This window comes from Pseudomonas rhizoryzae (genome assembly GCF_005250615.1).
In the GTDB taxonomy this organism is placed as follows: Bacteria; Pseudomonadota; Gammaproteobacteria; order Pseudomonadales; family Pseudomonadaceae; genus Chryseomonas; species Chryseomonas rhizoryzae.
Genome location: NZ_SULM01000012.1, coordinates 56,364 through 169,546, shown reverse-complemented (window position 1 = coordinate 169,546; position 113,183 = coordinate 56,364). Strand labels below are relative to the sequence as shown.

The following is a 113,183-nucleotide window of genomic DNA, read 5'->3' as shown; positions in this document are numbered from 1 at the left end:
GCATCACCTGCTTGCCGCCGATCTCCAGTTCCAGGGTCACGAACTGCCCCGGCTTGAAGAAGTACATCAACGGGATTTCCGCGGTGAAGCAGAAGGTGCGCACATCCCAGGTTTCCTGGATCACCTTGACGCAGCGCACGGGGTGCCGGCCATTGGTCCAGGTCTGGGTGGTGACGGGGTTGAGGAAGGTATTCATGGCGCACCTCGATTGCCGCTCGGGCCTAATGGCGGCGATTCTGGAAGCGACATCCGACCGTCACTTTCCCAATCGCGACATCCACATGCCGATGGCGACCGGCCCAGCAATGACAAGGGCTGGGGCGTCGTGAACAGCGTTGGCCATGTCGCCCATGAGCAAGGCACCCTCCTGGCTCCGGCCCCACACTCCGCCCCAAGCCGAACCCGAAACAGCGCACGATGGGCAACTCTCAGGGTCATTCGGCGGCCCCGCCCCGTCGGCCAACAAGCCTTGCAATACCGTGACCAACCACTTTCGCCACCCGCCGGGTGGCTACGAGGATGTACGATGGACGTCAGCACCCTGAGTTTGGGCGACCCTCTCGAGCCGGCCCGCAAGGCCACGGCCGAAATGCTGCGCACCCGCGAGCGCACCCATTCCCTGCCCCAGCCGTTCTACAACGACGAGCGCCTGTTCCAGATCGACATGCAGGAGATCTTCGGCAAGGAATGGCTGATCGCCGGCATGACCTGCGAGATCCCGGCCAAGGGCAACTTCATCACCCTGCAACTCGGTGACAACCCCATCCTGGTGGTTCGCGGTGCCGAGGGCAAGGTCCACGCCTTCCACAACGTCTGCCGTCACCGCGGTTCGCGCCTGTGCGTAAGCGACAAGGGCAAGGTCGCCAAGCTGGTCTGCCCCTACCACCAGTGGACCTACGAGCTGGACGGTCGCCTGCTGTTCGCCGGCAGCGAAATGGGCGCCGACTTCAACATGGCCGACTACAGCCTCAAGCCGATCCACGTGAAGACGGCGGGTGGCTACATCTTCATTTCCCTCGCCGATGAGCCGCCCGCCATCGACGACTTCCTGCGTACGCTCGAGCACTACATGGAGCCGTACGACATGGAGAACACCAAAGTCGCGGTGCGCACCGACCTGGTCGAGCAGGCCAACTGGAAGCTGGTGCTGGAGAACAACCGCGAGTGCTATCACTGCAGCGGCTCCCACCCCGAATTGCTGAACACCCTGCTGGAGTGGGACGACGTCACCGATCCGCGCGCTTCCCAGGCGTTCAAGGATCAGGTCGCCGCCTGTACCACCCGCTGGGACGCCGACAAGATCCCCTACGCCCATGCCAGCTTCGGCCTGCGCAACCGCATCGTGCGCATGCCGCTGCTCGCCGGCACCGTGTCCATGACCATGGACGGCAAGCAGGGCTGTCAGAAGCTCATGGGCCGCATCACCGACCCGGACCTCGGCTCCATGCGCATCCTGCACCTGCCGCACTCCTGGAACCACTGCATGGGCGATCACATGATCGTCTTCACCGTCTGGCCGCTGGGCCCGACCGAAACGGTGGTGACCACCAAGTGGCTGGTGCACAAGGATGCCGTGGAAGGCGTCGACTACGATCCGGTCAACCTGCGCAAGGTCTGGGACGCTACCAACGACCAGGACCGTCGCCTGGCCGAAGAAAACCAGCGTGGCATCAACTCCAAGGCCTACCAGCCGGGTCCGTATTCCAAGACCTACGAGTTCGGCGTCATCAACTTCATCGACTGGTACAGCGAGCGCCTGCTCAACAACCTCGGTGAAGAGGCCCCGGCGGCGCACCTGCGCCAGGTCAGCGGCGACTGACGACCGCGGTTCTCCCCTGCCCATGGAGCTAAAAAGCTCCATGGGCATGTCAGAAAACCGTCTTTTTAGGCGGTGCGATTTTTTGACGCACCCTATTCCAGAGCCTTTTATTCAAAACATCACATAAAGTTGTGAGCCTGTTCACGTTTCGGCTTTTCATTCACAGGCTCATCATGACCCTCCGCTCTTTATCCATCGCTACCCGCAATCTGCTGTGTTTTGGCATCCTCGCGGCGCTCGTCGCTGCCCTCGGCTTGTTCGGCTGGTTCCAGCTGTCGCAGATCCGCCAGTTGGGACACCAGGTGGAGCAACGCCATATCCCCACCCTTATCGCCGCCAATGATTTGGGCATGTTGCTGGCACGCACTCGCATCGAGACCCTGCGGCTGCTGGCCATGCCCGATGCCGAAAGCCTGGCCAACACCCGCAAGAAACTGGACGGCCTGAGCACCGAGGTCCAGGCCGCCTTCGCCCGCTATCAGCAAGGGGTGCTGTCAGCGCAGAGCCGACAGGCGCTGGACGATTTGCGCCAGGTGCATCGGGAATACCTGCAGGGCGTGCAGCAACTGGCTGACCTGGCCAGCGCCGGTCAGTTGACCGAGGCGCGCCAGCTGGTCCAGCAGAGCATGGCGCAACTGGGTATCCGCATGAATGCCTGCATCGAGACGCTGCGCGACGCGGTCCAGCAGGATATCCAGACCGCCAGTACCGAGGCCGATACCACCTATGGGCGCTCCACCACCGTAACCTGGCTGGCGATCCTGCTGGCGCTGGCCCTCACCGCCCTGCTCGCCTGGCGGCTGACCCGTAGCCTCGCCGGTCCCATCGCCGAGGCCGTGGCGGCGGCGCGTACCATTGCCACCGGTGATCTGACCCAGCCGCTGGACAGTCGCGGTAAAGACGAAGCGGCTCAGTTGCTGCAGGCCATGCAGCAGATGCAGGGCCAGTTGCGTGAGACCCTCGCGCACATCGGCGATTCGGCCAGCCAATTGGCATCGGCCGCCGAAGAGATGACCGCGGTCATGCAGGAAAGCGCCCAGGGCCTGCAGCAGCAGAACAACGAGATCGAGCTGGCGGCCACCGCCGTGACCGAGATGAGCCAGGCGGTCGAGGAAGTCGCCGGCAATGCCGGTTCCACCTCCACCGACTCGCGCCAGGCCGCGCAGACTGCGGCCCAGGGACAGCGCCAGCTGGGCGAAACCCTGGGCGCCATCGAGGCGCTCACCGAGCAGGTTCTCGGCGCCAGCAGCCAGGCCCGTGAGCTGGAAACCCAGACCCGCGACATCAGCCAGGTGCTGGACGTGATTCGTGCGGTGGCCGAACAGACCAACCTGCTGGCGCTCAACGCCGCCATCGAGGCGGCCCGTGCCGGCGAGGCAGGTCGTGGTTTCGCCGTGGTGGCCGACGAGGTCCGCGCCCTGGCCAAGCGCACCGGGGATTCGACCAGCGAGATCGAGAAGATGATTGGCAGTATTCAGCAGGGTACCGGCCAGACCGTCGACGCCTTGCTGAGCAGCGCCGACCAGGCGCGCCAAACCCGCGAACAGGCCCAGGCGGCCAATGCCGGCCTCGCCGCCATCGCCGGGGCGGTATCCGGCATCGACGAGCGCAACCTGTTGATCGCCAGCGCCGCCGAACAGCAGGCCCAGGTGGCTCGCGAAGTGGATCGTAACCTGGTGCGCATCCGCGACCTGTCGGTCCAGACCGCTGCCGGTGCCGAGCAGACCAGGGGCGCCAGCCAGCAACTGGCGGATCTGGCGACGACCTTGAGCGGTCAGGTACGACGCTTCCAATTCTGAGCGCCTGTCGAAGACCTTCGCCCAGGCGTTGCGGCTCTGCACCACAAATAGTCAGATTTAAGACGAATAGCCATCAAGTCACGGCGAGTCTAGCCGTTACAGGAGGCCTCCATTTCCATCGGGGCTGCCGCCGTGACTTTTCGTTCCTTCTCCATCGCCATCCGCAGTTTGCTGTGTTTCGGTCTGCTGGCCATTCTCGTGGCCAGCCTGGGCCTGTTTGGACTGCTACAGATGTCGCAGATCCGCACCCAGGGCCAGGTGATCGAAACCAATAACGTGCCCAGCATCGTCGAAGCCGACAACCTCGCCCTGCAACTGGCCCGTACTCGGGTCGAGGTGTTGCGGCTGCTGGCGATCCCGGACGCCGCGACCGTCGCCGCCACGCGCAAGAAGATCGACGGCATCAGCGCCGACGTCGAGGCCGGCTTCGCCCGTTACCAGCGCCTGCTCACCACCGATCAGGAGCGACAGGCCTTCGCGGCGCTGCAGCAGATCCATCGCGACTATGGACGCTATATCGACCAGCTCGCCGAACTTATCGGTGCTGGCCGCCTCGACGACGCCCGCAGCCTGATCCAGACCAACATGGCCAAGCTCGGTGTGCAGATGAACGAGCGCACCGAAGCCCTGCGCAAGATCAACCAGGAAGACATCAAGGCGGCCTCCCAGCGCTCCGGTGACACCTATGCCGAAGCCACCTCCATCACCTGGATCGTCATTGCCCTGGCCCTGGGCCTGACCCTGCTGCTGGCCTGGCGCCTGACCCTGAGCATGACCCGCCCCATCGCCGAGGCCGTCACCGCCGCCAAGACCATCGCCAGTGGCGACCTGACCCAGGCGTTGGATACCCGTGGCCACGACGAAGCCGCCCAACTGCTGCAGGCCATGCAGCAGATGCAGACCAACCTGCGCGATACCCTGGGCCACCTGGGGCATTCCGCCACCCAACTGGCATCGGCCGCCGAGGAAATGACCGCGGTCATGCAAGAAAGCGCTACCGGCCTGCAGCAGCAGAACAGTGAGATCGAGATGGCGGCCACCGCCGTCACCGAGATGAGCCAGGCAGTGGACGAGGTGGCCGGCAATGCCACCGCCACCTCCTCCGAATCGCGCCGAGCCGCCGATACCGCGCGCCAGGGGCAGCGCCAGCTGGGCGATACCCTGGGCGCCATCGAGGTGCTGACCGAAAACGTCCTGGGCGCCAGCGAACAGGCCCGCCAGCTGGCCGAGCAGACCCGCAACATCAGCCAGGTGCTGGACGTGATCCGCGCGGTGGCCGAGCAGACCAACCTGCTGGCGCTGAACGCCGCCATCGAAGCCGCCCGGGCGGGCGATGCCGGGCGTGGCTTCGCCGTGGTCGCCGACGAGGTGCGCGCCCTGGCCCATCGCACCGGCGAGTCCACCCGCGAGATCGAGGGCATGATCGGCAGCATCCAGCAGGGCACCGGCCAGACCGTCGATGCGCTGCTGACCAGCGCCGACCAGGCGCGCCAGACCCGCGAGCAGGCGCAATCGGCCAATGCCGCCCTGGCTGCCATCGCCCAGTCGGTATCGGGGATCGACGAGCGCAACCTGGTGATCGCCAGCGCCGCCGAAGAGCAGGCCCAGGTGGCCCGCGAAGTCGACCGCAACCTGGTGCGCATCCGTGACCTCTCGGTCCAGACCGCCGCGGGCGCCGAGCAGACTCGCGCCGCCAGCCAGCAGCTTTCCGAGTTGGCGGTGGAGCTCAACGGTCAGATTCGCCGCTTCCGCGTGTGATCTGTCCGGCAGGGACGCGGTGGCAAAACCCGGAGGCGCCCGCTACGCTGGCGCCTTCGCTGGCCGCGTCTCTCTCGCATGAGCTACCGCTACGTCATCTTCGATTTCGACGGCACCCTGGCGGACAGCCTGCCCTTCTTGCTGAGCTGTCTCGGTGAGCTGGCGCGGACCCATGGCTTTCGCGAGCCGAGCCCCGACGAGTGGCCGCAGCTACGCGCCGCCTCCCTGGCCGGACTGCTGGAGAGCCTGCGCATTCCGCTGTGGCGGGTGCCCCGGATCGCCCGTCACTATCGGCGGCTGATGGCGCAACGCGGTGAGGCGGTCACCCCCTTCGCCGGGATACCCAGCGCGCTCGCACGGCTAAGGGCCGCGGGACTGCAACTGGGCCTGGCGACCTCCAACTCCGCCGCCAGCGTGCGCCAGGTGCTGCCGGACGCCTGGCACCTGTTCAGCGATGGCGAATTCGACATCCCCCTGCTCGGCAAGGCACGACGCCTGTCGCGCTTGCTGAGACGCCAGGGTATCCCGGCCGCCGAGTCGCTCTACATCGGTGACGAGTTGCGCGACCTACAGGCGGCCCGGCGTGCCGGCCTGGACTGCGCGGCGGTGGCCTGGGGCTATGGCTGTGCCGCCACGCTCCGCGAGCAGCGCCCCGATTTCTTTTTCGAACGACCGGCCGATCTGCTGCGGCTGGCGTCTTCCCCCTCCTGAAGGAATGCCTATGAAGCCTCTGTTGCTGGTGTGCGGTCTCTGTTTGAGCGGTCTGGTACAGGCGGCCGAGTTGCAGGTGCGGGTGGAGACGGTCGATGGCACCGGCGGCCAGCTACTGCTGGCGGTGTTCGCCAGTGAAGAGGCCTGGAAAGCGCACAAGACGCCGCTGGCCCAGGCCCATATCGCCGCACAACCTGGTGCCCAGGAATACCGCTTCGAACTGCCGCCCGGGCGCTATGCCGTGTCGGTGATCCATGACAGCAACGACAACCAGAAGCTGGATACCAACTTCATTGGCATGCCGACCGAGCAATACGGCTACAGCAACAATCCGCCGCTGCGCATGCGCATGGCGACCTTCGAGGAATGCGCTTTCGTACTCCCCGCGGAAGGATCGCGGCAAAAGGTGACGTTGCGCTAGCACAGAGCCCGTGCACAGCCTTCCGAACAGAAAATCAACAGAGTTATCCACAGCCGCTTTAGCGCTCGAACATCGACAAGATTCTGAATTGGCGTGGATAACTCTCTGGGCGGAGAGGAAAAAACGCTTGACTCGGAAAACCCGGCAAATATCGATCAAAATTTGATCAATTCTCTGCAGGCCGCGCCCTATCTGAGTTTCAGCACTGAGCGAACAAGCTATCCACAGCCCTATGCAGCTGGATTGTGAGTTGTGGAAAACCTAGTCATGGCAACTGATCATTTTTTATACGATCCTCTGCAAGCCTTGGTAGCTCTGGCTATGCGGTCGAGTCCCACATCTTTTCCACAAGCACGCACACAGTAGATGTGGGAAAACCCAGCGAACTCCTGGCGTTTTATCCCCGAGCAGACCTCCAGTGAAATTGTTCATTTTTTATACAATCAGGCCTGGTCGTGGGTCTTTCCCGTTGCTGACAACTTGCCCAAGGCTTATCCACAGCCTTTACCTGGGGAGCAATAGCGATCAGGTGAATTTTTCTCGGTCTTGAACGTCCGTCGGCAATCGATCAACAAGCCCTATGACGTTAAAATCCTTCTGGCACGCAGCTTTGCAGCAGCGACGAACAGACTGCCCACAGGGTTATGCACAGGCTGGAAAAACGCCAGGCACAAAAAAGACCGCCGAAGCGGTCCTTTTCGTAACGATTGGGGATCAACGCGCGGTACGCACGCTCTCCGACAGTTGCCGGCAAAGGCCCAGGACGCCATCGATGGCGGCGCCGCTGGATTCAGCCTTGGCGATCTGGTCGACGAAGGCCGAGCCCACTACCACGCCGTCGGCCAGCCGGGCGATGACGCGCGCCTGCTCCGGGGTGCGGATGCCGAAGCCTACCGCCAGCGGCAGATCGGTGAAGCGGCGCAGGCGGGCCACGGCGGCTTCGACGTGCTCGGTGGTGGCCGAGCCGGCACCGGTCACCCCGGCAACGGACACGTAGTAGACGAAGCCGGAGCTGGTGTTGAGTACCCGCGGCAGGCGGGCATCATCGGTGGTCGGGGTGGTCAGGCGGATGAAGTCGATACCGGCGGCCTGGGCCGGCAGCGCCAGCTCGGCGTCGTGCTCCGGCGGCAGGTCGACCACGATCAGGCCATCCACGCCCGCTTCGGCGGCTTCGGCCAGGAAGCGCTCCACGCCATAGCGGTGGATGGGATTGTAGTAACCCATCAGCACCAGCGGCGTTTCCCGTTCTTCGCGGCGGAAGTCGCGCACCATCTCCAGGGTCTTGGCCAGGTTCTGACCACCCTGCAGGGCCCGCAGGGCAGCGGCCTGGATGGCCGGGCCGTCGGCCATGGGATCGGTGAAGGGCATGCCCAGCTCGATGACGTCGGCACCGGCGGCCGGCAGGCCCTTGAGGATGGCCAGGGCGGTGGCGTAGTCCGGGTCGCCTGCGGTGGTGTAGGTGACCAGGGCCGCACGGCCCTCGGCCTTCAGCGCGGCGAAGCGGGTTTCCAGGCGGCTCATAGGGCGTCTCCCAGGTGGCTCATCACGGTCTGCATGTCCTTGTCGCCGCGGCCCGAGAGGCAGATCACCATCAGGTGGTCCTTGGGCAGGTGCGGAGCGCGCTTGTAGGCTTCGGCCAGGGCGTGGGCGGACTCCAGCGCCGGGATGATGCCTTCCAGGCGGCAGGTCTGGTGGAAGGCCTTGAGCGCTTCGTCGTCATTGATGGGCACGTACTCCACGCGCTTCACGTCGTGCAGGTGGGCGTGCTCCGGGCCGATACCGGGATAGTCCAGGCCGGCGGAAATCGAGTGGGCGTCGATGATCTGGCCGTCGTCGTCCTGCAGCAGGAAGGTGCGGTTGCCGTGCAATACGCCGGGTACCCCGCCGTTGAGGCTGGAAGCATGCTTGTCGGTGTCCACCCCGTGGCCGCCGGCTTCGACACCGACGATGGCCACCTCGGGGTCATCGAGGAATTCGTGGAACAGGCCCATGGCGTTGGAGCCGCCGCCGACGCAGGCGATCAGGCTGTCGGGCAGACGGCCTTCCTTTTCCAGGATCTGGGCGCGGGTCTCGCGACCGATCACCGCCTGGAAATCGCGGACCATGGCTGGATAGGGGTGCGGACCAGCCACGGTGCCGATCAAGTAGAAGGTGTCGGCGACGTTGGTCACCCAGTCGCGCAGAGCCTCGTTCATGGCGTCCTTGAGGGTACCGGTACCGGCGGTGACCGGGATCACCTCGGCGCCCAGCAGCTTCATGCGGAAGACGTTGGCCTGCTGGCGGTCGATGTCGGTGCTGCCCATGTAGATGACGCAGGGCAGGCCGAAGCGCGCGGCGACGGTGGCGGTGGCCACACCGTGCATGCCAGCGCCGGTCTCGGCGATGATGCGGGTCTTGCCCATGCGCTTGGCCAGCAAGATCTGGCCGATGCAGTTGTTGATCTTGTGCGCGCCGGTGTGGTTCAGCTCTTCGCGCTTCAGATAGATCTTGGCGCCGCCGAAGTGCTCGGTCAGACGCTCGGCGAAGTACAGCGGATTGGGCCGGCCGACGTAGTCGCGCTGGAAATAGGCCAGCTGCTCGAGAAACGCCGGGTCGTGCATGGCGGTTTCGTATTCGCGCTGCAGATCGAGGATCAGCGGCATCAGGGTCTCGGCGACATAGCGGCCACCGAACTGGCCGAACATGCCTTGGGCGTCGGGGCCCTGGCGGTAAGCGGTCTGGGTCATGGGGTTCTCCTGCGAAGATGGAGCTACCTTACCTGCTTGAGTGCCGGTGATAAATCGATAAGATCGCACTAACCCGTCAGGAAAACTCACAGATGAGCGATCCCCACGATCTACCGCCGCTGAATGCCCTGCGTGCCTTCGAAGCCACTGCACGACTGGGCGGCATGAGCCGTGCAGGCGACGAGCTGCATGTCACCCATGGTGCGGTGAGCCGGCAGATACGTGCGCTGGAGGAACAACTTGGCGTGGCCCTGTTTCGCCGCGAAGGCCGTGGTCTGGCGTTGACCGAGGCGGGTTTGAAACTGCGCGAGGTGAGCGCCGACACCTTCGGCCGGCTGCGCGAAGTGTGCGCCGAACTCCGCGCCGGCAATCGCCAGGGGCCCTTCGTACTGGGTTGCCCGGGTAGTCTCGTCGCCCGTTGGTTCATCCCACGGCTGGATCGCCTCAATCGCGATCTGCCCGAGTTGCGCCTGCACCTGTCGACCCGTACCGACGATACCCCGATGGCCGCCGCCGGCCTGGATGCCAGCCTATTGTTCACCGAGACCGCGCCGCCGCTGGACGTCACTCCCTACCACCTGGCGTCCGAGCGCATCGGCCCGGTGCTGAGCCCCTATTGCCCGGCCTATCTGCGCCTCAAGGACGGCGATCTGTCGGCGCTGCTGGCGGAGCCGCTGCTACATACCCTATCGCGCCCCCAGGCCTGGCCGCAGTGGTTCGCCACCCAGGAGCTGGACGAGCCGGCGTTGGTGTACGGGCAGGGCTTCGAGCACCTCTACTATCTACTAGAGGCGGCGTTATCGGGGCTGGGCGTGGCGATCGCCCCAGAGCCACTGGTGGCGGCGGATCTCAAGGCGGGGCGGTTGGTGGCGCCCTGGGGCTTCGCGGCGACCGGGGCGGAGCTGGCGCTGTGGGCGCCGGGAAGGCTGGCGGATGAACGAGTGGAACGCTTGGCGGCTTGGCTCAGGCGAGAACTGGCCGGGTCCTGAATGCAAAAGGCATCCCGCAGGATGCCTTCGCTTATCTCATCAGTGGTCGCCGCGCAGCAGCGCCCAGCCGACCAGGATGGTCACGCCAGCGGCGATGCCGACGGTGGCCCAGGGATGCTCGCGGGCCACACCGGTGGCGGCACGACCGTACTGACGGGTCAGTCGACGCACATCGTCATAGACCTCTTCCAGCGAATCACCCGAATGGTGCAGGGCTTCGCGAGCGGTGCTCTTGAGGGAATTCAGACCGCTGCGGGATTCGCGGGCAGCGCTTTTCTTCAGGGATGCCAACGAGTCGAGCAGGCTGTTGATTTCATTCTCGATGCTGGCGATGGACGCCTGGTAATCGGTATTACGGGCCATGACAACCTCCTGGGTGGACGGATTCAGGAAATGTGACTGCCGAGGCCGTGGAAAGTGCAGCAAAGCCTCGCGCGAGAGCCTGGGCAGTGAACTTATCGGGGCTTTCTGCGGCCTGAAAAGACAGCGACACCTTTCCCGGCGAGTCGACCGCGACACCGGTCAATGCGTTGTTGGCCTAAGGCCACAACGCCCGTCATTGCTGACTCAGGAGATTGTTCATGTCCGATCACCACACCTACAAGAAGCTGGAAATCGTTGGCTCCTCCACCACCAGTATCGAGGATGCCATCAACAATGCGCTCGCCGAGACGGCCAAGTCGGTGAAGAACCTCGAGTGGTTCGAGGTGGGCGAGATCCGCGGTCACATCCAGGACGCCAAGGTGGCGCACTACCAGGTCACGCTGAAAATCGGCTTCCGTATCGAAGCCAGCTGAGTAGATACTCGAGACTTCACTCCCCTCGCAATAAGGACAGGCAAGATGCGTAGAGTCGTGATCACCCTCGGTTTGTTGGCCCTGAGCAGCGGTGCCTTCGCTGCTGGTGCTTCGTGCGATACGGTCAAGGCGGATATCGATGCCAAGCTGCAGGCCAAGCACGTCGCGAACTACAGCCTGGAAGTGGTGGACAAGGGCAGTGCCTCGTCCTCCGCCAAGGTGGTAGGCAGTTGCCAGAGCGGTAGCAAAGAGATCGTCTACCAGCGTCGCTAGCGCCTTACCCGCTATCCCGCGATAGCGGGCTCTCTACGACAAATCCGCTGCGGGTCCGAAGAACTCGTGGCGGATTTGTTTTTCCGGTACGCCCAATTCCAGCAGATCGCGGCGAACCTGGGCCATGAAGGGCTGCGGCCCCAAGACATAGGCGTCCAGGTCGCGGTCCTTGGGCAGCCAGCGTTTCAAGCGCAGCAGGTCGAGTCGCGTCGCCAGGGCTTCGCCGCCCACCGGTTTGCTGTAACAGAAATACAGCTGCAGCTGGGGATGGTGCGCGGCCATCTCTTCGAGCCATTGACCGAAGGCCTGCACGCCCACGTGACGGGTGCAGTGGATGAGCTGGATCGGCCGCCCGCTGGGAATGGCAGCCGAGATCATGGGTAGCAACGGCGTGATGCCGACGCCGCCGGCGATCAGTAGCAGCGGTTTGGCCGAGGGCTGCAGGACGAACTCACCGGCCGGGGCGAAGACCTGCAAGACGACCCCCTCATGGGCCTCGGTGTGCAGGAAGCGCGATACCACGCCATCCGGCTGCTGTTTGACGCTGATTCTGTAGCCCTGGCCGGTGGTGGCGGCCGAGATCGAATAATTGCGCCGGTACTCGACACCCTCCAGGATCACGCTCAAGCCCAGATACTGCCCGGGCTGGGCGATGCTGGTCGGCAGGCCATCCACCGGCTCCAGGTAAAAGGAGCTGATCTCCTCGCTTTCCGGTTCGATCCGCGCGATACGGAATGGCCGCCCGCCGCGCCAACCACCGGACAGGCTGGCCTGGTCACTGTACTTGCGCTGCTCGGCGTCGATCAGCAGGTTGGCCAGTTGCCCGTAAGCCGCGGCCCAGGCATCGATCACCGCGTCGCTGGCGACGTCGGCGCCCAGCACCTCGCGGATGCTCTGCAGCAAGGCGATGCCCACCAGCGGATAGTGGTCCGCCTGGACCTGCAGCGACACATGCTTGTTGACGATCTGCTCGACCAAGGCCCCCAGGGTATCCAACCGGTCGATGTGCCGGGCATACAGCAGGACCGCCCGCGCCAGGGCCTGGGCCTGGGCACCGCTGGCCTGATGGGCAGCGTTGAACAGGGGACGGATCTGCGGATTGTTGCCGAGCAGCTTGTCATAGAAATGGCGAGTCAGGTCTTCGCCACCCGTTTCCAGCAAGGGTATGGTGGCCTTGATGATGGCGCGTTGGTCATGTGACAGCATGGCTGGGATCTCCAAACAGGACTGCCTTGCCTGTTTCACGAGTCATGCCAGGCGGAAAATCGCGCCAATACAGGCTTTTATCCCGGCGACAGGTCATAATGACCGAGTCCTTATGACTCCCCGAGGTCAAATTGACCATCCCGCCCCTGCTCGAAGTGATGATCCCGCTGGTTGCCGATCTGGCTCGTGACCTGCCGGACAAGCAGCGCTATGCCACCCTACTCGATGCCCTGCGCAAGCTGCTGCCCTTCGATGCCGTGGCCCTGCTACGCCTGGAAGGCGAGGTACTGGTGCCGCTGGCGGTGCGCGGCCTCAATGCCGATACGCTAGGCCGGCGCTTCAAGGTCGGCGAGCATCCGCGCCTGGCGCGCTTGCTGGCGAGCCGCCACCCTACCCGCTTCGCCGCCGATTGCGACCTGCCCGACCCCTATGACGGCCTGGTGGAAGGCGTACAGGGGCATCTGGAGGTCCACGACTGCCTGGGCTGTCCGCTCTATGTACAGGACCAGCTCTGGGGCCTGCTGACCCTGGACTCGCTGCACGCACAAAACGCCCAGCCCAACGACCTCACCACCCTCGCCGCCTTTGCCAGTCTGGCCGCGGCCACCGTGGCGGCTGCCGAACGCATCCGCCAACTTTCCGCCCGCATCGTCAGCGAGCATGAGCTCACCGTCGCCTACCAGCAGTCCGTGGGTCACCAGCGGCCCCGCGAACTCATCGGCCAGAGCCCGGCCAGCCTGCGCTTGCGGCAGGAAATCGAGACCGTGGCGGCCAGTGACCTGACGGTGCTCATCACCGGTGAGACCGGGGTCGGCAAGGAACTGGTGGCCGAGGCGGTGCATGCCCGTTCGTTGCGCCAGCAGCGACCGCTGATCAGCCTCAATTGCGCGGCCCTACCGGAAGCCTTGGTGGAGAGCGAACTCTTCGGCCATGTGCGCGGCGCCTTTTCCGGTGCGGTCAGCGAGCGCCGTGGACGCTTCGAGTTGGCCGACGGCGGCACCCTGTTTCTCGACGAGGTCGGCGAGTTGCCGTTGACCGTGCAGGCCAAGCTGTTGCGCGTGCTGCAGAGCGGTCAGTTGCAGCGCCTGGGCACGGATCGCGATCTCACCGTCGACGTGCGTATCATCGCCGCGACCAACCGCGACCTGGCCGAAGCGGTCCGTGCCGGGCGCTTTCGCGCCGATCTCTATCACCGCCTGAGCGTCTATCCCCTGGCCGTGCCAGCGCTGCGCGAGCGTGGGCGCGATGTGCTGCTGCTGGCCGGCTTCTACCTGGAGCAGAATCGGGCGCGACTGGGCTTGCGTGGCTTGCGGCTGACGCCCACGGCGCAACGGACCCTGCTGGCCTACGACTGGCCGGGCAACGTGCGCGAACTCTCGCATCTCATCAGCCGAGCGGCGCTCAAGGCCCATGCCAACAGTGGGGAGCGCGGCGGCATTCTCACCCTGGACGTCGACCAGCTCGGCCTGCCACTCGCCAGCGAGCTCCTGCCCAGCCTCGAAGAGCCGGTTACCGCCCCTAGCCTGAGGGAGGCGACCGACGCCTTCCAGCGGCAGGCCATCACCCTCGCCCTGGAGCAGCATGGCCAGAGCTGGACCCTGGCCGCCGCCAGCCTGGGCCTGGATCGCGCCAATCTCGCGCGCCTGGCCAAGCGGCTCGGGCTCAGGTAGGACTCAGAGCGCCTTCTGTACAGCCGGCAGGCCGGGCTGGCCGTCACGGGTGGTCACCCCCTGCAGCCAGGGCGCCACTGTCTGCGGATGGGCCTTGAGCCAAGCCTTGGCCGCGGCATCGTAGCTGCCGCCCTGATCGCGCGCGGCGCTCATGATGGCGTTCTCCATGTCCAGGGTGAACTTCAGATTCGCCAGCAGCCGGGCCGGATTGGGACACTGCTCGGCGTAGCCCTTGCGCGTCAGGGTGTTCACCGTGCCGGCGGTGCCGAAGTACTGCTCGCCACCGGTCAGGTACTTGATCGGATAGTCGACGTTCATGGGATGCGGCGTCCAGCCGAGGAAGACCACCCACTTGTCGCGCTTCACCGCGCGGCCCACCTGGGACAGCATGGCCTGTTCACTGGACTCCACCAGTTGCCAGCCGCCGAGGCCGAATTCGTTGTCGGCGATGATCTTTTGCAGCGACTGGTTGGCCGGGGCACCGGCGCCGATGCCGTAGATCTTCTTGCCGAACTGATCGCCATGCTTGGCCAAGTCGGCGAAGGTCTTCACCCCGCTGTCCCAAACATAGGTGGGCACCGCCAGGGTGAATTCGGTGCCGGATAGATTCTGCGCCAGCTCGGTCACCTGGCCGGTCTTCACGAATTGGTCGTAATACCCCTGCTGGGCCGGCATCCAGTTGCCGAGAAAGGCATCCACCTGTCCATTGCGCATGCCGCCGTAGATGATGGGCACGGCCAGGGTATCGACCTTGCTGGTGTAGCCGAGCGCCTGCAGCAGCACCCCGGTGATGGCGTTGGTGGCGGCGATGTCGCTCCAGCCCGGATCGGCCAGGCGAACGGTAGCGCAAGCCTGGTCCTCGGCGCGGGCCGACAGGCTACCCAGGGCGAGGCCCAGCGTGAGCGTAGCGATGATTCCGTGTTTCATGGCCGTATTCCTTTGAGCTTCAGGGTTGGGGGAAGCGGGCGCGACGCTCCAGGTCGTCGAGATCGATGTGGTTGCGCATGTACTGCTGGCTGGCATCGACGAAGGGTTGGTGGTCCCAACTGGTCCGCTCGCCCTGCTCCAGGGCCGTGGCGACGAAGCGCCGCCGCCGCTGGCTGGCCAGCACCTCGCCGTGCAGGCGCAGCAGATCCCAGCGCTGGCGCACCTCCGCCTGGAAGGCGGCGAGCAATTCGGCGTAGTCGGGGCTGGTGGCCAGGTTCTCGCGCTCCAGCGGATCGTTGTCCAGGTCGAACAGCAGTGGCGGATCCAGTTCGCAATGGATGTACTTGTAGGCACCGCGGCGGATCATCAGCAGCGGACTGACGGTGCCCTCGGCCAGGTATTCGCCGATGACCTCGTCGTGCCCGCCGCGTCCTTCCAGGTGCGGCAGCAGCGAGCGCCCGTCCAGTGGCAGATCCTCGGGCAGGCTGCCGCCGGCCAGCTCGACGAAGGTCGGCAGCAGATCCAGGGTCGACACCGAAGCCGGTACCCGCGCCGGGGCGAAACGCTGGGGTGCATGGATCAACAGCGGCACCCGGGCGGCCATCTCGAACCAATGCATCTTGTACCAGAGGCCCCGCTCGCCGAGCATGTCACCGTGGTCACCGGAAAAGACGATCACGGTATCCTCGGCGAGACCGCACTCCTCCAGGGTCTTGAGCAACAGACCGATCTGGGCGTCGACGTAGCTGCAGGCGCCATAGTAGGCCTGGCGGGCGTCACGAATCTTGGCCGCGGGCAGCGGCTTGTCCCAGAGATCGATGACCTTGAGCAGGCGCTGGCTGTGGGGGTCCTGCTCGGCCTGTGGAATGGCAGCGTCCGGCAGGGGGATGTCGACCTCGTTGTAGAGATCCCAGTATTCCCGGGGGATGGTGTAGGGATCGTGGGGATGGGTCAGGGAGACGGTCAGGCAGAAGGGCTTGGCATCCCCACGGCGTACGTGATCGTAGAGGTACTGGCGCGCCTTGAAGACCACCTCTTCGTCGAAGTCCAGCTGGTTGGTGCGCACGCAGGGCCCGGCCTGCAGCACCGAGGACATGTTGTGGTACCAGCTCGGCCGCACGTCCGGTTCGTCCCAGTTCACCGCCCAGCCGTAGTCGGCCGGATAGATGTCGCTGGTCAGGCGTTCCTCGTAGCCGTGCAGTTGATCCGGGCCGCAGAAGTGCATCTTGCCCGACAGCGCCGTGCGATAGCCGAGCCGGCGCAGATGGTGGGCATAGGTGGGGATGTCGGCGGCGAAATCGGCGGCGTTGTCATAGGCGCCGATCTTCGACGGCAGCTGGCCGCTCACCAGGGTAAAGCGCGAGGGGGCGCACAGCGGGCTGTTGCAATAGGCCGAATCGAAGACCACGGCGCGTTCGGCCAGGCGCTGCAGATGCGGCAGCTTGATCGGCGAGTCGGCGTCGTAGAGCGGCAGGATGGGCGCCGCCATCTGGTCGGCCATGAGGAAGAGGATATTGGGCTGCTGCACGAGATACTCCTGCCGGATCAAGGTGACTTATGAGTCCCATGATCGGCAGGAGATATAACGCGGTAAAGGTCAGCCAGACTGATGCTTCGGATAAGCCTGGCTTATCCGAAGCCAAGATTCATAGCTGGAAACGCGCGACCAACTGGTTGAAGGACATGGCCAGGTTCGACAGATCCTGGCTGGAGGCGCTGGTCTGGTTGGCACCGGCGGCGGTCTGGGTCGAGAGGTCCTGGATATTGCTCAGGTTACGATCCACTTCGCGAGCCACCTGGGCCTGCTCTTCCGCCGCGCTGGCGATCACCAGGTTGCGTTCGTTGATACTGGCCACCGCCTCGGTGATACGCGCCAGGGCCTGACCGGCGGCCTGGGCCAGTTGCTGGGTGTTCTGGGCGCGCGCCTGGCTACTGTCCATGGCCTGCACCGCCTGATTGGCAGTCTGTTGCACGGTGCCGATGATGCCTTCGATTTCGCCGGTGGACGTCTGGGTACGCGCGGCGAGCGCCCGGACCTCGTCGGCCACCACGGCGAAGCCACGCCCCTGCTCACCAGCACGGGCCGCCTCGATGGCGGCATTGAGCGCCAACAAGTTGGTCTGCTCGGCGATACCGCGAATCACATCGACCACCTTGCCGATGTCCCGTACCTGATCGGCCAACTGCCGCACGGTCTGGCTGGAGGTGCCCAGCTCCGCGGTCATCGTATCGATGGCCCCTACCGCCTGTTGTACCTGACCACGGCCCGCTTCGGCTGCTTCGCTGGTGGCGCAGGACGCGGCGGAGGTCGAGGACGCATTGCGCGCCACCTCCTCAACGGCGCTGGTCATCTGGTTCACCGCGGTAGCGGCCTGCTGGATCTCATCGTTCTGCCGTACCAGGCCGCGCGAACTCTCATCGGTCACGGCCGTGAGTTCCTCGGCCGCCGAGGCGAGTTGATCGGAGGCGCTGGTGATCTCCTGCAGGGTGCTCTTGAGATTGGCCTGCATGCCGGCCAGGGCATCGAGCAACTGCCCTAGTTCATCCCGCCGCTGGTTGACGATGAGCTGGGTGAGATCCCCAGCCGCTACCCGCCGCGCAGTGGCCACGGCTTCGACGAGGGGACGGCTGATGGAACGGGTGACCAGCACTCCCAGGACGATGGCTACCGCGAAGGCCAGCAGGATGCCGGCGTACAGCCACAGATTGGCCTGATAGACGCTCGCGTCGGCTGCCTGGGCGCCTTCCTTTATCTGGCGATTATTGGAATTCACCATGATCTTCAGTTCGTCCAATAGCCGCTGGTATTGGCTCTGGACATCGCCCTTGAGCAGATCGCGGGTTTGTTTGAGGTCGCCCTGATCCAGAACGGCAAGGGCACGCTGGATGCTGGCCTGATAGAGCGGCCAGTCCTTTTCCATCTGCTCGCTGGCCAGGCGTTCGTCTTCTTGCGCCGGGGTGGCGCGATAGAGGGCGAAGCTCTTCTCGCTGGCCAGCTGATTGGCCTTCATGCTCTCGCGGACCTGAGCCAATTCCGCCGCGTCGGCCCCCATGGTGGTCAAGGAGACCAGCCGATAGAGGTTGCGGTTCTGCTGAACGGTAGCGGTGATGGTCGCATTGATATTGCTGACGGAAACCAGATTGTCGGAAAAGACCCGCTTCAGGGCGGCGGCCAAGTCGGCGACCCCCCGACTACCGACAAAACCCATGGCGAGCGTAATGCAGGCACAGGCACTGAAAGCGCTCAGCAGTTTGACTGCCAGCCTGGCATTGACGAACCAATTCATAAAGAGCTCCCGAGACAAAGACAGAGGGTTGAAGACTTCAAAGAGAGGACCTGATGGGCAAATATGCGAAACAGATCACAATTATCGACAAAGACTTCTAACGTCTCGATAACTAATTGTTATAGGAGAATAGTTCCTTAAAATTTGCGAATTATTCGCGAATCGGCCGTGCTAGAGCGCTGCGCACGTTTTAACCGCAGGGCGCCTCATCTCGTTACAGTGAAACGCAATGCCATTCATTAGCGGTGAGCAGTAAAGTTTCGGCCGGACTCACTTTGAACTTTGAGTGCTATGACCGGCAGGTACTTCATTATTTAAGAATCAATTAGCTTCAGACTTCGGATACTTCGGAGTCACCCTCGATCACAGCTTTTGCCTGCCGGCCAGGGCATCGAGCAACTGACCGGGCTCGTCGCGGCGTCGATTGACGGGTACCGACAGTGGTCAGGAAGACCAGGCGATAAAGCTCACGAGTCTGAGCTACCGCTTGGGTTTTCGCGGTGTTGCCCTGGCTGACCGAGACCAGGCTGGTGGAAAGCACCCGTTTCGGCTGATGGCCAGGGTGACACTGGAGGAGGCAATCCACAAAAAACGCCCAACAGGCGTTTCAAATTCAACAAATGGCTTCGAGAATGCCTTTCAGAGCCGTTTTTTGCGAAATAGCTCACAAAACATAGGCTGAGCGACAGCACTGCCCCAATGACCTGTCGGTTTTGGATGTCGGTCGCTCGACCGCTCGTCTTATAGTTTCGCGATGACTACCCCGCCCCCTTCCCTGGACAGCTTGCGCATCTTCGCCACCGTCGCCCGGTGCCTGAGCTTCACCCTGGCCGCTGCGGAACTGGGCACCACGCAGCCAGCGGTGAGCCAGCAGATCAAACGGCTGGAAGCCCAACTGGATACGCGATTGTTCGATCGTATCCATCGCGGCATCGTCCTGACCGCCGCTGGCCAACTGCTCCAGCAGCATGTGGAAGCCGGGCTCGCCAGCATCGACGAGGGCTTGCGCGCCATCACCACCCAGCCGGCCCACGAGGTGCTGCAGGTGGCCACCGATTTCGCCTTCGCCGCCTACTGGCTGTTGCCGCGTCTCCCCCGCTTCCATGCGCGGCATCCCCAGCTGGACGTCAGCCTGATCACCAGTGACCGACTGCCAGCGCTGGGGGCCGAGGTGGATGTAGCCCTGACCTTCGGCGATGGTCGCTTCAAGCACGGCACCGCCTGGCCCCTGTTTCGCGAAGAGGTCTTTCCGGTGTGCAGCCCGCGCCTGCTGGCTGATCGCTCGGTACCCGTGACCTGCGACCAACTCTCGCGTTGGCCGCTGCTGCACCTGAAGGCGGCGCCCAACAGCCGTTGGTACGACTGGCCGGCCCTGCTGGCGGCGCTCGACTGCTCGCCGCCGGCCAGTAACCCCAGTGGCGCCGTACTCAGTTTCGACAACTACACCCTGGTGATCCAGGCCGCCATCGCCGGGCAGGGCGTGGCCATCGGTTGGCGTCACCTGGTGGACGATCTGCTCGCACAGGACCTGTTATGCCGACCCTGCCCGGGCGCGGCGACCTCGGACTACGGCTATTACGCGGTCCTGCCGGAACGCAAGCGGCGCCAGCGATTGCTGCAGCCCTTTCTCGACTGGCTACTGGAAGAGCTGGCAACGCCGCGTATCGCCCTGGCCGGGGCACGGCTGGCGACCTGAACGACAGCCGGCCTCATCCTGGCCGTATCGACGGCGGCTCTTCGATATGGCCAGGTAAAGCGACGGTCGTCAGAGGCGAAAACGACCCACCATCTGGGTCAGGCTGGCGGCCAGATCGGCGAGTTCGTGGCTGGCCCGACTGGTTCGTTCGGCGCCTTCGGCGGTGTTCAAGGCGGCATCCTGGATATTCACCAGGTTACGATCCACCTCGCGGGCGACCTGCGCCTGCTGCTCGGCCGCGCTGGCGATCACCAGATTGCGGTCGTTGATCCCAGCGACGCTCTCGGCGATCTGCTCCAGCGCCTGACCCGCGGCGGCGGTCGAACGTTGCGAGTCCTCGGCCAGGGTTCGGCTCTGGCTCATGGCCGCCACCGCTTCGTCGGCGCTGTTGCGGATGGCGACGATCATGCCCTCGATTTCGCCAGTGGAATTCTGGCTACGCTGCGCCAGGGCCCTGACCTCGTCGGCCACCACGGCGAAACCGCGACCCTGATCGCCAGCGCGGGCCGCCTCGATGGCTGCGTTGAGTGCCAGCAGGTTGGTCTGTTCGGCAATGCCACGAATCACCTCGAGCACCTTGCCGATCTCGCGGGCCTGATTAGCCAGACCATCGACCTTTTGCGTGGAGACCTGGATGACGCTGGCCATGGAATTGATGGTGGCGATCGACTCCTGTGCCTGGCGCCGGCCGAGGTCGGCCTGCTCTCGGGCGCTGCATGACGCCTCCGAGGTGGATACCGCGTTCTGGGCCACTTCTTCCACCGCAGTGGTCATCTCGGTCACGGCCGTGGCCGCCTGCTGAATTTCCGCGCCCTGCCGGGACAGGCTCTGGGTGCTGTCCTCGGTCGCCGAACTCAGTCCCTTCGCGGCCTGAGCCAGCTGGTTGGAAGCACTGTTGATCTGCTGCAGGGTGTCGCGCAGGCTACCCTGCATGCCCTCCAGGGCGGTCAGCAACTGACCGGTCTCATCGCGGGCGTCGCTCTGCAGCGACTGACTCAGATCGCCCGCGGCGATCTGTTGCGCGTTACGCACCGCCCGGCGCAGCGGCGCGGCGATCAGCCGGGCAATCCAGGCGCCCAGCCCCAGTGCCAGGCCAAAGGCCAGCAGCACCGCACCGCCCAATTGCCATTTCAGCTGCGCCAGACCTCTGCTGGCCGCCTCCTTACTCACCGCGGACGCCTGGGCATTACCTTCGATAAGAACGTCCAGACCCGCCATCATCTGCCGGTATTTGGGAAAGGTCTCCTTGACCATCAGGTTACGCGCGGAGAACAAATCGCCACGGCCGAGCTGTTCGACCAACTGATCGGCACTGCTCAGATAGGCCGGCAAGGCGGTGGCCAACAGTTGCAGACCCTCCCGATCTCGGTCGCCAAGGCCGGGCCGCTGCTGATAGGCGGCGAGAATCCGTTCCATGCTGGCGCGGTTGGCCGCCAGTTGCTTGACCAGGGCATCGCGGGCATTGGGATCGGTACCGAACCCCGAGATCGACAGCAGTTGGTACAGATCGCGGTTGTGCTCGATGGCACTGCTCTTGAGCGAACTGACCTCGTTGATCCCATGCAGGTTAGTGAATACCGAATCGAGCTGTTGCCCCAGGCGCTGGGCACCCACCAGCCCCAAGCCACCGACCAGCAGGGTGATGAACGCGCAACAGGAAAAAGCCAATAGCAGCTTGTTGGCCAACTTCAGGTTGGAGAAGACCTTCATGTGACTTTCCTTAGAGTCCGAAGAAGCAGTGGTTCGCCTGGCTGACGAATGCAAGTTCACTGTTCCTATCGACCGGACTCAAGCAACTGAAGACCAATCCGCGCAGCGGCTAAAAAAAGTGACCAACCGGTCTAGAACGGAGCTTTCGGCCTACTCGCTTTCGTAAATTTCCAACGGCAGATCATCAGGATCGGCAAAGAAGGTGAACCTCCTGCCGGTCAGTTCGTCGGTGCGGATCGGCTCGGTGACCACCCCGTGCCCCTGCAAGTGCGCGACGGCGGCGTCCAGGTCGGCCACGGCGAAAGCCAGATGACGCAGGCCCTGGGCCTCCGGGCGCGAAGGCCGCGGCGGGGCGCCGGGAAAGGAAAACAACTCCAACTGGGCGTGCTCGCCCACCGCCAGGTCCAGCTTCCAGGAGCGCCGGGCTTCGCGGTAGGTCTCGGCGATCACCGGCAGGCCGAGGATCTCGGTGTAGAAATGCCGGGAGCGTTCATAGTCGGCGCAGATCAGCGCCACGTGGTGCAGACGGTCGAAGAGGGTCATCAAGGTACCGCGACGAATTTGAGGTCGGCCGGCGCCCCCACATCCAGGCTCTGCAATTCCTCGCCGAGCTTGCCGCTGTCGGGATCACGAGCGAAGACCTTGAGTTGATTGGACTTCTGGTTGGCCACCAACAGGAAGCGGCCGGAAGGATCGATGGCGAACTCCCGCGGCACCAGGCCGTTGACCGGGTGTCGCTCGACGAAGGTGAGGGTGCCATCGGGATTCACGGCGAACACCGCCAGTTGGTTGTCGGTGCCGCGACTGGCGACGTAGAGGAAGCGGCCATCGCCGGACAGGTGCAGGGCGCCGGCATCACGCTCGCCGGTGAATTCCTGGGGCGTCAGGCTATAGGTCTGCAGTTGGCGCAGCATGCCGTCCTGGTGGGCGAAGGCCATCACCTGGCCGGACAGCTCCAGGGTCAGGTAGGCGTAGCGGCCATCGGCGCTGAACACCAGGTGGCGCGGGCCGCTACCTTCCGGCACCGGTACGAAGGGCGTCTCGGCGGCCACCAGGGGCCGCTCGGGCTGTTGCGGTACATAGCGGTAGACGAACACCTTGTCCGCGCCCAGGTCTGGCGCGAAGACGAAGCGGCCATCCGGAGTGGTCACCGCGGCGTGCACATGGCTGGACTGCTGCCGCGCATGCTGCTCGCTGGGCTGGTGGAATTCGATCTGCGCCACCGGACTGAGTACCCCGCCGTCCTGAATCGGCAGCACTGCCAAAGAGCCTTCCGGCAGACTGGAATAGTTGGCCACGAACAGGTACTTGCCGTCGTGGCTCAGGCTGGAATGGGTCGGTTCGTCGCCCAGGCTCTTGACCTGGCTGATCTGCTGCAGACGGCCGTTGCCCGGCTCGAAGCGATAGGAGGTGACCCGACCTAGGGTGTCGCCGGCCGAACCACGACCGTTCTCGTTGACCGCGAACAGGGTACGGCCATCTCGCGACAAGGTGATGAAGGAGGGATTCGAGGCCTTGACGATCCGCAGCGGACCGTCGATATGGCCATCGCGGCTGTTGAAGCGGTAGACGTACAACCCCTGGCTGCTACCCGAGGTATAGGTGCCAACCAGCAAATTGAACAGACCCGGTTCGGCCCGGACGAAGGCTGCCTGCCCCAGGAGCAGGGCGAACAGGGTCAGCGGCAGCAGACGGGGCAGAGCTCTCATGGGGAATCCTTGGCGAGCGGATGGCGTTGAGACCGACGCAAGGCGGTCCGGTTTCGTGTTCGCGGGTAGGCACGACGGGACGCGCGCGGCCGTCATTCTACTGAAAACCACGCTGGCACTGTGCCAGGGAGGTTTCCATCAATGTCCGCGGCGGGCCTTGGCAGACGCCCGAATCGGTCGGGCGCAGGCGCGGGTGCCCACGCCAGAGCGGCCCACTGCCTGCCGCACCGCTCGTCATCGGCGGCGCTGAAAGATCGCTGGGACTCGGTTCTGTACGAAAAATTGTCGAGCGAAGGTCAGGCGAGGCCTAGGCGGGGCTGGCCATCCAGGCCTTTTTCAACGAGGCATCACCGAGCGCAGGCATTTTTCGTACCCTAGTCCAACACGCCCTGCAGGATGGCGTAGACCAGTCCGGTACCGACGGCGATCAACACCACATCCGTGCCCAGCTGTCGCCATGCGTAGCCGGGATAGTCCGGCAGCTGCTTCACGATGCCAGGCGGCAGTGGCCGACCATAGCCGGGCGGCAACGGTCTACCGCGCTCCAGACGCAGCCCCGGTGGCAGGTCGCCGCCACGCCCGATCTGCCCACGCAACGCCTCAAGGCGCGCCCGCGCCGGCCCCAGGTCGCCTGGCCCCCTGGCCGCCGGCCCGCCATCAGCACGGCCCGGTGGCCCCTGATCGGGAACGTGCCCCTTGCCGTGTCCCTTACCCGGCTCCTGCCAGGCTGGACCTCGCGGCCCATGATCGTCGGGGCCACCGGGCCCACCCCCAGGCGGTGCGGCCAGCGCCAGGTTGCTGAACAGACAGAGCGTCGCGATGGACAGGGCAGTACGCATGGAGCCTCCTCGACTGGCGACAGAGCGTATTCAGGACTTGGATCGCGCTGCAGCGGCAAAGACTCCCCAGTCACGTCCAGACTTCGCCTGTGGATAAATCCGGGATAAAAGCGGTATAAAATGCAGGAACCAGTCCCATGCCTGCTGATAAGTCCTTAAAAGTCCTTATATATCAATAGTTTAAAAAGATGATCGGCTGGCTAACGAATCCCATTTTTGTGGATAACGTTTTGAACCCCCCGCTTTTCCGAGCGATTCCGCGGCTAGTCTGTTAAGCCCGACCCGTGTTTGCCTTCGCCTGGCAGAAAAAACCGCGCCAGGCGAGGTGCCAAGCGCGGTCTTCTACAGCCGGGGTCCGGACTAGTCCGGCTTCTTCAACTTGGGATTGGGAAAGAACTGCACCGCCTGGACCTTGGGATCGGGCTTCTTGGGCTTGAGCGCACTGATGTTGACCCGCGTCGGCAATTCCTTGGGGACCGAATTGCCGCGCTCATCCAGGGTGTCGCTGTAGCCGCAGGAGACACACTCACGGTGGGGCGTGCCGTCCTGGGTCCACATCTTCAGGGTGTCCTGCGCCTGGCACGCCGGGCAGACCGCCCCGGCGATGAACCTCTTGCGGATCGGCTCGCTCACGCCGCCTCCTCGCTCATCCCGGAATGGCGGAGCAGGGCGTCGATGCTGGGCTCGCGACCGCGGAAGTCGACGAACAGCACCATGGGGGCCTGGGAGCCGCCGCGGGCCAGGATGGCTTCACGGAAGGCGCGCCCGGTTTCGGGGTTGAACACACCTTCTTCCTCGAACTTGGCGAAGGCATCGGCGGAGAGCACCTCGGCCCACTTGTAGCTGTAGTAACCGGCCGCATAACCGCCGGCGAAGATGTGCGCGAAACTGTTGGGGAAACGGTTGTAGGCCGGCGGACGCACCACCGAGATCTCGTCGCGAATGCCCTCCAGCACCTCGCGTACGCTGCGACCGTCGCCATGGGTGGCGTGCAGTTCGAAGTCGAACAGCGAGAATTCCAGCTGGCGCAGCATCATCAGGCCCGACTGGAAGTTCTTCGCCGCCAGCATCTTGTCCAGCAATTCCTGGGGCAGCGGCTCACCGGTCTCGTAATGGCCGGAGATCAGCGCCAGACCCTCGGGCTCCCAGCACCAGTTCTCCATGAACTGGCTGGGCAGCTCCACGGCATCCCAGGCCACGCCGTTGATGCCGGAGACGCTGGCATGCTCGACGCGGGTCAGCAGGTGATGCAGGCCATGGCCGAATTCGTGGAAGAGGGTGGTCACCTCGTCGTGGGTGAGCAGCGCCGGCTTGCCGGGGCTGGCGGGGGTGAAGTTGCACACCAGGTAGGCCACCGGATCGATCAGCCGGCCCTGGGCATCGCGACGCTTGTCGCGGGCGCCATCCATCCAGGCGCCCCCGCGCTTGTTGGCGCGGGCATAGAGATCGAAGTAGAAGCGACCGATGGAAGTGCCGTTTTCCTTGATCTCGAACAGCCGCACGTCCGGGTGCCACTTCTCGAAGTCGCGCAACTCGGCGATCTCGATGCCATAGAGCTTCTGCACCGTGGCGAACAGGCCGGACAGCACCTTGTCCACCGGGAACCAGGCGCGCACCTCTTCCTGGGACAAGGCATAGCGCTGCTGGCGCAGCTTCTCGGCGAAGTAGCCGGTGTCCCAGCTCTGCAGATCCTGCACACCCTGTTCGGCGGCGAAGGCGCGCAGCTCGTCCAGGTCGCGCTGGGCGAAGGGCTTGGAGCGCACGGCGAGGTCGCGCAGGAAGCCCAGCACCTGGTCGCTGCTCTCGGCCATCTTGGTGGCCAGCGACAGCTCGGCGTAGTTGGCGTAGCCCAGCAGGCGGGCCAGCTCCTGACGCAGGTCGAGCAGTTCCTCCATCACCGGGCCGTTGTCGAACTGGCCGGCATTGGGGCCCTGCTCGGAAGCGCGGGTGGCGTAGGCGGCATAGACCTCTTCGCGCAGGGCGCGGTCATCGGCGTAGGTCATCACCGCGTAGTAGCTGGGGAATTCCAGGGTCACCAGCCAGCCGTCCAGCTCCTTGGCCTGGGCAGCGGCGGCCAGCTGCGCCTTGGCCGACTCGGGCAGGCCGGCGAGGGCCGCTTCGTCGGTGAGGTGCTTGGTCCAGGCTTGCGTCGCGTCGAGCAGCTGGTTGGAGAACTTGCTGCCCAGCTCGGATTTGCGCGCCTGGATGGCGGCATAGCGCTGCTGTTCGGCCGGCGGCAGGTCGATTCCGGACAGGCGGAAGTCGCGCAGGGCGTGTTCCAGGGTGGTCTGCTGGCCGACGTCGAAGCCCTTGGCTTCCTCGCTTTCGGCCAGGCGGCTATAGGCCTGGAAGAGGTCCTTGTTCTGGCCGATCTCGGTGGAGTAGGCCGACAGCTTGGGCAGGCAGGCCTCGTAGGCGGCACGCAGCTCGGCGCTGTTGCACACGGCATTGAGGTGGCCAATGGGGCTCCAGGCCTGGCCCAGGCGATCGTTCAGCTCGTCCATCGCCAGCACCAGGCCGGCCCAGGTGGGCTGTTCCTTCTGGGTCTCCAGCAGCTTGGCCAGGGCCGCGCGGTTCTCGGCGAGGATGGTGTCGATGGCCGGCTCGACGTGCTCGGGCTTGATGGCGGAAAAGGGCGGCAGGTCGTAGGACTGAAGCAGCGGATTGCTGGCGCTCACGGCGTTCCCCTCGGGGCGATGGCTTTGACAGTTATATATGGAGCCCATCCTAATAGGTCTCAAGACCCTTCCGACGAGAAAAGGTATCTATCGTGACCATAAGGACCTTCCAGGGTAAGACCCCACAACTGGGCGAACGCGCCTTCGTCGATGCCACCGCCGTGGTGATCGGCGACGTGACCCTCGGTGCAGACAGCTCGATCTGGCCGCTGACGGTGATCCGCGGCGACATGCATCTCATCCAGATCGGTGCTCGCACCAGCATCCAGGATGGCAGCGTGCTGCACATCACCCACGCCAGCGCCTTCAATCCGGACGGCTATCCCTTGCTGATCGGCAACGACGTCACCGTCGGCCACCAGGTGACCCTGCACGGCTGCACGATTGGCGACCGGGTACTGGTGGGCATGGGCAGCATCGTCATGGACGGCGCCGTGGTGGAGGATGACGTGGTGATCGGCGCCGGCAGCCTGGTGCCGCCGGGCAAACGGCTGGAAGGGGGGCATCTCTACGTCGGCCGCCCGGTCAAGCAGATCCGCCCGCTGGAAGAGAAGGAGCGGGCCTTCTTCACCTACAGCGCCGGCAACTACGTGAAGCTCAAGGACCAGCACCTGGCCGAGGGGTATGGGGAGGAGGGGGCTTAGCGTCGAATCGCGACCATGGTGGTCCGCCGATGTGGCCGCTCCTAACGGCGCATCGGACACCCGTGAGAGCAACGGTTTCATCGCCGCAGCGATACCATGAGTAGTGTGGAAAACGGCACGGCCTTTTCCACTGGGGCTGCGTGGCGAGGGGGGCCCTCACCCCAACCCTCTCCCGAAGGGAGAGGGGGCTATCAGAGCAGGCCTTCAGCTTCATTGGGCCTTGCCTGATCGCGACAAATCGTCAGGCCTACCCTCGCAGGAGCGGCCCATGGCCGCGATGGCCGTAGGTTGGGTTGAGCGCAGCGAAGCCCAACACCGTCAGGCACCAACCTCACCCCAACTGCCGCCGCAACTCCGCCAGCACCGGGGCGCTGTCCGGGCGCACGCCGCGCCAGAGTTCGAAGGCCTCGGCGGCCTGTTCCACCAGCATGCCGAGGCCATCCAGGGTGTGGAAGGCGCCTTCGTCCAGGGCCCAGCGATTGAAGGGGGTGAGGTCCTTGCCGTACATCATGTCGTAGGTCACCGTCTGGGGACCGATCACCGCCTCCGACAGCGGCGGGCGACCGCCGCCCAGGCTGGCGGAGGTGCCGTTGATGATGACATCGAAGGGTTCACGCAGGGTGGAGAAGGCTGCCACCTCGATGACGCCCAGCTCGGCGAATTCCCGCGCCAGCTGCACGGCCTTGAGCTCGGTGCGATTGGCCAGCACCAGGTGCCCGGGATTACAGGCCAGCAGCGGCTCCAGCACGCCGCGTACGGCCCCGCCGGCGCCCAGCACCAGGACGCGACGGCCCTCCAGCTGCAGGCCGGCGTTGACGGTGAGATCCCGCACCAACCCGGCACCATCAGTATTGTCGCCGAGCAGGCGGCCATTGGCCTGGCGCTTCAAGGTGTTGACCGCCCCGGCGCGGCGCGCGCGCGGGGTGAGTTCGTCGCACAGCCGGTAGGCCTCTTCCTTGAAGGGCACCGTGACGTTGGCGCCCAGGCCGCTCTGGAAGAAGCTGCGGGCGCTTTCGGTGAAACCGTCCAGTGGCGCCAGTAAGGGGCCGTAGTGCAGGCGCTGGCCGGTTTGGTCGGCGAACAGGCTGTGGATCAGCGGCGACTTGCTGTGGGCGATGGGGTTGCCGAAGACGGCATAGCGATCCATGGGGCTATCCTGCGGACGAAGGTTCGAGCGCGAGCCAGTCGCGGTCGGTGAGGAAGAAATCGGTCAGCCGTGCCTCGGGCGAACCCGGTGCGGGTTTCCAGTCGTAGCCCCAACGCACCTGCGGCGGCAGCGACATGAGGATGGACTCGGTGCGCCCGCCGGATTGCAGGCCGAACAGGGTGCCGCGGTCGTAGACCAGGTTGAATTCCACGTAGCGGCCGCGGCGATAGGCCTGGAATTCGCGCTCGGCTTCGCTGTACGGCTGATGACGCCGGCGCTGGACGATGGGTAGGTAGGCCTCGACGAAGGCATCGCCGATGGCGCGCTGGAAGGCGAAGCAGGTGTCGAAGTCCCAGTCGTTCAGGTCGTCGAAGAACAGCCCGCCGATGCCGCGCGGCTCGCCGCGGTGCTTGAGGTGGAAATAGCGGTCGCACCAGGCCTTGTAGCGCGGATAGACGTCGGCGCCGAAGGGCGCGCAGGCGTCATGGCAGACCTGGTGCCAGTGCACGCAGTCGGCCTCGTTGCCATAGTAGGGGGTCAGGTCCAGACCGCCGCCGAACCACCAGACCGGCGCTTCGCCGGGCTTTTCGGCGAGAAAGAAGCGCACGTTGGCGTGGGCGGTGGGGATATGCGGATTGCGCGGATGCATGACCAGCGAGACGCCCATGGCCTCGAAGCTGCGTCCGGCCAGTTCCGGCCGATGGGCGCTGGCCGAAGGCGGCAGGCTGTCGCCATGGACATGGGAGAAATTCACGCCGCCCTTTTCCAGCACGGCGCCTTCGGCGATCACCCGGGTGCGGCCACCACCGCCGGTCGGCCGGGTCCAGGCGTCTTCGACGAAACGCGCCGTGCCATCCTCGGCTTCCAGTACCGCGCAGATGCGCTCCTGTAGAGCGAGCAGATAGGCCTTGACGGCCTCCAGGGAGGGATTCATCGCGGAGAGTTCCAGACCAGCGGGGAGGGCAGAGCATAACACCGGCATCCGACCGGTTGACGCGGCCGGCGGTTGCGGCTTGGATGAAGGATCACGCCAACAGGAAACCAACAACATGGCCCAGCGTATCCAGTTCAGTCGCACCGGTGGTCCCGACGTACTCGAACTCGTGGATTTCGAACCCGCCGCCCCCGGCCCCGATGAGGTACGGGTGCGCAACCATGCCATCGGTCTCAACTTCATCGAGACCTACTACCGCAGCGGTCTCTATCCGCCGCCGTCGCTGCCCTCGGGCCTGGGCACCGAGGGTGCCGGGGTGGTGGAGGCGGTGGGTAGTGCCGTGCAACGTTTCAAGGCGGGCGATCGGGTGGCCTATGCCACCGGCCCGCTGGGCGCCTATGGCGAGGTCCATGTCCTGCCCGAGCGCCACCTGGTCCACCTGCCGGAAGCGGTGTCCTTCGAGCAGGGCGCGGCGGTGATGCTCAAGGGGCTGACCGTGCAATACCTGCTGCGCCAGACCTATCCGCTGCAAGCCGGCGACACCGTGCTGTTCCATGCCGCCGCCGGTGGCGTGGGCTCCCTGGCCTGCCAATGGGCCAAGGCCCTGGGCGTGCGCCTGATCGGCACCGCCGGCTCGCCGGAAAAGCTGGAGAAGGCCAAGGCCCTGGGCGCCTGGGCGGTGATCGACTATCGACAGGAAGACGTCCCGGCCCGGGTTCGCGAACTGACCGACGGTGCCAAGGTGCCGGTGGTGTACGACGGCGTCGGCAAGGACACCTGGGAGATGTCGCTGGACTGCCTGGCGCCGCGCGGTCTCATGGTCAGCTTCGGCAACGCCTCCGGCGCGGTGACCGGGGTCAACCTGGGTATCCTCTCGCAGAAGGGCTCGCTCTATGTCACCCGCCCGACGCTGGGAACCTACGCCGCCTCGCCCGAAGCCCTGCAGGACATGGCCGATCAGTTGTTCGAGCTGATCACCGATGGCCGCATCCAGGTGGACATCGGCCGGCGCTACCCGCTGGCCGAGGTGCAGGAGGCGCACCGGGCGCTGTCCGGGCGGGAGACCAGCGGCTCGACGATCCTGCTGCCCTGAGCCACTGGGCCTGGCCGAACTGTTTCGGTGAAATCGTGACGGCCATTAAGTTTCCTCAAGCAAGGCGGCACGACAGGGACAAAAGTCGGTCTATCTCGGACAGTCGAGCCCTCATGGGCTCGACACTCCTCACGAATCGGCCGGATCGCTGCCCTTGCCATGCCTACCTCCAGCCCACTCGCCAACCTACTCGACAGCGCCACGGAAACGGCGCTGATCACCCTGACCGCCGAAGGGCGGATCGGCCAGTGGTGTCCGGCCGTTGCCCGATTGCTGGGCTGGAACGCCGAGGACAAGCTGGGCGAACCCATCGCTGGCCTGCTGGTGCCGGAGCCGCCCGTCGACCAGTGGCTGGCTACGCTCGAGCGCTGCCAGAGCCAGGGCCTGCGCCATCGCGACGGTCATGTCGTGCGCCTCGATCTGCACCTGGTGCCCCTGCGCCGCGCGGAGGTCACGGTGGGTTGGCTGCTGCATGTCTGGCGGGCGCCAGCCACCCGCACGCGCTTCGCCGCCCGCAGCAGCACCGAACGTGACCTGCCGCAACGCCTGCAAGCCCTGGGCGAATGGTCGCGCCGACTCAGCGGAGCTCAGGATCTCGCCGCCGTGCGCCTCTGCGGCACCCAGGCCCTGCGTGATCTCGCCAACGATCCCCAGGCCCTACTTCTGGCGGCCACCGAGACCACGAGCCTGGCAGACGATCCACACCTCGTTCCCCTGGGCCCGCCCGCGCAGTCGCTGGGCTACCTGTACCTGAGCACACCGGCGGTCGATGTCGACACCCGCCTGCTGCTGGACCAATTGGCCCTGCTACTCGGCGTCCTACTGGAACGTCATCGCCAGCGCGACCAGGTGCAGCAACTCGAACAGCGCCTCTCGTTGGAACAGGGCCTGCTGGCCAGCGTGTTGCAACAGGCACCACTGGGCATCTCCATCACCCAAGCCGGCAGCGAGAAGGCGGTGATGCTCAACGATCGCGTCAACGTGCTACTGGGCAAGTGTCCGCAAGGGGAGACACTGGACGAGCGTTACCAGGCCATCGGCGCCTTGCATGCCAATGACCAGCCCTATGCGGTGGACGATTACCCCACCGTACGGGTGCTGCGCAGTGGCCAACCGGTGCCTCCCGAGCTGATGCGCTATCGCCGCCCCGACGGCAGTATCCGTTTGTTGGAGGTATCCAGTGCACCGGTGCGCGCGCCGAGCGGCGAGGTGATCGCTTCCGTCACCCTGTTCGACGATGTCCAGCAGCGGGTGGATGCCGAAAATGCCCTGCGCGAACACAGTGCACGCCTCGCCAGCCTGATCAACCAGGCGGCGGTCGGCATCTGCCAGACCGATGCCAGCGGGCGTCTGCTGCTCGCCAATCGCCGCTATTGCGAGTTGCTCGGCCGCCACGAAATGGGCGTGCTGGAGCAGACCCTGCAGGCCCAGACCCACCCCGATGATCGCGCAGCCCTGGAAAGCAGCCTGGCCGTACTGCGCGAGCGGGGTGACAGCTTCAAGTTGGACCAGCGCTTCCAGCGTCCCGATGGCGCGGTGGTCTGGGTCAGCCTGCACGGCTCGCCCTTGCAATCGGAAGTCGGCCAGGATCTGTCGGTGAGTCTGGTGGTGGTCGACCTGACCCAGCGCAAGCAGGCCGAAGCCGCGTTGCACCTGTCCAACCAGCGTTTTCGCAATGCCGTGGAGGCGGTGCAGGGGGTGGTCTGGACCACCAATGCCGAGGGTCATTTCCTGGGCAACCAGAATGCCTGGGCCACGCTCACTGGACAGAGTTACGCCCAGTACCAGAAGGAAGGCTGGGCCGACGCCCTGCATCCGGACGATGCGCCCCGCACCCTGCGCCGCTGGCGGCTGGCCGTACAACAACAGGTGGACTTCCACGACGAGCACCGCCTGCGCTGCCGCGATGGCCAGTGGCGCACCTTCAGCGTGCGCGCCTTGCCGGTGCGCGAAGGCGGGGTGGTTCGCGAGTGGGTCGGGGTCCATACCGACGTCAGCGAGATCCGCATGGCGGAGCATCGCCTGCGGCGCCTGGCCGAGCTGCTCGAACAGCGCGTCCACGAACGCACCGTCGAGCGTGACCGCATGTGGCGGGTAGCCGATGACCTGCTCGGGGTGATCCAGGGCCAGCGCTGGCTCAGTCGCAATCCGGCCTGGAGTCGAGTGCTCGGCTGGGACGATGAAGAACTGCGCCACCAGCCACCTACCTTCCTGGAGCATCCCGAAGATCCGCCGGTATTTCCACGTCTGGCCGCCCTACGCCATGGCGAGGCCCTGAGCGATCTACCCGGGCGCCTGCGCACCCATGACGGTCACTGGCGCCATATGATGTGGAAGGCCACCGCCGACCATGACGGCCGCATCTACGTCTTCGGTCGCGATATCACCACCGAACACGAAGCCTCTCTGGCCCTGCAGAACGCCGAAGCGGCGCTGCGTCAAGCGCAGAAGATGGAAGCCATCGGTCATCTCACCGGTGGCATCGCCCACGACTTCAACAACCTGCTCACCGGCATCAGCGGCTCGCTGGAATTGCTCAGGCGCCGGCTGGATCAGGGGCGCCACGACAATCTGCAGCGCTACCTCGACACCGCCGAGCAATCCGCCACCCGCGCCGCCGCCCTGACCCACCGGCTCCTGGCCTTCGCCCGCCGCCAGACCCTGGATCCGCGCCCGGTGGACGTGAACGAACTGATCCTGTCCCTGGAGGAATTGTTCCAGCGCACCCTGGGCGAGCGGATCACCCTGCGCAGCCACCTCAGCCCCCAGTTGCCGCCTGCGCGTACCGACACCAACCAGCTGGAGAACGCCCTGCTGAACCTGGTGATCAATGCCCGCGACGCCATGCCCGACGGTGGCCGCCTGACCCTGGAAACCGCGCTGGACCACCTCACCGACCTGGCCGCCGAGCACGAATTGGCGCCCGGCGACTACGTTCGTCTGACCATCGCCGATACCGGCAGCGGCATGCCCGCCGAGGTGGTGGATCGCGCCTTCGATCCCTTCTTCACCACCAAGCCCATTGGCCAGGGCACCGGACTGGGGCTGTCCATGCTCTATGGCTTCATCAAGCAGTCGGGCGGCCATGTCACCCTGGAAAGTGCGCCCGGCAGCGGTACCCGGGTCAGCCTCTGGCTACCCTGCGCGCCACCGCAGCTGCCCGCAGCAGATCGTGAGCCCCTGGCGGCCATCGCCCAGAGCCGTGGCGAGCGGTTGCTGTTGGTGGAAGACGATGTCTCGGTACGGCTGCTGCTGCGGGAAATGCTCACCGAACTGGGCTATCGCGTCCGCACCGCGGCCAGTGCCTCGGCCGCCCTGACCCTGGTCGACGGCGGCCTGCCATGTGATCTGCTGATCACCGATCTCGGCCTGCCCGATCTCGACGGTGGCGAACTGGCCGCGCGCCTGCGCGAGCGCTGCCCCGACTTGCCGGTGCTGTTCGTCAGCGGCCACGCCGAGCGCCCCACGCCCAATGGCGAACCGGCGCTGGCCAAGCCCTTCCAGATCGAGGCCTTGGCGCGTCAGCTGCGTCAGTTGCTGGACTGAAACCTAAGGTCGGAACACCTTGCCGGTCACCAGGTCGCGGATCACGCTGGGATTCTTGCGCCCGCCCAGCTCGCCGCTGAGGATGCCGTCCAGGCCGTCCGGAAAGTATTGCTGAACCCGCAGTCGCGAGCGCGCCGCCGGGCGTCCCGCCGGATTGGCCGAGGTGGAGATCAGCGGACCGGTCAGGGCACAGAGCTCACCCACCAGCGGATGCTCGGAGACCCGCAGCGCCACGGTGGCATGGGCGCCGGTCACCCAGCCGGGCAGGCGATTGTGGTGGGGTACCAGCCAGGTATTGGGCCCCGGCCAGGTGCTGGCCAGCTTGGCCAGGGACTCTTCCGGCAGGTCGTGGAGCAGGAAGTCGAACTGGCGGATGTTGTCGGCGACCAGGATCAGCCCCTTTTCCATCGGTCGCCGCTTGAGCGTCAGCAGGCGATAGACCGCAGCCTGATCCCAGGGATCGCAGCCCAGTCCCCAGACGGCCTCGGTGGGATAGGCCAGCACGCCTCCCTCACGGACGACCCGCGCCGCCTGCCGCACTTGCCAACTGTTGTGCATCGCCTTGCCTCCGCTAAATCCCTGAAGTCTACCCGAGCGCGGCGTCGATGCCAGTCGTCCGTATTCAGCCGAGCCGACTCCAGCTGCCGTGCAGCGCCGCCACCCGCCCCTCCAGCTCCAACTCGGTCAGGCGCATCAGCACCTCGGGCAGCGCCAGACCGCTGAGGAGGGTCAATTCCTCGCTGTTGAGCGGACCGGCGGCGAGGTGCCGCAGCAGGACGTCATCCTCGCTCGGCGCGGGCGCCGCGACCGCGGGCAGACTGCGCCATCCCTGCAAGGCCTCGAGGATATGCTCCACGCTTTCCACCAGTTGCGCGCCTTCGCGAATCAGCTGATGACAGCCACGGGCACCGGGATGATGGATGGAGCCGGGCAGGGCGAACACCTCGCGGCCCTGTTCGGCGGCCAGGCGGGCGGTGATCAGCGAGCCGCTGGAGGGGCTGGCCTCCACCACCAGGGTGCCCAGGCTGAGTCCACTGATGATGCGATTGCGCTTGGGAAAGTTGGCCGCCTGGGGCGTGCAATCCAGGGGCAGCTCGGAGACCAAGGCGCCGCCTTCGGCCAGCAGGCGCCGGGCCAGGCCCAGATGGCGGCGGGGATAGAGCTGTTGCAGACCGGTCCCCAGGACCGCCACCGTAGCACCCCCGGCATCCAGCGCGCCCTGGTGCGCGGCGCCATCGATGCCCAGCGCCAGGCCGCTGGTCACGCAGAAGCCGGCGGCGGCCAGGCTGTGGGCGAAGCGGCGCGCGTTGTCCAGGCCCTGGGCGCTGGCCTGGCGACTGCCGACCAGGGCCAGCTGGGGCCGCTCGAGCAGTTCTACCCGGCCTGCGACGAACAGCAACGGCGGTGGATCGGCGATTTCGCCGAGCAGGGCCGGATAGCCGTCCTCACCCAGGCAGAGCAGATGGCGGTCGGGCGCCTCGAGCCAGGCCAGGGCACGGGCCGCGCGTTCGCGGGTCTCGGCACTGCGGCGGGCATCGGCGGCCACGGCCGGTAGACGCAGGGCGCGCCAAGCCGACGCCGGCGCACTGAGGGCCGCGGCGGCGCTGCCAAACGCCTGCAACAACAGCCGGTGACGCACCGCGCCGATCTCCGGCAGGGCGTGCAGACGGAGCCGAGCTTCCTGCTCGGCGGGGGAGAGGCTAGCCATGGGTGTCGTCCTTGAGAGTCGAAGGTCGCCGTCCTGGCGACCTGCAGAAAGCGCTTAGGGGTTGCGCACCTTGTCCATGATCGACAACTGCCGCGTCGCCAGCAGGACCAGGCCGTAGCTGATCTTGTCGTAGGTGCGGAACACCATCAGCAAGCCGGCACGCTCATCGGGAATCTTCACCTGCTCGCCGGTGATGCGGTCACGTACCGTTTCGCCGGTCTTGTAGACCGCCAGCACGTTACCTTCCACCAGGCCATCGCGCGCGCCCTTGTTCAGGGTCACCACATCGAATTGACCCACCTGGGTCACCCCCCGGGGCACGTCGAGAATCAGGCCACTGATCGGGCGATCCGGCGCGCTGGGCATGAAGGAGGAATTCACCAGCCGCTCTTCGGTGGGGAAGAGCCGGTCGCCGATACGGACCTCCTGGTTGGTCCGGGTCAGCCTGAGGGTGGCGATATCGCCTTCCTGGGCGACCAGATTGGCACTGCCGATGAAGTCGCCATTGATGCCGAGGAAGGCGCCGGTCTTGGGATCGACATAGGTCTTGCCCTGCCGATAGATGCCGAAGGCGGACACCCCCGGCTGCAGTTTGCCGCGCACATAGATGCGGTCGCCGGCACCACTCACCACGCGCTCGGCATTGCCGGCCACCACATAGGGCGCGCGCTGGAACTGCTCCACCGCGTCGAAGGCACGGTTCTGCAGCAGGAAGCTGTTCACCGCTTCCAGCGGAATGGCCGGGACGGCTTCGGTGATGGGCGTGCTGCGCACCGTAGGCGACAGCTTGATGGTCCCGCGCGAGGCGCCGCGGTTGAGCTGCAGGCGTGGCTGGCCATCGACATAGCTCAGCACCAGCGTATCGCCAGGATAGATGAGGTTGGGATTCTTGATCTGCGGATTGGCCTGCCAGATCTCCGGCCATTCCCAGGGCTTGCTCAGAAACTTGCCGGAGATGTCCCAGAGGGTGTCGCCGCGTACCACCGTGTAGCTGTCGGGGTGATCCGGGCGCAGGGTGACAGCTGCATACGCCGACTGCAGGGCGCCCGCTGCGACCAGCAGCAGGGCGAACAAAGATTTCCTCATGCGCCGAATCCCTTTACACTCTTAGCCTTGAAGAACCGTCTTCACGCAAACGTCGGGGAATCGCCCCAGTCGTGCCCTGAGCGCTGTTTTCGTCGGCCCGGGCAGCGCAGGCGCTCATCCCCGTCGACCGACGTCATCCACCCTCTGGAGCTATCCCGAGCGGGGTGGATACAACGCTGCGGCATCTTAGCAGCGCCCCTTGACTGTATTCCACAAGTGCCCTCAACGCCATGGCGATCCTAGACATCCTCGAATTTCCCGATCCCCGCCTGCGCACCGTCGCCAAGCCCATTGCCACGGTGGACGATGCCCTGCGCCAGACCATCGACGACATGTTCGAGACCATGTACGAAGCGCCTGGCATCGGCCTGGCCGCCACCCAGGTCAACGTCCATCGGCGTCTGGTGGTGATCGACGTCAGCGAAGAAAAGAGCGAGCCGCTGGTCTTCATCAACCCGGAAGCCGAACCGCTCACCCAGGAACTGGGCGAGTACCAGGAAGGCTGCCTGTCGATCCCCGGCTTCTATGAAAAGGTCTGCCGCCCCGAGCGGGTCCGGGTGAAAGCCCTGGACCGCGACGGCAAACCCTTCGAGCTGGAGTGCGACGGCCTGCTGGCGGTGTGCATCCAGCATGAGATCGACCACCTCGACGGCAAGCTGTTCGTCGACTACCTGTCGCCGCTCAAACGCGACCGCATCAAGAAGAAGCTCGAAAAGCAGCAGCGCCACAAGGCCTGATCGCCCTGGCGGACGGCGTCATCGGCGTCCGCCGCTCGCCCTTTCCGCCAGGTCCGCCATGTCCAGATCCCTTCGCCTCGTCTTCGCCGGAACCCCGGAATTCGCCGCCGTGCATCTGCAGGCGCTGATCGACTCCGGCTATCCCATCGCCGCCGTCTACACCCAGCCCGACCGCCCCGCCGGGCGCGGCCAGAAGCTGGCCATGAGTCCGGTCAAGCAACTGGCCCTGGCCCATGGCATCCCCGTCGAGCAGCCGCCGACCCTGCGCGATCCCGCGGCCCAGGCCACCCTGGCGGCGCTGGAGCCCGATCTGCTGGTGGTGGTGGCCTACGGGCTGATCCTGCCCCAGGCGGTGCTGGATATCCCGCGGCTGGGTTGCATCAACAGCCATGCCTCGCTGTTGCCGCGTTGGCGCGGCGCGGCGCCCATCCAGCGCGCGCTGGAGGCGGGCGATGCCGAATCCGGCGTCACCGTGATGCGCATGGAAGCCGGTCTGGATACCGGGCCGATGCTGAGCAAGGTGACTACGGCGCTCACCGCCGAGGATACCGGTGGCAGCCTGCATGATCGCCTGGCTGCCCTGGGCGCCGCCGCCGTGGTCGCGGCCCTGCCCGGTCTGGCCGATGGCAGCCTGCACGGTGAAGTCCAGAACGATGACCTGGCGACCTACGCCCATAAACTGAACAAGGACGAGGCACGCCTGGACTGGGGCCGGCCGGCTGCGGAACTGGAACGCCGTATCCGCGCCTTCGATCCCTGGCCACTGTGCCACACCGCCCTGGCCGGTGAGCCGCTCAAGGTCTGGAGTGCGGAATTGGCTGAGGGCCACGGCGTGCCCGGCATGGTGCTCGATGCCGATCGCAGCGGCCTGCTGATCGCCTGCGGCGAGGGCGCCCTGCGCCTGACCCGGCTGCAACTGCCCGGCGGCAAACCCCTGGCCTTCGCCGATCTCTACAATGCCCGTCGCGAGCGCTTCGCCCCCGGCCAGGTGCTGGGCCTATGAATCCGCGGTTGGCGGCGACCCGCGCCCTGGCGGCGGTGCTTGCCGGCCGTGCCTCCCTGGGCAGCAGCCTGCCCGAGCAACTGGCCAAGGTGGAGCCACGGGATCGCGCCCTGGCCCAGGACCTGGCCTTCGGTACCGCCCGCTGGCAACCGCGGCTGTCGCTGCTGGCGGAAAAGCTGCTGCAAAAGCCGTTCAAGGCCGGTGACCGGGATCTCGAAGCCCTGCTGCTGATCGGTCTCTACCAGCTGTTCTACACCCGCATCCCGGCCCATGCCGCCATCGGCGAGACGGTGGGCTGCGTCGACAAACTGAAGAAATCCTCGGCCAAGGGCCTGCTCAACGCCGTGCTGCGCCGCGCCCAGCGTGAATACGACAGCCTGCTGCCAGCCCTGGAACACGACCCGGCGGCGCGCCTGGCCCATCCGCGCTGGCTGCAGAAAGCCCTCAAGGCGCGCTGGCCGGAACTCTGGGAAGCCATAGCCGCCGCGAACAACCTGCATCCGCCGCTGATCCTCCGGGTCAATCGGCGCCAGGGCAGTCGCGACGCCTATCTGGCCGAGCTGGCTGCCGCCGGTATCGAGGCCGTGCCCTGCACCTTCAGCGCCGACGGCATCCGTCTGTTGCAGCCCCAGGACGTCACCGCCCTGCCGGGTTTCGCCGCGGGTCGCTTGAGCGTGCAGGACGAAGCCGCCCAGCTGGCCGCCGAGTTGCTGGAGCTGGCGCCTGGCCAACGGGTACTGGACGCCTGCGCGGCGCCGGGCGGCAAAACCTGTCACCTGCTGGAACGCGAACCGGGTCTGGCCGAGGTGGTGGCGCTGGACGCCGATGCCGGGCGGCTGCAACGCGTCGAACAGAATCTCGCCCGCCTGGGCCTCGCGGCCCGTACCCTGGCCGCCGATGGCCGCGCCGTGGCCGACTGGTGGGACGGCAAGCCCTTCCAGCGCATCCTGCTGGACGCACCCTGCAGCGCCACCGGGGTGATCCGCCGCCATCCGGACATAAAGCTGACCCGCCAGGCCGCCGACATCCCGCCCCTGGTGCAGCTGCAGGGCGAATTGCTCGACGCCCTCTGGCCGACCCTGGAAGTGGGCGGCATCCTGCTCTATGCCACCTGTTCGGTACTGCCGGAAGAGAACAGCGACAACCTCGCCGCCTTCCTCGCCCGCACGTCGGGCGCCCGCGAACTGGACATCCCCGCGCCCTGGGGGATCGCTCAAGCCCATGGCCGCCAGTTGCTGCCGCAGGCGGAAGGCCACGACGGCTTCTATTACGGCAAGTTGATCAAGATCGCCAAGTAGGAATTCCGCCATGCTCGAATCCCTGGAGAAGATGCTCGCCCGCGGCCAGGACAACGCCCTGCTGAGATTCGGCTTGGGCAAGGGTTATCTGGATGCCGGCGAGCCGGAGCGGGCGGTCGAGCACCTGGCCCGCTGCGTGGAGTTCGATCCGACGTATTCGGCGGCCTGGAAACTGCTGGGCAAGGCCCACGAAGGCAGCGGCGATCTGGCCGCAGCGGAGAGCGCCTGGACGCGGGGTCTGGAGGCCGCCCAGGCCAAGGGCGACAAGCAGGCGGAAAAGGAAATGACGGTCTTTCTCAAGCGGCTGGCGCGGCGTGCTCAGTCCTGATCGCGCAGGAATCTGAGGCCAGCCCCCTCGCTGTCAGTGCGCATGACCTCCATGGCTACCTTGGGCGCCTCCATGGGCAGATCCAGCACCTGGCCGACCACCCGGGTCCCGCGCGGCAAGCGGGCCAGCTCGGGATGCACCACATAGACGCCGCCATCGGACAGGTCACGCGTCTCGCCCACGATCTCGCCATCCGGATAGGCGATCCAGAGCCGGCACTTGAGGGGGGTACGGGTGTGGTGGCGCTGGTCGCGCGAATTCATCGCCTGACTCCCTGAATATAGGCTCCCTGAATATAGGCTCCCTGAGGTCCAGGCAGCTTCCAGCAAAGGCGGATGACTGTCAGCCGTACGACTGCCGAACGGTTCCGGCGGACCGCCGAGCGATCAGCCTGCGAGCGCCGGTGCACGCACTGCAGCCCTTCAGCCCAATCCTGGAGGAGCGGGGCTCAAGGACGCGGATCGCCTGGGTTCAGTACCACTTCGTCTCGCCATCCGGGCGATTCTTGAACCTCTTCATGCTCCACATGTACTGGGTCGGATAGCGCCGTACGTAGCCCGCCAGCACCTCGCTCATGGCCGCCACCGCGACCTCGGGATCCGGGTCGTACATGGCCGGGGGCGCCGCTTCCAGGATCACCTTGTAGCCGCTGCCGTCGTCCAGGCGTACCGCATGGAAGAACACCCCGCGGGCCTTGCCACGGGCCAGCAGCGAGGGCACGAACTTGCTGGTCAGAGCGGTGGTGCCGAGAAAGGGTACGAAGAGGCCGGCACTGCGACTCGGCTCGGGATCGGCGGGAATGCCCACGGCGCCACCGCGGCGGACTTCCTTGATCACGCTGATGATGCCTTCCGGGGTGGAGGGCGCCACCCGGTTGCCCAGTTGCACCCGCTGGCGCTTGAGCAACTCGTCCACCGCCTTCAGCTTGGGCGGGCGGTAGAAGATGATCGGTTTGGCGTGGGAGCAGTAGAAGTGGTTGAGCAGCTCCCAGTTGCCCAGGTGGCTGGTGATGCCCACCACGCCATCGCCGGACGCCAGGGCTTCCTGCAACACGTCCATGCCTTCCACCTCGCGCACCAGGCCCAGGGAGCGTTGCGGCGACCAGATCCAGGCGCAGGCGCTCTCGGTCAGGGTCTTGCCGATGCCGCGCAGGCACTCGCGCGACAGCCGCTCAAGGCCGGCAGCATCGAGTTCGGGAAAACAGTGGGCGAGATTGATGCGGGTGACCTTGCTGGCGCGGGTCGGCAGCTTCCACATGCACCAGCCGATGAATCCACCCAGGCGCTGCACCAGGGGCCAGGGCAGCAGGGCGAAAAGGCGCAGGAAGGCGATCATCAGCGCGCCTTTGAATCTTTCCAAGAGAGGGTCTCCCGTCTGAATATCCTGACAGTTTACCGTCTACAGGCCATGGAAACGTTAAGAAAACGTAAGGTCGGCCCAAGCTGACAGCTATACATTCAGCTATTCATGCGTCCGTGCCGACGGCTGAGCCAAGTCTCCATGGCGGTCGCAATCGAGAGTGTGGTCCATCACCAGACCCATGGCCTGCATGAAGGCGTAGCAGATGGTCGGCCCGACGAAGGTGAAACCGGCCTTCTTGAGCGCCTTGCTCATGGCCTCGGCTTCCGGGGTGATGGCCGGTACCTCGCTACGGTCGCGGAAATGATTGAGCTTGGGTACACCCCCGACGAAGGACCACAGCCAGCCGGAGGGATCTTCCAGCCTGAGCCAGGCCTGGGCGTTCTGCCGAGCGGCACGCAGCTTGGCGCGATTGCGGATGATGCCCGGGTCCTGCATCAGCGCCTCGATCTCCGCATCGGTCAGGCGCGCCAGCCGCTCCGGGTCGAAGCCATGCAAGACCTCGCGATAGCGTTCGCGCTTCTTCAGCACGGTGATCCACGACAGGCCCGCCTGGAAGCCTTCCAGCAAGAGGAATTCGAAAAGCACCGCCGGATCGCGCTGGGGCACGCCCCATTCACGGTCGTGGTAGTCGATGTACAACGGATCGGCGGTGCACCAGAAACAACGCGGCATGGCGACGACTCGGACGAGGGCGGAAGGCGATACCTTAGCGCAATTGCTTGGTCCGGGAGACGAGTCCAACGGACTCATCGGCGGACCGCCATGACAGCGATGACTCCTCTCCCAGGCGGTTTTCCACACTACCAACGGGTCACACACGTATCGCGGCCATCGCGGTTCGCCGATGCGACCGCTCCTACGGAGGTGAGGCTTTCGTAGGAGCGGCCCATGGCCGCGATCCCTGCCAAATACCGCCGGGCAGCCCCACAAGCCCCATGCGGTCACCCCCGGCTTTCGGCTATACTCCTCGGCTTTTCGTCGCAGCCGAACGGGTATCTTTCGTGAGCCAGTCCAAGCCCACCGTGCGCACCTTCCAAGACTTGATCCTGGCCTTGCAGCAATACTGGGCCGAGCAGGGCTGCGTGGTACTCCAGCCCTATGACATGGAAGTCGGCGCCGGTACCTTCCACACCGCCACCTTCCTGCGCGCCATCGGTCCGGAGACCTGGAACGCCGCCTATGTGCAGCCCAGCCGCCGCCCCACCGACGGCCGCTACGGCGAGAACCCCAATCGCCTGCAGCACTATTACCAGTTCCAGGTGGTGTTGAAGCCCAATCCGGACAACTTCCAGGAACTCTACCTGGGCTCCCTGGCCGCTATCGGCCTGGACCCATTGGTGCACGACGTGCGCTTCGTCGAGGACAACTGGGAATCGCCGACCCTCGGCGCCTGGGGTCTGGGCTGGGAAATCTGGCTCAATGGCATGGAAGTCACCCAGTTCACCTACTTCCAGCAGGCCGGCGGCCTGGAGTGCTATCCGGTGACCGGCGAGATCACCTATGGCCTCGAGCGCCTGGCCATGTACCTGCAGGGCGTGGACTCGGTCTACGACCTGATCTGGGCCGATGGCCCCTTCGGCACCGTGACCTACGGCGACGTCTTCCATCAGAACGAGGTGGAGCAGAGCACCTACAACTTCGAGCACGCCAACGTGCCCAAGCTGTTCGAGCTGTTCGACTTCTACGAGTCCGAGGCCAATCGCCTGATCGTCCTGGACCTGCCGCTGCCCACCTACGAGATGGTGCTCAAGGCCTCCCACACCTTCAACCTGCTGGACGCCCGCCGCGCCATCTCGGTGACCGAGCGCCAGCGCTACATCCTGCGCGTGCGCACCCTGGCCCGCAGCGTGGCCCAGGGCTACTTCAAGGCCCGTGCCCGCCTGGGCTTCCCGCTGGCCACCCCCGAGCTGCGTGACGAGGTCCTCGGCCGCGACGATGTCCAGGCGCTGCTCAAGGAGGGCGAATAATGAGCACCAACCTAGATTTCCTGGTCGAGCTGGGTACCGAAGAACTGCCACCCAAGGCGCTCAAGACCCTGGGTGACAGCTTCCTCGCCGGCATTGAGAAGGGCCTCAAGCAGGCTGGTCTCGGTTACGCCAGCGCCCGCGCCTATGCCGCGCCGCGCCGCCTGGCGGTGCTGGTCGAGGCCCTGCAGACCCAGCAGCCCGAGCGTAGCGTCAACCTGGACGGCCCGCCGGTCCAGGCCGCCTTTGGCGCCGACGGCCAGCCGACCCAGGCGGCCCTGGGCTTCGCCCGCAAGTGCGGCGTCGACATCAGCGCCATCGACCGCAGCGGTCCCAAGCTGAGATTCTCCCAGAGCATTCCCGGCCAGCCGGCGGCCAGCCTGCTGCCCGGTATCGTCGAAGCTTCCCTGGCCGAGCTGCCGATTCCCAAGCGCATGCGCTGGGCCGCCCGCCGCGAGGAATTCGTGCGTCCGACCCAGTGGCTGGTGATGCTGCTGGGTGACGAGGTCATCGACTGCGAGATCCTCACCCGCCGTGCCGGGCGCGAATCCCGTGGCCACCGCTTCCACCATCCCGATGCGGTGCGCATCAGCGCGCCGGCCAACTACGCCGCCGACCTGCGCGCCGCCCATGTGCTGGCCGACTTCGCCGAGCGCCGCCAACTCATCGAGACCCGCGTGGCCGAATTGGCCGCCGCGGAGCAGGGCAGTGCCGTGGTGCCGCCCGCGCTGCTGGACGAGGTGACCGCCCTGGTGGAGTGGCCGGTGCCGCTGGTCTGCGCCTTCGAGGAACGCTTCCTCGAAGTGCCCCAGGAAGCCCTCATCACCACCATGCAGGACAACCAGAAGTACTTCTGCCTGCTGGACGCCCAGGGCAAGCTCTTGCCGCGTTTCATCACCGTGACCAACCTGGAAAGCAAGGACCCGGCGCAGATCGTCGCCGGCAACGAGAAGGTGGTGCGCCCGCGCCTCACCGACGCCGAGTTCTTCTTCAAGCAGGACCAGAAGCAGCCGCTGGAAAGCTTCAACGAGCGGCTGAAGAACGTGGTCTTCCAGGCCCAGCTCGGCACCGTCTACGACAAGGCCCTGCGCGTCGCCGCCCTGGCCGCCTTCATCGCCGAAGGTATCGGCGGTGACGCCGAGCGCGCCCGCCGCGCCGGCATCCTGGCCAAGTGCGACCTAGCCACCGAGATGGTCGGTGAATTCCCCGAAATGCAGGGCATCGCCGGCTATTACTACGCCAAGAAGGGCGGCGAGGCCGAGGACGTGGCCCTGGCGCTCAACGAGCAGTACATGCCCCGCGGCGCCGGCGCCGAACTGCCACAAACCCTGACCGGTGCCGCCGTGGCCCTGGCCGACAAACTCGACACCCTGGTCGGCATTTTCGGCATCGGCATGCTGCCCACCGGCAGCAAGGACCCCTTCGCCCTGCGTCGCCAGGCCCTGGGCGTGTTGCGCATCCTCATCGAGAAGGGTCTGGAGCTGGATCTGCCAGCGGCCGTCGCCTTCGCTATCGCCGGCTATGGCGAGCGGGTCAAGGCCGAAGGTCTGCAAGAGCAGGTGCTGGACTTCATCTTCGATCGCCTGCGCGCCCGCTACGAAGACGAAGGCGTCGATACCGCCGCCTACCTGGCCGTGCGCGCCCTGCGTCCGGCCTCGGCACTGGACTTCGACCAGCGCGTCCAGGCCGTGCAGGCCTTCCGTCGCCTGCCCGAAGCCGAAGCCCTGGCCGCCGCCAACAAGCGCGTTTCCAACCTGCTCGGCAAGTTCGAAGGCCAGGTCGCGACCCAGGCCGATGCCGCGCTGTTCGAGACCGACGCCGAGCGCACCCTGGCCGCGGCCATCGCCGCCGCCGAGCAGGACGCCGCCCCCCTGGCCGCAACCCGCCGCTATCGCGAAGCCCTGGAACGCCTGGCCAGCCTGCGCGCGCCGGTGGATGCCTTCTTCGACGAGGTGCTGGTCAACGCCGAGGACGAACGCGTCCGCGCCAATCGCTATGCGCTGCTCGCCCATCTGCGTGGCCTGTTCCTCGGCATCGCCGATATCTCGGTGCTGGGCTAGGGCATGAAGTTGATCGTGCTGGACCGCGACGGTGTCATCAATGTCGATTCCGATGACTACGTGCGCAGCGCCGAGCAGTGGCAACCGCTACCCGGCAGCCTCGCGGCCATCGCCCGACTGAACCGGGCCGGCTGGCAGGTGGCCGTGGCCACCAACCAGTCGGGTCTGGCGCGTGGTTACTTCACGACAGACGACCTGGCGGCCATGCACGAGAAACTGCAGCGACTGCTGGCGGAGGAGGGCGGTCGGGTCGACCTGATCCTGCACTGTCCCCATGGCCCGGAAGTGGCCTGCGATTGCCGCAAGCCGCTGCCCGGCCTGTTTCGCGCCATCGCCGACCACTATGGTCGCAACGAGCTGACCGGCGTGCCGGTGGTCGGCGACAGCCTGCGCGACCTGGAAGCCGGCGTGGCCCTGGGCTGCACGCCTTACCTGGTACGTACCGGCAAGGGCGAGCGCACCCTGGCCAAGCCTTTGCCATCCGGTACCCGGGTCTTCGCCGACCTGGCCGCGGTGGCCGATCACCTGCTGGAGGAAGCGCCCTGATGCGGCTCTTGCGTACTCTGCTGTTCTATCTGCTGCTGGGCACCAGCGGCATCCTCTGGTCCTGTGTCAGCCTGCTGATCGCGCCTTTCCTGGCCTATCGCGCCCGCTATCGACTGGTGGTCAAGGCCTGGACGGGTTTCGCCGTCTGGCTGGCCAAGGTCATCTGTGGCATCCGCTACGAAATCGAAGGCTTGGAAAACGTCCCAGCGCAGCCCTGCGTGATCGTGGCCAACCACCAGAGCACCTGGGAAACTTTCTTTCTCTCCGCCCAGTTCGAGCCCACCTCCCAGGTGATCAAGCGCGAACTACTACGGATTCCCTTCTTCGGCTGGGCCTTCTCCCTGCTCAAGCCCATCGCCATCGACCGTGACAACGGCAAGCTGGCCCTGCAGCAATTGACCGAGCAGGGCGGTCGCTATCTGGCCCAGGGCTGCTGGGTGCTGATCTTCCCCCAGGGCACCCGCATCGATCACGGCCAGATGGGCAAGTTCTCCCGGGGTGGCGCTGCCCTGGCCTGCAGCCTGAACGTACCCATCCTGCCCATCGCCCACGATGCCGGCGCCTATTGGCCGAATCGCTCCTGGATCAAGTCGCCCGGCACCATCAAGGTCACCATCGGCCCGCTGCTCCATCCCCAGGGCCAGGATCCACGTGCCATCGTCGACCTCAACGCCCGTTGCTTCGCCTTCATCGAAGCAGCCCTCGCACCCAAGACTGGCGCCAACCCCGACCAGCGCTGCGTGGCCTGATCGCCAGGCCGCAAGGGCCTGGCGTTTGCTCTGGTTTTCCTCCGTTTTCCCACAGACTTATCCACAGCTCTTGTGTCCATTCCCGCGATCCCAGATCGGTGGTCGCTAGCGCGCATACCGGGAAACCCACAAGTACCGGCAAGCTTATTCCCAGGCTTATCCACAGGGCCTACCCTTATAGCCTGTGTCTCTATGCCGCATGGCACGGCCTCTTTGTCTGCAGCGAAGGATGTCGGCAAAAGGCACTGAGCAAAAATATCCACAGAACGTCTGGCTATAAGATGAATGGCGTTGCCTAGCAGGGAACGAACCGGCAACAGGATCTAGCGCAAATGTTTTCCACAAAAAAAGCCCCGCATCGCGGGGCTTGTGCATAACAGTTGTCGATCAGACGTCGAGGTTGGAAACCGCCAGGGCATTGCTCTCGATGAAGTCGCGCCGCGGCTCCACCTGATCCCCCATCAGGGTGTTGAAGATCTGATCGGCGGCGATAGCGTCCTCAATGGTTACCTTCAGCATGCGGCGCACGTTCGGGTCCATGGTGGTTTCCCACAGCTGATCCGGATTCATCTCACCCAGGCCCTTATAGCGCTGGATGTTGAATCTCTTGCTGGTCTCGTTCATCAGCCATTCCCAGGCTTCCTTGAAGGTGCTGACCGGACGCCGGCGTTCGCCGCGCTTGGCGTAGGCACCTTCTTCCAGCAGGTTGTCCAGCTGGGCGGCCAGTTCGGTCACCAGGCGGTAATCGTTGCTGCCGAAGAAGTCCCGGTTGAAGGTAACGTAGCTGGACAGGCCATGGGCGCGGGTCTCGACTTCCGGCAGCCACAGGCTGCGCTCGCGATCCTCGCGCAGGCTGATGGTATAGGTGGTGCCATTGCGCTCGGCGCCCTTCAGGCGCGCCTCGAAGCCGGCCAGCCACTGGCGCATGGCGGCTTCATCGCCCAGCTGCTCCAGGCCCACGCGGGGCAGGTACAGCAGGTGCTCGCTGATGTCGGCCGGGTAGAGGCGCGACAGCCGCTTGAAGGTCTTCATCACCTGGCGATAGTTGTTCACCAGCTTCTCGAGTTCCACGCCGGACAGGCCCGGGGCGTTCTCGTTGACGTGCAGGCTGGCTTCCTCGAGGGCGGTCTGGGTCAGGTATTCCTCCATCGCCTCGTCGTCCTTGATGTACTGCTCCTGCTTGCCGCGCTTCACCTTGTACAGCGGCGGCTGGGCGATGTAGATGTAGCCACGCTCGATCAACAGCGGCATCTGGCGGAAGAAGAAGGTCAGCAGCAGGGTACGGATGTGCGAACCGTCAACGTCAGCATCGGTCATGATGATGATGTTGTGGTAGCGCAGCTTGTCGATGTTGAATTCTTCGCGACCGATACCGCAGCCCAGCGCGGTGATCAGGGTGCCCACTTCCTGGGAAGAGAGCATCTTGTCGAAGCGCGCCTTCTCCACGTTGAGGATCTTGCCCTTGAGCGGCAGGATCGCCTGGGTGCGCCGGTTGCGGCCCTGCTTGGCCGAACCACCGGCGGAGTCACCCTCCACGATGTAGAGTTCGGACAGCGCCGGGTCCTTCTCCTGGCAGTCCGCCAGCTTGCCCGGCAAGCCGGCGATGTCCAGGGCGCCCTTGCGGCGGGTCATCTCCCGCGCCTTGCGCGCCGCCTCACGAGCGCGCGCCGCGTCGATCATCTTGCCGACCACCGCCTTGGCTTCGTTGGGGTTCTCCAGCAGGAAATCGGAGAAATGCTTGCCCATCTCCTGTTCCACCGCGGTCTTCACCTCGGAAGAGACTAGCTTGTCCTTGGTCTGGGAGGAGAACTTGGGATCCGGCACCTTGACCGAGATGATGGCGGTCAGGCCTTCGCGGGCATCGTCACCGGTGGTGGCGACCTTGAACTTCTTCGCCAGGCCCTCGGCCTCGATGTAGTTGTTCAGGTTACGCGTCAGCGCCGAGCGGAAGCCGGCCAGGTGGGTGCCGCCGTCGCGCTGCGGGATGTTGTTGGTGAAGCAGAGGATGTTCTCGTTGAAGCTGTCGTTCCACTGCAGGGCCACTTCCACGCCGACGCCATCGTCTTCGCGCTGCACCTGGAAATGGAACACCTGGTTCACCGCACTCTTGTTGGTGTTCAGGTAGTCGACGAAGGCACGCAGGCCGCCTTCGTACTTGAACAGCTCTTCCTTGCCGGTACGCTCGTCACGCAAGAGGATGCCAACGCCCGAGTTGAGGAAGGACAGCTCGCGGATCCGCTTGGCCAGGATGTCCCAGCTGAATTGGATGTTGTTGAAGGTCGCGGCCGAGGGCTTGAAGTGCACCTGGGTACCGGTGCTGTCGGTCTCGCCGATCACTGCCAGGGGGGCCTGGGGCACGCCGTGCACATAGACCTGCTCCCACACCTGGCCGGCGCGGCGAATGGTCAGCCGCAGCTCTTCGGACAGGGCATTCACCACCGAGACGCCCACGCCGTGCAGGCCACCGGACACCTTGTAGGTGTTGTCGTCGAACTTACCGCCGGCGTGCAGCACGGTCATGATGACCTCGGCTGCCGAGACGCCTTCTTCCTTGTGGATATCCACCGGGATGCCACGGCCGTTGTCGCGCACGGTGATGGATTCATCCATGTGGATGGTGATGCTGATTTCGCTGCAGAAACCGGCCAGGGCCTCGTCGATGGAGTTGTCCACCACTTCGAAGACCATGTGGTGCAGGCCGGTGCCGTCATCGGTGTCACCGATGTACATGCCGGGGCGCTTGCGCACGGCATCCAGTCCCTTCAGCACCTTGATGCTGGAAGAGTCGTAGGTATTGGTCTCGCTCATGCTTGGCTCCCGCTAGTGTGGGTCTGCTTGATATGGCCGTGTTCCACGTGGAACACGCTGACCTCTGTCTCCGGCCGCCAGGCGGCCTGTAGCGTCTCGCGCTCGACACAGGTGATAAAGACTTGGCACTCCAGTGCCTCCAGCAGCCGGCACAAGGCCAGCCGGTGTCCCTCGTCCAGTTCCGAAGGCAAATCGTCGATGAGATAGACGCACTGGCCTCGCTTGACCTGGTTGACCAGCCGGCCCTGGGCGATGCGCAAGGCGCACACCACCAGCTTCTGCTGGCCGCGCGACAGGATGTCCGCCGCATTGTGATTGCCGATGCGAATCCGCAGATCGGCTCGCTGCGGACCGGCCTGGGTATGTCCCAGCTGCAGATCCCGCGCCAGACTGTCCGCCAGCACCTCACGCAAATCGCGCTCGCGATCCCAGCCGCGGTAGTAACTTAAGGTCAGACCGTCGAGCTGGATAAGCTCGGCCAGCACCGCGGTGAATTCCGGCTTCAGGCGCTGGATATAGGCCTGGCGAAAACCATCGATTTCGGCGCTGGCCAGGGCCAGTTCCTGATCCCAGGCAGCCTGGGCCGCAGGGTCGATTTTACCACGTCTGAGCCAGTGATTTCGCTGCCTGAGCGCCTTTTGCAGGCGTTGCCACAGTGGCAGGAAACGCTGTTCCTCGTGGAACACTCCCCAGTCGAGAAACTGCCGTCTGATCTTGGGGCTACCCTCCAGCAGACGGAAGCCGTCCGGGTTGATCAGTTGCAGCGGCAGCACCTCGGCCAACTGTGCCGCACTGCGGGCATTCTCGCCGTTGATGCGGATCTGGTAGTCGCCACCGCGCTCGCGCTGGATGCCCAGGTTGCAATCCTGCCCACCCGGCAGCCGCACCTGGCCGAACACCGTGCAACTGGCCTGCTCGTGCTGGATGACCGGCGCCAGCTTGGTACTGCGAAAGGAACGCGCGAGTCCCAGCAGGTGGATGGCTTCGAGCAGGCTGGTCTTGCCGCTACCGTTGGCGCCATGCAGCAAGTTGACCCGCGGCGAGGGCTGAAGCGCGACCGCCTGCAGATTGCGCAGGCGGTCGGCGTTGAAGCGGATCAGCGTCATCGACAGTCGATCAGAGGCGCATCGGCATCACGACATAGGAGGAATCGTCGTTGCCCGCCTCTTGCAACAGCGCACTGCTGCTGGAATCGGACAGGGTGATGCGCACCTGGTCGGTGGTCATCACGCCCAGCACGTCGAGCAGGTAGCTGACGTTGAAACCGATCTCCAGGCTGCCACCGTCGTAGTCGACCTGCAGCTCTTCCTCGGCCTCTTCCTGCTCCGGGTTGTTGGCCTGGATCTTCATGAAGCCGTTTTCCAGCTGCAGGCGAATCCCGCGGTACTTCTCGTTGGAGAGGATAGCGGTACGGCTGAAGGCCTCGCGCAGATGCTGGCGTTCGCCCAGCACCAGCTTGTCGCCATGGCGCGGCAGTACCCGCTCGTAGTCGGGGAACTTGCCGTCCACCAGCTTGGAGGTGAAGGTGAAGTCACCAGTGGTGGCACGGATATGGTGCTGACCCAGGACCACGTTGACTGGCTCTTCCGGCTCGGTGAGCAGGCGCGACAGTTCCAGGATGCCCTTGCGCGGCACGATCACCTGGTGCTTCTCAGCCTGTTCCACCTCGGCCTCCAGCATGCACATGGCCAGGCGGTGACCGTCAGTGGCCACGGCGCGCAGGCGCCCGGTGCTGGCTTCCAGGAGCATGCCGTTGAGGTAGTAACGTACGTCCTGCTGGGCCATGGCGAAGCCGGTACGCTCGATCAGGCGACGCAGGCGGCCCTGGGGAATGCTGAACTTCAGCGAGCCCGGGCCTTCCTCCACGGTGGGGAAGTCATTCGCCGGCAGGGTGGACAGGGTGAAGCGACTACGCCCGGAACGGATCAGCAGCTTCTGCTCTTCGGTGCGGATGTCGATCAGCGCATCGGGCTGCAGACTCTTGCAGATGTCCATCAGCTTGCGCGCCGGCACGGTGATCTCGCCGGCCTCGGCGGCTTCTTCCAACTCGACCCGGCCAACCAGCTCGACTTCCAGGTCGGTACCGGTCAGCGACAGGCGCTGGCCTTCCACGACCAGGAGTACGTTGGACAGCACCGGCAGCGTTTGCCGACGTTCCACGACACCGGCCACCAGCTGCAGCGGTTTCAACAGGGCTTCGCGTTGAATGGTGAAATGCATGGTCAGGTCCTTGCCAGAGCCGCGTCCGTCAGGTCGTCAGGGTACGCAGCAGGTTCTTGTAATCCTCGCGGATATCCGCGTCGGATTCCCGAAGTTCGGCGATCTTGCGACAGGCGTGCAACACCGTCGTGTGATCGCGTCCGCCAAAGGCGTCGCCGATTTCCGGCAGGCTGTGGTTGGTCAATTCCTTGGACAGCGCCATGGCGACCTGCCGCGGCCGGGCTACCGAACGCGAGCGGCGTTTGGACAGCAGATCGGCGATCTTGATCTTGTAGTACTCGGCCGCGGTGCGCTGGATATTGTCGATACTGACCAGCTTGTCCTGCAGCGCCAAGAGATCCTTGAGCGATTCGCGGATCAACTCGATGGTGATGTCGCGGCCCATGAAGTGGGCGTGGGCGATCACCCGCTTGAGCGCGCCTTCCAGCTCGCGCACGTTGGAACGGATGCGCTGGGCGATGAAGAAGGCGGCGTCGTGGGGCAGATCCACCTTGGCCTGGTCGGCCTTCTTCATCAGAATCGCCACCCGCGTCTCCAGCTCCGGCGGTTCCACCGCCACGGTGAGACCCCAGCCGAAGCGCGACTTGAGTCGCTCTTCCAAGCCATCGATCTCCTTGGGATAGCGGTCACTGGTGAGGATCACCTGTTGTCCACCTTCGAGCAGGGCATTGAAGGTGTGGAAAAACTCTTCCTGCGACCGCTCCTTGCGGGCGAAGAACTGAATATCGTCGATCAGCAGCGCATCCACCGAGCGGTAGAAGCGCTTGAATTCGTTGATGGCGTTGAGCTGCAGCGCCTTGACCATGTCGGCGACGAAGCGCTCCGAATGCAGATAGACGATCTTGGCGTTCGGGTTGCGCTTGAGCAGGTGGTTGCCCACCGCATGCATCAGGTGGGTCTTACCCAGACCCACGCCGCCATAAAGGAAGAGCGGGTTGTAACCGTGCTTGGGATTGTCCGCCACCTGCCAGGCCGCGGCGCGGGCCAGCTGGTTGGACTTACCCTCGACGAAGTTCTCGAAGGTGAAGGTACGGTTGAGATAGCTGGTGTGCTTGAGCGCACCTTCCACCTGCACGGTGCGTTCGGTCTTGACCGCCGGCTCGTCGGCCTCGGCCAGTTCCGCGGTCACGTCTTCCAGGGCGACACCCGCAGTGACGATATCCGACTGGATCGGCTGCGGTGCCTGCACCGGCGGCGGCAGCGGCGTGCTTTGACTGCTGGGCGTCTGCGCCGGACGCGGCTTGTTGCTGCGCTTGCTGCCTATCAATAAGGAAAGCACCGGGGCGATGCCGTCGTCGGCATGCTCCTCGAGCAACTCGAGAACCCGGCTCAGGTATTTCTCGTTGACCCAATCGAGCACGAAGCGGTTGGGCGCGAACACCCGCAGCTCATCCCCTTCCGCTTCCACCTGCAGTGGCCGGATCCAGGTATTGAATTGTTGCGAGGGCAACTCGTCGCGCAGCACATCCACGCAACGTTGCCAGAGTTCGACCGACACAGCGTCTCCCGGGACTTTCGCGGCCCAGACGGGCCATGAGCAAACGCCCATTGTATCCCTCCCCACCCAGGTTATCCACATGACCGCGCAGTTTCCCCGCGACAGCCAGGCGTGCGCCTTGCCCAGCCCAGGCTACCGTCAGCTCTGTGGATAACGCCGTCTGACCTCTCTGGACATCTACCGGTTTTTCGCTGTGGATAAGCGTGATGTGTGTAACCCCCCCATTTATCCACAGTCTCTCTTCAGGCTAGCCACCCTTGCCCCACCTGTTGAAAACAGAGTTTCCGACCTTGCTCCGGCCAGAGGCCATCTGCCCTGGCACGATCTATCCACAGAAAGCGGCTGCATCATACATATTCACTTCAACCATCTTTTAAAACCTTCTGACCTGTTGATTTTGTTTACGCGTTCTCTTGTCAATGGACGCTGGTTGGAAATTGACCTGTTCCGCGGCTTTCTCTAGAATCCCCGGTCTCTTTGCGCGGGGCGCTCATGCCTTGCCGCTTACACCTAGGTAAAAGTCCATGAAACGCACCTTCCAACCCAGCACCCTGAAGCGCGCCCGTGTCCACGGTTTCCGTGCTCGTATGGCAACCAAGAACGGCCGTCAGGTTCTGTCCCGTCGCCGTGCCAAAGGCCGCAAGCGTCTGGCGATCTGATTGCCCGGTCAGGTGGTGAGTCAGGGTTTCGGTCGGGACAGGCGCTTACTGAGCTCCCAACAGTTCCAGACGGTCTTTGACTCTCCCACCCACAAGGCATCCGGCAAGCACCTGCTGCTGCTCGCCCATGCCAATGGGCTCGACCATTCCCGCCTGGGACTGGTGATCGGCAAGAAAAGCGTCAAGCTTTCCGTCGAGCGCAATCGCATCAAGCGGGTCATCCGTGATTCCTTTCGTCTGAATCAGGACCGCCTCGGCAATTTCGATTTGGTCTTCGTCGCCCGCAAGGGACTTGGCGAAGTCGACAATCCGGAATTGCACGATCAACTGCTGCAACTGTGGAAACGCCTCAATCGCCAGGCGACCAAGGCCGTTGTCCAGCCAACCGACAGTCCCGACGGTGCTCATGCGTAAACCGGCCCTGCTGCTGATTCGCTTCTACCGTTATGCCATCAGTCCCATGATGGCCAGTCGCTGTCGTTTCTATCCGACCTGTTCCGGTTACGCCCTCGAAGCCATCGAGAGCCACGGTCTGCTGCGTGGTGGCTGGCTGACCACACGGCGCCTGTGCCGGTGCCATCCCTGGCATCCAGGCGGATACGATCCCGTTCCTCCCGCAAAGAACCCAGCCCCGACCTCTTCGATGGCCGAGTAAACATGGATATCAAGCGCCCGCTACTCATTGCCGCTCTGGCGATCGTGTCCTACACCATGGTTTTCCAATGGAACAAGGATTACGGCCAGGCCGAATTGCCCACGGCCAAGACGCAAACCAGCGTCCTGCCGGGCGACACCCCCAACGTACCCACGGATGTCCCGGCTGAAGCCAAGGCCGCTGCGCCGGTGGATAACGCGACCGCCCAACCGAGCACCGCGCTCATCAAGGTCCGTACCGACGTCCTGGATCTGGCCATCGACCCCCGCGGTGGCGACATCGTCCAGCTCGGTCTGGTGCAGTATCCCCAGCGCCAGGATCATCCCGACGTGCCCTTCACGCTGTTCGACAACAGCAACGGGCACCTCTACCTGGCGCAGAGCGGTCTGACCGGTACCAACGGCCCCGACGCCAACAGCGCCGGTCGCCCGCTGTACAGTTCGCCCCAGTCCAGCTACGTGCTCGCCGATGGCCAGCAGCAACTGGTGGTGGATCTCAAGTACCAGGCCAATGGCGTTGATTACATCAAGAGATTCACCTTCCACCGCGGCCTGAAGACCGATTGCACCGCAGTGGAAAAGGCCCAGAAGAAGATCGCTTGCATCAACCCGGATGCCTATGAGATCCAGGTCAGCTACCTGATCGATAACAAGAGCGACAAGCCCTGGCAGGGCGTGCTCTACGCTCAGATCAAGCGCGATGACAGCAAGGATCCCTCGTCGACCACCGCCACCGGCGTGTCCACCTACCTGGGTGCCGCCGTCGGGACGCCGAGCGAGCCCTATCGCAAGGTGTCCATGAGTGACATGGACAAGCACCGCCTGCAGGAAAACGTGGAGGGCGGCTGGGTCGGTTGGCTGCAGCACTACTTCGTCACCGCCTGGGTGCCGAACAAGGACCAGCAGCACCAGATCTATACCCGCAAGGATAGCCAGGGCAACTACATCATCGGCTTCACCGGTCCGCAGCTGAACGTGCCGCCGGGTGGCGAGACCCAGACCGCCCTGACCCTGTATGCCGGGCCGAAGATCCAGGCCTACCTCAAGATGCTCTCCCCGGGTCTGGAACTGACCGTCGACTATGGCTTCCTGTGGTTCATCGCCCAGCCGATCTTCTGGCTGCTGCAACATATCCACAACATCCTGGGTAACTGGGGCTGGTCGATCATCGTCCTGACCATCATCATCAAGATGCTGTTCTTCCCGCTGTCCGCCGCCAGCTATCGCTCCATGGCGCGCATGCGCGCCGTCGGTCCGCGGCTGCAGGCGCTGAAGGAACAGTACGGTGACGATCGCCAGAAGATGTCCCAGGCGATGATGGAGCTGTACCGCAAGGAGAAGATCAATCCGCTGGGTGGCTGCCTGCCCATCGTGGTGCAGATGCCGGTATTCCTGGCGCTGTACTGGGTGTTGCTGGAAAGCGTGGAGATGCGCCAGTCGCCCTGGATCTTCTGGATCACCGACCTGTCGGCCAAGGATCCCTACTTCATCCTGCCGATCATCATGGGCGGCACCATGCTCGTGCAGCAGATGCTGAACCCGGCACCGCCGGATCCCATGCAGGCGCGAGTGATGAAGATGATGCCCATCGTCTTCACCTTCTTCTTCCTGTGGTTCCCGGCCGGTCTGGTGCTGTACTGGATCGTCAACAACTGCCTGTCGATCCTGCAGCAGTGGTACATTACCCGGAAGATCGAGGCGGCCAGCAAGAAGGCCTGATCTCGCTCACCTTATCCACACAACGCCCCTTGATTGGGGCGTCGTGCTTTCTGGAGGATCGTCATGTCCCTGCCTTCCGACAGCATCGCCGCCATCGCCACCGCCACCGGCCGCGGCGGCGTCGGCATCGTTCGCGTCTCCGGGCCCCTGGCCGCCCCGCTGGCCAAGGCGATCTGCGGCCGCGAGTTGCCGCCGCGACATGCCCACTACGGCAACTTCCTCGCCGCCGACGGCAGCGTGCTGGACGCCGGCATCGCCCTGTTCTTTCCCGGGCCGAATTCCTTCACCGGCGAGGACGTACTGGAACTCCAGGGCCACGGCGGACCGGTGATCCTCGATCTGCTCTTGCGTCGTACCCTGGAAGAGGGCGCTCGCCTGGCCCGCCCCGGTGAATTCAGCGAACGTGCCTTCCTCAACGACAAGCTCGACCTGGCCCAGGCCGAGGCCATCGCCGATCTCATCGAAGCCAGCACCGAACAGGCGGCGCGCAATGCCCTGCGCTCGCTGCAGGGCGAGTTTTCCCGCCGGGTTGCGAGCCTGGTCGAGCAGTTGATCCAGCTACGCATCTATGTCGAGGCGGCCATCGACTTTCCCGAAGAGGAGATCGATTTCCTCGCCGACGGCAAGGTGCAGGGACTGTTAGAGGGCGTGCAGGCCGAATTACGCGACGTCCAGCGCGAAGCCAATCGCGGCGCCCTGCTGCGCGACGGCATGACGGTGGTGATCGCCGGCCGACCCAATGCCGGCAAGTCGAGCCTGCTCAACGCCCTGGCCGGGCGCGAAGCCGCTATCGTCACCGATATTGCCGGCACCACCCGCGACGTGCTGCGCGAACATATCCACCTCGACGGCATGCCGCTGCACGTGGTCGATACCGCCGGCCTGCGCGATACCAGCGACCGCGTGGAGCAGATCGGCGTCCAGCGCGCCCTGGACGCCATCGCTACGGCCGACCGGGTGCTGCTGGTGGTCGACGCCAGCGCCCCGGAAGCCCGGGATCCCCAGGCGCTCTGGCCTGAGTTACTCAGCACCCGACCGCCGCTGGACAAGCTGACGGTGATCCGCAACAAGGCCGACCTCACCGGCGAGGCCACCGGACTCTTGGCCATCACCGAGCCGGTCGAGATCGCCCTGAGCGCCACCGATGGTCAGGGCGTCGACGCCCTGCGCGAGCACCTCAAGGCCTGCATGGGCTTCGAACAGACCACCGAGGGTGGCTTCAGCGCCCGGCGGCGCCATCTGGACGCGTTGCAACGGGCCGCCAGTGCCCTCGATCACGGCTATCGCCAACTCACCCTCGCTGGCTCCGGCGAGCTGTTGGCCGAGGACCTGCGCCAGGCTCAGCAGGTCCTCGGTGAGATCACCGGTGCCTTCAGCTCCGACGATCTGCTCGGCCGCATCTTCTCCAGCTTCTGCATCGGCAAGTAATCTCCTGTCTGCTGTTCCAGGCCTGTGCAACGCAGGCCTTGTCTATCCTCATCCCTCCCTTCCAGAGCTCTGTTGATAACCCTGCCTGAGGTCTGCCCATAAATCGGTGCATGACCGGTTCATGGCTGCCGCTGTGGATAAGCCAGTAAAGGCTCCACAGGATGCTGAGAGCTTGTATTCATCCACAGCACAGGACACACACCAGGTTCAAGTTGTCCCCAGTCCAGCGCTGACGAGGGCTGCATAAGCTTATCCACAGCGAAGGGCCTGCATATACATAAGCTCTATATCAGTCCTTTTAAACATTTCTTCCCTATTGTTTATATTGGGTGTCTCCGCTGCCGACTGGTCATTTTTTGGCCAGAGCCCCTTCTGCAAGCCAGGTCCAAGCCTTATACTTGCCGGCTTTCCTTTGAATTCCTGCCAACAGGCACGAGGTGCGTGGTGGACTTTCCTTCCCGTTTCGACGTCATCGTGATCGGCGGCGGCCATGCCGGTACCGAAGCGGCCCTGGCGGCCGCCCGCATGGGGGTGCGTACCCTGCTGCTCACGCATAATGTGGAAACTCTCGGCCAGATGAGCTGCAACCCCGCCATCGGCGGCATCGGCAAGAGCCATCTGGTCAAGGAGATCGATGCCCTGGGCGGCGCCATGGCCGCGGCGACGGACCTCGCCGGCATCCAGTTCCGCATTCTCAACAGCCGCAAGGGCCCTGCCGTGCGCGCTACCCGCGCCCAGGCCGATCGCGTGCTGTACAAGGCGGCCATTCGCTACACCCTGGAAAACCAACCGAACCTGTGGATATTCCAGCAGGCCTGTGACGACCTCATCGTCGAGGGCGATCGCGTCGCTGGCGTGATCACCCAGATGGGCCTGAAATTCCATGCGGACAACGTGGTACTGACTGCGGGGACCTTCCTCGGTGGTCTTATCCACATCGGTCTGCAGAACCACAGCGGTGGACGAGCGGGAGATCCGCCGGCCATCGCCCTGGCCCAGCGCCTGCGTGAATTGCCGCTACGCGTCTCCCGGTTGAAGACCGGCACACCGCCGCGCATCGACGGCCGTTCGGTGGATTTCTCGGTGATGACCGAGCAGCCGGGGGATACGCCGCTGCCGGTGATGTCCTTCCTCGGCACTCGCGAGCAGCATCCTGCCCAGGTCAGCTGCTGGATCACCCACACCAACGCCCGTACCCACGACATCATTCGCGCCAACCTGGACCGATCGCCGATGTACTCAGGCGTGATCGAAGGGGTGGGGCCGCGCTACTGCCCGTCCATCGAAGACAAGATCCATCGCTTCGCCGACAAGGACAGTCACCAGGTCTTCCTCGAGCCCGAGGGCCTGACCACCCACGAGCTCTATCCCAACGGCATCTCCACCTCGCTGCCCTTCGATGTGCAGCTCGAGGTGGTGCGTTCCATGCGCGGCATGGAGAACGCCCACATCCTGCGCCCCGGCTACGCCATCGAATACGATTTCTTCGATCCGCGGGATCTCAAGTACAGCCTGGAGACCAAGGTCATCGCCGGGCTGTTCTTCGCCGGCCAGATCAACGGCACCACCGGCTACGAAGAAGCCGGTGCCCAGGGCTTGCTGGCCGGTGCCAACGCCGCGCTGCGCGCCCAGGGCCGCGAAGCCTGGTGTCCGCGCCGTGACGAGGCCTACCTCGGCGTGCTGGTGGACGACCTCATCACCCTGGGCACCCAGGAGCCCTACCGGATGTTCACCTCGCGCGCCGAATACCGGCTGATCCTGCGCGAGGACAACGCCGACCTGCGCCTGACCGAGAAGGGCCGCGAGCTGGGCTTGGTGGACGATCAGCGCTGGGCGCTGTTCGAAGCCAAGCGCGAAGGCATCGCCCTGGAAGAACAACGTCTCAAGGCGACCTGGATCCGTCCGGGCACACCCCAGGGCACCGCGGTGGCCGAACGCTTCGGCACCCCGCTCAACCACGAATACAACCTGCAGAATCTGCTGGCTCGTCCGGAGATCGACTATGCCGGCCTGATGGACGCGGTGGGCGAAACGCCGGCCGAAGCCCAGGTCGCCGAGCAGATCGAGATCAAGACCAAGTACGCCGGCTACATCGATCGCCAGCAGGACGAGATCCAGCGCCTGCGCGCCAGCGACGCCGTGGCGCTGCCCGCCGAGCTCGACTACGCCAGCATCTCCGGCCTGTCCAAGGAGATCCAGCACAAGCTGTCTCAGGCCCGTCCCGAGACCCTGGGCCAGGCCTCGCGCATTCCCGGGGTCACCCCGGCAGCGGTCTCGCTGCTGCTGATCCACCTGAAGAAGCGCAGCGCCGGTCGCAGCCTGGAGCACAGTGCCTGATGGCCAGCGCGATCCAAGCCAAAGAACTGCGCCAGGGCGCCGAGGCCCTGGGCGTGGCGCTCTCCGCCGCCGTGGAAGAGCGTCTGCTGGGCTACCTGGACCTGCTGGTCAAGTGGAACAAGGCCTACAACCTCACCGCCGTGCGCGATCCCGACGAAATGGTCTCGCGACACCTGCTCGACAGTCTCAGCATCGTTCCCCATGTGACCGAGGGGAATTGGCTGGACGTGGGCAGCGGCGGCGGTATGCCGGGCATTCCCTTGGCGATTCTCTTTCCGCAGTCGCGCTTCACCCTGCTCGACAGCAACGGCAAGAAGACCCGCTTCCTGACCCAGGCCAAGATCGAACTCGGGCTGGCCAATCTCGAGGTGGTCCACGCCCGCGTCGAGGCCTTCCAACCCAACGCGCCCTTCACCGGCATCGTCTCGCGGGCGTTCAGCGCCATCGACGACTTCGCCAACTGGACGCGGCACCTGGGCGACGACCACACACAATGGCTGGCGATGAAGGGGCTGCACCCCGACGACGAACTGGCCAAGCTACCAGCTGACTTCCGGGTTGCGGCGGCGCACGTCCTCGCGGTTCCCGGTTGCCAAGGCCAGCGGCACTTGCTGATACTGCGCCGCACGAATGGAGAGGGGTAAGGCGGTACATGGCCAAGGTTTACGCGATAGCCAACCAGAAGGGCGGAGTGGGCAAGACCACCACGTGCATCAATCTCGCCGCTTCCCTGGCCGCCACCAACCGGCGCAAGGTGCTGTTGATCGACCTCGATCCCCAGGGCAACGCCACCATGGGCAGCGGGGTGGACAAGCACGCCCTGGAGCATTCGGTGCTGGACGTGCTCACCGGCGGTTGCGGCCTGCTGGACGCCATGCACTTCTCCGAACACGGCGGCTACCAGTTGCTGCCCTCGAACCGTGACGTCACCGCCGCAGAGGTCGAACTGCTGGAACTGCCTGGCCGCGAGAGTCGTCTGCGCGACGCCCTGGCGCCGGTACGGGACAACTACGACTTCGTGCTCATCGATTGCCCGCCGTCGCTGTCGATGCTGACCATCAACGGCCTGGTGGCCGCCGATGGCGTGATCATTCCCATGCAGTGCGAGTACTTCGCCCTGGAAGGCCTGACCGACTTGATCGGCAGCATCCAGCACATCGCCCAGCGACTCAATCCGCAGCTGAAGATCGAAGGCCTGCTGCGCACCATGTTCGATCCACGCATCGGCCTGGCCAACGACGTCGCCGCCCAGCTCAAGCAGCATTTCGGCGACCAGCTCTACGAAACCATCATTCCGCGCAACGTCCGCCTGGCCGAAGCCCCTAGCTACGGTATGCCCGTGCTGGTCTACGACAAGAGCTCGAAGGGAGCCGCGGCCTATCTGGAACTGGCCAGTGAGCTGGTCAAACGTCAGCGCAAGGCGGCTCGTACCGCCAAGACTGCCTAAGGAATTCCCATGGCTGTGAAGAAACGAGGACTGGGCCGCGGCCTCGATGCCCTGCTCGGTGGCGCCAGCGTCAAGGTCCTGCAAGAACAGGCTGCCGCCGCGCCGGTCAGCGAACTACAATCGCTGCCGGTGGATATCATCCAGCGCGGCAAGTACCAGCCGCGCCGGCACATGGATCCGGTCGCCCTGGAAGAACTGGCCAACTCCATCCGCACCCAAGGGCTGATGCAGCCCATCGTGGTGCGTGCCATCGGTGAGGGGCGCTACGAGATCATCGCTGGCGAGCGCCGCTGGCGCGCCAGCCAGCAAGCCGGTCTGGACCATATCCCGGCGCTGGTACGCGACGTACCCGACCAGGTGGCCATCGCCCTGGCGCTGATCGAGAACATCCAGCGGCAGAATCTCAATCCGCTGGAAGAGGCCATGGCCCTGCAACGGCTGCAGGACGAATTCGAACTGACCCAGGCCCAGGTGGCCGAAGCCGTCGGCAAGTCGCGTTCGGGGGTCACCAACCTGCTGCGCCTGCTGGCGCTCGCCGAAGAAGCCAAGGAACTGTTGGCCAAGGGCGAGCTGGAAATGGGCCACGCCCGCGCCTTGCTCGGTCTGCCGAAGGCACGCCAGGCCGAAGGGGCGCGGCACGTTGTCGCACGCGGCCTGACAGTCCGTCAGACCGAGGCCCTGGTGCGCCAATGGCTCAGCGGAGCGGAGTCCAGCGAAAAGGTTCCCGTGGTGGATCCCGATATCAGCCGCCTGGAGCAGCGTCTGGCCGAGCGTTTGGGCGCCAACGTGCAGATTCGCCATGGCGAGAAGGGCAAGGGCCAGTTGGTGATCCGCTATACCTCTTTGGACGAACTTCAAGGCGTACTGGCGCACATTCGCTGACACAAATGGCTGTCAGCATAGGCCGCAATCTGTCCGGGGTGGCTTGAACCACCCCTGGCGCGCCCCTATACTTTGCCCGCTTTTTGTCGGCACAAAGCATGCCAGTGAAAACAACTATTAAGCCGACACCAGAGGACTTCGAGCCGATGGACCGCCGCACGCCCAAACGCCTGCCTTTCCATCATCAGCCTGCCTTTCGCCTGCTGCTCGTCCAACTGGTGGTCGCGTTATGTGCCGCCGTTGTCTTGTTTTGCTTCGTCGGTAAGGTCGCCGGTTATTCCGGATTGTTGGGCGGGCTGATTGCCTGGCTGCCCAACCTGTATTTTTCGTTCAAGGCGTTCCGCTACCGCGGCGCCCACGCCGCCCAAGCCATCGTCCGTTCTTTCTACGCGGGCGAGGCGGGCAAACTGATTCTCACGGCAGTGCTCTTTGCACTGACGTTTGCCGGGGTAAAACCGCTTTCGGCTCCTGCACTGTTCGGCGTCTACCTGTTGACGCTGATGGTCAATGCCAGCGCACCCCTGCTATTGAAAAAACCGACTAGACCTTAAAGGCATTCGAGGCACACATGGCAGCAGACTCCGCTTCGGCTTACATCCAGCACCACCTGCAGAACATGACCTTTGGTCTGGATCCGGTGAGAGGCTGGACCCTGGCCCATACCCCCGCCGAGGCCAAGGCCATGGGCTTCTGGGCTTTCAACCTGGATACCCTTGGCTGGTCGGTCGGTTTGGGCGTCATCTTCCTGCTCTTCTTCCGCAGCATCGCCAAGAAGGCCACCAGTGGCCAACCCGGTCGCCTGCAGAGCCTGGTCGAAGTCCTGGTCGAGTTCGTCGACGGCAGCGTCCGCGACACCTTCCACGGCAAGAATGACTTGATCGCTCCCCTGGCCCTGACCATCTTCGTCTGGATCTTCCTGATGAACATGATGGACCTGGTGCCGGTGGACTGGCTGCCGATGCTGGCCATGGCCATCGGCGGCGACCATACCTACTTCCGCGTCGTGCCCACCACCGATCCGAATGCCACCCTGGGCATGGCCCTGTCGGTGTTCGCCCTGATCCTCTTCTACAGCATCAAGATCAAGGGTATCGGCGGCTTTGTCGGCGAACTCACCCTGCATCCGTTCAGCAGCAAGAACACCCTGGTGCAGATCCTGCTGATCCCGATCAACTTCCTGCTCGAATTCGTCACCCTGGTCGCCAAGCCGATTTCCCTGGCCCTGCGACTGTTCGGCAACCTGTATGCTGGCGAGCTGATCTTCATCCTCATCGCCATCATGTTCGCCAACGGTCTGGCGCTGGGTGGTCTGGGGATCGTGCTGCAGTGGGCGTGGGCGGTGTTCCACATCCTGATCATCGTCCTGCAGGCGTTCATCTTCATGATGCTGACCATCGTCTACCTGTCGATGGCGCACGAAGAAAGTCACTGAGGAATGGCCCGCGGACGCTGCTGACAGCGTCCGCGGGCGGTTCTGCCGTGAGTCCCGGGGGGCCTCGTCCACCGGGGGACTTGGGAAAACTCTTTCGCTTCAACCTTAACCAAGACGACTAAAAAAGTCGGGAGGAAAAATGGAAACTGTAGTTGGTTTGACCGCGATCGCCGTTGCTCTGCTGATTGGCCTGGGCGCTCTGGGTACCGCCATTGGCTTCGGTCTGCTGGGTGGCAAGTTCCTCGAAGGCGCCGCTCGTCAGCCGGAAATGGTTCCGATGCTGCAGGTCAAGATGTTCATCGTCGCCGGTCTGCTCGACGCCGTGACCATGATCGGTGTTGGTATCGCCCTGTTCTTCACCTTCGCTAACCCCTTCGTTGGTCAGATCGCCGGCTGATCACCCTCTTGGGTGTAGGCAGGACTGATGGACAACGAACGAGCGAGGTGTTGGCGTGAACATTAATGCAACCCTGATAGGCCAGTCCGTTGCCTTCTTCATCTTCGTGCTCTTCTGCATGAAGTACGTGTGGCCGCCGATCATCTCGGCGCTGCGTGAGCGTGAGAAGAAGATTGCCGATGGCCTTGACGCTGCCAACCGCGCGGCTCGTGATCTGGAAGTGGCACAGCAGCAAGCCAACCAGAAAGTGAACGAAGCCAAGGGTCAAGCAGCCGAGATCATCGAGCAAGCCAACAAGCGTGCCGCTCAGATCGTCGAGGACGCACAGGCCAAGGCCCGTGCCGAAGGCGACCGGATCAAGGCGCAGGCTCAGGCGGAAATCGAGCAGGAAATCAACAGTGCGAAGGACGCCCTGCGTGCTCGCGTCGGTGTGCTGGCCGTGGCCGGTGCCGAGAAGATCCTCGGATCTACCGTTGATGCCAATGCTCATGCCCAGTTGGTCGACCGACTGGCAGCGGAAATCTAAGCGAGGCCACCAATGGCAGAACTGAACACGCTGGCCCGGCCCTATGCCAAGGCGGCTTTCGAGTTCGCACAGTCCCAGCAGCAGCTGACCCAATGGTCGGCCGCGCTCGGATTGCTCGCCGCGGTATCCCAAGATGGGACCGTGCGCCAGCTGCTTCAGCAGCCGCAGTTGACTGCGGACGCCAAGGCCGGATTGCTCATCGACGTATGTGGCGATCAGCTGGATGCACAGTCCCAGAACTTCGTTCGGACCGTGGCAGAAAACAACCGGATCGACCTGTTCCCGGCCATCGCCGAGATCTACGAGGCGTACAAGGCCGAGCAGGAAAAATCCATCGAGGCGGAAGTCACCAGTGCTTTCGCCCTGAGCGACGAACAGCAAGACAAACTCGCCAAGGCTCTCAGCGCAAGGCTAGGTCGTCACGTGCGACTAAATGCATCCGAGGATGCGAGCCTGATCGGTGGTGTGGTTATCCGCGCCGGCGACTTGGTAATCGATGGCTCCGTTCGCGGCAAGCTCGCGCAACTGGCCGAAGCGTTGAAACCTTGAGTTTGAAGGGGCAGTAGCATGCAGCAACTCAATCCTTCCGAAATTAGTGAAATCATCAAGGGTCGCATCGAGAAACTCGACGTGACCTCGCAAGCCCGCAACGAAGGCACCATCGTCAGCGTGTCCGACGGTATCGTGCGCATTTTCGGTCTGGCCGACGTCATGTACGGCGAAATGATCGAATTCCCCGGCGGCATCTACGGCATGGCACTGAACCTGGAGCAAGACTCCGTCGGCGCCGTGGTCCTGGGTAGCTACCTGGGTCTGGCCGAAGGCATGAGCGCCAAGTGCACCGGCCGCATCCTGGAAGTCCCGGTCGGTCCGGAACTGCTGGGTCGCGTCGTCGACGCCCTGGGCAACCCCATCGATGGCAAGGGTCCGCTGAACGCCAGCGCCTCCGACGCCGTCGAGAAGGTCGCCCCCGGCGTGATCTGGCGTCAGTCGGTCGACCAGCCGGTGCAGACCGGCTACAAGGCCGTCGATGCCATGATCCCGGTAGGCCGCGGTCAGCGTGAGCTGATCATCGGTGACCGTCAGATCGGCAAGACCGCCATGGCGATCGATGCCATCATCAACCAGAAGAACAGCGGCATCCGCTGCGTCTACGTCGCCATCGGTCAGAAGCAGTCGACCATTGCCAACGTGGTGCGCAAGCTGGAAGAGCACGGCGCTCTGCAGAACACCATCGTGGTGGCTGCCAGCGCGTCCGAATCGGCTGCCCTGCAGTTCCTGGCACCCTACTCGGGTTGCACCATGGGCGAATACTTCCGCGACCGCGGTGAAGACGCCCTGATCGTCTATGACGATCTGTCCAAGCAGGCCGTGGCCTATCGCCAGATCTCCCTGCTGCTGCGTCGTCCGCCGGGCCGTGAAGCCTATCCCGGCGACGTGTTCTATCTCCACAGCCGTCTGCTCGAGCGCGCCTCCCGCGTCTCCGCCGACTACGTCGAGAAGTTCACCAACGGCGCCGTGACCGGCAAGACCGGCTCGCTGACCGCGCTGCCGATCATCGAGACCCAGGCCGGCGACGTGTCCGCCTTCGTTCCGACCAACGTGATCTCCATCACCGACGGCCAGATCTTCCTGGAAGCCGGCCTGTTCAACTCGGGCATCCGTCCGGCGGTCAACGCCGGTGTCTCGGTATCCCGTGTGGGTGGTGCGGCCCAGACCAAGATCATCAAGAAGCTGTCCGGCGGTATCCGTACCGCGCTGGCCCAGTACCGTGAACTGGCGGCCTTCGCCCAGTTCGCCTCGGACCTGGACGAAGCCACCCGCAAGCAGCTCGAGCATGGTCAGCGCGTCACCGAGCTGATGAAGCAGAAGCAGTACGCGCCCATGTCCATCGCCGAGATGTCCCTGAGCCTGTACGCCGCCGAGCGTGGTTTCCTGAGCGACGTGTCCCTGGACAAGATCGGTAGCTTCGAGCAGGCCCTGATCGCCTACTTCAACCGCGATCACGCCGACCTGATGGCCAAGATCAACGTGAAGGGCGACTTCAACGACGAGATCGACGCCGGCATCAAGGCGGGAATCGAGAAGTTCAAGGCCACGCAAACCTGGTAAGCCGCGACGGGGGCGCCAGCCCCCGTTTGCCAACCCGATAGGTGTCACATGGCAGGCGCAAAAGAGATTCGCGGCAAGATCGCGAGCATCAAAAGCACACAGAAGATCACCAGCGCCATGGAAAAGGTTGCGGTCAGCAAGATGCGTAAGGCTCAGGCCCGCATGGCTGCCAGCAAGCCTTATGCCGAGCGCATCCGCGCTGTGATCGGCCACCTGGCCAACGCCAACCCCGAGTACCGCCATGCCTTCATGGTGGAACGCGAGGTCAAGCGCGTCGGTTACATCGTGGTCAGCTCCGATCGGGGTCTGGCCGGTGGTCTGAACACTAACCTGTTCAAGGCTCTGGTCCGCGACATGAGCGACCAGCGCGGCAAGGGTGTGGAAATCGATCTGGCGGTGATCGGGGCCAAGGGTGCCTCCTTCTTCCGTAGCTTCGGCGGCAACGTGGTCGCGGCCATCAGCCACCTCGGCGAAGCCCCGGCGATCGGCGATTTGATCGGCAGCATCAAGGTGATGCTGGATGCCTACCTGGACGGCCGTATCGACCGTCTGTACGTGGTATCCAACGTCTTCGTCAACACCATGACCCAGAAGCCGACCATCCAGCAGCTGGTTCCGCTGGTTGCGACCGAGGGCGGTGAGCTGCAAGGCAAGCATTGGGACTACCTCTACGAGCCCGACGCCAAGACCCTGCTCGACGGTCTGCTGGTGCGCTACGTGGAATCCCAGGTGTACCAGGCCGTGGTCGAGAACGCTGCCAGCGAACAGGCCGCGCGGATGATCGCGATGAAGAACGCCACCGACAACGCCGGCGATCTCATCAAGGAGCTGCAGCTGGTCTACAACAAGGCTCGCCAGGCTGCGATCACCCAAGAAATTTCGGAAATCGTCGGCGGCGCCGCCGCGGTCTGACGGACAGCTTAAACATTCGAGGAACGCGAAATGAGTAGCGGACGTATCGTACAAATCATCGGCGCCGTGATCGACGTGGAATTCCCGCGCGACGCGGTACCGCGCGTCTTTGACGCCCTCAAGGTTCAGGGTGCCGAAACCACCCTGGAAGTCCAGCAGCAGCTGGGCGACGGCGTGGTCCGTACCATTGCCATGGGTAGCACCGAAGGCCTCAAGCGCGGCCTGAACGTGGGCAACACCGGCGAGGCCATCAAGGTCCCGGTCGGCGTCAAGACCCTCGGCCGTATCATGGACGTGCTGGGCAACCCCATCGACGAAGCCGGCCCCATCGGCGAGGAAGAGCGTTGGGAAATCCACCGCAAGGCCCCGTCCTATGCGGAGCAGGCCGGTGGTAACGACCTGCTGGAAACCGGCATCAAGGTCATCGACCTGGTCTGCCCCTTCGCCAAGGGCGGTAAGGTCGGCCTGTTCGGCGGCGCCGGCGTGGGCAAGACCGTCAACATGATGGAACTCATCCGTAACATCGCCATCGAGCACAGCGGTTATTCCGTGTTCGCCGGCGTGGGCGAGCGTACCCGTGAAGGGAACGACTTCTACCACGAGATGAAGGACTCCAACGTTCTGGACAAGGTCGCCCTGGTCTATGGCCAGATGAACGAGCCGCCGGGCAACCGTCTGCGCGTGGCCCTGACCGGTCTGACCATGGCCGAGAAATTCCGTGACGAAGGCCGTGACGTCCTGCTGTTCGTCGACAACATCTACCGTTACACCCTGGCCGGTACCGAAGTGTCCGCGCTGCTGGGTCGTATGCCGTCCGCGGTGGGCTACCAGCCGACCCTGGCCGAGGAGATGGGTGTCCTGCAGGAGCGCATCACCTCCACCAAGCTGGGTTCGATCACCTCTGTCCAGGCCGTCTACGTGCCTGCGGATGACTTGACCGACCCGTCCCCGGCGACCACCTTCGCCCACCTGGACGCCACCGTGGTTCTGTCCCGTGACATCGCCTCCCTGGGTATCTACCCGGCAGTCGATCCCCTGGACTCCACCTCGCGCCAGCTGGACCCGAACGTGATCGGCCAGGAGCACTACGACACCGCTCGCGGCGTCCAGTACGTGCTGCAGCGCTACAAGGAGCTGAAGGACATCATCGCGATCCTGGGCATGGACGAACTGTCCGAGTCCGACAAGCAGCTGGTATCCCGCGCGCGTAAGATCCAGCGCTTCCTGTCCCAGCCGTTCTTCGTGGCCGAAGTCTTCACCGGTTCGCCCGGCAAGTACGTGTCCCTCAAGGACACCATCGCCGGCTTCTCCGGGATTCTGCGCGGCGACTACGATCACCTGCCCGAGCAGGCGTTCTACATGGTCGGCAGCATCGACGAAGCCATCGAGAAAGCCAAGAAACTGTAACTGCCGCGCCCGGCGACGGGCGCTCTTAGAGGCACGCTATGGCCAAGACAGTCCAATGCGACATCGTCAGCGCGGAAGGGGAAATCTTCTCCGGCGCGGTGGAGATGATCATCGCCCACGGCCACCTGGGTGATCTGGGTATCGCCCCGGGCCATGCGCCGCTGCTCACCGATCTGAAACCGGGCCCCATCCGCCTGGTCAAGGCCGGGGGCGCCGAGGAGGTGTTCTACATCTCCGGCGGTTTTCTGGAAGTGCAGCCGAATGTCGTCGAAGTGCTGGCCGATACCGCCAGCCGCGCCGCTGACATCGACGAAGCTGCCGCTCTGGAAGCCAAGCAGCGCGCCGAGGCAGCACTGAGCGACAAGGGCACGGAGTTCGACTATACCGCTGCCGCCACTCAGCTCGCCGAAGCCGCCGCCCAGCTGCGCACCATCCAGCAGCTCAAGCGGCAGGCCAAGCGCTAAGCGCAAGGTCAGGCTGTAACGACAAGGGTAGCTTCGGCTACCCTTTTCTTTTGTCGCCCGAAAAGCGGTGCGAGCCATTCCGCGAGGTCGGACTGCGAGGGCCTTCGTTGCCTCCGCGCTCCAGCCCCGTCTCTTCCTCCTGTCTCCGAGGTTCCGATGTCCCTGGAAATCGTCATCCTGGCTGCTGGCCAGGGCACCCGCATGAGATCCGCTCTACCCAAGGTGCTGCATCCCGTGGCCGGTCGTAGCATGCTGGGGCATGTCCTCGACCGCGCCCGCGAATTGCAGCCGGCCGGTATCCACGTCGTCATCGGCCATGGTGCCGACCAGGTCCGCAGCCAGCTGGCCGCCGACGATGTGAGTTTCGTGGTCCAGGCCGAGCAGCTCGGTACCGGCCACGCCGTGGCCCAGGCAGCGCCGGCGCTGACGGCGGAGCGGGTGCTGATCCTCTATGGCGACGTGCCGCTGATCCAGACCGAGACCCTGCAGCGCCTGCTGCGGCAGGTGGATGACAGCCACCTGGCGCTGCTCACCGTGGAGCTGGACGATCCCACCGGCTATGGCCGCATCCTGCGCGATGACCAGGGGCAGGTGACCGCCATCGTCGAGCACAAGGACGCCAACGACGCCCAGCGCGCCATTCGCGAAGGCAACACCGGCATCCTCGCGGTACCCGGCCGGCGGCTGGCGGACTGGCTGGGACGACTGTCCAACAGCAACGCCCAGGGCGAGTACTACCTGACCGACGTCATCGCCCTGGCGGTGGCGGACGGCCTGACCATCGCCACCAGCCAGCCGGCGGACGCCATGGAAGTACAGGGCGCCAACGATCGCCGGCAACTGGCCCAGCTTGAGCGGCACTTCCAGCAGCGCGCCGCCGAGCGCCTGATGCTGCAGGGCGTGACCCTACTGGATCCCCTGCGCTTCGACCAGCGTGGCCAGGTCGAGGCTGGCCGTGACGTCTCCATCGACATCAATGTCATCCTCGAAGGTAAGGTAGTGCTGGAGGATGGGGTGAGCATTGGTCCGAATTGCGTGATCAAGGACAGCGTGCTCAAGCGTGGCGCCATCATCAAGGCCAACAGCCATTTGGACGGCGCCGTGGTCGGGGAGGGCGCCGATGTCGGTCCCTTCGCCCGGCTGCGTCCCGGCAGCGAATTGGGCGTTAAAGCCCATGTCGGCAACTTCGTCGAACTGAAGAATGCTCAGCTGCAGGACGGCGCCAAGGCTGGCCATCTCACCTACCTGGGCGATGCCAGTATCGGCGCGGGCAGCAACATAGGCGCGGGTACTATCACCTGTAACTATGACGGGGCCAATAAGTTTCGAACCGAAATCGGCGCGGACGTCTTCGTGGGTTCCAACAGCTCCCTGGTGGCGCCGGTTACCCTCGGCGCCGGTTCCACCACGGCGGCAGGCTCGGTCATCACTGCCGATGTACCGGCCGATACCCTGGCACTGGGCCGGGCGCGCCAGGTCAACAAAGATGGCTGGCAGCGACCGAAAAAGGCACCCAAGGCTTGACGTCCAACGGTGATTAGGTTTTGATTCGATCCATTATCTTTCGAATCGAAATTTATGACCCGTCGCAATACCGCTCAGCGTCGTCACGCCATCCTTGCCCGGCTGCAGGAGTCGGGTGAAGTGAGCGTCGATGAGCTGGCACGGCAGCTGGAGACGTCCGAGGTGACCATCCGCAAGGATTTGGCCGCCCTCGAACGTAACGGCTTGCTCCTGCGCCGCTACGGCGGCGCGGTGGCCATGCCCCAGGAGTTGCTGGCCGAATCGCCGCCCCAAGCCTCGCCGTTCAAGCAGGCCATCGCCCGGGCCGCGGCCCAGCGGCTGCGCGAACATGCACGGATCATCATCGACTGCGGCAGCACCACCGCGGCGCTGATCCCTGAACTCGACCGTCGTCCCGGCCTGGTGGTAATGACCAATTCGCTGCAGGTGGCCACCGCCCTGCGCGAGCTGGAACAGGAACCCATGCTGCTGATGACCGGCGGGACCTGGGATCCGCATTCCGAATCCTTCCAGGGTCAGGTGGCCGAGCAGGTGCTCAGATCCTACGACTTCGATCAGCTGTTCATCGGCGCCGACGGCCTCGATCCGGAACGCGGCACCACAACCTTCAATGAACACCTCTCGCTATCGCGGGTAATGGCGGAGGTGGCGCGCGAGGTGGTGGTCATGGCCGAAGCGGACAAATTGGGCAGGCGAATTCCCAATCTGGAACTACCTTGGGAAAAGGTGGACGTCTTGATCACTGACGAGCGGCTGTCGCCCGAGGCGGCGCAAGCAATCGAAAGGCGCGGCGTGCAGGTCGTGCGTGCCGCTGTGGACAACTAGACAATCAGGTCATCCACAGGGCGTCTCGCATGACGGCTGTGGATAAAACCGGCAACGGGAGGTAAGCATGTGTGGAATCGTCGGCGCCATTGCCGAGCGTAACATCACCGCCATTCTGGTCGAGGGCCTCAAGCGCCTGGAGTACCGCGGCTACGACAGCGCTGGCCTGGCTTTGCTGGACGCCCAGGGCGAACTGCAAAGGCTGCGCCGCATCGGCAAGGTCAGTGAACTGGAGGCAGGTCTGCTTGCCGATCCCCTGGCCGGTCGTCTGGGCATCGCCCATACCCGCTGGGCCACCCATGGCGCACCCACCGAAGCCAATGCCCATCCGCACTTCTCCCAAGGGGATGTGGCGGTGGTGCACAACGGCATCATCGAAAACCACGAAGCCTTGCGCGCCCAGCTCAAGGAGCGTGGCTACGTCTTCACCTCCCAGACCGACACCGAGGTCATCGTCCACCTGTTGCATCTGAAGCTGCAGGACAGCGGTGACCTGACCACGGCGCTCAAGGCAGCGGTGAAGGAATTGCACGGTGCCTATGGCCTGGCAGCGATCTGGCGCAAGCAGCCGGATCGCCTGGTGGCGACGCGCAGCGGCAGCCCGCTGGTGATCGGCCTGGGCCTGGGCGAGAACTACCTGGCTTCCGACCAGTTGGCCTTGCGTCAGGTGACCGACCGTTTCGTCTACCTAGAGGAGGGCGACGTCGCCGAGATTCGCCTGAATCAGGTCAGCCTGTGGGACGTCGACGGTCAACCGGTGCAGCGGGAAACGGTGCAGTACCACGAAGGCAGCGAGGCCGCCGACAAGGGCGCCTATCGCCACTTCATGCTCAAGGAAATCCATGAGCAGCCCAGCGTGGTCCAGCGCACTCTGGAAGGTCGTCTGGGCGACGGTCAGGTCTTGCCCGAGGCCTTCGGTCCGGCCGCTTCCGAGCTGTTCGCCAAGGTCCGCCAGGTCCAGATCGTCGCCTGCGGCACCAGCTTCCACGCCGGCTCGGTGGCGCGCTACTGGATCGAGGAATACGTCGGCATCCCCTGCCAGGTGGAAGTGGCCAGCGAATTCCGCTATCGCCGTGTCGCCGTCAGCCCCGACACCCTGTTCGTCACCATCTCCCAGTCCGGTGAGACCGCCGATACCCTGGCCGCGCTACGCATGGCCAAGCAGTCCGGCTATCTGAGCAGCCTGGCGATCTGCAACGTGGCGACCAGTTCCCTGGTGCGCGAATCCCAGCTGAGCTTCCTGACCCAGGCCGGCCCGGAGATCGGCGTGGCCTCGACCAAGGCCTTCACCACCCAACTGGTCTCGCTGCTCCTGCTGACCCTGAGCCTGGGCCGCTGCCAGCAGCGACTGGATGCCGGTGTCGAAGCCGAATTGGTAGCTGAACTGCGGCGCCTGCCGGCGCGCCTGGACGAAGCCCTGGCCATGGACAAGACCGTGGAAAAGCTGGCGGAATCCTTCGCCGAGAAGCACCACACCCTGTTCCTGGGGCGGGGCGAGCAGTACCCGGTGGCCATGGAGGGCGCGCTCAAGCTCAAGGAGATCTCCTACATCCACGCCGAGGCCTATCCGGCCGGCGAGCTCAAGCATGGACCCCTGGCCCTGGTGGACGCCGACATGCCGGTGGTCACGGTGGCGCCGAACAACGAACTGCTGGAAAAGCTCAAGTCCAACCTGCAGGAAGTTCGCGCTCGCGGCGGCCAGCTGATCGTCTTCGCCGACGAGCGTGCCGGCTTCGAGGATGGCGAGGGCACGCGCATCGTGACCATGCCGCACATCCACGATGCCCTGTCGCCGATCCTCTACACCATCCCGCTGCAGCTGCTGTCCTACCACGTCGCCGTGTTCAAGGGCACCGACGTGGACCAGCCACGCAACCTGGCCAAGTCGGTCACGGTGGAGTAGCAGGTTCCACGTGGAACTTCAGGGTACCCGCCAGGTACCCTGATTCTGCTGGGCGCAGGCTACGGCGAGAAAGCGGCCGTCCCCGGGTACTCCGTAGTAGTGGATATCCTGGCGATAGGGTACGCCCGGTGAGCGCGCACCCTGGCAGATACCGATCTCACCGACCGGGCAGCGCTCGACGAAGTGCACCTCGGTTTGTTGATCCTTGAGCTGGGGCTGGCAGAAGCCCTCGTGGAATAGCTTGGCGGGGATGTCGATATTGCTCTGGCAGATCTGCACGTCCACACTGCCCTGGCGGCTGCGGATTACGCAGGCGTCGGCGAGCGCCAGTGAGGGCAACAGCAGCAGAGGGATCAACAATCGCCGCATTCCAGCCAACCTCTCGTAAAAACGCCACTCTAGCATTCGACCTCTCGCCATGCGCCTAGCCGATATCAAGACTCATGTGATCGCCGGTCCTCTGGGCGCTGGCAAGACGACGCTGATCCGCCAGTTGTTTGCCCAGCGGCCTGGCGCTGAACGATGGGCGATTCTGGTCAACGAATTCGGCCAGGTCGGTATCGATGCGGCGCTGATGACCCAGGACGACGAAGGGCTGAGTATCGCCGAGGTGCCCGGAGGCTGCCTGTGCTGTGTCCAGGGCGTACCCCTGCAGGTGGCCTTGACGCGACTACTCAGGCGGGCGCGGCCTCAGCGGTTGTTCATCGAACCGTCCGGGCTCGGCCATCCCGCCAGTCTCTATCGACAGCTTCAGACATCGCCCTGGGTGGGGGTGCTTTCCCTGCAACCACTGGTCTGGGTAGTGGACGCCCAGCACTTGCTCGAAGGGCAGCCCCTGCCAGAGGCTCAGCAGGAGGCGCTGGAACAGGCTGGACTTATCGTGCTCAACAAGAGCCAGGGGCTGGACCGCTCGATGCTACCCCCAGCTCTGCAGACCAGGCCTCTGTATTGGACCGAGCAGGGACGGATCACGTTGGAACACCTGCCGCAGGCAACTCCCGCCGAGGGCCTTGCAGGGACGCTAGGCGAGCTACCAGCGGATAGCACACCGCGTGAGCTCTTGCTGCCCAATCGCCCGCTACGTTTCTGTCATACCCAGGAGGGGCATCATGCCCTTGGCTGGCGTTGGCATCCCGGTCACCGCTTCGACGGACCGGCGCTATTGGCGGTGTTGGCAGAGCTGCCGGGTCTCGTTCGACTCAAGGCGTGCTTGCAGCTGATAGATGGCTGGCAGGCCTACAACGGTCTGGCGCATCCCGGGGACTGGGAGCCAACCCTCTGGCGCCGCGATAACCGGCTGGAGCTGATTCTGGAGCAGATGCCGGATATAGAGGCCTTGGAAAAGCGTATCCGCGAGACCATTTGCGACACTTGAGGTTGCCAAATCTCTCCAGTTAATGATAATGATTATTAAATTTACTTTCTCTGCGTACAGCTCCCATGGCTCCAACGTCCCTTGCCAAGCCTGAACCGACCGTCATTGCCGCACGCTCCGAAGGTGATGAGGTGGAATCCATTCAGGGCCCTGTCAGGGCCGCGCTGACGGCCGACGTAGAACCGGTCGCCGGCGTCAATGCCAAGCGTGGCGAGCCCTCCGCGACCATCCTGTCCTTCCGTATGCCTGAGCGACACGAAGATATCGTGACGCCGGCCATGATGCCGGTAGGGGCCGCCGAGCCAGGCGAGCAGCCACCGCGCGGACGAGGTTGGGGCCTGGCGTCCGTATTGTCGTTGCTCATGCATGCCAGCATGGCCGCGGCATTATTTTTCGTGGTCCAGACCCCACCGGAACTGAAGATCGCCAAGGGCGACGAGCCCATGCAGGTCAGTTTCATCCAGTTGCCCAAGCCGGTGCCGGAGCCGCCAGCGCCCACCCCGGCACCACCTGCTCCGCCGCCACCGCAACCTGAACCGCCGCCACCGGAGCCGCCCAAGCCGGTGGAACCACCTAAACCGGTGGAGCCGCCCAAGCCGGTGGTGGAAAAGCCCAAACCCAAGCCGAAACCCAAGCCGGTCGAGCACACCCAGCAGAAGCCTTTGCCGAAGAAGGTCGAGCCCACACCGGAACCGGCTGCCGAGGCTGCGCCATCGCCGACGTCGGCGCCTGCTGCAACGGCTGCACCCAGTCAGCCCGCCCCGGCGGCAGCGCCTGCCGGTCCGCCGAAGACTGCCGGCATTCCTACCGGTAGCCTCGACGACGCCGATATCCGGCCGATCAAGATGACGCCGCCGGAGTATCCGGAAATACTGCGTAGACGGGGCGTGGGTGGCGAAGTGCGGGTGATGTTCACCGTGACCGCCGATGGCCGGCTGGCTGACATCCAGGTGCTGGAAGCGTCCAACAAGCAATTGGAGCGTGCGGTACTCGATGTGCTTGGCGAGTGGCGCTTCGCGCCACGCGTCTCGGGTGGCCAGATTGTCCCGCGCAAGGCGACCAAGACCTTCAACTTCAAGATCCAGCGCCGCTAGGCCAGTGAGCCCTTGCCCTCCGCCGGGTTCGTGTTGCACAGGGCGAATCCTCTCGCCCTGCCAGGTGCGATTGCTGCCGTCGAACGACGGCGGCCTAGCCGCTAAAACTCAAAAGGTTTCCTTCAGTGCCTGGTAGCGCTCCTGCAGTTCTCGGCGGATCTGCCGGCGCTGTTGGGCCTGTACACAGCGGCGTTTCTCGTCCGCCGTTACCGGTTCGAGCTGGGGAACCGGGCAGGATTTACCATCCTCGTCCACGGCCACCATGGTGAAGAAACAACTGTTGGTATGGCGTACCGAACGCTGCTGGATATTTTCGGTGATGACCTTGATGCCGATTTCCATCGACGTGGTACCGGTGTAGTTCACCGAGGCCAGAAAGGTCACTAACTCACCGACATGGATGGGTTCGCGGAAGATCACCTGATCCACCGACAGGGTGACCACGTAGCGTCCGGCATAGCGGCTGGCGCACGCGTAGGCCACCTCATCGAGGTACTTGAGCAGGGCACCGCCGTGCACCTTGCCGGAGAAGTTGGCCAGGTCCGGGGTCATCAGGATGGTCATGCTCAACTGGTGGTTGCCGGGTTCCATGGGCGAATCCTTGAGGGGTAAAACCGGTAGACGGTGCGTCGGCACCGCCTGTCACAGCCGTCAACGACCGGCCGAAAGTCCGAAGTCGATCGGTAGATCGGCACCGGAGATGGCCGCCGCCTGGGGTTGGCAGAGGAAATAGACGAACTCGGCCACTTCCTCGGGCTGGATGAAGCGTGCGGTATCCCCTTGCGGATAGCGATTGAGCAGGTTGCGTCGATAGCCGGCGGGATCACCGCTGCCGTAGCGGGCGGCCTGGAAGTCCAGCATGGGGGTGTCGATGTCACCGGGGGAGACGGCATTGACGCGTACCCCATCCCGGGCCAGCTCCACGGCCAGATTCTGGCTGAAGAAGCGTACCGCGGCCTTGGCCGCGCCATAGGCCGCAGCGCCGGCGATGGGCTGACGACCGGCGCCACTGGCGACATTGATGATGACGCCGCGGTTTTCCTTGAGGAAAGGAATGGCGGCCGAGCACATGAAGAAGGTCGACTTGAGGTTGACCGCCATCACCAGGTCGTAGTCTTCCTCGCTGAAGGTCTCCACTTCGCCTTCACGCCAGATGCCGGCCGCGTTGATCAGCGCATCCAGACGCCCGGTACGGGCCATCACCTTGCTGACCAGATTGCGACAACCCTCGGCGCTGGAGAGATCGGCGGTGACGCTGGAGTCCAGGCCGACGATGCCGTTGAGGCCGTGCAGACCCTCGGCATCGCGGTCAGCCGCGGCGACCCGCCAGCGACTCTGGGCGAAGCGTTGCGCCAGGGCACGGCCGAGACCGCCTGCGGCGCCGGTGATCAGGACGACGGGAGTGCTCATGACGCATCCTCCGGAATGATGGCCTTATCCAGACCCAGGCGAGGCGGGGTCGTTCAGCTTTCCAACCAGACGTCGCGGGCCCAGACCCATACCGAATCCCAGGATTCGTCGGTCAGGTCGCCATCTTCCCACAGCAGTACCTCGCCTTCCTGGCTGACGCAATAGTAGCCGTCGTCGCTGGCACAGAGGGGAATGTACTCTCGCGGCAGACCTTCGTCCCAGGCGGTCGCGGCGACTTCTGGCAAGTAGGTGTGGGACTGCGGATCGGTAACGGTAACCGGCTCGATGCGGCCGTAGACCACATCGCTGACGGTCAGCAGAAACTCACGGAATTCCGGCGGCAGGCTGATGAGCAGCTCTTCCTCGATCTCGACCAGCAGGTCTTCGTCGGGCAGCTCCAGGGGCACCGGGACGGGTTCGTTTTCTTCACGCAAGCGTTCGATGACGTCTTCCATAGCAGGCCTCTCTCGAAATGCGCACCGGATAGAGTAGAAAGGAGGCGCGCAAGGTTAGCAGTTCAGTCCGGGATAACGGCAGCTTCCGTCCGGACTTGATAGCGGTTTCGCGAGATGATCGGCAACGGTACAGACGAAAAAGCCCGGCATAGAGCCGGGCTTTCGCTGAGGCAGTAGCGTCAGGCGTTCTGACGGATACCGGCCAGCAGCCAGGGCTGGTTCTCGCCCGCCATGCGCTCCATGCGCCAGCTTTCGCTGAACGGCTGGCCCTGGTCGAAGCGCGATTCCTTGGACACACCGTTGAAGGTGATGGTGGCGATGGTCTTGCCCTGCAGGTCCTCGACCCCGTCCAGGGTGGCATTCAGGTTCTCGATATAGGTGGACTGGAAGCCTTCGCCCAGCGCGGCACGCTCATCGCGCAGCCATTGCAGCATCTGCGGGGTGACGAACTCGGCGATCTTGTCCATCTCGTTGGCGTCCCAGTGCTGCTGCAGGCTCATGAAGTGCTCGCGACCGGCGGCCACGAAACGCTCGGCATTGAACCAGCTCGGGGCGTTGATCACCGGTGCGGCACCGGCGGCGGCGCTACCGAACAGACCGCCGTTAGTGGGCTGGTTCGGCATCTCGCGCTGCATGGGTGCATGACCGGCGACAGCGGGTTGCGGACCGGCCTGCTGCTTGCGGCGGGCGAGCAGGCGGAAGATGACGAAGGCGATGAGCGCCAGGATCAGGAAGTCGAAGAACTGGAAGCCTTCGAAGCCGTCACCCATGAACATGGAGGCCAGCAGACCGCCAGCGGCGATGCCGGCCAGCGGGCCGAGCCAACGGGAGGCACCACTGGCGGGGCGGGCAGCGGCAGCCGCTCCGGCACCGGCGGCGGGCGCGGCCATGCCCGGCTGCTGGGTCGGCGCAGCCTGGCGGGTCTGGTGGATGGGCGCGGCGCCAGCGGACTTGCCGGCGCCCATGCGTTTGGCATTGGCATCCAGGCTGAGCGTGAGGCCCAGGCAGAGGATCATGAAGAAGCTCATCAGGCGTTGCATGTGGTGTTCTCTCAGTGAAGAGTCTGGTGTTGGATACATCTTGCGCTGCCCGGTCAAGTACAGCCAGCGTGAATTGTTTCGGTATTTTGCCCTGTCAGTGTTTCAACGCTGCGTTCAGCCAGCTTCGCGGGCGAAGGAAAAATCTCTAGGCGCATCAATCTATTACAGGTTTTTGCAGGGTCCGTCACAAGAGGTTGCAGGTGCTAGTCTTGGATTCCAGTCAGCGCAGGTGTCGGGAGAATGCCCGGCCCGTCAAAGGAGGGCCGGCCGATGCATGCTCTAGCTTTCATCCAGGACATGGCGGTCATCATGCTGGTGGCTGGCGTGGTGACCATCCTCTTCCACCGCTTCAAGCAGCCCGTGGTCCTCGGCTATATCCTCGCCGGCTTCATCATCGGACCCCACACCCCGCCCTTCGGTCTCATCCACGACGAAGAAAGCATCAAGACCCTCGCCGAGGTGGGGGTGATCTTCCTGATGTTCAGCCTCGGCCTGGAGTTCTCCCTGCGCAAGCTGTTCCGGGTAGGTGCCACGGCCTTCATCGCCGCCTTCCTGGAAATCAGCCTGATGCTCTGGCTGGGCTATCAGGTGGGCCAGTGGTTCGGCTGGTCGCACATGGATTCGTTGTTCCTCGGCGCCATCCTGGCCATCTCTTCGACCACCATCATCGTCAAGGCGCTCAACGAGCTGAAGATGAAGCACGAGCGCTTCGCCCAGCAGATCTTCGGGGTGCTGATCGTCGAGGACATCCTTGGCATCGGCATCATCGCCCTGCTGTCAGGCCTGGCGGTGAGCGGTTCGGTGGAGCCGGGCGCGGTGGCCGCGACCCTGGGCAAGCTGAGCCTGTTCATGATCGTGGCGCTGGTGATCGGCATCCTGCTGGTGCCGCGACTGCTGGCCTATGTGGCTAAATTCGATAGCAACGAGATGCTGTTGATCACGGTGCTGGGGCTGTGCTTCGGCTTCTGCCTGCTGGTGGCCAAGCTGGAATACAGCGTGGTGCTGGGCGCCTTCCTGATCGGCGCCATCATGGCCGAGTCGCGCCAGTTGCTGAAGATCGAGAAGCTGGTGGAGCCGTTGCGTGACATGTTCAGCGCCATCTTCTTCGTCGCCATCGGGCTCTTGCTCGATCCCAAGGTGCTGATCGAGTACGCCTGGCCGATCACGGTGATCAGCGTGGCCGTGGTGCTGGGCAAGATCCTCGCTTGCAGCCTGGGGACCCTGATCGCCGGCAACGATGGCCGTACCTCGCTACGCGTAGGCATGGGCCTGGCGCAGATCGGCGAGTTCTCCTTCATCATCGCCACTCTGGGGATCACCCTGGGCGTCACCAGCCACTTCCTCTATCCAGTAGCGGTGGCCGTGTCGGCGATCACGACCCTGCTCACGCCCTATTTGATCAAGGCCGCCGATCCCTTGGCCGTCTGGATCGGCGGTTGGCTACCGCAGCCGGTGCAGCGGGTGCTGGGCATCTATGGCGAATGGTTGCGCAGCATCCAGCCGCAAGGCGAGAAGGCGGTGCTGGCCGGGATGATGAGGCGCATCCTGTTGCAGGTGGGTATCAACCTGTCCTTGGTCATCGCCATCTTTCTGGGCGGTGCCTATTTCGCCAATGGCCTGGCGGGGTGGCTCAGCGCCTGGATCCAGGATGCGGACCTGCAGAAGGCCTGCATCTGGGGCGGGGCGCTGCTGCTGTCGTTGCCTTGCCTGATCGCCGCCTACCGCAAGCTCAAGGCGCTGGCCATGCTGATGGCCGAACTCAGCGTGCGGCAGAACCAGGCCGGGCGCTACACCCAGCCGGTACGGCGCCTGGTCAGCGAATTGATCCCGTTGCTGTCGCTGGCCGGCATCCTGGTGCTGCTCGCCGCCCTGAGCAGCAATATCCTGCCGCGCGGCGAGTTGCTGCTGCTGATCGCCGTGGTGGCGGTGGGGGTGATCGCGGTGCTGTGGCGCTGGTTCATCCGCGTGCATTCGCGGCTGCAGATCGCCTTCATCGAGACCCTGGAACAGGACAAGGGCGGACAGCACTAGGCCACATTTTCCTGCCCTTGGGCATTGCCGCCCGGGGATCGAGGGGGCAGAATCGCTCTAAGTCGGTCGTTTGAATGAGCGTACCGATGGCAAGGGATTGCGCAATGCAGGAAATGGGCTTGGCCGCCTTCTGCCGTCCGGCAATCTCCCACCGGTGGTCAGGCCCGTTTCCTGCGCCCTTTCAAGGTCGCCAGGCCAGTAGCAAGACGCCGCCGCCGATAGCCGCGATGCCGCACCACTGGCGCAGGTCCAGACGCTCGCCGAGCAGCGCCACGCCGAAGATCGCCACCAGCACCACGCTCAACTTGTCCACCGGTGCCACCAGCGAGGCCGGGCCCAGCTTGAGCGCGCGGTAGTAGCAAAGCCAGGACAGGCCAGTGGCTACACCCGACAGCAGCAGGAACAGGTAGGTACGGCCGCCGATGCTGGCCAGGGGTTGTGCCTGGCCGGTGGCCGCGACGATGGCCGCCAGCACCACGACGACCACCAGGGTACGCAGCAGGGTGGCGAAGTCAGCATTGACGTGTTCCACACCCAGCTTGCCGAAGATGGCGGTGAGGGCGGCGAAGGCCGCCGCCAGTAGCGCCCAGAACAGCCAGGACGAGGTCATGGCTAGAGCGGCTCGAGCTTGGCGTAGCTCACCATCAGCCACTTGCTGCCTTCGGAGGTGAAGTTCACCTGCACCCGCGCATGGGCACCGGAGCCTTCGTAATTGAGGATGATGCCTTCACCGAACAGGGCATGGCGCACCGGCTGGCCGAGGTTGAAGGTCGTTTCCGGGACCGGTGCCTGGGCGAAGGGGTTGGGGCGGTTACCGGCGAAGGGCTGCTTGACCGCATTGGACAGCCGCACCTCCTGGATCAGGCCGTCCGGCACCTCGCGGACGAAGCGCGAGACCTTGTTGTAGGTTTCGCTGCCATAAAGCCTGCGGGTTTCCGCATAGCTCATCACCAGCCGGCGCATGGCGCGGGTGATGCCCACATAGGCCAGGCGGCGCTCTTCTTCGAGACGACCGGGTTCCAGGCTCATCTTGTGTGGGAACAGGCCCTCTTCCATGCCGGCGAGGAACACCAGGGGGAATTCCAGGCCCTTGGCGCTGTGCAGGGTCATCAACTGGACGCTGTCTTCGTGGCTGTCGGCCTGGGTATCGCCGGATTCCAGGGCCGCATGGTCGAGGAAGGCCGCCAGGGGCGTCATCTCCTCGTCGCCGCTGAAATCGAAGGAACGCGCGGCACTGACCAGTTCTTCCAGGTTCTCCACCCGGGCCTGGCCTTTCTCGCCCTTTTCTTCCTTGTGGAAGGTGACCAGGCCGGTCTGCTCGATGATCTGCTGCACCAGGTTGTGCAGGGACAGGTCCTCGGCCTTGAGTGCCAGGGTGTCGACCAGTTCGACGAAGGCATTGAGCGCCGAGGCGGCGCGACCCGACACGGCGCGGGCGCCGACCAGGTCGTGCAGGGCCTGCCACAGCGAGGTGTTCTGGGCACGCGCGGCGCTGCGCAGCGCCTCTACGGTCTTCTCGCCGATGCCGCGCGGCGGCACGTTGATCACCCGTTCCAGGGCGGCATCGTCATGGCGATGCTGGATCAACCGCAGATAGGCCATGGCGTTCTTGATCTCGGCGCGCTCGAAGAATCTCAGGCCGCCGTAGATGCGATAGGGAATCTTCTCTCGCAGCAGCGCCTCTTCCAGCACCCGTGACTGGGCATTGGAGCGGTAGAGGATAGCCATCTCGCTGCGCCGGGTGCCCTTCTTGAACTCGCTCTCGATGGTCTCGACGATGTAGCGCGCCTCGTCGTGCTCGTTGAAGCCGGCATAGAGGGTGATGGCGTCGCCTTCGCCGGTGTCGGTCCACAGCTCCTTGCCGAGGCGACCGAAGTTGTGGGCGATCAGGCCGTTGGCAGCCTTGAGGATGGTGTCGGTGGAGCGGTAGTTCTGCTCCAGACGGATGATCTCCGCCGAGAAATCCTCGTTGAATTGCTGGATGTTCTCGATCTTGGCGCCGCGCCAGCCATAGATGGACTGGTCGTCGTCGCCCACCACCATGAGGCTGGCGCCATTCTGGGCGAGGTGCTTGAGCCAGGCGTACTGGACGGCGTTGGTGTCCTGGAATTCGTCCACCAGCAGGTGCTGGAAGCGCCGCTGGTAGTGCGCCAGCAGATCCGGGTTGTTGCGCCAGAGGTCCAGGGCGCGCAGCAGCAGCTCGGAGAAGTCGATCACTCCGGCACGGGCGCAGGCCGCCTCGTAGGCTTCGTAGATGCTGCGCATGGTGCCGAGGAACAGGTCGCCGGCCGCCTGGATATGCTGCGGCCGCAGGCCCTCATCCTTCTGGCCGTTGATGAACCACTGTGCCTGGCGTGCTGGCCAGCGCTGCTCGTCGAGGCCCAGCTCGCGGATCACCCGCTTGACGATGCGCTGCTGGTCGTCGCTGTCGAGGATCTGGAAGTTCTGCGCCAGACCCGCTTCCTGCCAATGGGCACGCAGCAGGCGATGGGCCAGGCCGTGGAAGGTGCCGACCCACATGCCCTGCGGACTCATGCCCAGCAATTGCTCGATGCGGTGGCGCATCTCGGCAGCGGCCTTGTTGGTGAAGGTCACCGAGAGGATGGAGTGCGGCGAGGCGCGCTCGACCTGGATCAGCCAGGCAATGCGGTGCACCAGCACCCGGGTCTTGCCCGAGCCGGCACCGGCCAAGACCAGTTGACGACCCAGGGGCGCGGCCACGGCCTGGCGCTGGGCATCGTTGAGGGAATTGAGCAGCAGGGAGATGTCGTCGTTCATCGCCGCATTCTACCGATGCGGCCAGAGGAGCGCCAAACCAGACGGATGGGAGGCGAGGGCGGTTTCAGGGGTGCCGTAAGAGCAGAGGGACCTCCGGCCAGACAGGCTGGCCGGAGGCGAGGCATAGGACGGAGCAGGCCCATGCGGGCCTGCCATCAGGCGGCGATCGGTGAACGCCAGTCGTCGGAGCCGGAGGTGCCGGAGACTTCGTGGGTCCAGACGATCTTGCGGTAGGTGAAGTAGACGTCTTCCAGGTGGGTGAAATGCGCCATGGTCGGGTCCTGGCAGTTCGGCATGCGCGATTGGACGTCGACGATGATGGCGTCTTCCAGTTCGATGGTGAAGTAGTGTTCCTGGGTGCCGGTGGCCGAGGTGCGGTACCACTCCAGACGGCATTTGCCCAGGCGCTCGCCGGAGGTGAGGGCGTTGAAGATCAGCGGCGAAGCCTTGTCGAAGACCTTGGTGATCATCAGCGGCTTGTGCACGCGCTGACCGGTGGGCTGGCCGGACTGGGGATCGCGGGGAATGATCACTTGGTGGTTGAAGGCCTGGACCAGAATCTGGTCTTCGTGGCCTTCCTGGAAGATGTTGCCGACCGAGTCTTCGGTGAAGGTGCCGGCGGTGATCAGACCTTGCTTGGTGCCTTCGAGGGATAGATACGCGGGTGTTGGCATGGTGCTCTCCTTGCCTGGTTGATGGGCTTCATGGCCCAGGTGAGCAATACCAAGACAAGGCTTGTGCCAGATTCTAAAAATTCCTTTTAAATCAATTTACTAGACATTTACGGGATGGCGTTTTCCGGCCCACTGTGCGCGACTGCTCAAAGAGTTGCGCAGAAGCTTGCGCGCAAGGGGAGAAAAGCTGTCTGGTGCGCGGTAGTCAGTTGTCCAGACGACTACCGGAGCGCCGTTTTCGATGCGAGAGGGGGCGTGCTGAATCGTAATGACCAAGAGCCTTGCCTACGGTTATGTAGTATAAGTATGACGCACTACATCTGCCCGCTAGACGAGATACGCCTGTGAACCTCATGCAACACATTGCTCAATCCCGCCACCTGCTGCGCAAGTCGGAGCTCAAGGTCGCCGAGCAGGTCATGGTGGATCCGGCCGCGGTCATGCACAGCTCCATGGCCGATCTCGCCCACAATGTCGGCGTGAGCGAGCCCACCATCGTGCGCTTCTGCCGGGCCATCGGCTGCGATGGTTTCCAGGATCTCAAGCTGCGCCTGGCGCAGAGCCTGGCGGCGGGGGCCAGTTTTGGCCAGTTCGCCATCCATGAGAACGATGCGGTGGAAGACTTCAGCCTGAAGATCTTCGACACCACCCTGCATACGCTGATGGACGTCCGCGAGCGGCTGGACATGCGCGCCCTGGAGCAGGCCATCGAGGCGATCGCCAAGGCCCAGCGGGTGATGTTCTACGGCTTCGGCGCCTCGGGCTCGGTGGCCAACGACGCCCAGCACAAGTTCTTCCGCCTGCAGCTCAGCGCCACCGCCTATTCCGATCCACACATGCAGGCCATGTCGGCGGCGACCCTGACACCGTCCGATGCGGCCATCTGCATTTCCCAGTCGGGGCGCTCCAAGGACCTGTTGATCACCGCCAATCTGGTGCGCGACAACGGCGCTGCCCTGATCACCATCTGCCCGGGGCAGACGCCGCTGGCCGATCTGTCCACGGTGAACATCGCCATCGATGTGCACGAGGACACCGACATCTATGTGCCCCTGACCTCGCGCATCGCCCACCTGGTGGTGATCGATGTGCTGGCCATGGGCGTGGCCATGTCACGCGGGCCGGCGCTGGTCGAGCACCTCAAGAGCGTGAAGCGCAGCTTGCGCAGCCTGCGCCTGTCGTCGAAGTCGACCAAGCACAGCGACACCCAATAGTCGTCTTACTGTCGCCAAACGGTCACCTGTTAGGGGGAAGCTGCCCATTCCGATCCCAGCCCGGAGGAATAGGCATGACCGCTCTCGTCCAGGAATGCAACGCTCGTCTCGACAGCAAGGCTCGCAGAAAGCTACAGGATCAACGGCGGATGAAGTTTCGCCGTGCCATCGAGGCTCGCGCCGAAGAGCAGCGGCTCGCGGTCGAGCTCGATGAATCGCTGTTTCTCAATCAGCTGCTGGATGAGCGCCAGGCGCAGCGCTTGCAGCAGGTTCCAGGGCGATACCTAACGCATTGATCAGGCTGCGCTGGCTGCGCAGGTAGTCGACGAAGGCCTGGGCCACCGGTGAGAGCGGCTTGCCGCGCGGGTGGACCACGCACCAGGAGCGCCGCAGCGGCAGCTCGGCGACATCCAGCTCGATCAGGCTGCCGGCGACGAGATCGCTGCGAATGGCCTGGCGCGGCAGCAGGGCCAGGCCCAGGCCGGCGCGGACGGCTTCGCGTTGCGCCTCGAAGGCACCGATCTCCAGCTGCTCGGCGAAGTGCGCGCGCTTCTGCTTGAGGTAGTCCTCGCAGGCCTGGCGTGTGCCGGAGCCGGGTTCGCGGATCAGCAGGGGATAGGCCGTCAGCTCGCGTAGGGTCAGTCCCTTGCGGCCCGCCAGAGCATGACCAGGGCGCGCCACGGCGACGATGGCATTGTCCAGCAGTGGCAGGAACTCCATATCCGAACCGCTCGTTACCACCGACATCAGGGCCACGTCCTCGCGATTTTCCGTCAGCCGCCGCAGCACCCTGACGTGGTTGCCCACGGTCAGCGCCAGGTTGACCTGGGGATGGCTGCTGCGGAACTGGCTGAACAGATGTGGCGCCAGGTACTGGGCGCTGCTTTCCACACCCAGGCGCAACTGCCCGTGCAGGGCGCCGCGCAGATTGGACAGCTGCATGTCCAGACTGCCTAGCCGCGCGAACAGATCGCGACCGGTCTGGCGCAAGGCCTCACCGGCTTCGGTGAGATAAAGGGTGCGATTGAGGTAATTGAACAGCGGCGCGCCCACCACCTCTTCGAGCTGACGCACCTGCAGGCTCACGGCGGGTTGAGTCAGCGCCATGATGTCGGCCGCACGACTGTAGGAACGTGCCTCGCACACGGCTTCGAACACCTGCAATTGGCGAAAGGTGAGCCGCATCAAGGGTTTACGCATATGCTTGGCGCCATCCATAAGTGAGAGCTTATGTAGTATCCAATAATTATTTATTTTCCATAAGAGAGACCCTGGCGTAGCGTCGAGACACGGCAATAAAAGCAGGCTGCAACAAGCCGTGAATAAGGAGCCAGGTGTGATCAAGAAGATACTCATCGCCAACCGGGGCGAGATCGCGGTCCGTATCGTCCGGGCCTGTGCCGAGATGGGCATTCGCTCGGTGGCGGTCTATTCCGATGCCGATCGCCAAGCGCTCCACGTGAAACGTGCCGACGAAGCCCACGGCATCGGTAGCGATCCGCTCGAGGGCTATCTCAACCCGCGCAAGCTGGTGAACCTGGCGGTGGAGACCGGTTGCGATGCGCTGCATCCCGGCTACGGCTTCCTCTCCGAAAACGCCGAACTGGCGGAGATCTGCGCCCAGCGCGGCATTCGCTTCATCGGGCCGTCCGCCGAGGTGATTCGGCGCATGGGTGACAAGACCGAGGCGCGCCGCAGCATGATCGCCGCCGGGGTGCCCTGCACGCCCGGCACCGAAGGTAACGTGGCGGATGTCGCCGAAGCCCTGCGCGAAGGCGACCGCATCGGCTATCCGGTGATGCTCAAGGCCACCTCCGGCGGCGGCGGGCGGGGTATCCGCCGCTGCAACTCGCGCGAAGAGCTGGAGCAGGCCTATCCGCGGGTGATTTCCGAGGCGACCAAGGCCTTCGGTTCGGCGGAGGTGTTCCTCGAGAAGTGCATCGTCAATCCCAAGCACATCGAGGCGCAGATCCTCGCCGACAGCCATGGCAACACCGTGCACCTATTCGAGCGCGACTGCTCCATCCAGCGGCGTAACCAGAAGCTGATCGAGATCGCCCCCAGCCCGCAGCTCACCCCCGAACAGCGCGCCTATATCGGCGACCTGTCCGTACGCGCGGCCAAGGCAGTGGGCTACGAGAACGCCGGTACCGTGGAATTCCTGCTCGCCGAGGGCGAGGTGTATTTCATGGAGATGAACACCCGGGTGCAGGTGGAGCACACCATCACCGAAGAAATCACCGGCATCGACATCGTCCGCGAGCAGATCCGCATCGCCTCCGGCCTGCCGCTGTCCTTCGCCCAGGAAGACGTCCAGCACCGCGGCTTCGCCCTGCAGTTCCGCATCAACGCCGAGGACCCGAAGAACAACTTCCTGCCGAGCTTCGGCAAGATCACCCGCTACTACGCGCCGGGTGGCCCGGGGGTACGCACCGACACGGCCATCTACACCGGCTACGTCATCCCGCCCTACTACGACTCCATGTGCCTGAAGCTGATCGTCTGGGCACTGACCTGGGAAGAGGCCATGGATCGTGGGCTGCGCGCCCTGGACGACATGCGCGTGCAGGGGGTGAAGACCACCGCGCCCTATTACGAGGCCATCCTGCGCGATCCCGAATTCCGCAGCGGGCGCTTCAACACCAGCTTCGTGGAAAGCCACCCGGAGCTGACCCAGTACTCGATCAAGCGCAACCCGACGCACCTGGCCATCGCCATCGCCGCCGCCATCGCCGCCCATGCCGGTTTGTAAGGACGACAGAACAATGAAAACCATCCAGATCACCGACACCATCCTGCGCGACGCCCACCAATCGCTGTTGGCGACCCGCATGCGCACCGAAGACATGCTGCCGATCTGCGCCAAGCTCGACCAGGTCGGCTACTGGTCGCTGGAAGTCTGGGGCGGCGCCACCTTCGACGCCTGCGTGCGCTTCCTCAAGGAAGATCCCTGGGAGCGTCTGCGCCAGCTGCGCAAGGCTTTGCCCAACACCCGGCTGCAGATGCTCCTGCGTGGCCAGAACCTCTTGGGCTACCGCCACTACAGCGACGACGTGGTCGAGGCCTTCGTCGAGCGCGCCGCGGCCAACGGCACCGACGTCTTCCGCATCTTCGACGCCATGAACGATGTGCGTAACCTGGAAACCGCCATCCGCGCGGTCAAGGCCACCGGCAAGCACGCCCAGGGTACCCTCTGCTACACCACCAGCCCGGTGCACACCGTGGCGGCCTTCGTCGACCAGGCGCGGCGCATGGCCGATCTGGGGGTGGATTCCATCGCCATCAAGGACATGGCCGGCCTGCTCACGCCCTATGCCACCGGCGATCTGGTCAAGGCGCTCAAGGAGGCCCTGACGCTGGACGTGGTGGTGCATTCCCACGACACCGCCGGCGTGGCTTCCATGTGCCAGCTCAAGGCGGTGGAGAACGGCGCCGACCGCATCGAGACGGCGATCTCCAGCATGGCCTGGGGGACCAGCCATCCGGGCACCGAATCCATGGTCGCCGCGCTGCGCGATACCCCCTACGACACCGGCCTGGACCTGGAGCTGCTGCAGGAGATCGGTCTGTACTTCCATGCGGTGCGCAAGAAGTACCACCAGTTCGAGAGCGAATTCACCGGCGTCGACACCCGGGTACAGGTCAACCAGGTGCCGGGCGGCATGATCTCCAACCTGGCCAACCAGTTGCGCGAGCAGGGCGCCCTCAATCGCATGAACGAGGTGCTGGAAGAGATTCCGCGGGTACGCAAGGACCTGGGGTATCCACCCCTGGTGACCCCGACCTCGCAGATCGTCGGCACCCAGGCCTTCTTCAACGTGCTGGCCGGCGAGCGCTACAAGACCATCACCAACGAAGTGAAGCTCTACCTGCAGGGCCGCTATGGCAAGGCGCCGGGCGAGATCTGCGAGCAGCTGCGCAAGCAGGCCATCGGCCAGGAAGAGGTCATCGACGTCCGTCCCGCCGATCTGCTCAGCCCGGAACTGGCGCGCCTGCGGGCGGAGATCGGCGACCTGGCCCAGAGCGAAGAGGATGTCCTGACCTTCGCCATGTTCCCCGACATCGGCCGCAAGTTCCTCGAGGAACGCGCCGCCGGCACCCTGGTGCCGGAAGCCTTGCTGCCCATCCCCAGTGCGGATGGCGTGGCGGCAGTGGGTGGCCAGGGCGTGCCGACCGCCTTCAGTGTCGACGTGCATGGCGAGACCTACCAGGTGGACATCACTGGCATCGGCCTGAAGACCGAGGGCAAGCGGCACTTCTATTTGTCCATCGACGGGGTGCCGGAAGAGGTGGTGTTCGAAGCCAGTGGCGATTTCGTTGCCGAGGGCGGCCAGCGCCGTCGCCAGGCGGATCGTCCGGGCGACGTCAGCACCACCATGCCGGGCAATATCGTCGAGGTGCTGGTGAAGGAAGGCGACCAGGTCAAGGCCGGCCAGGGCGTGCTGGTCACCGAAGCCATGAAGATGGAAACCGAGATCCAGGCGCCCATCGCCGGCACCGTCACCGCGGTGCGGGTGGCCAAGGGCGACCGGGTCAATCCGGGTGAAGTCTTGATTGAAATCGAAGGCTGAGATCACTTCGATTTCCCTTGGGGCCTACGGGCCCCTTTTTTGTGGCCGCGGAAAGTCTAGTCCGGCCGCCCGTCTTGGCGCAGGCGCCAGGCACCCTCGTGGCGTTCGGCCAGGCCGCGCTGCTCCAGATCGGTGAGATAGCGGCGCAGGCCGCGCTCGCCGCGGCGCTGAAAGTAGGGTAACAGCCGGGGCAGCAGGCCAGGCACCAGCATCGCCAGCCTGCTCAGCCAGAGTTCGCCGACACGCGGGGCGCTTTCCAGGCGGGGTCGATCCAGCACCCGGACCAGTAGCCGCGCCACCGTCTCGGGTGACTGGGGCGGATCCATGAATTGCAGCGCATTGCCGCCGGCGATGGCCTCGTGGCGCAGCATCGGGGTATCGGTGGCCGACGGCAGCACGCAGCAGACGCGGATGCCCTGGGGCGCGAGATCCTGGGCCAGGGCGAGCATGGCGCCGCGCAGGCCGAACTTGCTGGCGCAATAGATGGGGCTTTCTGGGGTGGGAAAGATCCCCGCCAAGGAGACGGTGGTGACCAGCCGGGCATTGGTCGAACGCTGGAGCAGGGGGATGGCCAGGCGCGAGAGCAGCAGGGGCGCGAGCAGGTTGATGTCCAGCTCCTGGCGAATGCTGGCCGGACTGCGCTCGGTCAGGGGGCCGACGTGGACGATGGCGGCATTGTTGACCAGGGCATCGAGGCGACCGCAGCGCTGCTGGACGAAGTCGATCAGGGCGGCGAGTTGGGTTTCGTCGCGGAGATCGGCAGCGTAGGTCAGGATGGCTTCGCCCAGTTCAGCGCGCAGGGCGGCGAGTCCCCTGGCGTCGCGGTCCACCAGCACGAGCTGGACCGGACGGTGGCTGAGTTGCCGCGCCAGGCATTGACCGATGCCGCCAGCGGCTCCGGTGATCAGGATGACATCGTTCATGGGCGGGCTCGCTCAGGACGGGGTGGGTAGGCTGGCTGGCAGGGACTCGGGCGCCTGGCGCAGGGGATCGAAATAGCCCGGCGCCAGCTCGCACCAGCCCAGTCGGCGGCGCAACTGGCGCAGGTAGGTCTGCAGCGCGTGCACCTCCAGGTAGACGGCGTGGCGTGGCGAGTCGACGAAGCGGATGCCGCCGGAGAGATCCGGATCGTCCCGCTGGATCAGCGCCTGGAATTCGCGAGCTTGGTGCGGGCGCTGGCGCTGGTCGGCCAGGTGGCAAGCGATCAGATGGGCCTCCTGATCGAACAGCTTGTAGGCGCTGGAATTGGTCTCCAGGTAGCCGATGCCGAACAGGTTGGCGTGCTGGCGGCTGAAGATGGAGAGATAGAGCTGTGGTCGCCCGTGCTGCCAGCTGAAGTAGTCGGCGGCGTAGCGGCAACTCCAGCGATAGCCGGTGGCATAGAGCACCAGGTCGAGGGTTTCCCGACTGCCATCGCGAAACACCACCTGGTCGCCCTCGAAGTGGGAGACGTCCGGACGCGCCTGGATATTGCCGTGCTGCAGGTGGTGCAGCAGTTGGCTGTTGAGCAGCGGATGGCTTTCGAACAGGCGATGGTCCGGCTTGGGCAGGCCGAAGCGGGTCAGGTCGCCTTGCAGCAGCCGCAGCAGGCCCTGGAACAGCGGCCGTTCCAGCCACAGCGGCAGACGTGGACCGCGTTCACCGAAGACGTCCGCCGGCACGCCGAAGAGGTGCTTGGGGATGAAATGGTAGCCGCGTCTCAGGCTGATGAAGGCGCGCTCGGCGTTGGCGGCGGCGTCGCAGGCGATATCCGCCCCGGAATTGCCAGCGCCGACGATGAGCACCCGCTTGCCCTGGAATTCCGCAGCGCGCCGGTAGCTGACCGCATGGCGGATCTCGCCGCTGAAGTGGCCCGGAATCTCCGGTAGGTTGGGGTCCCAGTTGCAACCGGTGGCGCAGATCAATGCCCGATAGCGGCGGCGCTCGCCACTGTCCAGGGTGATGATCCAGCGGCCTTGCGCATCCTTGTCGACGCGTTCGACGGTCGTGTTGAAGCGGGCCTGGGCGTAGAGGCCGAAGGTGCGGGCGAAGGCGCGCAGGTAATCGAGGATCTGGCGATTGCTGGGATAGTCGGGAAAGGTGCGGGGCATCGGATAGTCGAGAAAGCCCGAGAGGTCTCGCGACGAGATGAAGTGAGCGGATTCGTACATGGGCGTGCCGGGGTTATCCAGGTCCCAGACGCCGCCGAAGTCACTGTGGCGCTCGAACTGGTCGTAGGCCAGGCCCCGACGCTTGAGGGCGCGGGCCATGCACAGGCCGCCCGGGCCACCGCCGACGATGCAAATGCGTTCGCCGCAGTCCTGATAGGGGAGGTCGTCGGTCATGCTGGTCTCCGTGAATGGGGGGTCCAGACAGACGTTAGCGACTGGGCGAGGGGCCGCGGCAGGGTGACAGCGGCCAGCGAGGGGGGCCGAAACGGACAGCCGTTACCTGGGCATTTCCGCCCGGACGCCGCTGCGTTAACGTCTGGGTACGTTCACGCCCGTGGAGTGTCGCCATGCCGGACCCGGTCGATCCGCGCTTTTCCCGTGCTTCGGCGCCGCCCCAGGTATCTCGCCTGCTGCTGCGAGTGGCGGCTGACCGCCAGGGGGACGTGGAGCGACTCTGCCGCGGCCTGGGATTCACCCCGGCCGATGTGCAGCGACCGGGCTTTCGATTGTCGCACCGGCAGGGCTATCTGCTGGTCAGGCGCTGCCTGGCGCAACTGGGAGACGATGGCCTGGGATTGGCCGTGGGGGCACGCCAGACCACCGTTTCGCTCGGTCTGGTCGGTCTTGGCATGCAGGCTTGCGCCACCCTGGGAGCGGCCCTGGCGCTGGGCCTGCACTATCAACGGCAGGCCGGCGCCATGCTGGACTATGGTCTGGAACAGGAGGCCAAGTCGGTACGGCTGCTGCTGACGCCACGTTTCCACGAGCCGGCGGTGACCGCCTTCTACATGGAAGAGGGTCTGGCCAGCGTGGTGAGCATCGCCCGGCATCTGACCGGAACGGCACTCCTGCCGCAAGCCCTGTGCCTGGACTATCCAGCGCCGCCGCACGGCGAGCGCTATGCGGCGTTGTTCCAGTGTCCGGTGCGCTTTACCGCGGCGGTTACCGCCATCGAATTCGATGCCGCCTGGCTGGCCTTGCCTTTGGCGACCCGTGACGACGCCGTGGCCGCCGAGGTCGTCGAGCTCTTGGAGGCGACCGCCGGTTTCGATCCGTTGCGGACGGATCTGGTGGAGGGCTTGCAGCGCGAGCTGTGCAAGCGACTGGATACGCCGCCGACCCTGGCGCAACTGGCCGCGCCGCTCAATCTCAGCGAGCGGACCCTGAGGCGCCGGCTCGAGGCAGTGGGTACGAGCTATCAGGCGCTGCTCGACGAAGCCCGTCGCGGCCTGGCGTTGGCGCTGCTCGGTCGCGAAGACCTGGCCCTGACCGAGGTGGCCTTCCAGACCGGCTTTGGCGACCTGCGCAATTTCCGCCGCGCCTTCAAGCGCTGGACGGGTGTGACGCCACAGGAGGCGCGTCGACGGCTGAGGACTCGGCTGAACGAAGAGGACTAGGTTCTGTACGAAAAGTCGCCGAGCGACGGTCAGGCGAGGCCTAGGCGGCCCCGCGAAAAAGGCTGAGGAAGCGGACCGGGCTCGCGAACGAGTTTACGAGCGGTAAATGAGCATTCCGAAGCCTTTTTCAACGAAGCATCACCGAGCGCAGGCATTTTTCGTACAGAACCTAGTGTGGTGTTTCAGAAGTTAACTACACAATTTTGGCGGCGCTTTTTGTCCATGGACGTCGTTGCCACTCCTCGCCATAGCCCTGCTATGACTCGTCGCGGCGCCTAGCCCATGAACAAAAATCACTCGCCACTTCTTGCGCGAACTTCTGAAACACCACACTAGAGCCTTTGTCGCGGGCTTTTCCCTCCACGTCAGTCCTTGGGCTTGGCGGTGTTTAGGTCGCCTCTATTTCTCTGATTGATAAAAAGCACTAACACCTTCCGATAGGGTCTGCTATTTAATATAGCCAAGGCTATAACGATCCTGGGAGGATTCGCGATGCTGAAAGATCTCAAGAAACGCGCCTTGCGTGGCCTGCTGGACAAGTTGCTCGACCAGCCTGCCGAACGTCGTCCGCTCGAGGCCCAGCCCGAGCGTCCTCGCGGTGCCCTGGTGCACGCCGCTCACTGAGTCATTGCCGGCCAGACAAGGGCCATTCGGCCCTTGCCGCTGCTCTTCCTCTGCGTCCCTGTCCAGGCGCGCGTCTTGTGTGCGGACATCCTCATTCCTGATCACGGCGCCTTTCCGCGGGCCTGACCGGCGAGCTATTCGATTCGGCGAGACCGTCCGCATGCGGGAGAAGACGAGACGCTGGCCGCGGCGGGCCTAGCGAGCGCCCCCACTATCGCCTGGCTGCCGACCCACGCCTTCGGTCGGATGCTGCGGGTGGTGGCGTGCTGCTGAACTTCGTCTGGGACGGCGCTCGGGCGCCGGCGGTGCTAGTGTTATTGACCGTGGACTTCCCGCTGGCCCGAGCATGGCGTCGGTGGCGGGATCGACGTCGTTCGGACGATAAGAGTCTTCAATTGGACTGATGTAATCGGCTGACTGGCCCGGCCAGGCGCTTCCGGTCACGCTCGCCTTCCCTCAGGAGAACACTCATGAAAACCGTCGCCCAGTTACTCGCCGCCAAAACTCAGCAAGCGGTCTACACCACCACGCCGGAGGCCTCGGTCCTCGAAGCGCTGCAACTGATGGCGGACAAGAACGTCGGTGCTCTGCCGGTGGTGCGGGGCAGCGAACTGGTCGGCATCGTCAGCGAGCGGGACTATGCACGCAAGATGGTGCTGCAGGGACGCTCCTCTTATGCCACTCCGGTGAGCACCATCATGACCGCTGCGGTGATCATCATCCTGCCGCAGCAGACGGTCGCCGAGTGCCTGGCGCTGATGACCGAGCACCGCCTGCGCCACCTGCCGGTGATGGGTAATGGTCAACTGATCGGCTTGCTGTCCATCGGTGACCTGGTCAAAGAAACCATGATCGAGCAGGCCGCGTTGATCCGCCAGTTGGAAGGTTATATCCGCGGCGAGTGAGCCTGCGTCGGGCCAGCGCTGATCGGCGCTGGCCTCCTCCTTCGCGCGTCCCCCTTCGGCTACCTTAGCGGCTTAGACGGCCGAGGCGGCGGCTACGGCCAGGGCGCTGCGTTGCCGGCCCTCGCTATCGAAATTCTCCGCGGCCAGCCAGCGCTGGAAGCCGGCGTCCACGGTCGGCCATTCACGGTCCAGCAGGCTGAACCAGGCGGTATCGCGGTTAAGTCCTTTGACCACCCGGTGCTGGCGGAACAGGCCTTCGTAGCGGAAGCCCAGGCGTTCGGCGGCCCGTTTCGAGCGGGCGTTGGCGGCGTCGCATTTCCATTCCAGCCGGCGATTGCCCAGGGCGAAGGCTTCCTGCATCAGCAGGTAGAAGGCTTCGGTCGCCAGTGTCGAGCGTTGTAGACGCACGCCCAGGGCCACGTTGCCGATCTCGATGCAGCCATTTTCAGTATCGATGCTCATCAAGGCGAGCATGCCCAGTGCCGCGTCGTCGTCGGGATCTATCACGGTGAAGAAGAGCGGGTCCCGGGTGGTCAGGAGTTGTCGTAGCCACGTCTCGAATGCCACCTGATCGGCAAAGGGGCCATGCCGCAAGTATTGCCACAGCGTAGGGTCGGCGTGGGTGCCGGCCTGCAGCTCCAGCCAGAGATCGGCGCCATGGCGCGCCGGATCGAGGGGCTCCAGGCGTACGTACTGGCCTTGAAGTGGGCGAGGCTGCGGGGGACGGGCAGGGGTCCAGTCGAGGGCGGTCATGAGCGATCCTTGAGTAGGTGTTGGTACTCGATCAAGCCGGAGCGGGTGGCAATGCGGTCGTAGAGCTGGCGCCCCGGATAGTTGGTCTCCTGGGTCAGCCAGTGCACCCGGTCGCAGCCGTTGGCGGTTGCCTGCGCGTAGACATGCTCGATCAAGGCGCGACCGAAGCCACTGCCGCGCTGATCCTTGGCGACATAGAGATCCTGTAGATAGCAGTCATCCTGTTCGAGCCAGCAGGAGCGGTGGTAGATGAAGTGCACCAACCCCAGCGGCTGCTCCCCGTCCCAGGCCAGGGCGCCATGGATGGGTTCGCTCGGCTCGAGCAGGCGTTGCCAGGTGCGGGCGTAGGTGGTCTCCGGCAAGACGGTTTCGTAGAAGGCCAGGTAGGCCTGCCAGAGGTCACGCCAGGCGGCGTGGTCGGCTGGGGTGAGTGGGCGGATGGTCATGGCTGGCTCCGGGTTCAGGAGGGAGAGGTCATCAATTCGGCCAGCGCCTGATCGCTCGGCGCGTCGCTGGCGGCCAAGCCGCGGCGGACGCCCTCGCGGTCGGCGGCGTTGCGATTCTGGCTGAGCTTGGCGATGCCCTGGAGGCTGTCGATGGGCAGGCGCAGGCCGCGGATGGCGCGCAGCATGCCTTGCAGGTAATCCGCCGGTGCGTCCGCGACCTGCCAAGGCAGGGGACGCCCGGCTTCATGCTGGGCGGTGAGGCGCTCCAGCAGTGGCAACAGGCGCTCGGGGTCGTCGAATACCTCGACCGTTCCCCGGGCGTGCACGGCCTGGTAGTTCCAGGTCGGCACCACCCGGCCATGTTCGGCCTTGCTCGGGTAGAGGGACGGGCTGACATAGGCCTGGGGCCCCTGGAACACCGCCACTACCCGGCCCTCCTCGGCGAGGGCGCGCGCCTGGGGATTGCTGAGGGCCAGATGGCCGTAGAGGGTGCCGCAGGGGCCCTCGCTCGGGTCGAGCCAGAACGGTAGGTGGCTGACCAGCGGACCGGCCGCGGTCTGGCTTACCAGCAGCGCCAGGGCATGGGCCTGCAGGTGCCGGTGCAAGGCAGGGAGGTCGTCGAGACGGAAGGCGGGATTGGGGTACATCAGCAAGATCTCCAGCGGTGTCTCGCCATGCTAAGGTCGGCTTTGGCTCCCTGTAAGAGCCAATTCCCGCGACTTTCAGGGTGCCAATGATGCTGGGTTTCGATCCCTCGGGTCTGTTGCTGGAGCCTGGACAGGGCCTGGCGCGCCAGCTCTATCAGGGGCTGCGTGGACGCATCCTGGCCGGCGAACTGGCCGCCGGCGTGCGGCTGCCGGCCAGTCGCGAATTGGCGCGGCTGCTGGGCGTTTCCCGCAACACCGTCATCACCGCCTATGAGCAACTACTGGCAGAAGGCTTCCTCGACAGCCACTTGGGCGATGGCACCTATGTCGCCGGCGCGACCCAGGCGCTGTCCGGTCATACCGGCGCGGCACCGGTGGCGCCACCAGCCCCTGCCAACGCGCCGTCCGGTACACCGCGCGCCTTTCAGGTCGGCATTCCGGCCATGGATCTGTTTCCCTTCGCCACCTGGGCACGCCTGCAACAGCGCTTCTGGCGCCATCCAGAGGCGGCCCTGCTGGGTTATCGCGCGCCTGGCGGCGAGCCGCGACTGCGGCGACTGCTCTGCGCCTACCTGCGCCAGGCGCGTGGGCTGGTCTGCACGCCCGAGCAGATCCTGATCACCACGGGCGCCCAGCAGGCCATCGAGCTGTGTGCCCGGCTGTTGCTGGCCCCTGGGGGGTTGGCGGCAATGGAAGACCCCGGCTATCGCGCCGCGGGCTTGGCCTTGCAAAGCGGCGGGGCACGGTTGCAAGGCGTGCCGGTGGATGATGCGGGGCTCGTGGTGGACCAGTTGGCCCGTCAGCGGGACTGCCGACTGGTCTATGTCACGCCGTCGCACCAGTATCCCACCGGTGCCGTGCTCTCCCTGCCGCGGCGCCTGGCGCTGCTGGATTGGGCGCGGCAGGTGGATGGCTGGATCGTCGAGGACGACTACGACGGCGAATACCGTTACCAGGGCGCTCCCTTGGCGCCCCTGGCCGCGCTGGATCGCCACGGCCGGGTGCTCTATGTCGGGACCTTCTCCAAGATCGCCTTTCCCGGCTTGCGCCTGGGCTATCTGGTCGCGCCACCGGCCCTGGTGCCGGAACTCCTAGCCCTGCAGCGGGCCGGCATCCGTCATCTGGACAGCGCCACCCAGACGGTCATGGCCGACTTCATCGAGCAAGGCCACTTCCAGCGCCACATCCGCCGTATGCGCCGCGCCGCCCGTGCGCGCCGCGATGCGTTGCTGGCCGGCTGGCCCCAAGTCCCCGGCTGCGCCCCGCCAGGCGTTCCGGTGGCCGGCCTGCACCTCTGCCTGCCGGTGGAAAGCCTGGCCCGCGAAGCCGAGCTGGTGGCCCAGGCGGCGGCGGTCAAGGTGGAACTCAATCCACTGTCGCGCTACTGGCTACCCGAAGGCCCGACCCCGCCCGACGCCCGCGCCGGCTTGGTGCTGGGCTTCGCGGCGGTGCCGGAGGTGCGGATCGGCGAGGCGCTGGAGAGGTTGCGTGAGGTTTGGGGTGCGTGAATAGCAGGGACAATAGCGTCATCTATGAGCGCGCCTAGGCTTATCCAACACGCTTCTGATCTCGAGTCATTGCGGTGACTGTAATTCGGCTTCGCTTGCCAGGCGCCATACCGCGATATAATCCATCGTTCTAGCCCGTTAGGTTGGGATCTAGCGATTTCATGGATGAAACATCAGAGGTCGTTTCATCCTGGTTATCCGTTTTTTTCAGTAACCAGGAGTCACTTAAGTGAGTCAGTCTTGTTCGCCTCTTTCCCGGCCACTGCGCATTACCGCGCTGGCCGTCGCCATTTCTCTTGGTATCACCGGCTGCGCTACCGTCGATAATTTTTCCAGTGGCCAGAGCCGTACCGTCAACTGCCTTGCCGGTGGCTTTCTCGGTGCCGCTACCGGCGTTGCCGCCGCCGCCTTGGCCAAGGGGAACGGAGCGACGATGATCGCCGGTGCCGTGGTTGGCGCCTCGGTTGGTTGTGGTGCCGCCCTGGCGTACAAAAATCGCCTCGAACGACTCAAGCAGATTGCTGAGCAGGAAAGGATTTCGCTACAGGTCGAGACGCTGCAAACTGCGGTAGCTACCCCTTCGGCCGCTCCGCAAGAGGCGGGGCTGGTAGCCCAGATTGCCGATGAAGGCATGTTCCCCGTAGGAAGTGCCCAGCTCAATGACGAAGGCCGCCGCAAGATCGGCAAGTTGGCCAGTGCCTATGTCGGCAAGGAGGCCACGCCCATTCTCATCGTTGGCCACACCGATGCCACCGGCACACCGGCCATCAATCAGGTGTTGTCGGAGCAGCGGGCACACGCGGTGGCGAGCATTCTGGTCGAACAGGGCATTTCGCGAGACCGCATGTACTTCCAGGGTGCTGGCGCCTCACGTCCTATCGCCGACAACAGCGATCCGCTCGAGCGCGGCAAGAACCGCCGCGTCGAGATCGTCGAATTGAACGACCAAGCGATGCTGGTCAAGCGCATCAACGCGGAAAAGAACAACGCCAAGTATCTGGCCCACGGCACCGCCACGGAGTCGGTGACCAAATCCAAAGGTAAAAAGCCGGTTGTCGCCGCAAGCTCTTCGCAGCCTGCCAAGACGGTTGAGTCCGAGGCTCCTCGGCGAGAGAAGCAAAGCCTGGCAAAAATAGATTTTGGTGGTCAGCCGGTTGATGGCGGAGCCTGGAAGCTTGGTCAGGTCCTGCGCCCAAAAAGTGGTGGATTCGCGCTGATCTCCAGCGCCTATGCCCAGATGCCCATGAGTAGTTGCCAGCAGGATGCCCCACGCATCAGTGGCGAGGTCAAAAGCTTCGCCACCGGCGCGGCGCTGTCGGAACACGCCACGCGCGAGTACCTTCCGGGCATGAACGGGCGCGCCTGGGCTGGCCTGGTCAACGGCCATCTCGTCACCCTGTCGCCGGTTGCCGTATTGCAAGATAACGCCGCGCTGGTGAAGGATCCTAAAGTCTTCATCACCCAGGACTATGAAAAGAACAAGGGTGGACCAAGCGCTGCCTACGCGGCTGTCGCCAATACCTATGAAGGCGAAGACGCCATTCTCTACCGAGTATTCTTGGAAAAGCCCGAGCAGGCACCGGTAAGTTGTATTGATGTGGTGATCAAAAAGACGGGCGATAAAAGTATCGATGGCGACCTGTTCTACGACAATGGCGCCATGCCTTATATAGCTAATTACGCGCCAGTGCGCGGCTGATCTGGGGAACGAAAAATGGAACTCTTCGACACATTAACGACAGCATTGGCCGCCTATCGCTACGCAATTTGGCCATTGGTCAGTTTGTTGGTTTTGGTTGTCGTGATTATCCGCTGGTGGCATGAAGTAAAATATTTCTTCCTCAATATAAAAATGGGTCTGCCTGTTGTGGGTTTTGTAGCAAGGGCGCCTAAGCGTGACTTGACGCAGAGCTCCGATGCAGGAGGCGCGGCTTGGTACACTGTCGAGCGTGATCTCTGTGCTAACTATTATCGCTACTATGCGAGAGTAAATAAGGATGCGGCGTTCTATGACAAGTGCGCGAATTATCTGAATAAAGTAGAAGAGCGAGGCCGCAAGCCGACGGGCTTGCCCCTTTGGGTCGCCAGTATTTTTCTCGTAGTCCTCGAAGCGTTCATCTTCGCCTTGGTGCTTGCCCCTTTCATCGCCAATAACATCTCGGCTAATCAGGCAGAGTTTTCGGCCGTCATCATTTCCCTTCTCATCGGCACCATTCTGGTTCCTGCTACGCACCTCATGGGGGCTGAAATCCACCGCAACGGTCTGATCAGCAAGGCGCGCGAATGGCATCGGCAAGCTCGACGCAACAACAACGCCAAGGATCTGCAGGCCAATGCGAAAGTTGATTTGGACCATACCGGTCTTGACGATGATGAGCCCAAGTACCTGCACATCATCAACCGGGTGAAGCACAACGCCAGCGTTTCCCCAACGTGGTGGACCAGTATTATCGCCACAGCACTTATTTTGATCTTGGCTGTTGGTGCCTACTTCATTCGCTCATCCACGATCAACGAATTGGAAACTCAGCAGGTGAACGGTTCGCCCTATGCTTCGGGCAGCACCTCGGGGTTCACTCCTGACGCCTCACCCTTCCAGCTACCCAGCGAGGCCAAAGCGGATGGTCAAGCAGCCGACCAGCGTGCGGCCAGTGAGGTAGCAGGCGATCGTATCTTTGCCTACAAACTTACCTTCTTCATCCTGTCGGTCATCTTTATCGGTGTACAGATCATTGGCGTCTTGATCGGCGTCTTCCGCTCCTTCGCCGGTACTCAGTCACGGGAGGCGGCGGGTTACATTTCTGGGTTTAGCAGCGCCAGCGAGTTCGCGGCTTATCAGCAAAGTAAGCGTGATCAAGTTGCCCGAGATGCCGAGGCCAAACTCAGCGGCCTGCAGGAACGCATCGAGCATCGTCACTCCCTGGGTGGCAGTGCTGATCGTGGTCCGCGGCGCAGTTTTGCCCTCTACGCTGGCGAGAGGGAGCGGCAGGCGAGTGAAAGTCAGCGACAGTCCGAAGAAAATCAACGACAAAAGAAAGCGGAAGAAGCAGCCAACGAGCTGAAGAGGATGCGTCAGGAACTCAATGACGCCAAGGAGAAGCAAGCGCTACAGCGTGAACGGGCCGCGCTTGAAAATGCAGCGCTCACGGCGGAAGCAGCGGCAGCTGATCGGCCAGAAATCACGACCGTTGAAGCACCGGCACCAGCCGCCGCTAGCCTGGATCAAAGTACGCTGATTGCCAACTTGGGCGACCTTACTGTGTATTCTCCCGAAGAACTGGCAGCCATCGGGGCAGAATTGGGCTTGGACAATGCTGCTCTGTTGAGCAAGCAAAAAGTTCAGATGGCGATAAAGCGCGCCAAGAAAGAGGGTGCGTGAAATGCGTCTGACCGCAACCTTGGCAATGGTGGGCCTGTTGCTGGCCCCTGCGGTAATGGCGGCTGAACGTAACGATCTGCCGAGCTGTTACAGCTATGCACAATTGGCCAGTGAACAGCCGGCTGCTTCGGGTCGAGCGTTGACAGTGGTCATCGATGAAACAGTCAACATGCCTCAGGCGCTGAAAAGCAGTGCCTGGGAGCACACCCTGAGATATCTGCAACCAGGCGACAGCATCAAGCTCTATCAGTTTTCGGCCCTGTTGCAGAACAACTATATGAAGTTGCAGTTTGCCGGCGTCCTGGAAAAGCCTCTAGTCGGCAAGGTCCGGGATCGCATCGGTAATGTCAGCCTCAAAAAGCTCGATACCTGCCTGCAACAGCAGGCCGCCTTTTTCCAGAAGGCTTTCGGTAAACAATTCGTCGAGAGTTTCGGCAAGCCGAATGAGGAAATTTCGCGCAGTGAAATCTTCGTCAGCCTCAAAAAGATTGGTGAGGATATAAGCCAGGAGCCCAGTGAGAATCAGGTCATTCTGCTGGTATCCGATATGTTGGAAAACAGCGACTTCGGTAGCTTCTATCAAGCCAACCGCATTCGTGTAATCGACCCTGCAGCCGAGCTTGCCAAGGTAGAAAAGAAGGAGCTGTTTGCCCAACTGCAGGGCGCACGGGTTTATGTCATAGGTGCCGGCCTGATTGGTAACGATGCCAAGGGGGCCTATCGTTCAGGCAAGGTAATGCAGAGTCTCGAACGTTTCTGGCAGGGCTATTTCGAGCGTTCCAACGCGACGCTCGTCAGCTTCGGTACGCCGGAGCTGACGACGGATCTTAAGTAGGCGCGAGGCGCCGATGCTCACCGAAGGCCACGGTGATGGCTCTCAGCGTTGCCCGGGTGCGGGGATCGGTCAGCGACGAGTGCAGCTCGATGGCCTGGGAGGAGATGGCGGGTAGCCCCAGGGCAGGGCCGACGTCTATCAGTGCGGCGGTCGCCAGTCGGCGTGGAAAGGCGGCCACCGCCAGGCCTGCCGCGAGTGCCGCGGCGACCGCCGAGGTACCGCCGACGAAGACGTTGGTCCAGGGTATACCGGCCGTGTCCAGCAGGCGGCTGGCCGAATCTCGTACGGCGCAACAGGGCAGGTAGCTGGCGAGGGGCAGGGGTTCGCCGGGGCGCGGGGCGAAGTCCGCCGCGGCGTACCAGCCGAAGTGTTCGGGGCCTAGCACCTCGCCCTGCCGGCTATCGTCGTCGCTGCGGATGATGACGGCATCGAACTCACCCTTGTCGTAGGCGCCCAGCAAAGCCGGTGCATCGTCCACCGAGACCTCCAGGGTCAGGCAGGGATCGAGCGCCTTGAGCCGCGCCAGCAGAGTTGGCACCTCGGGACCGAAGAGGTGGATGGCGATGCCCAGGGTGAAACGGCGGCTCGGCTGGTCGCTCAAGGCCGCGAGGGCCAGCTCGTGGGCGGCGAGAAAATCCCGGGCCCGCGGGAGGAAGCGCTCTCCGCCGACCGACAGGCGCACCTGGCGCGGCGTCCGTTCGAGAAGTCGTTCGTCCAGGCGCTTTTCCAGCCGCTTGAGCTTGACGCTGAGGGCGCCCTGGGTCGAGCCGAGGACTTCTGCCGCTCGGGTGAAGCTGCGCAGCTCGGCGATGGTGACGAAGGCCTGCACCGCATCGACATCAAGACTCTTCACTCAATCATCCTTTTTTGTTGTCGCTGAAATAGCCAGCCATACGATTGTTAAATAAATCGCGGCGCGGCATGTTCGCAACCTCTATCGAATCACCCTTGTCGGGCGCCTTCACTGGTGAGTGCTCGGAGATCTTGCCGCGATGCCGCATCTGTCTTTGTCCCGCAATGGTCTGGCCCTGATTGCCATCTGCCTGGCGGCCTTGATGCTGGGCCTGGAGATCACCAGTGTTCCCGCCATCCTGCCGCTGCTGGAAAGGGCCCTGCCGGCCAGCTTCCGGCAGCTGCAATGGGTCATGAACGCCTACACTCTGGCCATGAGTGCGGTGCTGATGGCGATGGGGACATTGGGCGATCGCTTCGGTCGCAAACGCATCTTCATCCTGGGCACTCTGGTCTTCGGTGTGGCCTCCCTGGCCTGTGGTCTGGCGCCCACTGCACCTGCGTTGATCGTTGCGCGTTTCCTGCAGGGGCTGGCCGCCGCGGCAATGCTGGCCTGCCAGATCGCCTTGCTGTCGCAGCAATTCCCCACGGGCGCCGAGCGTGGCTGGGCGTTCGGCTGGTGGGGGATCGTCTTCGGCGCCGGGCTCGGTTTCGGGCCGCTCGTCGGGGGTGCACTCGCGACCCTGGCGAGCTGGAGCTGGGTGTTCCTGATCCACGTGGGTCTCGCCATGGTCACCGTTGCCTGCGCCTTGCGCGGGGTCGAGGAATCGACCACTCCCGCGGCGCGGTCCCTGGACCTCGCCGGCATGCTCACCCTGTCACTGGCGGTGTTCGGCTGTGTCTATATGATCACCCAGGGGCCGGCCACTGCTGCTGTCGGGTGGCTGGGGTGGGGCCTAAGCCTGGGGTGCCTGTTGCTCTTCGTCGTCATCGAGCGATATCAGGCCCAGCCCATGTTCGATTTCGCTGTGTTGCGCATCCGGCGTTTCAGTGGTGCGCTGCTGGGCGCCAGTGGCATGAATTTCAGCTTCTGGCCCTTCGTCGTCTATCTGCCGCTCTATCTGCAAGCCGTGCTGGGCCTGGATGCCCTGGCCACGGGTGGGATGGTGCTGGCCTACACCCTGCCCACCGTCCTGGTACCGCCATTGGCGGAGCGCCTGCTGCTGCGCCACGGTCCCGGCAGGGTCATTCCTCTGGGGCTCGGCTTGATCGGCCTGGGCTTCGCCCTGCTCAGCCTGGCGGTGATCCTGGGTGCTGGCCAGGTGCTCGCGCTGGTACCCGGCTGCCTGCTGGCCGGCATCGGCGTGGGCCTGACCAATACCCCGGTGACCAACACGGCCACGGCGGCCCTGCCTGCGGAGCGCAGCGGCCTGGCTTCGGGACTGGACATGAGCACGCGGATTGTCTCACTGGCGCTGAATATCGCGCTGATGGGGGCCATCCTGCTCGGCGGCGTCGCGGCCCATTTGGCTACGGCGGTGGCCACGCTGGATGGCAGCGGACGTGAGTCGCTGGCGGCGGCCATTGCCGCCGGTAACCTGGGACTGGCCCAGGCCCAGGGGATCGCCTTGCCACTGGCACGCGCCGCGCTCGGCCAGGGAGTCGGTTGGGTGACCGGCTATGCCGCGGTCTGCGCCTGCGGCTTCGCGCTGCTGAGTTTTCTGTTGTTGCACCCGGTAGGGAGCGGGCAGCGGAAGTGTTCGACGGCAGGTGGCGAGGCCTAACGCCGTCGAGATGCCGGAACATTCTAGCGTGGATGCCGGCGCCTCCACTCGTCTACAACGTCGCCCAGGGTTTTGGGGGCATCGCTCCGTATCCACGCCATGAATTCACGGTCGAATCTAAAGGCTTCGCCACATTCCTCGATCATGAAGCGCCGAACGTTCTGGGTGCTTTTGTAGTTCTCGTCGATCACTGTGGCGCGGGTGAGTGAGGTGCTGTGCCAATCCGTTTTCAACTGACCAACTCCTGTGCTGAGTGGTTTGTATGAACAGGGCAACCCTAACGCCCCCGATACGCCTTCCCATAGTGCCTTTCCAGGCGTGACTGCATGAACTCCATCGCCAGCGACAGCAGCCAGTAGAGCACCGCGGCGGTGGTCAGCATCTCCAGGTAGCGGTAGCTGGAGCGGCCGTAGGACTGGGCTAGGAACATGACTTCCCAGACGCCCATCACCGAGACCAGGGAGGAGTCCTTGAGCATGGAGATGAACTGGCTGGTGGTGGGCGGGATGATGCTGCGCATGGCCTGGGGTAGGGTGACGCGCCAGAAGATCACCCGGGGCGCCAGGCCCAGGGCCAGGGCTGCTTCGCGTTGACCGGCGGGGACGCCAAGCAGGCCGGCGCGGAAGATCTCGCTCAGGTAGGCACCGTAGTTCAGCGACAGGGCGAGGATGCCGGCGCTGATGGCGCCCGGTACCACGCCGATCTGCGGCAGCCCCAGGTAGATCAGCAGGATCTGGATCAGCAGCGGGGTACCGCGAAAGAATGACGCGTAGAAGGTGGCCACGCCATAGGCGAGGGCACTGGACGACAGTCGCCCCAGGGCGGCGGCGAAGCCGAGCAGCACCGAGACGGCGATGGAGCAGAGGCTGAGGAACAGCGTCAGCGCCGCGCCCTGCAGGAAGCCGTTGGGGCCCAGGCGCCAGCCCACCAGGTTGGGTAGGCGTGGCCAGACGCTGGCGAACTTAAGATCGAAACCCAGCACGAAGACCACGCCCCCGGCCAGCAGCGCCAGCCAGGTCAGCCAGACGCGGGTACGAAAGCTCAGCAGGGGGCGGCGCTGGGGCGGGGGCGGGAGTTCGGTCATTGGGTGATGTCGGCGCCGATCCACTTCTCGGAGATGCGCTTCAGGGTGCCGTCCTGGCGCAGGCCGTCGATGATCTCACGCAGCTTGGCGGCGAATTCCGGATCGCCCTTCTCGATGGCCACGGCGTTGGGCTCGGCATAGAGCGCGGCGCCGGCCAGCTTGAACTTGCCGTCCTGGGCGATGCGCGGCTGGGCGGTCACCAGGTTGGTCAGGACGGCGTCCAGACGGGTGCCAGCGCCCAGCGCCAGATCCTGGAAGGCGACGTTGTCATCGGGGAAGGGCACCACCTGGACATTGTCGAAGGGATAGCTCAGCGGCTTGTCTTCCTGGCCCTCGATGGTCAGGTCCTTGTTCAGGTAGCTCTCGTAGGAAGAGGCGCTGGTGACGCCGACCTTCTTGCCCGAGAGATCCTTGGCGGCGTGGATGCGGTCGTCACCGGCGTTGACCACGATCACCGCCGGCGAGGCGTAGTAGTTGACCGGGAAATCGAACACCTGGGCGCGCGCCTGGCTGGGCGTCATGGAGCAGATGCAGACATCGTAGCGACCGCTCCAACGACCGGCGGCGATCACGTCCCAGGAGGGCGTCTCCAGGCGCAGCTTGACGCCCAGCTTGTCGGCTACCGCCTTGGCCACGTCCACGTCGAAGCCTTCCAGCTGGTTCTGGGCATTGAGCTGGGAGAAGGGCGGATAGCTTTCCATGAGCACGTTGACCAACTCGCCCTTGGCCTTGATACGGTCCAGGGTGGCGCCGGCCGAGGCCGAGGTGGCGACCAGCGCCAGGGTCAGGCCGAGGGCCGATAGCAGAGCGGTTCTCATGGGGGCGTCCTTTGCAAAGGGAAAGAGGGCCTGGTATTAGAGAGATATGAGAACCGATATTGAACTCTGTTTTAGTTATAAGGAAAAGTGAAATAGCTATATGGCCAACATGAATCTTGTTCTTCTCGACGGTGGCATGGGCCGTGAACTGCAAAGACGCGGCGCGCCCTTTCGCCAGCCGGAGTGGTCGGCCCTGGCGCTGAGCGAGGCACCCGAGCAGGTGGAAGCGGTGCATCGCGCCTATATCGAGGCCGGCGCCCAGGTGATCACCAGCAATAGCTATGCGGTGGTGCCCTTCCATATCGGTGAGCAGCGTTTCGCCGCCGAAGGCGAGGCCCTGGCCGCACGCGCTGGCCAACTGGCGCGGCAGGCGGTGACCGCCAGCGGGCAGCCGGTGCGGGTGGCGGGGTCCCTGCCGCCCCTGTTCGGCTCCTATCGCCCCGATCTGTTCGAGCCAGCGCGGGTGGACGAGGTGCTGCAGCCGCTGATCCGCGGCCTGGCGCCTCACGTGGATCTCTGGTTGGCGGAGACCCAGAGTTCGCTGGCCGAGGTGCGCGCCATCGCCGCTGGCCTGCCGGACGATGGCAAGCCGCTGTGGCTGTCCTTCACCCTCAAGGACGAAGACGTCGACGCGGTGCCGCGCCTGAGATCCGGCGAGCCGGCGGCCGAGGCCGCGCAACTGGCGGTGGAGCTGGGCGCCGGGGCGTTGCTGTTCAACTGCAGCCAGCCCGAGGTGATGGCGGCGGCACTGGACAGCGCCCGTGAGACCTTTGCCACGGCGGGCGTCGAGATCCCGTTCGGCGCCTATGCCAACGCCTTCCCGCCCCAACCCGAAGAGGCCACCGCCAACGACGGGCTCGACCCGCTGCGCCCCGACCTCGATCCGCCTGGCTACCTCAGCTTCGCCCAGGACTGGCAGGCGCGCGGCGCGACCCTGATCGGCGGCTGCTGCGGCATCGGCCCGGAGCACATCGCGGTGCTCGACCAGCGGCTGCGCGGCTGAACACGCCAGATCGCCTCGTCGCCTTGGCGGGGGCGAGGCGGCCTGACCCGGTGCAAGTCGGGCGGGCGTCATCCCTGCTGCCTATCCCCTCGTCCGCGACCGTCGCGGCAGCGGCCGCAAGGCCTCCGGCAAGACGCCGGGCGCCGCTTCGTCCTGACCGACCATCCCAGGCCGACATCCCCTTTCCACCACGCAAGGCTGGCGAAAGGTTGACCTTTTAGGATCCGTTCAAGACCCGCCTCCGTGAGCGGGCGACGTGCCTACAAAAATAACCAGGATCCTTGCCATGTCGTACCTGTCCCCCCGGGCGTCTCTGCACGCCACCGTCCCCTGGATTTTCGCCCTCACCGCGCCCCAACGCCGCGGCTGAACCCTCTCCTTTTCGCGAAATTTCCAGAGGTATTCCCATGCTGACTTTCCTCGGCTTCGCCATGGTCATGACCTTCATGTACCTGATCATGACCAAGCGCCTCTCTCCGCTGATCGCCCTGACCATGGTGCCGATCGCCTTCGCCGTGCTGGCCTGGGCGCTGTCCAGCGAATTCGCCAGCCTTGGCCACGTCAAGCTCGACGCCCTCGGCCCGATGATGCTCGACGGCATCCGCAAGCTGGCGCCCACCGGCGTGATGCTGCTGTTCGCCATCCTCTACTTCGCGGTGATGATCGACACCGGCCTGTTCGATCCGGCGGTGCGCTGGATCCTCAAGCTGGTCAAGGGCGATCCGCTCAAGGTGGCCATGGGCACCGTCTTCCTGACCCTGGTGGTCTCCCTGGATGGTGACGGCTCGACCACCTACATGATCTGCGTGGCGGCCATGTTCCCGCTGTACCGGCGCCTGGGTATGAATCCGCTGATCATGACCTGCCTGATGCTGCTCTCCAGCGGGGTGATGAACCTGACCCCCTGGGGTGGTCCGACCGCCCGCGCCGCCAGCGCCCTGCACGTGGACCCAGCCGACGTCTTCGTGCCCATGATCGCGCCCATGCTGCTGGCCATCGCCTGGCTGTTCTTCCTGGCCTACCTCTATGGCCGCCGCGAGCGCGCCCGCCTGGGCATCCTGCAGATCGGCGAGACCGAGGGCGCCGACGTCACCGTCTCCCAGTGCGCCGAGGCCCGCCGCCCGCAGCTACGCTGGTTCAACGGCCTGCTGACCCTGGCGCTGATGGCCGCGCTGATCATGGGCGTGCTGCCGATGCCGGTGCTGTTCATGATCGCCTTCGGCATCGCCATGACCGTCAACTACCGCTGCCTGAACCTGCAGAAGCAGCGCATCGCCGCCCATGCCGAAAACGTCCTGGCGGTGGTCTCGCTGATTTTCGCCGCGGGCATCTTCACCGGCATCCTCTCCGGGACCGGCATGGTCGACGCCATGTCCAAGGGCCTGCTGGCGGTGATCCCGGACGCCCTGGGGCCGTACATGGCGGTGATCACCGCCCTGGTCAGCCTGCCGTTCACCTTCTTCATCTCCAACGATGCCTTCTACTTCGGCGTGCTGCCGGTGCTGGCCGAGGCCGCCGCGGCCTATGGCATCAGCCCGGTGGAAATCGCCCGGGCCTCTATCGTCGGTCAGCCCGTGCATCTGCTCAGCCCCCTGGTGCCCTCGACCTACCTGCTGGTGGGCCTGGCCAAGGTGGAATTCGGCGATCATCAGCGCTTCACCCTGAAGTGGGCCACCGTGACCTGCCTGTTCCTGCTGGTCGGTGCTTTGTTACTGGGTGTGTTTCCGCTGTACAGCCGCTAGAGTTTTACCAACTGTACGACTAGCCTTGCCGGCTGTTCGAAAAGGGCGCGTCGTCCGGCGCGCCTTTTCCATTAGAGCGCGCCCCTAGACGCGCCTGACGAGAGGATTTGCAATGGAGTGGTTGACCAACCCGGAAATCTGGGTCGCTTTCTTTACCCTGACGGCCCTGGAGATCGTCCTGGGCATCGACAACATCATCATGATCTCCATCCTGGTCAGCCGCATGCCCAAGCACATGCAGGCACGGACCCGTTTCTTCGGCCTGGCTCTGGCCATGGTCACCCGTATCCTGCTGCTCTTGTCCATCACCTGGGTGATGCGCCTCACCGCCGATCTGTTCTTCGTCTTCGGCCAGGGCATCTCCGGCCGTGACCTCATCCTCTTCTTCGGGGGCCTGTTCCTCTTGTGGAAGAGCAGCGCCGAGATCTACCACGGTCTGGAAGGCGAGGAAGAGCAGGACGAAGACGCCCCGCCGAAGAAGGGCAGCGGCTTCATCGGCACCATCATCCAGATCGCCATCATCGACATCGTCTTCTCGCTGGACTCGGTGATCACCGCGGTCGGCATGGTCAGCCACGTGCCGGTGATGGTCGCGGCGATCATCGTCGCGGTGCTGGTGATGATGCTGGCGGCCGGTGCCATCAGCAATTTCATCGACAAGCACCCGAGCCTGAAGATGCTGGCGCTGTCCTTCCTGATCGTGGTCGGTACGGTGCTCATCGCCGAAGCCTTCGAAGTCCATGTGCCCAAGGGCTACGTCTACTTCGCCATGGCCTTCTCGCTGGCGGTGGAAGCCATCAATATCCGCCTGCGTGGCAAGGCCAAGGCGCGCGCGGCGGTCAAGCTGCGCAAGGAGCAGATCTGAGCCCAGCGGCGGAACCCACCTCGGTCCACGCCGCCTAACTCAGCAGGTCCCCGCGAGCCCGAAGGTGCCCTACCTTCGGGCTCGCGCGTCTGTGCAGGACGGTCATTAAACTTTTATGACAAGCTCGCCAGGAGTTCTTGGACACGCGCCGGGAGGGCGCCGCGATGCTGACACTGCTCAACCTGCTATCCGCCGTGTCCCTGCTGGTGTGGGGCACCCATATCGTGCGTACCGGCATCCTGCGGGTGTACGGCGCCAGCCTGCGCCGGGTGCTCAGCCGCAGCATGCAGCGCATGCCGCTGGCCTTCCTCTCCGGCATCGCCGTCACCGCCCTGGTGCAGAGCAGCAACGCCACCGCGCTGCTGGTGACCTCCTTCGTCGCCCAGGGCCTGGTGCCCCTCACCCCGGCGCTGGCCATCATGCTCGGTGCCGACGTGGGCACCGCGCTGATGGCGCGGGTGCTGACCTTCGATCTTTCCTGGCTGTCGCCGCTGCTGATCTTTCTCGGCGTGGTGTTCTTTCTCGGCCGCAAGCAGACCCGCGCCGGCCAGCTCGGCCGGGTCGCCATCGGCCTGGGCCTGATCATCCTGGCGCTGCAACTGATCGTCGAGGCGGCTTCGCCCATGACCCACGCCGCCGGGGTCAAGGTGCTGTTCTCCTCGCTGACCGGTGACCAACTGCTCGACGCCCTGACCGGTGCTGTCTTCGCCATGGTCTCCTACTCCAGCCTGGCGGCGGTGCTGCTCACCGCCACCCTGGCCGGCTCCGCGGTCATCTCGCTCAAGGTGGCGCTGTGCCTGGTGGTGGGCGCCAACCTGGGCAGCGGGGTGCTGGCCTTGATGGGCGCGGCCAAGCAGGGCGTCGAGGCGCGGCGGGTGGCGGTGGGCAGCCTGCTGTTCAAGCTCGCCGGCTGTGTGCTGGTACTGCCCTGGATCGGCCTCTTGGCCGACTGGCTGCAGGGCTACGACTTCAACGAGGCCGAGGTGGTGATCGGCTTCCACGTCGCCTACAACCTGGTGCGTTGCCTACTGTTCCTGCCACTCACCGGGCCGCTGGCGCGCTTCTGCACCGCCATCCTGCCGTCCCGGGAGAGCGCCGAGACCATCCTGCGGCCGCGCCACCTGGACACCGCGGCGCTGGACACCCCGGCCCTGGCGCTGACCAATGCCTCTCGCGAACTGCTGCGCATGGGCGACGTCATCGAGCAGATGCTGCAGCACCTGCTGGTGCTGGTCAGTGGCGCTGGCGACAAGCAACTGGCCCGCGAGGTGCGCCGCCTCGACGATGACGTCGACGCCCTCTATACGGCGATCAAGCTGTACCTGGCGCGGATGCCGCGCGAGGACCTCGACGAGCGCGACAGCCGCCGTTGGGCCGAGACCATCGAGCTGGCGATCAACCTGGAGCAGGCCGGCGATCTCATCGAGCGCATGGCCAGCGACGTGGAAAGCAAGAAGATCGCCGCCCGGCGTTCCTTCTCGGCCTCCGGGGTGGA

104 protein-coding genes and 2 pseudogenes (2 of these 106 cut by a window edge) are annotated in these 113,183 nt (G+C 64.5%); 61 read left to right on the top strand and 45 right to left on the bottom strand.

What is annotated here, in order from left to right; translation table 11 throughout:
- A protein-coding gene (locus FAZ11_RS19800) for an FAD-binding oxidoreductase (protein WP_058762495.1) crosses the window boundary here: on the bottom strand, nt 1–196 show its 5' end (the start). The gene continues 902 nt to the left of window position 1, outside the view; the window shows 196 of its 1,098 coding nt (coding positions 1–196); it begins with the start codon at nt 194–196; the stop codon falls past the left edge of the window.
- A 330-nt stretch (nt 197–526) separates the two neighbouring features.
- On the opposite strand from FAZ11_RS19800, the gene gbcA reads away from it, so the two are divergent.
- The 5 genes from gbcA (at nt 527) to FAZ11_RS19775 (ending at nt 6,508) form a co-directional block, all read left to right on the top strand.
- The gene (gene gbcA / locus FAZ11_RS19795) at nt 527–1,819 is read left to right on the top strand and encodes a glycine-betaine demethylase subunit GbcA (RefSeq protein WP_058762496.1); all 1,293 of its coding nucleotides are present in this window, start codon (nt 527–529) and stop codon (nt 1,817–1,819) included.
- A gap of 173 nt (nt 1,820–1,992) precedes the next feature.
- Nucleotides 1,993–3,618: a methyl-accepting chemotaxis protein gene (locus FAZ11_RS19790; protein WP_058767029.1), complete on the top strand. Its 1,626-nt coding sequence runs from the start codon at nt 1,993–1,995 to the stop codon at nt 3,616–3,618.
- Between the two features lie 132 nt (nt 3,619–3,750).
- Complete coding sequence (locus tag FAZ11_RS19785) at nt 3,751–5,376, top strand: methyl-accepting chemotaxis protein (RefSeq protein ID WP_058762498.1); 1,626 nt, start codon at nt 3,751–3,753, stop codon at nt 5,374–5,376.
- Nucleotides 5,377–5,454: 78 nt separating this feature from the next.
- The gene (locus FAZ11_RS19780) at nt 5,455–6,087 is read left to right on the top strand and encodes an HAD hydrolase-like protein (RefSeq protein WP_137279463.1); all 633 of its coding nucleotides are present in this window, start codon (nt 5,455–5,457) and stop codon (nt 6,085–6,087) included.
- Nucleotides 6,088–6,097: 10 nt separating this feature from the next.
- Entirely contained in the window at nt 6,098–6,508 is a 411-nt protein-coding gene (locus FAZ11_RS19775) for a DUF2141 domain-containing protein (protein WP_058762500.1), read from the top strand.
- A gap of 714 nt (nt 6,509–7,222) precedes the next feature.
- On the opposite strand, the gene trpA is transcribed toward FAZ11_RS19775, so the two are convergent.
- Nucleotides 7,223–8,029 (bottom strand): tryptophan synthase subunit alpha, encoded by an 807-nt coding sequence (trpA, locus tag FAZ11_RS19770; protein ID WP_058762501.1) that lies wholly within the window; start codon nt 8,027–8,029, stop codon nt 7,223–7,225.
- Complete coding sequence (gene trpB, locus FAZ11_RS19765; RefSeq protein WP_058767026.1) at nt 8,026–9,234, bottom strand: tryptophan synthase subunit beta; 1,209 nt, start codon at nt 9,232–9,234, stop codon at nt 8,026–8,028. The genes trpA and trpB overlap by 4 nt, the downstream gene beginning before the upstream one ends.
- A 92-nt stretch (nt 9,235–9,326) precedes the next feature.
- On the opposite strand from trpB, the gene FAZ11_RS19760 reads away from it, so the two are divergent.
- Nucleotides 9,327–10,223: a LysR family transcriptional regulator gene (locus FAZ11_RS19760; protein WP_058777124.1), complete on the top strand. Its 897-nt coding sequence runs from the start codon at nt 9,327–9,329 to the stop codon at nt 10,221–10,223.
- Nucleotides 10,224–10,262: 39 nt separating this feature from the next.
- On the opposite strand, the gene FAZ11_RS19755 is transcribed toward FAZ11_RS19760, so the two are convergent.
- Nucleotides 10,263–10,586 (bottom strand): ElaB/YgaM/YqjD family protein, encoded by a 324-nt coding sequence (locus FAZ11_RS19755; protein WP_058762504.1) that lies wholly within the window; start codon nt 10,584–10,586, stop codon nt 10,263–10,265.
- Nucleotides 10,587–10,804: 218 nt separating this feature from the next.
- Between FAZ11_RS19755 and FAZ11_RS19750 the strand changes: the two genes are divergently transcribed.
- Both FAZ11_RS19750 and FAZ11_RS19745 read left to right on the top strand, forming a co-directional pair.
- Entirely contained in the window at nt 10,805–11,020 is a 216-nt protein-coding gene (locus FAZ11_RS19750; RefSeq protein WP_058762505.1) for a dodecin, read from the top strand.
- 45 nt (nt 11,021–11,065) lie between these two features.
- On the top strand, nt 11,066–11,293 hold the full coding sequence (locus FAZ11_RS19745; RefSeq protein ID WP_058767023.1) for a DUF1161 domain-containing protein: 228 nt from the start codon (nt 11,066–11,068) through the stop codon (nt 11,291–11,293).
- A 33-nt stretch (nt 11,294–11,326) separates the two neighbouring features.
- Here the strand turns inward: FAZ11_RS19745 and hmpA are convergent, their stop codons facing one another.
- Nucleotides 11,327–12,499: an NO-inducible flavohemoprotein gene (hmpA, locus tag FAZ11_RS19740; protein WP_058767022.1), complete on the bottom strand. Its 1,173-nt coding sequence runs from the start codon at nt 12,497–12,499 to the stop codon at nt 11,327–11,329.
- Between the two features lie 131 nt (nt 12,500–12,630).
- Between hmpA and norR the strand changes: the two genes are divergently transcribed.
- Entirely contained in the window at nt 12,631–14,169 is a 1,539-nt protein-coding gene (gene norR / locus FAZ11_RS19735; protein ID WP_058767021.1) for a nitric oxide reductase transcriptional regulator NorR, read from the top strand.
- Nucleotides 14,170–14,172: 3 nt separating this feature from the next.
- On the opposite strand, the gene FAZ11_RS19730 is transcribed toward norR, so the two are convergent.
- The 4 genes and pseudogenes from FAZ11_RS19730 to FAZ11_RS25615 form a co-directional block, all read right to left on the bottom strand.
- Nucleotides 14,173–15,096, bottom strand: a complete 924-nt coding sequence (locus FAZ11_RS19730) for a choline ABC transporter substrate-binding protein (protein WP_058773073.1) — start codon at nt 15,094–15,096, stop codon at nt 14,173–14,175.
- Between the two features lie 19 nt (nt 15,097–15,115).
- On the bottom strand, nt 15,116–16,624 hold the full coding sequence (gene betC, locus FAZ11_RS19725) for a choline-sulfatase (protein ID WP_081323409.1): 1,509 nt from the start codon (nt 16,622–16,624) through the stop codon (nt 15,116–15,118).
- Nucleotides 16,625–16,742: 118 nt separating this feature from the next.
- Entirely contained in the window at nt 16,743–17,606 is an 864-nt protein-coding gene (locus FAZ11_RS25620; RefSeq protein WP_420849695.1) for a methyl-accepting chemotaxis protein, read from the bottom strand.
- Nucleotides 17,601–18,383 (bottom strand): annotated as a pseudogene (locus tag FAZ11_RS25615) (MCP four helix bundle domain-containing protein); the annotation flags it as partial. The gene FAZ11_RS25620 and the pseudogene FAZ11_RS25615, both read right to left, overlap by 6 nt.
- 754 nt (nt 18,384–19,137) lie before the next feature.
- On the opposite strand from FAZ11_RS25615, the gene FAZ11_RS19715 reads away from it, so the two are divergent.
- A complete protein-coding gene (locus FAZ11_RS19715; RefSeq protein ID WP_058762511.1) occupies nt 19,138–20,079 on the top strand; it encodes a choline sulfate utilization transcriptional regulator in 942 nt (313 codons plus the stop codon).
- A gap of 69 nt (nt 20,080–20,148) precedes the next feature.
- Here FAZ11_RS19715 and FAZ11_RS25725 read toward each other — a convergent pair whose 3' ends face one another.
- The 6 genes from FAZ11_RS25725 to prlC form a co-directional block, all read right to left on the bottom strand.
- Nucleotides 20,149–21,789 (bottom strand): methyl-accepting chemotaxis protein, encoded by a 1,641-nt coding sequence (locus tag FAZ11_RS25725; RefSeq protein WP_058773075.1) that lies wholly within the window; start codon nt 21,787–21,789, stop codon nt 20,149–20,151.
- Between the two features lie 150 nt (nt 21,790–21,939).
- Entirely contained in the window at nt 21,940–22,332 is a 393-nt protein-coding gene (gloA2, locus tag FAZ11_RS19705; RefSeq protein WP_058767017.1) for an SMU1112c/YaeR family gloxylase I-like metalloprotein, read from the bottom strand.
- A complete protein-coding gene (locus tag FAZ11_RS19700; protein ID WP_058773076.1) occupies nt 22,332–23,498 on the bottom strand; it encodes a lactonase family protein in 1,167 nt (388 codons plus the stop codon). Before FAZ11_RS19700 ends, gloA2 begins: the two co-directional genes overlap by 1 nt.
- A 374-nt stretch (nt 23,499–23,872) precedes the next feature.
- On the bottom strand, nt 23,873–24,337 hold the full coding sequence (locus tag FAZ11_RS19695) for an anti-virulence regulator CigR family protein (protein WP_058773877.1): 465 nt from the start codon (nt 24,335–24,337) through the stop codon (nt 23,873–23,875).
- 360 nt (nt 24,338–24,697) lie between these two features.
- Entirely contained in the window at nt 24,698–24,970 is a 273-nt protein-coding gene (locus FAZ11_RS19690) for a YheV family putative zinc ribbon protein (protein ID WP_058762516.1), read from the bottom strand.
- Entirely contained in the window at nt 24,967–27,063 is a 2,097-nt protein-coding gene (gene prlC / locus FAZ11_RS19685; protein ID WP_193557169.1) for an oligopeptidase A, read from the bottom strand. Before prlC ends, FAZ11_RS19690 begins: the two co-directional genes overlap by 4 nt.
- 44 nt (nt 27,064–27,107) lie before the next feature.
- Here prlC and FAZ11_RS19680 point away from each other — a divergent pair, with 44 nt between their 5' ends.
- Nucleotides 27,108–27,659, top strand: a complete 552-nt coding sequence (locus FAZ11_RS19680) for a gamma carbonic anhydrase family protein (RefSeq protein WP_058762518.1) — start codon at nt 27,108–27,110, stop codon at nt 27,657–27,659.
- Between the two features lie 331 nt (nt 27,660–27,990).
- Here FAZ11_RS19680 and aroE read toward each other — a convergent pair whose 3' ends face one another.
- Complete coding sequence (gene aroE, locus FAZ11_RS19675; RefSeq protein WP_058762519.1) at nt 27,991–28,806, bottom strand: shikimate dehydrogenase; 816 nt, start codon at nt 28,804–28,806, stop codon at nt 27,991–27,993.
- A gap of 4 nt (nt 28,807–28,810) precedes the next feature.
- Nucleotides 28,811–29,740, bottom strand: a complete 930-nt coding sequence (hemF, locus tag FAZ11_RS19670; protein WP_058762520.1) for an oxygen-dependent coproporphyrinogen oxidase — start codon at nt 29,738–29,740, stop codon at nt 28,811–28,813.
- A 115-nt stretch (nt 29,741–29,855) separates the two neighbouring features.
- On the opposite strand from hemF, the gene FAZ11_RS19665 reads away from it, so the two are divergent.
- A complete protein-coding gene (locus FAZ11_RS19665) occupies nt 29,856–30,833 on the top strand; it encodes an NADPH:quinone reductase (RefSeq protein ID WP_058762521.1) in 978 nt (325 codons plus the stop codon).
- A gap of 159 nt (nt 30,834–30,992) precedes the next feature.
- Nucleotides 30,993–34,379, top strand: coding sequence for a PAS domain S-box protein (locus FAZ11_RS19660; protein WP_058773876.1), 3,387 nt, complete (start codon nt 30,993–30,995; stop codon nt 34,377–34,379).
- Between the two features lie 3 nt (nt 34,380–34,382).
- Here the strand turns inward: FAZ11_RS19660 and tsaC are convergent, their stop codons facing one another.
- From tsaC to FAZ11_RS19645, 3 genes are all read right to left on the bottom strand, one after another.
- A complete protein-coding gene (tsaC, locus tag FAZ11_RS19655; protein ID WP_058767008.1) occupies nt 34,383–34,937 on the bottom strand; it encodes an L-threonylcarbamoyladenylate synthase type 1 TsaC in 555 nt (184 codons plus the stop codon).
- A gap of 64 nt (nt 34,938–35,001) precedes the next feature.
- Nucleotides 35,002–36,087, bottom strand: coding sequence for a DNA-processing protein DprA (gene dprA, locus FAZ11_RS19650; RefSeq protein WP_058773875.1), 1,086 nt, complete (start codon nt 36,085–36,087; stop codon nt 35,002–35,004).
- A gap of 54 nt (nt 36,088–36,141) precedes the next feature.
- The gene (locus FAZ11_RS19645) at nt 36,142–37,173 is read right to left on the bottom strand and encodes a LysM peptidoglycan-binding domain-containing protein (RefSeq protein ID WP_058773874.1); all 1,032 of its coding nucleotides are present in this window, start codon (nt 37,171–37,173) and stop codon (nt 36,142–36,144) included.
- Between the two features lie 230 nt (nt 37,174–37,403).
- Between FAZ11_RS19645 and def the strand changes: the two genes are divergently transcribed.
- The 4 genes from def to FAZ11_RS19625 are packed head-to-tail and all read left to right on the top strand — an operon-like array spanning nt 37,404 to nt 40,539.
- Nucleotides 37,404–37,910: a peptide deformylase gene (gene def, locus FAZ11_RS19640; protein WP_058773873.1), complete on the top strand. Its 507-nt coding sequence runs from the start codon at nt 37,404–37,406 to the stop codon at nt 37,908–37,910.
- 58 nt (nt 37,911–37,968) lie between these two features.
- The gene (gene fmt, locus FAZ11_RS19635) at nt 37,969–38,913 is read left to right on the top strand and encodes a methionyl-tRNA formyltransferase (protein ID WP_058761345.1); all 945 of its coding nucleotides are present in this window, start codon (nt 37,969–37,971) and stop codon (nt 38,911–38,913) included.
- Nucleotides 38,910–40,211 carry a 16S rRNA (cytosine(967)-C(5))-methyltransferase RsmB gene (rsmB, locus tag FAZ11_RS19630; RefSeq protein WP_058773872.1) on the top strand — a complete coding sequence of 434 codons (1,302 nt, stop codon included), beginning with the start codon at nt 38,910–38,912 and terminating at the stop codon, nt 40,209–40,211. Before fmt ends, rsmB begins: the two co-directional genes overlap by 4 nt.
- 10 nt (nt 40,212–40,221) lie before the next feature.
- The gene (locus tag FAZ11_RS19625) at nt 40,222–40,539 is read left to right on the top strand and encodes a tetratricopeptide repeat protein (protein WP_058773871.1); all 318 of its coding nucleotides are present in this window, start codon (nt 40,222–40,224) and stop codon (nt 40,537–40,539) included.
- Here the strand turns inward: FAZ11_RS19625 and FAZ11_RS19620 are convergent.
- From FAZ11_RS19620 to FAZ11_RS19610, 3 genes are all read right to left on the bottom strand, one after another.
- Nucleotides 40,530–40,802 carry a PilZ domain-containing protein gene (locus FAZ11_RS19620; protein ID WP_058773870.1) on the bottom strand — a complete coding sequence of 91 codons (273 nt, stop codon included), beginning with the start codon at nt 40,800–40,802 and terminating at the stop codon, nt 40,530–40,532. The genes FAZ11_RS19625 and FAZ11_RS19620 overlap by 10 nt on opposite strands.
- Before the next feature lie 208 nt (nt 40,803–41,010).
- The gene (locus FAZ11_RS19615; protein WP_058773869.1) at nt 41,011–41,898 is read right to left on the bottom strand and encodes a lysophospholipid acyltransferase; all 888 of its coding nucleotides are present in this window, start codon (nt 41,896–41,898) and stop codon (nt 41,011–41,013) included.
- Between the two features lie 102 nt (nt 41,899–42,000).
- A complete protein-coding gene (locus tag FAZ11_RS19610; RefSeq protein ID WP_058773868.1) occupies nt 42,001–42,573 on the bottom strand; it encodes a DNA-3-methyladenine glycosylase I in 573 nt (190 codons plus the stop codon).
- Nucleotides 42,574–42,902: 329 nt separating this feature from the next.
- Between FAZ11_RS19610 and glyQ the strand changes: the two genes are divergently transcribed.
- The 4 genes from glyQ to FAZ11_RS19590 are packed head-to-tail and all read left to right on the top strand — an operon-like array spanning nt 42,903 to nt 47,220.
- Nucleotides 42,903–43,868 (top strand): glycine--tRNA ligase subunit alpha, encoded by a 966-nt coding sequence (gene glyQ, locus FAZ11_RS19605; protein WP_058773867.1) that lies wholly within the window; start codon nt 42,903–42,905, stop codon nt 43,866–43,868.
- Nucleotides 43,868–45,925, top strand: coding sequence for a glycine--tRNA ligase subunit beta (glyS, locus tag FAZ11_RS19600; RefSeq protein WP_058773866.1), 2,058 nt, complete (start codon nt 43,868–43,870; stop codon nt 45,923–45,925). Before glyQ ends, glyS begins: the two co-directional genes overlap by 1 nt.
- Before the next feature lie 3 nt (nt 45,926–45,928).
- Complete coding sequence (gene gmhB, locus FAZ11_RS19595) at nt 45,929–46,471, top strand: D-glycero-beta-D-manno-heptose 1,7-bisphosphate 7-phosphatase (protein ID WP_058767000.1); 543 nt, start codon at nt 45,929–45,931, stop codon at nt 46,469–46,471.
- The gene (locus FAZ11_RS19590) at nt 46,471–47,220 is read left to right on the top strand and encodes a lysophospholipid acyltransferase family protein (protein ID WP_058766999.1); all 750 of its coding nucleotides are present in this window, start codon (nt 46,471–46,473) and stop codon (nt 47,218–47,220) included. The genes gmhB and FAZ11_RS19590 overlap by 1 nt, the downstream gene beginning before the upstream one ends.
- Nucleotides 47,221–47,607: 387 nt before the next feature.
- Here the strand turns inward: FAZ11_RS19590 and gyrB are convergent, their stop codons facing one another.
- Genes gyrB through dnaA form a run of 4 tightly spaced genes read right to left on the bottom strand, consistent with a single transcriptional unit; the run spans nt 47,608 to nt 53,746 of the window.
- Complete coding sequence (gene gyrB / locus FAZ11_RS19585; RefSeq protein WP_058761355.1) at nt 47,608–50,028, bottom strand: DNA topoisomerase (ATP-hydrolyzing) subunit B; 2,421 nt, start codon at nt 50,026–50,028, stop codon at nt 47,608–47,610.
- Nucleotides 50,025–51,134, bottom strand: a complete 1,110-nt coding sequence (recF, locus tag FAZ11_RS19580; protein WP_058761356.1) for a DNA replication/repair protein RecF — start codon at nt 51,132–51,134, stop codon at nt 50,025–50,027. The genes gyrB and recF overlap by 4 nt, the downstream gene beginning before the upstream one ends.
- Before the next feature lie 10 nt (nt 51,135–51,144).
- A complete protein-coding gene (gene dnaN, locus FAZ11_RS19575; RefSeq protein ID WP_058766998.1) occupies nt 51,145–52,248 on the bottom strand; it encodes a DNA polymerase III subunit beta in 1,104 nt (367 codons plus the stop codon).
- A gap of 28 nt (nt 52,249–52,276) precedes the next feature.
- Nucleotides 52,277–53,746 (bottom strand): chromosomal replication initiator protein DnaA, encoded by a 1,470-nt coding sequence (gene dnaA, locus FAZ11_RS19570; RefSeq protein WP_058761358.1) that lies wholly within the window; start codon nt 53,744–53,746, stop codon nt 52,277–52,279.
- 524 nt (nt 53,747–54,270) lie between these two features.
- Here dnaA and rpmH point away from each other — a divergent pair.
- From rpmH to glmS, 21 genes and pseudogenes are all read left to right on the top strand, one after another.
- Nucleotides 54,271–54,405, top strand: coding sequence for a 50S ribosomal protein L34 (gene rpmH, locus FAZ11_RS19565; RefSeq protein WP_007160134.1), 135 nt, complete (start codon nt 54,271–54,273; stop codon nt 54,403–54,405).
- A gap of 12 nt (nt 54,406–54,417) precedes the next feature.
- Nucleotides 54,418–54,819 carry a ribonuclease P protein component gene (gene rnpA / locus FAZ11_RS19560; RefSeq protein WP_058761399.1) on the top strand — a complete coding sequence of 134 codons (402 nt, stop codon included), beginning with the start codon at nt 54,418–54,420 and terminating at the stop codon, nt 54,817–54,819.
- The gene (gene yidD / locus FAZ11_RS19555) at nt 54,812–55,060 is read left to right on the top strand and encodes a membrane protein insertion efficiency factor YidD (protein WP_058761359.1); all 249 of its coding nucleotides are present in this window, start codon (nt 54,812–54,814) and stop codon (nt 55,058–55,060) included. Before rnpA ends, yidD begins: the two co-directional genes overlap by 8 nt.
- Before the next feature lie 2 nt (nt 55,061–55,062).
- On the top strand, nt 55,063–56,778 hold the full coding sequence (gene yidC, locus FAZ11_RS19550; protein ID WP_058773865.1) for a membrane protein insertase YidC: 1,716 nt from the start codon (nt 55,063–55,065) through the stop codon (nt 56,776–56,778).
- Nucleotides 56,779–56,841: 63 nt separating this feature from the next.
- Nucleotides 56,842–58,206 (top strand): tRNA uridine-5-carboxymethylaminomethyl(34) synthesis GTPase MnmE, encoded by a 1,365-nt coding sequence (mnmE, locus tag FAZ11_RS19545; protein ID WP_058761361.1) that lies wholly within the window; start codon nt 56,842–56,844, stop codon nt 58,204–58,206.
- A 444-nt stretch (nt 58,207–58,650) separates the two neighbouring features.
- Nucleotides 58,651–60,543 carry a tRNA uridine-5-carboxymethylaminomethyl(34) synthesis enzyme MnmG gene (gene mnmG / locus FAZ11_RS19540; RefSeq protein WP_058761362.1) on the top strand — a complete coding sequence of 631 codons (1,893 nt, stop codon included), beginning with the start codon at nt 58,651–58,653 and terminating at the stop codon, nt 60,541–60,543.
- Complete coding sequence (rsmG, locus tag FAZ11_RS19535) at nt 60,543–61,187, top strand: 16S rRNA (guanine(527)-N(7))-methyltransferase RsmG (RefSeq protein ID WP_058773864.1); 645 nt, start codon at nt 60,543–60,545, stop codon at nt 61,185–61,187. Before mnmG ends, rsmG begins: the two co-directional genes overlap by 1 nt.
- 8 nt (nt 61,188–61,195) lie before the next feature.
- Nucleotides 61,196–61,990: a ParA family protein gene (locus tag FAZ11_RS19530; protein WP_058761364.1), complete on the top strand. Its 795-nt coding sequence runs from the start codon at nt 61,196–61,198 to the stop codon at nt 61,988–61,990.
- Between the two features lie 9 nt (nt 61,991–61,999).
- The gene (locus FAZ11_RS19525) at nt 62,000–62,872 is read left to right on the top strand and encodes a ParB/RepB/Spo0J family partition protein (protein WP_058766994.1); all 873 of its coding nucleotides are present in this window, start codon (nt 62,000–62,002) and stop codon (nt 62,870–62,872) included.
- 146 nt (nt 62,873–63,018) lie between these two features.
- Nucleotides 63,019–63,423, top strand: coding sequence for a F0F1 ATP synthase subunit I (locus FAZ11_RS19520; RefSeq protein ID WP_058761366.1), 405 nt, complete (start codon nt 63,019–63,021; stop codon nt 63,421–63,423).
- Between the two features lie 17 nt (nt 63,424–63,440).
- Nucleotides 63,441–64,304: a F0F1 ATP synthase subunit A gene (atpB, locus tag FAZ11_RS19515; RefSeq protein WP_058761367.1), complete on the top strand. Its 864-nt coding sequence runs from the start codon at nt 63,441–63,443 to the stop codon at nt 64,302–64,304.
- Between the two features lie 139 nt (nt 64,305–64,443).
- Nucleotides 64,444–64,701: a F0F1 ATP synthase subunit C gene (atpE, locus tag FAZ11_RS19510; protein WP_003097235.1), complete on the top strand. Its 258-nt coding sequence runs from the start codon at nt 64,444–64,446 to the stop codon at nt 64,699–64,701.
- 55 nt (nt 64,702–64,756) lie between these two features.
- Complete coding sequence (locus FAZ11_RS19505; protein WP_058761368.1) at nt 64,757–65,227, top strand: F0F1 ATP synthase subunit B; 471 nt, start codon at nt 64,757–64,759, stop codon at nt 65,225–65,227.
- A 12-nt stretch (nt 65,228–65,239) separates the two neighbouring features.
- Nucleotides 65,240–65,776 (top strand): F0F1 ATP synthase subunit delta, encoded by a 537-nt coding sequence (locus FAZ11_RS19500; RefSeq protein ID WP_058761369.1) that lies wholly within the window; start codon nt 65,240–65,242, stop codon nt 65,774–65,776.
- Between the two features lie 18 nt (nt 65,777–65,794).
- Nucleotides 65,795–67,339 (top strand): F0F1 ATP synthase subunit alpha, encoded by a 1,545-nt coding sequence (atpA, locus tag FAZ11_RS19495; RefSeq protein WP_058761370.1) that lies wholly within the window; start codon nt 65,795–65,797, stop codon nt 67,337–67,339.
- A gap of 48 nt (nt 67,340–67,387) precedes the next feature.
- A complete protein-coding gene (gene atpG, locus FAZ11_RS19490) occupies nt 67,388–68,251 on the top strand; it encodes a F0F1 ATP synthase subunit gamma (protein WP_058761371.1) in 864 nt (287 codons plus the stop codon).
- A gap of 30 nt (nt 68,252–68,281) precedes the next feature.
- Complete coding sequence (gene atpD / locus FAZ11_RS19485) at nt 68,282–69,658, top strand: F0F1 ATP synthase subunit beta (RefSeq protein WP_007160118.1); 1,377 nt, start codon at nt 68,282–68,284, stop codon at nt 69,656–69,658.
- A 38-nt stretch (nt 69,659–69,696) separates the two neighbouring features.
- The gene (locus FAZ11_RS19480; RefSeq protein ID WP_058761372.1) at nt 69,697–70,122 is read left to right on the top strand and encodes a F0F1 ATP synthase subunit epsilon; all 426 of its coding nucleotides are present in this window, start codon (nt 69,697–69,699) and stop codon (nt 70,120–70,122) included.
- A gap of 156 nt (nt 70,123–70,278) precedes the next feature.
- Nucleotides 70,279–71,646, top strand: coding sequence for a bifunctional UDP-N-acetylglucosamine diphosphorylase/glucosamine-1-phosphate N-acetyltransferase GlmU (gene glmU / locus FAZ11_RS19475; RefSeq protein ID WP_058773863.1), 1,368 nt, complete (start codon nt 70,279–70,281; stop codon nt 71,644–71,646).
- A gap of 45 nt (nt 71,647–71,691) precedes the next feature.
- A pseudogene (locus FAZ11_RS19470) lies at nt 71,692–72,471 on the top strand (DeoR/GlpR family DNA-binding transcription regulator); the annotation flags it as partial.
- A gap of 67 nt (nt 72,472–72,538) precedes the next feature.
- A complete protein-coding gene (gene glmS, locus FAZ11_RS19465; protein WP_058761375.1) occupies nt 72,539–74,374 on the top strand; it encodes a glutamine--fructose-6-phosphate transaminase (isomerizing) in 1,836 nt (611 codons plus the stop codon).
- 18 nt (nt 74,375–74,392) lie between these two features.
- On the opposite strand, the gene FAZ11_RS19460 is transcribed toward glmS, so the two are convergent.
- Complete coding sequence (locus FAZ11_RS19460) at nt 74,393–74,743, bottom strand: hypothetical protein (RefSeq protein WP_058773862.1); 351 nt, start codon at nt 74,741–74,743, stop codon at nt 74,393–74,395.
- Between the two features lie 49 nt (nt 74,744–74,792).
- On the opposite strand from FAZ11_RS19460, the gene FAZ11_RS19455 reads away from it, so the two are divergent.
- Together FAZ11_RS19455 and FAZ11_RS19450 are read left to right on the top strand one after the other, a co-directional pair.
- Nucleotides 74,793–75,749, top strand: coding sequence for a CobW family GTP-binding protein (locus FAZ11_RS19455; RefSeq protein WP_058773861.1), 957 nt, complete (start codon nt 74,793–74,795; stop codon nt 75,747–75,749).
- Nucleotides 75,750–75,880: 131 nt separating this feature from the next.
- On the top strand, nt 75,881–76,843 hold the full coding sequence (locus tag FAZ11_RS19450; RefSeq protein ID WP_058773860.1) for an energy transducer TonB: 963 nt from the start codon (nt 75,881–75,883) through the stop codon (nt 76,841–76,843).
- A gap of 108 nt (nt 76,844–76,951) precedes the next feature.
- On the opposite strand, the gene FAZ11_RS19445 is transcribed toward FAZ11_RS19450, so the two are convergent.
- The 4 genes from FAZ11_RS19445 to FAZ11_RS19430 form a co-directional block, all read right to left on the bottom strand.
- Entirely contained in the window at nt 76,952–77,434 is a 483-nt protein-coding gene (locus FAZ11_RS19445) for an acyl-CoA thioesterase (protein ID WP_058766986.1), read from the bottom strand.
- 60 nt (nt 77,435–77,494) lie between these two features.
- Nucleotides 77,495–78,253 (bottom strand): SDR family NAD(P)-dependent oxidoreductase, encoded by a 759-nt coding sequence (locus FAZ11_RS19440; RefSeq protein WP_058761380.1) that lies wholly within the window; start codon nt 78,251–78,253, stop codon nt 77,495–77,497.
- 53 nt (nt 78,254–78,306) lie between these two features.
- A complete protein-coding gene (locus FAZ11_RS19435; RefSeq protein WP_007160107.1) occupies nt 78,307–78,708 on the bottom strand; it encodes an SMI1/KNR4 family protein in 402 nt (133 codons plus the stop codon).
- A 179-nt stretch (nt 78,709–78,887) separates the two neighbouring features.
- Nucleotides 78,888–79,748, bottom strand: a complete 861-nt coding sequence (locus FAZ11_RS19430; protein ID WP_058773859.1) for a Tim44 domain-containing protein — start codon at nt 79,746–79,748, stop codon at nt 78,888–78,890.
- A gap of 270 nt (nt 79,749–80,018) precedes the next feature.
- On the opposite strand from FAZ11_RS19430, the gene FAZ11_RS19425 reads away from it, so the two are divergent.
- Nucleotides 80,019–81,779, top strand: coding sequence for a cation:proton antiporter (locus tag FAZ11_RS19425; protein WP_058761382.1), 1,761 nt, complete (start codon nt 80,019–80,021; stop codon nt 81,777–81,779).
- Nucleotides 81,780–81,960: 181 nt separating this feature from the next.
- Here the strand turns inward: FAZ11_RS19425 and FAZ11_RS19420 are convergent, their stop codons facing one another.
- The 3 genes from FAZ11_RS19420 to FAZ11_RS19410 all read right to left on the bottom strand — a co-directional run bounded on the left by FAZ11_RS19420 (nt 81,961) and on the right by FAZ11_RS19410 (nt 85,231).
- Nucleotides 81,961–82,389: an EamA family transporter gene (locus tag FAZ11_RS19420; protein WP_058761383.1), complete on the bottom strand. Its 429-nt coding sequence runs from the start codon at nt 82,387–82,389 to the stop codon at nt 81,961–81,963.
- 2 nt (nt 82,390–82,391) lie between these two features.
- Nucleotides 82,392–84,557 carry a DNA helicase II gene (gene uvrD / locus FAZ11_RS19415; RefSeq protein ID WP_058773858.1) on the bottom strand — a complete coding sequence of 722 codons (2,166 nt, stop codon included), beginning with the start codon at nt 84,555–84,557 and terminating at the stop codon, nt 82,392–82,394.
- 155 nt (nt 84,558–84,712) lie between these two features.
- Nucleotides 84,713–85,231: an Hcp family type VI secretion system effector gene (locus tag FAZ11_RS19410; protein ID WP_058761385.1), complete on the bottom strand. Its 519-nt coding sequence runs from the start codon at nt 85,229–85,231 to the stop codon at nt 84,713–84,715.
- 344 nt (nt 85,232–85,575) lie between these two features.
- Here FAZ11_RS19410 and hexR point away from each other — a divergent pair, with 344 nt between their 5' ends.
- Nucleotides 85,576–86,445, top strand: coding sequence for a transcriptional regulator HexR (gene hexR, locus FAZ11_RS19405; protein ID WP_058761386.1), 870 nt, complete (start codon nt 85,576–85,578; stop codon nt 86,443–86,445).
- A 74-nt stretch (nt 86,446–86,519) separates the two neighbouring features.
- Complete coding sequence (locus tag FAZ11_RS25055; RefSeq protein ID WP_074529009.1) at nt 86,520–86,741, top strand: PA3496 family putative envelope integrity protein; 222 nt, start codon at nt 86,520–86,522, stop codon at nt 86,739–86,741.
- On the opposite strand, the gene FAZ11_RS19395 is transcribed toward FAZ11_RS25055, so the two are convergent.
- Nucleotides 86,671–87,645 carry a LysR family transcriptional regulator gene (locus FAZ11_RS19395; protein ID WP_058773881.1) on the bottom strand — a complete coding sequence of 325 codons (975 nt, stop codon included), beginning with the start codon at nt 87,643–87,645 and terminating at the stop codon, nt 86,671–86,673. The two genes, FAZ11_RS25055 and FAZ11_RS19395, sit on opposite strands and share 71 nt — an antisense overlap.
- 136 nt (nt 87,646–87,781) lie before the next feature.
- On the opposite strand from FAZ11_RS19395, the gene FAZ11_RS19390 reads away from it, so the two are divergent.
- On the top strand, nt 87,782–89,197 hold the full coding sequence (locus FAZ11_RS19390; protein WP_058773857.1) for an acetyl-CoA carboxylase biotin carboxylase subunit: 1,416 nt from the start codon (nt 87,782–87,784) through the stop codon (nt 89,195–89,197).
- A 13-nt stretch (nt 89,198–89,210) separates the two neighbouring features.
- Nucleotides 89,211–91,016 (top strand): sodium-extruding oxaloacetate decarboxylase subunit alpha, encoded by a 1,806-nt coding sequence (gene oadA, locus FAZ11_RS19385; RefSeq protein WP_058766983.1) that lies wholly within the window; start codon nt 89,211–89,213, stop codon nt 91,014–91,016.
- Between the two features lie 56 nt (nt 91,017–91,072).
- Here the strand turns inward: oadA and FAZ11_RS19380 are convergent, their stop codons facing one another.
- A complete protein-coding gene (locus tag FAZ11_RS19380) occupies nt 91,073–91,939 on the bottom strand; it encodes an SDR family NAD(P)-dependent oxidoreductase (RefSeq protein ID WP_058773856.1) in 867 nt (288 codons plus the stop codon).
- A 12-nt stretch (nt 91,940–91,951) separates the two neighbouring features.
- Nucleotides 91,952–93,340, bottom strand: coding sequence for a flavin-containing monooxygenase (locus tag FAZ11_RS19375; protein WP_058773855.1), 1,389 nt, complete (start codon nt 93,338–93,340; stop codon nt 91,952–91,954).
- Nucleotides 93,341–93,513: 173 nt separating this feature from the next.
- Between FAZ11_RS19375 and FAZ11_RS19370 the strand changes: the two genes are divergently transcribed.
- From FAZ11_RS19370 to FAZ11_RS19365, 3 genes are all read left to right on the top strand, one after another.
- Nucleotides 93,514–94,563 (top strand): AraC family transcriptional regulator, encoded by a 1,050-nt coding sequence (locus tag FAZ11_RS19370; protein WP_058773854.1) that lies wholly within the window; start codon nt 93,514–93,516, stop codon nt 94,561–94,563.
- A 492-nt stretch (nt 94,564–95,055) separates the two neighbouring features.
- Nucleotides 95,056–95,187 carry a hypothetical protein gene (locus FAZ11_RS25235; RefSeq protein ID WP_257787160.1) on the top strand — a complete coding sequence of 44 codons (132 nt, stop codon included), beginning with the start codon at nt 95,056–95,058 and terminating at the stop codon, nt 95,185–95,187.
- 470 nt (nt 95,188–95,657) lie between these two features.
- Nucleotides 95,658–96,092, top strand: coding sequence for a CBS domain-containing protein (locus tag FAZ11_RS19365; protein ID WP_058773853.1), 435 nt, complete (start codon nt 95,658–95,660; stop codon nt 96,090–96,092).
- Between the two features lie 72 nt (nt 96,093–96,164).
- Here FAZ11_RS19365 and FAZ11_RS19360 read toward each other — a convergent pair whose 3' ends face one another.
- From FAZ11_RS19360 to FAZ11_RS19350, 3 genes are read right to left on the bottom strand one after another with little or no spacing between them, the layout of a single operon-like run.
- A complete protein-coding gene (locus FAZ11_RS19360; RefSeq protein WP_058773852.1) occupies nt 96,165–96,845 on the bottom strand; it encodes a GNAT family N-acetyltransferase in 681 nt (226 codons plus the stop codon).
- The gene (locus tag FAZ11_RS19355) at nt 96,842–97,291 is read right to left on the bottom strand and encodes a GNAT family N-acetyltransferase (RefSeq protein ID WP_058773851.1); all 450 of its coding nucleotides are present in this window, start codon (nt 97,289–97,291) and stop codon (nt 96,842–96,844) included. Before FAZ11_RS19355 ends, FAZ11_RS19360 begins: the two co-directional genes overlap by 4 nt.
- 14 nt (nt 97,292–97,305) lie before the next feature.
- Entirely contained in the window at nt 97,306–97,938 is a 633-nt protein-coding gene (locus FAZ11_RS19350) for an FMN-binding negative transcriptional regulator (protein ID WP_058773850.1), read from the bottom strand.
- 89 nt (nt 97,939–98,027) lie between these two features.
- On the opposite strand from FAZ11_RS19350, the gene pdxR reads away from it, so the two are divergent.
- From pdxR to FAZ11_RS19330, 4 genes are all read left to right on the top strand, one after another.
- Nucleotides 98,028–99,446 (top strand): MocR-like pyridoxine biosynthesis transcription factor PdxR, encoded by a 1,419-nt coding sequence (gene pdxR / locus FAZ11_RS19345; protein WP_058773880.1) that lies wholly within the window; start codon nt 98,028–98,030, stop codon nt 99,444–99,446.
- A 229-nt stretch (nt 99,447–99,675) separates the two neighbouring features.
- On the top strand, nt 99,676–101,145 hold the full coding sequence (locus FAZ11_RS19340) for an OmpA family protein (RefSeq protein ID WP_137279464.1): 1,470 nt from the start codon (nt 99,676–99,678) through the stop codon (nt 101,143–101,145).
- A gap of 15 nt (nt 101,146–101,160) precedes the next feature.
- Complete coding sequence (locus FAZ11_RS19335) at nt 101,161–102,825, top strand: hypothetical protein (protein ID WP_058773848.1); 1,665 nt, start codon at nt 101,161–101,163, stop codon at nt 102,823–102,825.
- 1 nt (nt 102,826) lies between these two features.
- A complete protein-coding gene (locus tag FAZ11_RS19330) occupies nt 102,827–103,660 on the top strand; it encodes a hypothetical protein (RefSeq protein WP_240043620.1) in 834 nt (277 codons plus the stop codon).
- Here FAZ11_RS19330 and FAZ11_RS19325 read toward each other — a convergent pair.
- On the bottom strand, nt 103,653–104,513 hold the full coding sequence (locus tag FAZ11_RS19325; protein WP_058773847.1) for a LysR family transcriptional regulator: 861 nt from the start codon (nt 104,511–104,513) through the stop codon (nt 103,653–103,655). The genes FAZ11_RS19330 and FAZ11_RS19325 overlap by 8 nt on opposite strands.
- Nucleotides 104,514–104,652: 139 nt before the next feature.
- Here FAZ11_RS19325 and FAZ11_RS19320 point away from each other — a divergent pair, with 139 nt between their 5' ends.
- Nucleotides 104,653–106,176, top strand: a complete 1,524-nt coding sequence (locus tag FAZ11_RS19320; RefSeq protein WP_081320062.1) for an MFS transporter — start codon at nt 104,653–104,655, stop codon at nt 106,174–106,176.
- Nucleotides 106,177–106,199: 23 nt separating this feature from the next.
- Here FAZ11_RS19320 and FAZ11_RS25050 read toward each other — a convergent pair whose 3' ends face one another.
- Genes FAZ11_RS25050 through FAZ11_RS19305 form a run of 3 tightly spaced genes read right to left on the bottom strand, consistent with a single transcriptional unit; the run spans nt 106,200 to nt 108,078 of the window.
- The gene (locus FAZ11_RS25050) at nt 106,200–106,409 is read right to left on the bottom strand and encodes a DUF6434 domain-containing protein (protein ID WP_058773846.1); all 210 of its coding nucleotides are present in this window, start codon (nt 106,407–106,409) and stop codon (nt 106,200–106,202) included.
- A 44-nt stretch (nt 106,410–106,453) separates the two neighbouring features.
- A complete protein-coding gene (locus tag FAZ11_RS19310) occupies nt 106,454–107,260 on the bottom strand; it encodes an amino acid ABC transporter permease (RefSeq protein WP_058773845.1) in 807 nt (268 codons plus the stop codon).
- Nucleotides 107,257–108,078 carry an ABC transporter substrate-binding protein gene (locus FAZ11_RS19305; protein WP_058773844.1) on the bottom strand — a complete coding sequence of 274 codons (822 nt, stop codon included), beginning with the start codon at nt 108,076–108,078 and terminating at the stop codon, nt 107,257–107,259. Before FAZ11_RS19305 ends, FAZ11_RS19310 begins: the two co-directional genes overlap by 4 nt.
- Before the next feature lie 100 nt (nt 108,079–108,178).
- Between FAZ11_RS19305 and FAZ11_RS19300 the strand changes: the two genes are divergently transcribed.
- The 4 genes from FAZ11_RS19300 to FAZ11_RS19285 all read left to right on the top strand — a co-directional run.
- Nucleotides 108,179–109,081, top strand: coding sequence for a homocysteine S-methyltransferase family protein (locus FAZ11_RS19300; RefSeq protein ID WP_058773843.1), 903 nt, complete (start codon nt 108,179–108,181; stop codon nt 109,079–109,081).
- 407 nt (nt 109,082–109,488) lie between these two features.
- A complete protein-coding gene (locus FAZ11_RS19295) occupies nt 109,489–110,823 on the top strand; it encodes a CitMHS family transporter (protein WP_058773842.1) in 1,335 nt (444 codons plus the stop codon).
- Nucleotides 110,824–110,935: 112 nt separating this feature from the next.
- Nucleotides 110,936–111,688: a TerC family protein gene (locus FAZ11_RS19290; protein ID WP_058762268.1), complete on the top strand. Its 753-nt coding sequence runs from the start codon at nt 110,936–110,938 to the stop codon at nt 111,686–111,688.
- Nucleotides 111,689–111,852: 164 nt separating this feature from the next.
- Nucleotides 111,853–113,183, top strand: partial view of a Na/Pi cotransporter family protein gene (locus tag FAZ11_RS19285; RefSeq protein WP_058773841.1) — the 5' portion only. It continues 343 nt past the right edge of the window; 1,331 of the gene's 1,674 nt are visible here — the first part of the coding sequence; the start codon lies at nt 111,853–111,855; its stop codon lies off the right edge, out of view.

Bases quoted from the DNA above. Each gene is read 5' to 3' on its own strand.
- glmU (WP_058773863.1), top strand. From the start codon at position 70,279: ATGTCCCTGGAAATCGTCATCCTGGCTGCTGGCCAGGGCACCCGCATG.
- trpB (WP_058767026.1), bottom strand. From the start codon at position 9,234: ATGACCCAGACCGCTTACCGCCAGGGCCCCGACGCCCAAGGCATGTTC.
- FAZ11_RS19520 (WP_058761366.1), top strand. From the start codon at position 63,019: ATGGACCGCCGCACGCCCAAACGCCTGCCTTTCCATCATCAGCCTGCC.
- FAZ11_RS19530 (WP_058761364.1), top strand. From the start codon at position 61,196: ATGGCCAAGGTTTACGCGATAGCCAACCAGAAGGGCGGAGTGGGCAAG.
- FAZ11_RS19625 (WP_058773871.1), top strand. From the start codon at position 40,222: ATGCTCGAATCCCTGGAGAAGATGCTCGCCCGCGGCCAGGACAACGCC.
- tsaC (WP_058767008.1), bottom strand. From the start codon at position 34,937: ATGCACAACAGTTGGCAAGTGCGGCAGGCGGCGCGGGTCGTCCGTGAG.
- FAZ11_RS19665 (WP_058762521.1), top strand. From the start codon at position 29,856: ATGGCCCAGCGTATCCAGTTCAGTCGCACCGGTGGTCCCGACGTACTC.
- FAZ11_RS19500 (WP_058761369.1), top strand. From the start codon at position 65,240: ATGGCAGAACTGAACACGCTGGCCCGGCCCTATGCCAAGGCGGCTTTC.
- FAZ11_RS19360 (WP_058773852.1), bottom strand. From the start codon at position 96,845: ATGACCGCCCTCGACTGGACCCCTGCCCGTCCCCCGCAGCCTCGCCCA.
- FAZ11_RS19380 (WP_058773856.1), bottom strand. From the start codon at position 91,939: ATGAACGATGTCATCCTGATCACCGGAGCCGCTGGCGGCATCGGTCAA.
- FAZ11_RS19410 (WP_058761385.1), bottom strand. From the start codon at position 85,231: ATGCCAACACCCGCGTATCTATCCCTCGAAGGCACCAAGCAAGGTCTG.
- FAZ11_RS19695 (WP_058773877.1), bottom strand. From the start codon at position 24,337: ATGCGTACTGCCCTGTCCATCGCGACGCTCTGTCTGTTCAGCAACCTG.
- gloA2 (WP_058767017.1), bottom strand. From the start codon at position 22,332: ATGACCCTCTTCGACCGTCTGCACCACGTGGCGCTGATCTGCGCCGAC.
- FAZ11_RS19460 (WP_058773862.1), bottom strand. From the start codon at position 74,743: ATGCGGCGATTGTTGATCCCTCTGCTGCTGTTGCCCTCACTGGCGCTC.
- dprA (WP_058773875.1), bottom strand. From the start codon at position 36,087: ATGGCTAGCCTCTCCCCCGCCGAGCAGGAAGCTCGGCTCCGTCTGCAC.
- atpG (WP_058761371.1), top strand. From the start codon at position 67,388: ATGGCAGGCGCAAAAGAGATTCGCGGCAAGATCGCGAGCATCAAAAGC.
- FAZ11_RS19750 (WP_058762505.1), top strand. From the start codon at position 10,805: ATGTCCGATCACCACACCTACAAGAAGCTGGAAATCGTTGGCTCCTCC.
- atpD (WP_007160118.1), top strand. From the start codon at position 68,282: ATGAGTAGCGGACGTATCGTACAAATCATCGGCGCCGTGATCGACGTG.
- atpA (WP_058761370.1), top strand. From the start codon at position 65,795: ATGCAGCAACTCAATCCTTCCGAAATTAGTGAAATCATCAAGGGTCGC.
- rpmH (WP_007160134.1), top strand. From the start codon at position 54,271: ATGAAACGCACCTTCCAACCCAGCACCCTGAAGCGCGCCCGTGTCCAC.
- pdxR (WP_058773880.1), top strand. From the start codon at position 98,028: ATGCTGGGTTTCGATCCCTCGGGTCTGTTGCTGGAGCCTGGACAGGGC.
- FAZ11_RS19760 (WP_058777124.1), top strand. From the start codon at position 9,327: ATGAGCGATCCCCACGATCTACCGCCGCTGAATGCCCTGCGTGCCTTC.
- FAZ11_RS19590 (WP_058766999.1), top strand. From the start codon at position 46,471: ATGCGGCTCTTGCGTACTCTGCTGTTCTATCTGCTGCTGGGCACCAGC.
- def (WP_058773873.1), top strand. From the start codon at position 37,404: ATGGCGATCCTAGACATCCTCGAATTTCCCGATCCCCGCCTGCGCACC.
- FAZ11_RS19480 (WP_058761372.1), top strand. From the start codon at position 69,697: ATGGCCAAGACAGTCCAATGCGACATCGTCAGCGCGGAAGGGGAAATC.
- FAZ11_RS19430 (WP_058773859.1), bottom strand. From the start codon at position 79,748: ATGCAACGCCTGATGAGCTTCTTCATGATCCTCTGCCTGGGCCTCACG.
- FAZ11_RS19365 (WP_058773853.1), top strand. From the start codon at position 95,658: ATGAAAACCGTCGCCCAGTTACTCGCCGCCAAAACTCAGCAAGCGGTC.
- gyrB (WP_058761355.1), bottom strand. From the start codon at position 50,028: ATGAGCGAGACCAATACCTACGACTCTTCCAGCATCAAGGTGCTGAAG.
- FAZ11_RS19440 (WP_058761380.1), bottom strand. From the start codon at position 78,253: ATGAGCACTCCCGTCGTCCTGATCACCGGCGCCGCAGGCGGTCTCGGC.
- FAZ11_RS19330 (WP_240043620.1), top strand. From the start codon at position 102,827: ATGCGTCTGACCGCAACCTTGGCAATGGTGGGCCTGTTGCTGGCCCCT.
- FAZ11_RS19730 (WP_058773073.1), bottom strand. From the start codon at position 15,096: ATGAAACACGGAATCATCGCTACGCTCACGCTGGGCCTCGCCCTGGGT.
- FAZ11_RS19425 (WP_058761382.1), top strand. From the start codon at position 80,019: ATGCATGCTCTAGCTTTCATCCAGGACATGGCGGTCATCATGCTGGTG.
- uvrD (WP_058773858.1), bottom strand. From the start codon at position 84,557: ATGAACGACGACATCTCCCTGCTGCTCAATTCCCTCAACGATGCCCAG.
- FAZ11_RS19435 (WP_007160107.1), bottom strand. From the start codon at position 78,708: ATGGAAGACGTCATCGAACGCTTGCGTGAAGAAAACGAACCCGTCCCG.
- FAZ11_RS25055 (WP_074529009.1), top strand. From the start codon at position 86,520: ATGACCGCTCTCGTCCAGGAATGCAACGCTCGTCTCGACAGCAAGGCT.
- FAZ11_RS19420 (WP_058761383.1), bottom strand. From the start codon at position 82,389: ATGACCTCGTCCTGGCTGTTCTGGGCGCTACTGGCGGCGGCCTTCGCC.
- FAZ11_RS25725 (WP_058773075.1), bottom strand. From the start codon at position 21,789: ATGAAGGTCTTCTCCAACCTGAAGTTGGCCAACAAGCTGCTATTGGCT.
- trpA (WP_058762501.1), bottom strand. From the start codon at position 8,029: ATGAGCCGCCTGGAAACCCGCTTCGCCGCGCTGAAGGCCGAGGGCCGT.
- FAZ11_RS19290 (WP_058762268.1), top strand. From the start codon at position 110,936: ATGGAGTGGTTGACCAACCCGGAAATCTGGGTCGCTTTCTTTACCCTG.
- FAZ11_RS25235 (WP_257787160.1), top strand. From the start codon at position 95,056: ATGCTGAAAGATCTCAAGAAACGCGCCTTGCGTGGCCTGCTGGACAAG.
- recF (WP_058761356.1), bottom strand. From the start codon at position 51,134: ATGACGCTGATCCGCTTCAACGCCGACCGCCTGCGCAATCTGCAGGCG.
- glyS (WP_058773866.1), top strand. From the start codon at position 43,868: ATGAGCACCAACCTAGATTTCCTGGTCGAGCTGGGTACCGAAGAACTG.
- FAZ11_RS19350 (WP_058773850.1), bottom strand. From the start codon at position 97,938: ATGTACCCCAATCCCGCCTTCCGTCTCGACGACCTCCCTGCCTTGCAC.
- FAZ11_RS19790 (WP_058767029.1), top strand. From the start codon at position 1,993: ATGACCCTCCGCTCTTTATCCATCGCTACCCGCAATCTGCTGTGTTTT.
- FAZ11_RS19295 (WP_058773842.1), top strand. From the start codon at position 109,489: ATGCTGACTTTCCTCGGCTTCGCCATGGTCATGACCTTCATGTACCTG.
- FAZ11_RS19755 (WP_058762504.1), bottom strand. From the start codon at position 10,586: ATGGCCCGTAATACCGATTACCAGGCGTCCATCGCCAGCATCGAGAAT.
- hemF (WP_058762520.1), bottom strand. From the start codon at position 29,740: ATGAATCCCTCCCTGGAGGCCGTCAAGGCCTATCTGCTCGCTCTACAG.
- oadA (WP_058766983.1), top strand. From the start codon at position 89,211: ATGAAAACCATCCAGATCACCGACACCATCCTGCGCGACGCCCACCAA.
- gbcA (WP_058762496.1), top strand. From the start codon at position 527: ATGGACGTCAGCACCCTGAGTTTGGGCGACCCTCTCGAGCCGGCCCGC.
- FAZ11_RS19305 (WP_058773844.1), bottom strand. From the start codon at position 108,078: ATGAGAACCGCTCTGCTATCGGCCCTCGGCCTGACCCTGGCGCTGGTC.
- FAZ11_RS19715 (WP_058762511.1), top strand. From the start codon at position 19,138: ATGACTACCCCGCCCCCTTCCCTGGACAGCTTGCGCATCTTCGCCACC.
- FAZ11_RS19355 (WP_058773851.1), bottom strand. From the start codon at position 97,291: ATGACCATCCGCCCACTCACCCCAGCCGACCACGCCGCCTGGCGTGAC.
- gmhB (WP_058767000.1), top strand. From the start codon at position 45,929: ATGAAGTTGATCGTGCTGGACCGCGACGGTGTCATCAATGTCGATTCC.
- FAZ11_RS19395 (WP_058773881.1), bottom strand. From the start codon at position 87,645: ATGCGTAAACCCTTGATGCGGCTCACCTTTCGCCAATTGCAGGTGTTC.
- FAZ11_RS19445 (WP_058766986.1), bottom strand. From the start codon at position 77,434: ATGGAACCCGGCAACCACCAGTTGAGCATGACCATCCTGATGACCCCG.
- FAZ11_RS19525 (WP_058766994.1), top strand. From the start codon at position 62,000: ATGGCTGTGAAGAAACGAGGACTGGGCCGCGGCCTCGATGCCCTGCTC.
- FAZ11_RS19645 (WP_058773874.1), bottom strand. From the start codon at position 37,173: ATGAGGAAATCTTTGTTCGCCCTGCTGCTGGTCGCAGCGGGCGCCCTG.
- FAZ11_RS19335 (WP_058773848.1), top strand. From the start codon at position 101,161: ATGGAACTCTTCGACACATTAACGACAGCATTGGCCGCCTATCGCTAC.
- FAZ11_RS19375 (WP_058773855.1), bottom strand. From the start codon at position 93,340: ATGACCGACGACCTCCCCTATCAGGACTGCGGCGAACGCATTTGCATC.
- mnmE (WP_058761361.1), top strand. From the start codon at position 56,842: ATGTCCCTGCCTTCCGACAGCATCGCCGCCATCGCCACCGCCACCGGC.
- rsmG (WP_058773864.1), top strand. From the start codon at position 60,543: ATGGCCAGCGCGATCCAAGCCAAAGAACTGCGCCAGGGCGCCGAGGCC.
- dnaN (WP_058766998.1), bottom strand. From the start codon at position 52,248: ATGCATTTCACCATTCAACGCGAAGCCCTGTTGAAACCGCTGCAGCTG.
- FAZ11_RS19370 (WP_058773854.1), top strand. From the start codon at position 93,514: ATGCCGGACCCGGTCGATCCGCGCTTTTCCCGTGCTTCGGCGCCGCCC.
- FAZ11_RS25620 (WP_420849695.1), bottom strand. From the start codon at position 17,606: ATGCAGGCCAATCTCAAGAGCACCCTGCAGGAGATCACCAGCGCCTCC.
- FAZ11_RS19780 (WP_137279463.1), top strand. From the start codon at position 5,455: ATGAGCTACCGCTACGTCATCTTCGATTTCGACGGCACCCTGGCGGAC.
- atpE (WP_003097235.1), top strand. From the start codon at position 64,444: ATGGAAACTGTAGTTGGTTTGACCGCGATCGCCGTTGCTCTGCTGATT.
- FAZ11_RS19775 (WP_058762500.1), top strand. From the start codon at position 6,098: ATGAAGCCTCTGTTGCTGGTGTGCGGTCTCTGTTTGAGCGGTCTGGTA.
- yidC (WP_058773865.1), top strand. From the start codon at position 55,063: ATGGATATCAAGCGCCCGCTACTCATTGCCGCTCTGGCGATCGTGTCC.
- FAZ11_RS19745 (WP_058767023.1), top strand. From the start codon at position 11,066: ATGCGTAGAGTCGTGATCACCCTCGGTTTGTTGGCCCTGAGCAGCGGT.
- atpB (WP_058761367.1), top strand. From the start codon at position 63,441: ATGGCAGCAGACTCCGCTTCGGCTTACATCCAGCACCACCTGCAGAAC.
- FAZ11_RS19610 (WP_058773868.1), bottom strand. From the start codon at position 42,573: ATGCCGCGTTGTTTCTGGTGCACCGCCGATCCGTTGTACATCGACTAC.
- yidD (WP_058761359.1), top strand. From the start codon at position 54,812: ATGCGTAAACCGGCCCTGCTGCTGATTCGCTTCTACCGTTATGCCATC.
- FAZ11_RS19700 (WP_058773076.1), bottom strand. From the start codon at position 23,498: ATGAGAGCTCTGCCCCGTCTGCTGCCGCTGACCCTGTTCGCCCTGCTC.
- aroE (WP_058762519.1), bottom strand. From the start codon at position 28,806: ATGGATCGCTATGCCGTCTTCGGCAACCCCATCGCCCACAGCAAGTCG.
- rsmB (WP_058773872.1), top strand. From the start codon at position 38,910: ATGAATCCGCGGTTGGCGGCGACCCGCGCCCTGGCGGCGGTGCTTGCC.
- FAZ11_RS19320 (WP_081320062.1), top strand. From the start codon at position 104,653: ATGCCGCATCTGTCTTTGTCCCGCAATGGTCTGGCCCTGATTGCCATC.
- FAZ11_RS19620 (WP_058773870.1), bottom strand. From the start codon at position 40,802: ATGAATTCGCGCGACCAGCGCCACCACACCCGTACCCCCCTCAAGTGC.
- FAZ11_RS19660 (WP_058773876.1), top strand. From the start codon at position 30,993: ATGCCTACCTCCAGCCCACTCGCCAACCTACTCGACAGCGCCACGGAA.
- fmt (WP_058761345.1), top strand. From the start codon at position 37,969: ATGTCCAGATCCCTTCGCCTCGTCTTCGCCGGAACCCCGGAATTCGCC.
- FAZ11_RS19310 (WP_058773845.1), bottom strand. From the start codon at position 107,260: ATGACCGAACTCCCGCCCCCGCCCCAGCGCCGCCCCCTGCTGAGCTTT.
- prlC (WP_193557169.1), bottom strand. From the start codon at position 27,063: ATGGGCTCCATATATAACTGTCAAAGCCATCGCCCCGAGGGGAACGCC.
- FAZ11_RS19300 (WP_058773843.1), top strand. From the start codon at position 108,179: ATGGCCAACATGAATCTTGTTCTTCTCGACGGTGGCATGGGCCGTGAA.
- glmS (WP_058761375.1), top strand. From the start codon at position 72,539: ATGTGTGGAATCGTCGGCGCCATTGCCGAGCGTAACATCACCGCCATT.
- FAZ11_RS19455 (WP_058773861.1), top strand. From the start codon at position 74,793: ATGCGCCTAGCCGATATCAAGACTCATGTGATCGCCGGTCCTCTGGGC.
- hmpA (WP_058767022.1), bottom strand. From the start codon at position 12,499: ATGCTGTCACATGACCAACGCGCCATCATCAAGGCCACCATACCCTTG.